114 protein-coding genes, 1 tRNA gene and 1 other RNA gene (2 of these 116 running past the window's edge) are annotated in these 115,343 nt (G+C 34.2%); 55 read left to right on the top strand and 61 right to left on the bottom strand.

All coding sequences use genetic code 11. The features are described from left to right. The 6 genes in view from CLAN_RS03530 to CLAN_RS03505 are tightly spaced (at most 29 nt apart) and all read left to right on the top strand, a layout consistent with a single transcriptional unit that may run on beyond the window. Positions 1-485 carry the 3' end of an L-seryl-tRNA selenium transferase gene (locus tag CLAN_RS03530; RefSeq protein ID WP_096016336.1) on the top strand. 517 nt of this gene lie to the left of the window's left edge, so only the last 485 of its 1,002 coding nucleotides appear in the window; the start codon falls outside the window, past its left edge; it ends in the stop codon at positions 483-485. Next, a complete protein-coding gene (locus CLAN_RS03525) occupies positions 485-811 on the top strand; it encodes a hypothetical protein (protein WP_096013317.1) in 327 nt (108 codons plus the stop codon). The genes CLAN_RS03530 and CLAN_RS03525 overlap by 1 nt, the downstream gene beginning before the upstream one ends. Continuing rightward, positions 798-1,424, top strand: a complete 627-nt coding sequence (locus CLAN_RS03520; RefSeq protein WP_096028955.1) for a type III pantothenate kinase — start codon at positions 798-800, stop codon at positions 1,422-1,424. Before CLAN_RS03525 ends, CLAN_RS03520 begins: the two co-directional genes overlap by 14 nt. Beyond that, entirely contained in the window at positions 1,418-2,026 is a 609-nt protein-coding gene (gene hisG / locus CLAN_RS03515; protein WP_096013319.1) for an ATP phosphoribosyltransferase, read from the top strand. Before CLAN_RS03520 ends, hisG begins: the two co-directional genes overlap by 7 nt. 29 nt (positions 2,027-2,055) lie before the next feature. Further along, positions 2,056-3,156, top strand: a complete 1,101-nt coding sequence (locus CLAN_RS03510) for a metallophosphoesterase (protein WP_100590602.1) — start codon at positions 2,056-2,058, stop codon at positions 3,154-3,156. Position 3,157: 1 nt separating this feature from the next. Then, the gene (locus CLAN_RS03505) at positions 3,158-3,952 is read left to right on the top strand and encodes a phosphatidylserine decarboxylase (RefSeq protein WP_096018027.1); all 795 of its coding nucleotides are present in this window, start codon (positions 3,158-3,160) and stop codon (positions 3,950-3,952) included. A 13-nt stretch (positions 3,953-3,965) separates the two neighbouring features. Here the strand turns inward: CLAN_RS03505 and CLAN_RS03500 are convergent, their stop codons facing one another. Then, complete coding sequence (locus CLAN_RS03500; protein WP_100590601.1) at positions 3,966-4,745, bottom strand: M48 family metallopeptidase; 780 nt, start codon at positions 4,743-4,745, stop codon at positions 3,966-3,968. A gap of 124 nt (positions 4,746-4,869) precedes the next feature. Between CLAN_RS03500 and CLAN_RS03495 the strand changes: the two genes are divergently transcribed. The 26 genes from CLAN_RS03495 to CLAN_RS03370 all read left to right on the top strand — a co-directional run bounded on the left by CLAN_RS03495 (position 4,870) and on the right by CLAN_RS03370 (position 28,696). Further along, positions 4,870-6,219, top strand: coding sequence for a class II 3-deoxy-7-phosphoheptulonate synthase (locus CLAN_RS03495; protein ID WP_100590600.1), 1,350 nt, complete (start codon positions 4,870-4,872; stop codon positions 6,217-6,219). 107 nt (positions 6,220-6,326) lie between these two features. Next, positions 6,327-7,586, top strand: coding sequence for a UDP-N-acetylglucosamine 1-carboxyvinyltransferase (gene murA, locus CLAN_RS03490; RefSeq protein WP_100590599.1), 1,260 nt, complete (start codon positions 6,327-6,329; stop codon positions 7,584-7,586). A 3-nt stretch (positions 7,587-7,589) separates the two neighbouring features. Next, positions 7,590-8,768 carry a molybdopterin molybdotransferase MoeA gene (locus CLAN_RS03485; RefSeq protein ID WP_100590598.1) on the top strand — a complete coding sequence of 393 codons (1,179 nt, stop codon included), beginning with the start codon at positions 7,590-7,592 and terminating at the stop codon, positions 8,766-8,768. 46 nt (positions 8,769-8,814) lie between these two features. Continuing rightward, a tRNA-Gly gene (locus tag CLAN_RS03480) sits at positions 8,815-8,889 on the top strand. A gap of 92 nt (positions 8,890-8,981) precedes the next feature. Continuing rightward, positions 8,982-9,533: a flagellar basal body P-ring formation chaperone FlgA gene (gene flgA, locus CLAN_RS03475; protein WP_096013325.1), complete on the top strand. Its 552-nt coding sequence runs from the start codon at positions 8,982-8,984 to the stop codon at positions 9,531-9,533. Between the two features lie 8 nt (positions 9,534-9,541). Beyond that, entirely contained in the window at positions 9,542-10,021 is a 480-nt protein-coding gene (gene coaD, locus CLAN_RS03470; RefSeq protein ID WP_096013326.1) for a pantetheine-phosphate adenylyltransferase, read from the top strand. After that, a complete protein-coding gene (tmk, locus tag CLAN_RS03465; RefSeq protein ID WP_096013327.1) occupies positions 10,011-10,589 on the top strand; it encodes a dTMP kinase in 579 nt (192 codons plus the stop codon). Before coaD ends, tmk begins: the two co-directional genes overlap by 11 nt. After that, a complete protein-coding gene (hisS, locus tag CLAN_RS03460) occupies positions 10,586-11,815 on the top strand; it encodes a histidine--tRNA ligase (protein ID WP_096013328.1) in 1,230 nt (409 codons plus the stop codon). The genes tmk and hisS overlap by 4 nt, the downstream gene beginning before the upstream one ends. Continuing rightward, on the top strand, positions 11,812-13,653 hold the full coding sequence (gene speA / locus CLAN_RS03455; RefSeq protein ID WP_096013329.1) for a biosynthetic arginine decarboxylase: 1,842 nt from the start codon (positions 11,812-11,814) through the stop codon (positions 13,651-13,653). Before hisS ends, speA begins: the two co-directional genes overlap by 4 nt. A 2-nt stretch (positions 13,654-13,655) precedes the next feature. After that, entirely contained in the window at positions 13,656-14,321 is a 666-nt protein-coding gene (gene cysE / locus CLAN_RS03450) for a serine O-acetyltransferase (protein ID WP_096013330.1), read from the top strand. 2 nt (positions 14,322-14,323) lie between these two features. Beyond that, positions 14,324-15,496: a pyridoxal phosphate-dependent aminotransferase gene (locus tag CLAN_RS03445; protein WP_100590597.1), complete on the top strand. Its 1,173-nt coding sequence runs from the start codon at positions 14,324-14,326 to the stop codon at positions 15,494-15,496. An 87-nt stretch (positions 15,497-15,583) separates the two neighbouring features. Next, positions 15,584-16,039, top strand: coding sequence for an SsrA-binding protein SmpB (gene smpB / locus CLAN_RS03440; RefSeq protein WP_096013332.1), 456 nt, complete (start codon positions 15,584-15,586; stop codon positions 16,037-16,039). 10 nt (positions 16,040-16,049) lie between these two features. Further along, positions 16,050-16,661, top strand: coding sequence for a thioredoxin domain-containing protein (locus tag CLAN_RS03435; protein ID WP_096013333.1), 612 nt, complete (start codon positions 16,050-16,052; stop codon positions 16,659-16,661). After that, on the top strand, positions 16,651-16,950 hold the full coding sequence (locus tag CLAN_RS03430; RefSeq protein WP_086229099.1) for an ATP-dependent Clp protease adaptor ClpS: 300 nt from the start codon (positions 16,651-16,653) through the stop codon (positions 16,948-16,950). Before CLAN_RS03435 ends, CLAN_RS03430 begins: the two co-directional genes overlap by 11 nt. Beyond that, positions 16,950-19,043: an AAA family ATPase gene (locus CLAN_RS03425; protein WP_100590596.1), complete on the top strand. Its 2,094-nt coding sequence runs from the start codon at positions 16,950-16,952 to the stop codon at positions 19,041-19,043. Before CLAN_RS03430 ends, CLAN_RS03425 begins: the two co-directional genes overlap by 1 nt. Continuing rightward, the gene (gene aat, locus CLAN_RS03420) at positions 19,040-19,702 is read left to right on the top strand and encodes a leucyl/phenylalanyl-tRNA--protein transferase (RefSeq protein WP_100590595.1); all 663 of its coding nucleotides are present in this window, start codon (positions 19,040-19,042) and stop codon (positions 19,700-19,702) included. The genes CLAN_RS03425 and aat overlap by 4 nt, the downstream gene beginning before the upstream one ends. A gap of 40 nt (positions 19,703-19,742) precedes the next feature. Further along, a complete protein-coding gene (gene flgB / locus CLAN_RS03415; RefSeq protein ID WP_096014684.1) occupies positions 19,743-20,183 on the top strand; it encodes a flagellar basal body rod protein FlgB in 441 nt (146 codons plus the stop codon). Between the two features lie 10 nt (positions 20,184-20,193). After that, on the top strand, positions 20,194-20,688 hold the full coding sequence (gene flgC / locus CLAN_RS03410) for a flagellar basal body rod protein FlgC (protein WP_096013337.1): 495 nt from the start codon (positions 20,194-20,196) through the stop codon (positions 20,686-20,688). A gap of 3 nt (positions 20,689-20,691) precedes the next feature. After that, complete coding sequence (gene fliE / locus CLAN_RS03405; RefSeq protein WP_096013338.1) at positions 20,692-20,982, top strand: flagellar hook-basal body complex protein FliE; 291 nt, start codon at positions 20,692-20,694, stop codon at positions 20,980-20,982. Further along, positions 20,982-22,799, top strand: a complete 1,818-nt coding sequence (locus tag CLAN_RS03400; RefSeq protein WP_100590594.1) for a peptidoglycan D,D-transpeptidase FtsI family protein — start codon at positions 20,982-20,984, stop codon at positions 22,797-22,799. The genes fliE and CLAN_RS03400 overlap by 1 nt, the downstream gene beginning before the upstream one ends. Before the next feature lie 72 nt (positions 22,800-22,871). Next, a complete protein-coding gene (gene mqnE / locus CLAN_RS03395) occupies positions 22,872-23,960 on the top strand; it encodes an aminofutalosine synthase MqnE (RefSeq protein WP_232045883.1) in 1,089 nt (362 codons plus the stop codon). Between the two features lie 9 nt (positions 23,961-23,969). Continuing rightward, positions 23,970-25,292 carry an NCS2 family permease gene (locus CLAN_RS03390; protein ID WP_100590593.1) on the top strand — a complete coding sequence of 441 codons (1,323 nt, stop codon included), beginning with the start codon at positions 23,970-23,972 and terminating at the stop codon, positions 25,290-25,292. 2 nt (positions 25,293-25,294) lie between these two features. Further along, the gene (locus CLAN_RS03385) at positions 25,295-25,738 is read left to right on the top strand and encodes a phosphoribosyltransferase (protein WP_096020714.1); all 444 of its coding nucleotides are present in this window, start codon (positions 25,295-25,297) and stop codon (positions 25,736-25,738) included. 3 nt (positions 25,739-25,741) lie between these two features. Further along, positions 25,742-26,884, top strand: coding sequence for an MFS transporter (locus CLAN_RS03380; protein ID WP_096018888.1), 1,143 nt, complete (start codon positions 25,742-25,744; stop codon positions 26,882-26,884). Further along, on the top strand, positions 26,868-28,052 hold the full coding sequence (locus tag CLAN_RS03375; protein ID WP_167368926.1) for a hypothetical protein: 1,185 nt from the start codon (positions 26,868-26,870) through the stop codon (positions 28,050-28,052). The genes CLAN_RS03380 and CLAN_RS03375 overlap by 17 nt, the downstream gene beginning before the upstream one ends. Then, the gene (locus CLAN_RS03370; protein WP_100590592.1) at positions 28,040-28,696 is read left to right on the top strand and encodes a prepilin-type N-terminal cleavage/methylation domain-containing protein; all 657 of its coding nucleotides are present in this window, start codon (positions 28,040-28,042) and stop codon (positions 28,694-28,696) included. Before CLAN_RS03375 ends, CLAN_RS03370 begins: the two co-directional genes overlap by 13 nt. A 1-nt stretch (position 28,697) precedes the next feature. Here the strand turns inward: CLAN_RS03370 and CLAN_RS03365 are convergent, their stop codons facing one another. From CLAN_RS03365 to CLAN_RS03340, 6 genes are all read right to left on the bottom strand, one after another. After that, positions 28,698-30,104: a Mur ligase family protein gene (locus CLAN_RS03365; RefSeq protein WP_096013345.1), complete on the bottom strand. Its 1,407-nt coding sequence runs from the start codon at positions 30,102-30,104 to the stop codon at positions 28,698-28,700. Beyond that, the gene (locus CLAN_RS03360) at positions 30,101-30,823 is read right to left on the bottom strand and encodes an alpha/beta fold hydrolase (protein WP_096017116.1); all 723 of its coding nucleotides are present in this window, start codon (positions 30,821-30,823) and stop codon (positions 30,101-30,103) included. Before CLAN_RS03360 ends, CLAN_RS03365 begins: the two co-directional genes overlap by 4 nt. After that, positions 30,824-31,042: a prevent-host-death protein gene (locus CLAN_RS03355; RefSeq protein WP_096013347.1), complete on the bottom strand. Its 219-nt coding sequence runs from the start codon at positions 31,040-31,042 to the stop codon at positions 30,824-30,826. Positions 31,043-31,140: 98 nt separating this feature from the next. After that, positions 31,141-32,178, bottom strand: coding sequence for a D-alanine--D-alanine ligase (locus CLAN_RS03350; RefSeq protein ID WP_100590591.1), 1,038 nt, complete (start codon positions 32,176-32,178; stop codon positions 31,141-31,143). Positions 32,179-32,187: 9 nt separating this feature from the next. Beyond that, on the bottom strand, positions 32,188-32,739 hold the full coding sequence (ruvA, locus tag CLAN_RS03345; RefSeq protein WP_096013349.1) for a Holliday junction branch migration protein RuvA: 552 nt from the start codon (positions 32,737-32,739) through the stop codon (positions 32,188-32,190). Continuing rightward, complete coding sequence (locus tag CLAN_RS03340) at positions 32,736-34,568, bottom strand: flagellar assembly protein A (protein ID WP_167368925.1); 1,833 nt, start codon at positions 34,566-34,568, stop codon at positions 32,736-32,738. Before CLAN_RS03340 ends, ruvA begins: the two co-directional genes overlap by 4 nt. Positions 34,569-34,689: 121 nt before the next feature. On the opposite strand from CLAN_RS03340, the gene CLAN_RS03335 reads away from it, so the two are divergent. Beyond that, positions 34,690-35,253: a chemotaxis protein CheB gene (locus CLAN_RS03335; RefSeq protein ID WP_100590590.1), complete on the top strand. Its 564-nt coding sequence runs from the start codon at positions 34,690-34,692 to the stop codon at positions 35,251-35,253. Next, positions 35,250-36,047: a CheR family methyltransferase gene (locus tag CLAN_RS03330; protein ID WP_100590589.1), complete on the top strand. Its 798-nt coding sequence runs from the start codon at positions 35,250-35,252 to the stop codon at positions 36,045-36,047. Before CLAN_RS03335 ends, CLAN_RS03330 begins: the two co-directional genes overlap by 4 nt. On the opposite strand, the gene CLAN_RS03325 is transcribed toward CLAN_RS03330, so the two are convergent. Then, a complete protein-coding gene (locus CLAN_RS03325; protein WP_100590588.1) occupies positions 36,032-37,228 on the bottom strand; it encodes an MFS transporter in 1,197 nt (398 codons plus the stop codon). The genes CLAN_RS03330 and CLAN_RS03325 overlap by 16 nt on opposite strands. 112 nt (positions 37,229-37,340) lie before the next feature. Here CLAN_RS03325 and CLAN_RS03320 point away from each other — a divergent pair, with 112 nt between their 5' ends. Beyond that, complete coding sequence (locus CLAN_RS03320) at positions 37,341-38,387, top strand: dehypoxanthine futalosine cyclase (RefSeq protein ID WP_096018044.1); 1,047 nt, start codon at positions 37,341-37,343, stop codon at positions 38,385-38,387. A 1,011-nt stretch (positions 38,388-39,398) separates the two neighbouring features. Here CLAN_RS03320 and CLAN_RS03315 read toward each other — a convergent pair. From CLAN_RS03315 to CLAN_RS03305, 3 genes are read right to left on the bottom strand one after another with little or no spacing between them, the layout of a single operon-like run. Further along, a complete protein-coding gene (locus CLAN_RS03315) occupies positions 39,399-40,028 on the bottom strand; it encodes an IMPACT family protein (RefSeq protein ID WP_100590587.1) in 630 nt (209 codons plus the stop codon). Further along, on the bottom strand, positions 40,019-40,594 hold the full coding sequence (gene rsmD / locus CLAN_RS03310; RefSeq protein WP_232045861.1) for a 16S rRNA (guanine(966)-N(2))-methyltransferase RsmD: 576 nt from the start codon (positions 40,592-40,594) through the stop codon (positions 40,019-40,021). Before rsmD ends, CLAN_RS03315 begins: the two co-directional genes overlap by 10 nt. Beyond that, a complete protein-coding gene (locus CLAN_RS03305) occupies positions 40,584-40,928 on the bottom strand; it encodes an ornithine carbamoyltransferase (protein ID WP_096013357.1) in 345 nt (114 codons plus the stop codon). The genes rsmD and CLAN_RS03305 overlap by 11 nt, the downstream gene beginning before the upstream one ends. Before the next feature lie 155 nt (positions 40,929-41,083). Here CLAN_RS03305 and CLAN_RS03300 point away from each other — a divergent pair, with 155 nt between their 5' ends. From CLAN_RS03300 to CLAN_RS03285, 4 genes are read left to right on the top strand one after another with little or no spacing between them, the layout of a single operon-like run. After that, a complete protein-coding gene (locus CLAN_RS03300) occupies positions 41,084-41,458 on the top strand; it encodes a flagellar protein FlaG (RefSeq protein WP_096013358.1) in 375 nt (124 codons plus the stop codon). 2 nt (positions 41,459-41,460) lie between these two features. Next, a complete protein-coding gene (fliD, locus tag CLAN_RS03295) occupies positions 41,461-43,317 on the top strand; it encodes a flagellar filament capping protein FliD (RefSeq protein ID WP_100590586.1) in 1,857 nt (618 codons plus the stop codon). 10 nt (positions 43,318-43,327) lie between these two features. Next, positions 43,328-43,705: a flagellar export chaperone FliS gene (gene fliS, locus CLAN_RS03290; RefSeq protein ID WP_096013360.1), complete on the top strand. Its 378-nt coding sequence runs from the start codon at positions 43,328-43,330 to the stop codon at positions 43,703-43,705. Beyond that, entirely contained in the window at positions 43,702-43,917 is a 216-nt protein-coding gene (locus tag CLAN_RS03285; RefSeq protein ID WP_096013361.1) for a hypothetical protein, read from the top strand. The genes fliS and CLAN_RS03285 overlap by 4 nt, the downstream gene beginning before the upstream one ends. Here the strand turns inward: CLAN_RS03285 and rnpB are convergent. Next, an RNA gene (rnpB, locus tag CLAN_RS03280) (RNase P RNA component class A) lies at positions 43,915-44,237 on the bottom strand. The genes CLAN_RS03285 and rnpB overlap by 3 nt on opposite strands. A gap of 224 nt (positions 44,238-44,461) precedes the next feature. Between rnpB and CLAN_RS03275 the strand changes: the two genes are divergently transcribed. Together CLAN_RS03275 and CLAN_RS03270 are read left to right on the top strand one after the other, a co-directional pair. After that, entirely contained in the window at positions 44,462-45,322 is an 861-nt protein-coding gene (locus CLAN_RS03275) for a cytochrome-c peroxidase (RefSeq protein WP_415270427.1), read from the top strand. Continuing rightward, positions 45,309-47,108 (top strand): methyl-accepting chemotaxis protein, encoded by a 1,800-nt coding sequence (locus tag CLAN_RS03270; RefSeq protein WP_100590584.1) that lies wholly within the window; start codon positions 45,309-45,311, stop codon positions 47,106-47,108. The genes CLAN_RS03275 and CLAN_RS03270 overlap by 14 nt, the downstream gene beginning before the upstream one ends. A gap of 386 nt (positions 47,109-47,494) precedes the next feature. Here the strand turns inward: CLAN_RS03270 and truD are convergent, their stop codons facing one another. From truD to CLAN_RS03255, 3 genes are read right to left on the bottom strand one after another with little or no spacing between them, the layout of a single operon-like run. Beyond that, positions 47,495-48,637 carry a tRNA pseudouridine(13) synthase TruD gene (gene truD, locus CLAN_RS03265; RefSeq protein ID WP_100590583.1) on the bottom strand — a complete coding sequence of 381 codons (1,143 nt, stop codon included), beginning with the start codon at positions 48,635-48,637 and terminating at the stop codon, positions 47,495-47,497. Continuing rightward, the gene (locus tag CLAN_RS03260) at positions 48,615-49,433 is read right to left on the bottom strand and encodes a thiamine-phosphate kinase (RefSeq protein WP_100590582.1); all 819 of its coding nucleotides are present in this window, start codon (positions 49,431-49,433) and stop codon (positions 48,615-48,617) included. Before CLAN_RS03260 ends, truD begins: the two co-directional genes overlap by 23 nt. After that, positions 49,412-49,792 carry a type 1 glutamine amidotransferase family protein gene (locus CLAN_RS03255; RefSeq protein ID WP_100590581.1) on the bottom strand — a complete coding sequence of 127 codons (381 nt, stop codon included), beginning with the start codon at positions 49,790-49,792 and terminating at the stop codon, positions 49,412-49,414. Before CLAN_RS03255 ends, CLAN_RS03260 begins: the two co-directional genes overlap by 22 nt. A gap of 93 nt (positions 49,793-49,885) precedes the next feature. Here CLAN_RS03255 and CLAN_RS03250 point away from each other — a divergent pair, with 93 nt between their 5' ends. Further along, complete coding sequence (locus CLAN_RS03250) at positions 49,886-50,263, top strand: HIT family protein (RefSeq protein WP_100590580.1); 378 nt, start codon at positions 49,886-49,888, stop codon at positions 50,261-50,263. A gap of 63 nt (positions 50,264-50,326) precedes the next feature. Beyond that, on the top strand, positions 50,327-50,893 hold the full coding sequence (locus CLAN_RS03245; protein WP_100590579.1) for a YceI family protein: 567 nt from the start codon (positions 50,327-50,329) through the stop codon (positions 50,891-50,893). A gap of 40 nt (positions 50,894-50,933) precedes the next feature. Here CLAN_RS03245 and CLAN_RS03240 read toward each other — a convergent pair whose 3' ends face one another. The 5 genes from CLAN_RS03240 to CLAN_RS03220 all read right to left on the bottom strand — a co-directional run bounded on the left by CLAN_RS03240 (position 50,934) and on the right by CLAN_RS03220 (position 55,337). Then, positions 50,934-51,371: a Dps family protein gene (locus CLAN_RS03240; RefSeq protein ID WP_096016484.1), complete on the bottom strand. Its 438-nt coding sequence runs from the start codon at positions 51,369-51,371 to the stop codon at positions 50,934-50,936. Positions 51,372-51,453: 82 nt separating this feature from the next. Next, the gene (locus CLAN_RS03235; protein WP_100590578.1) at positions 51,454-52,668 is read right to left on the bottom strand and encodes a glucose-6-phosphate isomerase; all 1,215 of its coding nucleotides are present in this window, start codon (positions 52,666-52,668) and stop codon (positions 51,454-51,456) included. Beyond that, a complete protein-coding gene (galU, locus tag CLAN_RS03230; RefSeq protein WP_096013371.1) occupies positions 52,655-53,485 on the bottom strand; it encodes a UTP--glucose-1-phosphate uridylyltransferase GalU in 831 nt (276 codons plus the stop codon). Before galU ends, CLAN_RS03235 begins: the two co-directional genes overlap by 14 nt. Before the next feature lie 63 nt (positions 53,486-53,548). Further along, positions 53,549-54,532 carry a sensor histidine kinase gene (locus CLAN_RS03225; RefSeq protein ID WP_100590577.1) on the bottom strand — a complete coding sequence of 328 codons (984 nt, stop codon included), beginning with the start codon at positions 54,530-54,532 and terminating at the stop codon, positions 53,549-53,551. Further along, positions 54,525-55,337, bottom strand: coding sequence for a DUF234 domain-containing protein (locus CLAN_RS03220; RefSeq protein ID WP_232045860.1), 813 nt, complete (start codon positions 55,335-55,337; stop codon positions 54,525-54,527). Before CLAN_RS03220 ends, CLAN_RS03225 begins: the two co-directional genes overlap by 8 nt. Positions 55,338-55,416: 79 nt before the next feature. On the opposite strand from CLAN_RS03220, the gene CLAN_RS03215 reads away from it, so the two are divergent. Genes CLAN_RS03215 through CLAN_RS03205 form a run of 3 tightly spaced genes read left to right on the top strand, consistent with a single transcriptional unit; the run spans position 55,417 to position 59,869 of the window. Then, entirely contained in the window at positions 55,417-56,001 is a 585-nt protein-coding gene (locus tag CLAN_RS03215; RefSeq protein ID WP_100590576.1) for a disulfide bond formation protein B, read from the top strand. Beyond that, complete coding sequence (locus CLAN_RS03210; protein WP_100590575.1) at positions 55,998-58,076, top strand: dynamin family protein; 2,079 nt, start codon at positions 55,998-56,000, stop codon at positions 58,074-58,076. Before CLAN_RS03215 ends, CLAN_RS03210 begins: the two co-directional genes overlap by 4 nt. After that, complete coding sequence (locus CLAN_RS03205; RefSeq protein WP_100590574.1) at positions 58,070-59,869, top strand: dynamin family protein; 1,800 nt, start codon at positions 58,070-58,072, stop codon at positions 59,867-59,869. Before CLAN_RS03210 ends, CLAN_RS03205 begins: the two co-directional genes overlap by 7 nt. 8 nt (positions 59,870-59,877) lie before the next feature. Here CLAN_RS03205 and CLAN_RS03200 read toward each other — a convergent pair whose 3' ends face one another. The 14 genes from CLAN_RS03200 to CLAN_RS03135 form a co-directional block, all read right to left on the bottom strand. Continuing rightward, complete coding sequence (locus CLAN_RS03200) at positions 59,878-60,393, bottom strand: hypothetical protein (RefSeq protein WP_086224736.1); 516 nt, start codon at positions 60,391-60,393, stop codon at positions 59,878-59,880. 39 nt (positions 60,394-60,432) lie between these two features. Continuing rightward, complete coding sequence (gene mnmC / locus CLAN_RS03195) at positions 60,433-62,298, bottom strand: bifunctional tRNA (5-methylaminomethyl-2-thiouridine)(34)-methyltransferase MnmC2/FAD-dependent 5-carboxymethylaminomethyl-2-thiouridine(34) oxidoreductase MnmC1 (protein ID WP_100590573.1); 1,866 nt, start codon at positions 62,296-62,298, stop codon at positions 60,433-60,435. Beyond that, on the bottom strand, positions 62,295-63,905 hold the full coding sequence (locus CLAN_RS03190) for an N-acetylmuramoyl-L-alanine amidase family protein (RefSeq protein ID WP_100590572.1): 1,611 nt from the start codon (positions 63,903-63,905) through the stop codon (positions 62,295-62,297). The genes mnmC and CLAN_RS03190 overlap by 4 nt, the downstream gene beginning before the upstream one ends. Continuing rightward, positions 63,889-65,001 (bottom strand): nitronate monooxygenase, encoded by a 1,113-nt coding sequence (locus CLAN_RS03185; RefSeq protein WP_100590571.1) that lies wholly within the window; start codon positions 64,999-65,001, stop codon positions 63,889-63,891. Before CLAN_RS03185 ends, CLAN_RS03190 begins: the two co-directional genes overlap by 17 nt. Beyond that, entirely contained in the window at positions 65,001-66,206 is a 1,206-nt protein-coding gene (gene tyrS / locus CLAN_RS03180) for a tyrosine--tRNA ligase (protein ID WP_232045882.1), read from the bottom strand. The genes CLAN_RS03185 and tyrS overlap by 1 nt, the downstream gene beginning before the upstream one ends. A 5-nt stretch (positions 66,207-66,211) precedes the next feature. Further along, the gene (locus CLAN_RS03175) at positions 66,212-68,287 is read right to left on the bottom strand and encodes a RelA/SpoT family protein (RefSeq protein ID WP_407712972.1); all 2,076 of its coding nucleotides are present in this window, start codon (positions 68,285-68,287) and stop codon (positions 66,212-66,214) included. 97 nt (positions 68,288-68,384) lie between these two features. Next, complete coding sequence (locus CLAN_RS03170; RefSeq protein WP_100590570.1) at positions 68,385-68,603, bottom strand: DNA-directed RNA polymerase subunit omega; 219 nt, start codon at positions 68,601-68,603, stop codon at positions 68,385-68,387. A gap of 12 nt (positions 68,604-68,615) precedes the next feature. Further along, positions 68,616-69,335 carry a UMP kinase gene (pyrH, locus tag CLAN_RS03165; protein ID WP_096013381.1) on the bottom strand — a complete coding sequence of 240 codons (720 nt, stop codon included), beginning with the start codon at positions 69,333-69,335 and terminating at the stop codon, positions 68,616-68,618. A gap of 77 nt (positions 69,336-69,412) precedes the next feature. Continuing rightward, positions 69,413-70,615, bottom strand: a complete 1,203-nt coding sequence (locus CLAN_RS03160; RefSeq protein ID WP_232045859.1) for a murein hydrolase activator EnvC family protein — start codon at positions 70,613-70,615, stop codon at positions 69,413-69,415. Then, complete coding sequence (locus CLAN_RS03155; protein WP_167368924.1) at positions 70,615-71,424, bottom strand: cell division protein FtsX; 810 nt, start codon at positions 71,422-71,424, stop codon at positions 70,615-70,617. Before CLAN_RS03155 ends, CLAN_RS03160 begins: the two co-directional genes overlap by 1 nt. After that, positions 71,411-72,082 carry a cell division ATP-binding protein FtsE gene (locus CLAN_RS03150; protein WP_096020390.1) on the bottom strand — a complete coding sequence of 224 codons (672 nt, stop codon included), beginning with the start codon at positions 72,080-72,082 and terminating at the stop codon, positions 71,411-71,413. The genes CLAN_RS03155 and CLAN_RS03150 overlap by 14 nt, the downstream gene beginning before the upstream one ends. After that, complete coding sequence (gene trmB, locus CLAN_RS03145) at positions 72,060-73,235, bottom strand: tRNA (guanosine(46)-N7)-methyltransferase TrmB (protein WP_100590568.1); 1,176 nt, start codon at positions 73,233-73,235, stop codon at positions 72,060-72,062. Before trmB ends, CLAN_RS03150 begins: the two co-directional genes overlap by 23 nt. Continuing rightward, positions 73,235-74,452 carry a fibronectin type III domain-containing protein gene (locus CLAN_RS03140; protein ID WP_096016891.1) on the bottom strand — a complete coding sequence of 406 codons (1,218 nt, stop codon included), beginning with the start codon at positions 74,450-74,452 and terminating at the stop codon, positions 73,235-73,237. The genes trmB and CLAN_RS03140 overlap by 1 nt, the downstream gene beginning before the upstream one ends. Further along, positions 74,382-75,362, bottom strand: coding sequence for an RluA family pseudouridine synthase (locus CLAN_RS03135; protein ID WP_100591044.1), 981 nt, complete (start codon positions 75,360-75,362; stop codon positions 74,382-74,384). Before CLAN_RS03135 ends, CLAN_RS03140 begins: the two co-directional genes overlap by 71 nt. 53 nt (positions 75,363-75,415) lie before the next feature. Here CLAN_RS03135 and CLAN_RS03130 point away from each other — a divergent pair, with 53 nt between their 5' ends. Beyond that, on the top strand, positions 75,416-76,522 hold the full coding sequence (locus tag CLAN_RS03130) for an FtsW/RodA/SpoVE family cell cycle protein (RefSeq protein ID WP_096013385.1): 1,107 nt from the start codon (positions 75,416-75,418) through the stop codon (positions 76,520-76,522). Here CLAN_RS03130 and CLAN_RS03125 read toward each other — a convergent pair. The 9 genes from CLAN_RS03125 to pheS form a co-directional block, all read right to left on the bottom strand. Next, positions 76,519-77,073 (bottom strand): SCO family protein, encoded by a 555-nt coding sequence (locus CLAN_RS03125; RefSeq protein ID WP_100590567.1) that lies wholly within the window; start codon positions 77,071-77,073, stop codon positions 76,519-76,521. The two genes, CLAN_RS03130 and CLAN_RS03125, sit on opposite strands and share 4 nt — an antisense overlap. 81 nt (positions 77,074-77,154) lie before the next feature. Beyond that, the gene (efp, locus tag CLAN_RS03120; RefSeq protein WP_086224751.1) at positions 77,155-77,724 is read right to left on the bottom strand and encodes an elongation factor P; all 570 of its coding nucleotides are present in this window, start codon (positions 77,722-77,724) and stop codon (positions 77,155-77,157) included. A gap of 11 nt (positions 77,725-77,735) precedes the next feature. Continuing rightward, positions 77,736-79,319: a phosphoglycerate dehydrogenase gene (gene serA, locus CLAN_RS03115; protein WP_096014790.1), complete on the bottom strand. Its 1,584-nt coding sequence runs from the start codon at positions 79,317-79,319 to the stop codon at positions 77,736-77,738. After that, positions 79,316-79,801, bottom strand: coding sequence for a hypothetical protein (locus CLAN_RS03110; protein ID WP_096016469.1), 486 nt, complete (start codon positions 79,799-79,801; stop codon positions 79,316-79,318). The genes serA and CLAN_RS03110 overlap by 4 nt, the downstream gene beginning before the upstream one ends. Positions 79,802-79,808: 7 nt before the next feature. Then, a complete protein-coding gene (locus CLAN_RS03105; protein WP_096013389.1) occupies positions 79,809-81,479 on the bottom strand; it encodes a 30S ribosomal protein S1 in 1,671 nt (556 codons plus the stop codon). A gap of 84 nt (positions 81,480-81,563) precedes the next feature. Further along, positions 81,564-82,421, bottom strand: a complete 858-nt coding sequence (locus CLAN_RS03100; RefSeq protein ID WP_100590566.1) for a 4-hydroxy-3-methylbut-2-enyl diphosphate reductase — start codon at positions 82,419-82,421, stop codon at positions 81,564-81,566. Further along, positions 82,411-83,688 (bottom strand): 3-phosphoshikimate 1-carboxyvinyltransferase, encoded by a 1,278-nt coding sequence (gene aroA, locus CLAN_RS03095; protein ID WP_096029637.1) that lies wholly within the window; start codon positions 83,686-83,688, stop codon positions 82,411-82,413. The genes CLAN_RS03100 and aroA overlap by 11 nt, the downstream gene beginning before the upstream one ends. Next, the gene (gene pheT, locus CLAN_RS03090; RefSeq protein ID WP_100590565.1) at positions 83,685-86,021 is read right to left on the bottom strand and encodes a phenylalanine--tRNA ligase subunit beta; all 2,337 of its coding nucleotides are present in this window, start codon (positions 86,019-86,021) and stop codon (positions 83,685-83,687) included. The genes aroA and pheT overlap by 4 nt, the downstream gene beginning before the upstream one ends. Beyond that, complete coding sequence (gene pheS / locus CLAN_RS03085) at positions 86,018-87,010, bottom strand: phenylalanine--tRNA ligase subunit alpha (RefSeq protein WP_086224758.1); 993 nt, start codon at positions 87,008-87,010, stop codon at positions 86,018-86,020. The genes pheT and pheS overlap by 4 nt, the downstream gene beginning before the upstream one ends. Positions 87,011-87,227: 217 nt before the next feature. On the opposite strand from pheS, the gene CLAN_RS03080 reads away from it, so the two are divergent. Then, on the top strand, positions 87,228-87,587 hold the full coding sequence (locus CLAN_RS03080) for a histidine triad nucleotide-binding protein (RefSeq protein WP_096013393.1): 360 nt from the start codon (positions 87,228-87,230) through the stop codon (positions 87,585-87,587). 1 nt (position 87,588) lies between these two features. Here the strand turns inward: CLAN_RS03080 and CLAN_RS03075 are convergent, their stop codons facing one another. The 6 genes from CLAN_RS03075 to purD are packed head-to-tail and all read right to left on the bottom strand — an operon-like array spanning position 87,589 to position 95,192. Continuing rightward, positions 87,589-88,431 carry a universal stress protein gene (locus tag CLAN_RS03075; RefSeq protein WP_096013394.1) on the bottom strand — a complete coding sequence of 281 codons (843 nt, stop codon included), beginning with the start codon at positions 88,429-88,431 and terminating at the stop codon, positions 87,589-87,591. A gap of 11 nt (positions 88,432-88,442) precedes the next feature. Further along, complete coding sequence (locus CLAN_RS03070) at positions 88,443-90,623, bottom strand: polyribonucleotide nucleotidyltransferase (RefSeq protein ID WP_096014799.1); 2,181 nt, start codon at positions 90,621-90,623, stop codon at positions 88,443-88,445. Further along, positions 90,613-91,320 carry a phosphoribosyltransferase family protein gene (locus CLAN_RS03065; RefSeq protein ID WP_096013396.1) on the bottom strand — a complete coding sequence of 236 codons (708 nt, stop codon included), beginning with the start codon at positions 91,318-91,320 and terminating at the stop codon, positions 90,613-90,615. Before CLAN_RS03065 ends, CLAN_RS03070 begins: the two co-directional genes overlap by 11 nt. Then, entirely contained in the window at positions 91,317-93,500 is a 2,184-nt protein-coding gene (locus tag CLAN_RS03060; protein ID WP_100590564.1) for an LPS-assembly protein LptD, read from the bottom strand. The genes CLAN_RS03065 and CLAN_RS03060 overlap by 4 nt, the downstream gene beginning before the upstream one ends. Continuing rightward, the gene (locus CLAN_RS03055; RefSeq protein WP_096013398.1) at positions 93,490-93,948 is read right to left on the bottom strand and encodes an RDD family protein; all 459 of its coding nucleotides are present in this window, start codon (positions 93,946-93,948) and stop codon (positions 93,490-93,492) included. Before CLAN_RS03055 ends, CLAN_RS03060 begins: the two co-directional genes overlap by 11 nt. After that, a complete protein-coding gene (gene purD, locus CLAN_RS03050; protein WP_100590563.1) occupies positions 93,948-95,192 on the bottom strand; it encodes a phosphoribosylamine--glycine ligase in 1,245 nt (414 codons plus the stop codon). The genes CLAN_RS03055 and purD overlap by 1 nt, the downstream gene beginning before the upstream one ends. Positions 95,193-95,527: 335 nt before the next feature. On the opposite strand from purD, the gene CLAN_RS03045 reads away from it, so the two are divergent. Genes CLAN_RS03045 through CLAN_RS03035 form a run of 3 tightly spaced genes read left to right on the top strand, consistent with a single transcriptional unit; the run spans position 95,528 to position 97,783 of the window. After that, the gene (locus CLAN_RS03045; protein ID WP_096013400.1) at positions 95,528-96,010 is read left to right on the top strand and encodes a GNAT family N-acetyltransferase; all 483 of its coding nucleotides are present in this window, start codon (positions 95,528-95,530) and stop codon (positions 96,008-96,010) included. 25 nt (positions 96,011-96,035) lie between these two features. Next, the gene (locus tag CLAN_RS03040; RefSeq protein WP_100590562.1) at positions 96,036-96,647 is read left to right on the top strand and encodes a uracil-DNA glycosylase family protein; all 612 of its coding nucleotides are present in this window, start codon (positions 96,036-96,038) and stop codon (positions 96,645-96,647) included. Beyond that, complete coding sequence (locus CLAN_RS03035) at positions 96,644-97,783, top strand: hypothetical protein (RefSeq protein WP_100590561.1); 1,140 nt, start codon at positions 96,644-96,646, stop codon at positions 97,781-97,783. Before CLAN_RS03040 ends, CLAN_RS03035 begins: the two co-directional genes overlap by 4 nt. Positions 97,784-97,790: 7 nt before the next feature. Here the strand turns inward: CLAN_RS03035 and CLAN_RS03030 are convergent, their stop codons facing one another. The 10 genes from CLAN_RS03030 to CLAN_RS02985 form a co-directional block, all read right to left on the bottom strand. Beyond that, positions 97,791-98,195 carry a YbgC/FadM family acyl-CoA thioesterase gene (locus tag CLAN_RS03030; RefSeq protein WP_096013403.1) on the bottom strand — a complete coding sequence of 135 codons (405 nt, stop codon included), beginning with the start codon at positions 98,193-98,195 and terminating at the stop codon, positions 97,791-97,793. Beyond that, complete coding sequence (locus CLAN_RS03025; protein WP_100590560.1) at positions 98,195-98,668, bottom strand: DUF4149 domain-containing protein; 474 nt, start codon at positions 98,666-98,668, stop codon at positions 98,195-98,197. The genes CLAN_RS03030 and CLAN_RS03025 overlap by 1 nt, the downstream gene beginning before the upstream one ends. Next, positions 98,669-99,460: a peptide chain release factor N(5)-glutamine methyltransferase gene (gene prmC, locus CLAN_RS03020; protein WP_100590559.1), complete on the bottom strand. Its 792-nt coding sequence runs from the start codon at positions 99,458-99,460 to the stop codon at positions 98,669-98,671. After that, on the bottom strand, positions 99,447-100,643 hold the full coding sequence (locus CLAN_RS03015; RefSeq protein WP_100590558.1) for a M48 family metallopeptidase: 1,197 nt from the start codon (positions 100,641-100,643) through the stop codon (positions 99,447-99,449). The genes prmC and CLAN_RS03015 overlap by 14 nt, the downstream gene beginning before the upstream one ends. A 7-nt stretch (positions 100,644-100,650) precedes the next feature. Further along, positions 100,651-102,030, bottom strand: coding sequence for a sodium-dependent transporter (locus tag CLAN_RS03010; RefSeq protein WP_100590557.1), 1,380 nt, complete (start codon positions 102,028-102,030; stop codon positions 100,651-100,653). A 9-nt stretch (positions 102,031-102,039) separates the two neighbouring features. Beyond that, positions 102,040-103,968 (bottom strand): ribosomal protection-like ABC-F family protein, encoded by a 1,929-nt coding sequence (gene abc-f / locus CLAN_RS03005; RefSeq protein ID WP_100590556.1) that lies wholly within the window; start codon positions 103,966-103,968, stop codon positions 102,040-102,042. Between the two features lie 8 nt (positions 103,969-103,976). Further along, entirely contained in the window at positions 103,977-105,272 is a 1,296-nt protein-coding gene (locus tag CLAN_RS03000; RefSeq protein WP_096013679.1) for an MFS transporter, read from the bottom strand. Positions 105,273-105,306: 34 nt separating this feature from the next. After that, complete coding sequence (locus CLAN_RS02995; protein ID WP_096027352.1) at positions 105,307-105,870, bottom strand: hypothetical protein; 564 nt, start codon at positions 105,868-105,870, stop codon at positions 105,307-105,309. 154 nt (positions 105,871-106,024) lie between these two features. After that, on the bottom strand, positions 106,025-107,941 hold the full coding sequence (locus CLAN_RS02990) for a putative barnase/colicin E5 family endoribonuclease (protein WP_100590555.1): 1,917 nt from the start codon (positions 107,939-107,941) through the stop codon (positions 106,025-106,027). A 59-nt stretch (positions 107,942-108,000) separates the two neighbouring features. Continuing rightward, positions 108,001-109,401, bottom strand: coding sequence for a hypothetical protein (locus CLAN_RS02985; protein WP_147525228.1), 1,401 nt, complete (start codon positions 109,399-109,401; stop codon positions 108,001-108,003). 51 nt (positions 109,402-109,452) lie between these two features. Here CLAN_RS02985 and CLAN_RS02980 point away from each other — a divergent pair, with 51 nt between their 5' ends. Next, positions 109,453-110,049: a M48 family metallopeptidase gene (locus CLAN_RS02980; protein ID WP_172618495.1), complete on the top strand. Its 597-nt coding sequence runs from the start codon at positions 109,453-109,455 to the stop codon at positions 110,047-110,049. Here the strand turns inward: CLAN_RS02980 and CLAN_RS02975 are convergent. Further along, the gene (locus tag CLAN_RS02975) at positions 110,039-110,905 is read right to left on the bottom strand and encodes a carbon-nitrogen hydrolase (RefSeq protein WP_100590552.1); all 867 of its coding nucleotides are present in this window, start codon (positions 110,903-110,905) and stop codon (positions 110,039-110,041) included. The genes CLAN_RS02980 and CLAN_RS02975 overlap by 11 nt on opposite strands. Then, positions 110,905-111,876: an agmatine deiminase family protein gene (locus CLAN_RS02970; protein WP_100591043.1), complete on the bottom strand. Its 972-nt coding sequence runs from the start codon at positions 111,874-111,876 to the stop codon at positions 110,905-110,907. Before CLAN_RS02970 ends, CLAN_RS02975 begins: the two co-directional genes overlap by 1 nt. Positions 111,877-112,015: 139 nt before the next feature. Here CLAN_RS02970 and CLAN_RS02965 point away from each other — a divergent pair, with 139 nt between their 5' ends. The 3 genes in view from CLAN_RS02965 to CLAN_RS02955 are tightly spaced (at most 16 nt apart) and all read left to right on the top strand, a layout consistent with a single transcriptional unit that may run on beyond the window. Further along, positions 112,016-113,515, top strand: a complete 1,500-nt coding sequence (locus tag CLAN_RS02965) for an MBOAT family O-acyltransferase (protein WP_100590551.1) — start codon at positions 112,016-112,018, stop codon at positions 113,513-113,515. A 9-nt stretch (positions 113,516-113,524) separates the two neighbouring features. After that, positions 113,525-114,613, top strand: a complete 1,089-nt coding sequence (locus CLAN_RS02960) for a hypothetical protein (protein ID WP_100590550.1) — start codon at positions 113,525-113,527, stop codon at positions 114,611-114,613. Positions 114,614-114,629: 16 nt separating this feature from the next. Beyond that, positions 114,630-115,343 carry the 5' portion of a hypothetical protein gene (locus CLAN_RS02955; RefSeq protein WP_100590549.1) on the top strand. The gene runs 459 nt beyond the window's last position, so only the first 714 of its 1,173 coding nucleotides appear in the window; it begins with the start codon at positions 114,630-114,632; its stop codon lies beyond the right edge, outside the window.

Below are 115,343 nucleotides of genomic sequence, written 5' to 3'. Positions count from 1 at the left end.
TAGATGGAAAGATTATGATAGTAGATAGAGCTAATGGGCGTATTTTAAGGGATGCTATAGTTAGCAGTGAGCCGTTTTTTAACAATATAATATTTCTTGATCTAATTGGTGATAAAATGTTTGCAGCGAGTGCTACAAAGCTAATGGCGATCTCACCACAAGGGGTAAAACACTACGATGGGCAGATTAAAGATGTGTTACTTTACTCTGGTAAAATTTATCTATTTTTAAAAGATGGTATGGTTGAAATTTTGGATTTAGAGTTAAACAAACTTGGCAATAGAAATTTCAAATTTGCTATATTTTCAGGAGTTATCCCAAAAAATGATAAACTATATATAATTGAAAAAACTGGATATATGTTTGTTACTGATCTGAATTTAGATAATCTTGAGATTATAGAGCTTGATTCTAAGATTGATAACAAAAGTTTTATGGGTTTAGAGGCCTTTTATTATGATAATGAGATATTAGAATTAAAATAATGGATAATAGAATTTGTAATATTTTTAACCAAAACAGAATTTTGCTTAAAAATCTAAAAACCCTTGATATCAAAGAATTTAGTAAAAAGCGTAATTATCAGCTATTTTTGGGTGTTGATGGAGATGGATTTTATAATTTAGTATTTTTTAGGGATGCTAAAAGTAGATTTGTAAATAGAGAACTTGAAGAGTTAAAAAAAATAATTGAACTTGTAAAGAGCAAATTTGATACCAATATAGTCAAATTCACCCTATTTTACAACTCACCAATATGCTCAAAGGTGTTAAAATCAAATTTAGATTGGAAATTTTATGACTTTATGTGATATCGGCAATACAAATGCCACTTTTTTTGACGGTAGGAAAATTTGGAATTTAACCATTGATGAGTTTAATCTATATAAACCACAAGAGAAGATATACTATATAAATGTCAATGACAAGGCAAATTCAAAGCTACAAGATCCTCTATTTATCAACATTGAACCATATATTAAACTAAATAGCACATATATTGGCTTAGGTGTAGATAGAGCCGCTGCGTGCTACGCTGTCAATAGTGGGCTTATAGTCGATGCTGGAAGTGCTATTACACTTGATCTGATGGCAAATGGCTGCCATATAGGTGGATTTATTATGCCTGGTATCACAACATCACTATCAACACTTAAAAATATCTCTTCTCGCCTAAATTTGCCTTTAAATTCGCAAATTGACTTAGAGTGCTTACCGCAACACACGCAAGATGCCATTAGCTATGGGATAATCAAGCCAATAGTTAGCCTAATTAACGAATTCTCTCGTGGAAAATCCATATATCTCACCGGCGGAGATGGGGAGTTTTTATCTAAGTTTTTCTCTCAAGCTATCTATGATAGAATGCTAATATTTCGTGGTATGCAAAGAGCGATAAATGAAAACAAGGAGATTTTATGCTAAGTGTAGCATTACCAAAGGGTAGAATTGCTGAGCAGACTTTAGAAATTTTTAGCAAAATTTTTGGAAGTGAGTTTAAATTTGAAGATAGAAAACTCATTATGACAAAGGGTGAATTTAAATTTCTAATGGTGCGAAATCAAGATATCCCAACTTATATCACCGAAGGAGCTGCTGATATCGGTGTAGTCGGACTTGATGTATTAGAAGAACATAGATGCGATGTGCTTAGGCTACTTGATCTTGGGCTTGGGAAGTGTAGAGTATGTATCGGAATTAGAGAAAATCAAGAGCTAGATTACACAAAACCAGAGCTAAAAATCGCAACCAAAATGCCAAATATAACCAAAAGCTATTTTGACCAAAAAGCAATTGCGGTTAAAATCATCAAGCTATATGGCTCTATTGAGTTAGCGCCAATTGTAGGGCTTAGCGATGCGATAGTAGATATAGTAGAGACAGGAACTACAATGAAACAAAATGGCCTAAAAGTCGCCCAAGAGATAATGCACAGTAGCGCTCATCTAATCGCTAACAAAAATAGCTTTATCACAAAAAGAGATGAAATTCTCTCACTATATCATCAGATAAATAGCGTTATCTAAAATAATTTTATTCTAAATCAAGGTAAAAAATGAGTCCATATATATTCATCCCTTTATCTACAATAATATTTTTTGGTATGAATTTATATAGTTATTGGTGGTTTAAAAATAGCTTAATATCTAAATTTAAATGGATTTTAAGGATATTTTTCATAACTATATTTATATTTGAAATAGCCTATTTTATCGCTATTAAAAGCGCCCCGCTCCCACAGCCTATATATCAGATATCGATCATATCTATTGGCATAAGCTTTATGCTATTTTGTACTATTTTGCCTTTTCATTTGGTCTTATATTTTATTAAAAAGCTTAAAAAAAATAGCCAAAAAATAGCTAAGTTTATACTTGATATCTGTGTGATTCTTGGCTTTGCTTTATATATAATAATTGGTGCTTATAATGCCAATTTCAACACCATTATCACTGAGTATAATGTAAAAATAAAAAATCTTAAAAACCCTATGAATTTAGTCGTAATCAGCGATGTTCATATCGGCGAGTTTTTTCAAAAAGATTATATGAGCTCACTAGTAGATAAGATAAATTTATTAAATCCAGACGCCCTTTTGATAGTGGGTGATTTGGTAGATTTAAATAGTGATGAATTGGGTGATTTCTTAGATCCTTTAAAGGATGTTAAGAGCAGATTTGGCACCTTTATGGTAGTTGGAAATCACGAGTATTATCATGGAATAGAGGGCTTGATTGATAAGTTTAAATCTATTGGAATTAAAGTTTTAGAAAATGAAAGCGTTGTAGTAGCAGATATAAATTTAGCCGGCGTCTATGATATGGCTGGCCTTAAAATGGATAAATTCAAGCCAGATTTTACCAAAGCTATGAGCGATATAGATCCAAATTTACCTACAATTTTACTAACTCATCAGCCTAGATCTTTAAGCTATCTACAAAATAGCGTAGATCTAGCCATTTCAGGTCACACTCACGGCGGACAGATATTTCCATTTTCAATTTTAGTTTGGCTAAACCAAAAATATATCTATGGACTATACAATATCACTGACGATATGAAGCTACTAGTTAGCAGTGGTGCTGGACTTTGGGGGCCACCTTTTAGAGTTGGATCAAATAGCGAAATAGTATATTTAAAGCTTTTAGGAGATTAATATGGATTATAATAAATTTTCAAACTACTTTGGCCTAATAGCACACTATAAATTCCCAAAATTACTTCAAAATGCTATAAATAACTGGTATGTTAAAAAATTTCAAATAGATATGAGTGAGTTTAATCCAATTGGTAGCTATGATAGCTTAAACGCCCTATTTACAAGAGGGTTAAACTCTCCAAGAGCACTTGGTGATGGATTTGTTTCACCAAGTGATGGATTGTGCTTTGAGTGTCAAAAAGGTGATAATCTAAAAGCTTATAGCATCAAATCCAAAAGCTATAGCGTAGATGAGCTACTAGGTAAATCTCTTGAAAAAGGCGAGTTAGATGGTGAGTTTGACTATCTAAATATCTATCTATCACCACGAGATTACCATCACTATCACGCACCTTGCGATATGGAAATTATAAGTCTAAACTACACCCCTGGAACGCTTTTTAGCGTAGCTAAAAGCGCCCTTTTAAAGCATGATAATCTATACGCTAGAAATGAAAGAGTGGTATTAAAAGCAAGATTAGCTAATGATAAATTAATCTGGATGGTATTTGTAGGCGCTTTAAATGTAGGAAAGATGAAATTTGATTTTGAACCAAGAGTTAGCACCAATTCAAATTTATCTCCCGCTTTTTATAATTACAATAATTTAAGCTTAAAAAAAGGCGAACACATAGGCAATTTTGAGCTAGGCTCAACCATTGTTATAATCAGTCAAAATGGTGCTATAAACTACCAAATAAAAAGAGATATGACTCTAAAACAAGCCCAAAGCATAGCCCAAATAATAGGCTAAATAATAGGCTAAATCAACTACTAGCTTTTAGCTTGGCTGCTAGGGCCTGTAAATTTTTTATCCTATTTTCATGACTTGGGTGAGTGCTTAAAAACTCCAATCCACCATCACCTGAATGCTCTTGCATCTTCGTCCATAATGACGCTGCACCATCTGGATTAAATCCCGCCATATACGCAAGCTCTAGCCCTATTTCATCGCTCTCATTCTCATGCGAACGGCTAAAAGGCAGAGATATCCCCACATTAGCAGCCAAATTTGCAACTCCTAAAATAGTATTATCCACCCCAAAAACCGAAGCTACATTGATTAATCCACTCTTTATCATCTCTTGGCTTTGTTGCTCTCTTACATGCTCTCTTAAGGCGTGAGCAATCTCGTGAGCTAGGATAAATGCTATCTCATCATCATTTAAATTCAACTTCTCTATAATCCCTGTATATACAGCTATCTTGCCACCAGCCATACACCAAGCATTGATAGTATCACTCGTAATTACATTTACCTCCCAATCCCACTTTGTGCTATCTTGTCTAAAATATGAAGTTTTAGCAATTAATCTATTTGAGATATTTTTAACCCTATTTGTAAGATTTGGGTCTTTATTTAGAGTATTTGACGCTTTTGCTTTTTGTATCACCTCGCCATAAGCTTTAGCAGATGCTTCATTTATCTCATCGCTAGATATCAGCATTAGCTGCGTTCTATCAACCTCTGAGCGGCCTACATTTGTGGTATTTTGCATACAACCAACAAAAAATATAAGAGCAAATATCAATATAAATTTTTTCATATTTTTCCTTAAAATTTATTTTGGTGATTCTATCCAATTTTATCTAGTAAAATCCTAAATTTGCTAGAATTTAAGATTTATTTGGCTATAATCACGCATTTTATAGAAATTCAAAAGGTTAAAAATGAGCAAATGGAATAAAGATAGTTGGAGAGATTATAATATTTTACAACAACCGGTGTATCCTGATACTAACAAGCTTAGAGAGTTCGAAGATAAGCTTAGCAAACTCCCACCACTTGTATTTGCAGGTGAGGTTAGAAATCTCAAAGATGAGCTAGCTAAGGTCACTCAAGGCCATGGCTTTTTACTTCAAGGTGGAGATTGCGCTGAGAGTTTTGCTAACTTTAATGCGGTAAATATCCGTGATATGTTTAAGATTATATTACAAATGGCGATTGTCCTTACCTTCGCTGGTGGCTGTCCTGTAGTCAAGGTCGGTCGTGTAGCGGGTCAATTTGCCAAACCTAGAAGTAGCGATTATGAAGAGATAAATGGGGTTAAGCTCCCTAGCTATAGAGGCGATATCATAAATGGATTTGAATTTAATGAATCAGCTAGAGTCCCAGATCCTAAAAGAATGATAGATGCCTACTATCAAAGCGCATCTACGCTAAATCTTCTAAGGGCATTTTCACGAGGTGGATTGGCTAATTTACACGAAGTTCATAGATGGAATTTAGGATTTGTAAAGCGAAGTGAATTAGATGAAAAATTCGAAAAACTCGCTTCTGAGCTTACAAATGCTCTTAAATTTATGGAGGCTTGTGGGGTTACAACTTCTAATACCCCAACACTAAGTGAAACCAAATTATACACTTCTCACGAAGCACTTTTACTTCCATACGAAGAGGCTCTTACAAGGGTTGATAGTTTAAGCGGAGATTGGTATGACTGCTCTGCTCACATGCTTTGGATAGGTGAGAGAACTAGAGGAGTTGATGATGCTCATGTCCATTTCTTAAGCGGAGTTAAAAATCCAATCGGATGCAAAATCGGCCCAAATGCCACAGCCGATGATGTGATAAAATTAGCCAACAAACTAAACCCAAATAACGAAAATGGCCGCCTAAATATCATCATCAGAATGGGAGCTGATAAGATAGAGAGTCGCTTGCCAAATATCTTAAAAGATATTAAATCCGAAGGCCTAAATATCTTATGGAGTATTGATCCTATGCATGGCAACACGGTAAAAGCGTCAAATGGATATAAGACTCGTGAATTTGATAATGTTTTAAGAGAGGTTAAGAGCTTCTTTGATATCCATCACGCTTGTGGCACCATACCTGGGGGCGTCCATTTAGAGATGACAGGTCAAGATGTTACAGAGTGTACTGGTGGAGCATTTAAGGTAACTCAAGAGGCTCTTGCTAGTCGTTATGAGACTCAATGCGACCCAAGGCTAAATGCCGATCAAGCCTTAGAGCTTGCCTTCTTAATCGCAGATGAAGTGAAAAAATCTCGCTCATAAGCTATGGCCTTTGCCATAGCTTTTATTGATATAATTTAAATTCCAAATAACTATATAAGCATATTTTTGGTATAATCCATCACTATTTTTTACACAAGGTGATATATATGGATTATCTACAAATCAAAAGATCAACAAATTTAAAAGGCAAAATCACAATTAGTGGCGCCAAAAATGCCGCTTTGCCGATAATCGCTATGACAATTTTAGCAAAAAATAGAGTAACAATCCAAAATACACCTCAAGTTGCTGATATAAAAACATTGATAAAACTACTACAAAATTTAGGCGCTAAGGCTGAATTTAAAAACTCAACCCTACAAATAGATACCACAGATATAAACTCCACAAAAGCGACATACGATATTGTCCGCACTATGCGTGCTTCAATTTTAGTCCTAGGGCCGCTACTTGCTAGATTTGGCCATTGTGAAGTCTCGCTTCCTGGAGGGTGTGCTATTGGGGCTAGGCCAATTGACTTACATCTAAGTGCTTTAGAGAAAATGGGTGCTAAAATTGAGATAAAAGATGGCTATGTGATAGCCGATGCCAAAGATGGATTAAATGGAGCTAATATCGTTTTTGATAAGATCACAGTTACAGGCACTGAAAACATCATAATGGCTGCGGCCTTAGCAAATGGAGTTACTAAGATATTTAACGCAGCCAAAGAGCCCGAAGTCGTCCAACTATGTGAAATTTTAAACCAAAATGGCGTCAAAATAGAAGGCATCGCAACAAGCGAGCTAACAATACACGGAACAAATAGAGATCTTATAAATTTAGATGAAATCACAGTAATACCTGATAGAATAGAAGCTGGAACTTATATGTGCGCTGTGGCGATTGCTGGTGGGGATGTTATAATAGAAAATATAAATCCCGATCACCTAGTAGCGATCACTTCAAAGCTTTGTGATATGGGAGTTGAGTGTAAGCTTAGCCAAAATTCAATAAGAGTAATTAGCGATGGCAATTTAAAACCATGTAATATCATCACAACCGAATTTCCCGGCTTCCCTACCGATATGCAAGCGCAGTTTATGGCTCTAGCATCTATCGCTGATGGCGTATCTAGCATTGATGAGAGACTTTTTGAAAATCGTTTTATGCATGCTAGTGAGTTATCTCGCATGGGCGCTGATATAAAACTAAATGGCCATATCGCTACCATAACTGGAGGCAGTTTAAATGGCGCTGATGTGATGGCGACTGATTTAAGAGCTAGCTCAGCACTCATCATAGCAGCCCTAAGAGCGAACGGAACCACAAGAATTCACCGAATTTACCACCTAGATAGAGGTTATGAGAATTTAGAATCCAAGCTTACGGCAATCGGAGCTGATATAAAAAGATTAAGAGAGTAAGATATGAGAGTTGATGAAATATTTGAATTTGCTAGAAATTTAAAGCCACTAAATGGTAGTGAAATTTTACCGCTTAATTTAGCCGTTGGGCGAGTGCTCTTTGAGGATATTATCGCTACTAAGTCCTTACCGGCTTTTGATAACTCTGCTCTAGATGGATATGCCTTTGCTTATGATGATATCGCAAATCCACTTAAGATAAAAGGCATTATCTTAGCTGGAGATAAAAATAGCTATGAAATTAATAAAAATGAGTGTTATAAGATTATGACCGGAGCAGCATTCCCTAAAGGCTCTGATAGTGTCGTAATGATAGAAAATGAGTCTTTTGATGAAAATGGAAATTTAATAGTCTCACAAGATACTCCTAAAAATAACGCTAGAAAAATAAAAGGCGAAGAGATAAAATCTGGCGAACTTTTATTAGTTAAGGGTGCCATGCTAACGCCGGCTAATATAATGCTATTAGCCGCTCAAGGAGTTAGCTATATTAAGGTGCTTAGAGAACCTAGAATCGCTATTTTTAGCAGTGGAGATGAGATAAATGAGCCGTGGGGAGAGTGTGATGAATTATCCATATATAACGCAAATGCCCTTGGGATTATATCAGCATTAAGTCAAAATGGATTTAAAAGTGAATATAAAGGGATTTTAAAAGATGAATTTTCATCCATAAAAGAAGCTATTAATAACTCTTTGGATTATGATATCATCATCACAAGCGGTGGCGCTAGCAAAGGAGAGGCTGACTATATGAGTGAAGTATTAAATTCGCTTGATTTCAAACCACTATTTAACTCAATTGATGCACGCCCAGCTAAACCAACAAAATGCTATAAAAAAGATAATAAACTTATCTTTGTATTACCTGGCAATCCAATGTCGTGTTTATTAGCAACATATATCGCCGTAATACCATATATCAAGAGAGTAGCTGGATGGAGTAACTATATGCTAGAGTCGCAAATTGCCAAATTCAAAGGCAACTTAAAACTCAAAGCTAGTAGGGCAAATATAGTAATAGGCCAAGCAAATAATGGCGAATTTAGGGCTACAAATAATAATATTTATAGCCCTTCCATGATAAAACCAATATCTTTATCAAATTTTATATATATCTCTGATATCGGTCAAAGTGAAATTTGCGATAATCAAGAGATAAAAATTTACAAAATCTCTTGACAAATAGGTAAAAATATGATAATATTCCGTCTCAATTTTACAAAATGCGGGAATAGCTCAGGGGTAGAGCACAACCTTGCCAAGGTTGGGGTCGCGAGTTCGAATCTCGTTTCCCGCTCCATTTTTTTACTTCTTATACTTTTTATCCCACTTTTTGGTAATACCTTAGTAGATAGACTTCATCAAACTATCAAAGCTGAGTATCCATCTGCGATGATAAATTCAATCAACATAGATAGGCCAGATGAACTTCCTAGCAACTTTAATGAGTTTAGATTAAAAGAGATTATCTTGCTTACTTTGCGAGATAATAGCGGGACATTTAGAGCGATATATATCACGCCAAATGAGAGTAGCAAGAGTATATTTTTTAAATTCAAAATTGATTTTAAGCTTCCAGCATTAATAGCTACAAGAGATATGAATAGAGATCATATCTTAAATTTAGGTGATTTTGAGCAGAAATTTGTAAATTTAAAAGATTATGACAAACAAGCCCTAAGCCAATTCCCAAAACACCAATTAATCACCAAAAGCAAGATTAAACGAGGCAAAATCCTAAATAATCGTCAATTTAAAACCCTAAGCGATATAAAAAAAGGTGATAAAATATCAGCTATTATAAATGATGGAGCCTTAAAAGTTGAAATTTTAGTTACAGCGCTAAGCGATGGAAATATAGGCGAAATTATAAGCGTAAGAAACCAAAATAATCAAACCCTAAAAGCTCAAGTAATAAGCAAAAATCAAGCTATAATAAAGTAGAGGTAAAGATGAAATCTTGTATATATCCTGGGACTTTCGATCCTATTACAAACGGCCATTTAGATGTTATTAAGCGTGCTAGCAATGTCTTTGATAGAGTGATTGTAGCGGTGGCTTTAAATGAGAGCAAAACTCCATATTTTAACTATAATCAAAGAATAGAATTAGCCAAAATCGCCACAAATGATCTAAATAGCGTTGAAGTTATCGGATTTGATAATCTCTTAGTAGATTTTGCTAAATCTTTAAATATAAACACGGTTGTAAGGGGTTTAAGAGCGGTAAGTGACTTTGAATATGAGCTACAAATTGGCTATGCTAATGTATCTTTGTGGAATGAATTTGAAACTGTATATTTCATGCCGAGCCTTAAAAATGCCTTCATATCTAGCTCTATTGTGAGATCAGTTTTGCGTCACAATGGCGATGCTAGCTCACTTCTCCCAATAAAAGTCTATCAAAAAATAAAGGAATACTATGCTAATTAATTTTGAAGGCGTAGATGGAGTTGGCAAAACAACTCAAATAAATATGCTAAAACAGATCTATCCAGATGCCATAATCACCAAAGAGCCAGGTGGTACAGAGCTTGGGATGATGATTAGACAATACCTTATAAATAACGCAAGCAAAATCTCTCAAAAAGCTGAAATTTTCCTATTTTTAGCAGATCGTGCCGAGCATTATGAGAAGATTATAAAACCAAATTATGATAAATTAATTCTAAGCGATAGAAGCTTTATATCAGGTCTAGCCTATGCTATGGCAAATGATGATAATTTGGATATTAAAACCCTAATTGAGCTAAATAAATTTGCTCTTTGTTCGGATTTTGGGGATAAGTTTGTATTTTTAAAAGCTAGTAAAGATCTAATCCGCCAAAGACTATTTAATAGAGCTACTAGCGATGATATTGAGAGCCGTGGAATTGAGTATTTAATGAGAGTTCAAGAATTTATGAGTATAATACTCACCGATTTAAAATTTGATCTATTAGAGATAGACGCATCACTAAAACCAGAGATAATACAAGATAAAATAAGGAAATTTATATGATAAATGCTCTTCGTGGGATGAAAGATTTACTTGAAAATGATGGTGAAATATATAACTTTATTATTGATACCTGCCAAAGTGTGGTGAAAAATTATGGTTATAAATTTTGCGAAACACCAAAGCTAGAAGAGACAATACTATTTAAAAGAAGCGTAGGACAAAGTAGCGATATAGTCGGTAAAGAGATGTATCAATTCACAGATAAAAGTGGCAATGATGTCTGCCTTCGCCCTGAAGGAACTGCTGGGGTTTTAAGAGCTTTTATAGAGGCTAAATTTGATAGAGCTGGCGGGGTGAGAAGATACTTTTACTATGGTAGTATGTTTAGGTATGAGCGGCCGCAGCGTGGGCGTTTGAGAGAGTTTCATCAATTTGGCGTAGAGTGCTTTGGCGAAGCTAGCGTTTATGAAGATGCCTCTGTAATCTTAATGTTAAATGAAATTTTACAAAATTTAGGTATCAAAACAAGGCTTAAGATCAACTCTTTAGGCGACACTGAGTGTATGCCGCTTTATAAAGAAAAATTAGTTAAATTCATCAGCTCAAACCAAGAAAATCTATGCCAAGACTGCTTAAGAAGGTTAAAAACCAATCCTATTAGAATACTTGATTGTAAGAATGAAAATTGCCAAAATATCTTAAAAACAGCACCATTAATCACAGATAACCTAAATCAAATTTGTCAAGATGAGTTTAATAAACTTCAAGAGATTTTAAGAGCAAATGGGGTTGAATTTGAGATAGACCCTAAATTGGTGCGAGGATTAGACTACTATTCTAAGAGTGCTTTTGAGTTTATCAGTGATGAGATCGGCTCTCAAAGTGCCGTAGCAGGTGGCGGTAGATATGATAAACTCTGTGAATATCTAGATGGCAAGCCTACTCCAGCAGTTGGCTGGGCTATGGGTATTGAGAGAGTTATGGAGATTTTAAAGCAAAAAGAGTCGCAAAATACCCGTCAAGGTATCTATATCTGTGCTTTAAATCCAAATTTAATTGATGAAATTTACAAAATCGCTCAAACTCTAAGAAAAAGATATATAACCGAAATTTCATATGAAGCCAAAAGCCCAAATAAGCATCTAAATATAGCCGATAAAAAGGGATTTGAGATATTTTTATGTCTTGGTGATGATGAGTTTAGTCAAAATCAAATTTGGTATAAAAATTTAAAAAACCAAGATGAAAAACGCATATCTATAGCGAATTTGGAGAGTGAAATATGACAAATGATTATGGACTTAGTCTGTGGGGGGATTCAAATTTTATAGTAGAGAGCGGAAAAGTCTGCTTAAATACCGATTTAAAACCAGCATTAATAGATATAGTCAAAGAGATTAGAGATGATGGATATAGAGGGCCTTTGCTTCTTAGATTTCCTCACTTGATTAAAAAGCAAATCGTCCAAGTATATTCTAGCTTTGAAAGAGCAAAAAAGGAATTTGGCTATAGCGGAAGCTTTAATGCTGTCTATCCACTTAAGGTAAATCAATATCCGGGCTTTGTAGAAAATCTAGTAAAAATTGGCGAAAGCTACGGCTATGGCTTAGAGGCTGGCTCAAAGGCTGAGTTGCTACTAGCGATGGCTTATAACAACTATGGAGCACCAATTACCGTAAATGGATTTAAAGATAATGAGCTGATCGATATTGGATTTATCGCTGCTGAAATGGGGCATAATATCACTCTTACTATCGAGGGTTTAAATGAGCTAAAATCGATAATCTCAACTGCCAAAGAGAGATTTAAACCAAAGCCAAATATCGGCCTTAGAATCAGACTTCATAGTAGTGGAACTGGCGTTTGGGCTAAAAGTGGCGGGATAAATTCCAAATTTGGCTTAACATCAACAGAGCTTATTGAAGCAGTAAATTTGCTAAAAGAAAATGATCTAATAGAGCAATTTACAATGATACATTTTCATATCGGAAGTCAAATAGATGAAATTCACCCACTCAAAAAAGCCCTTATAGAAGCTGGAAATATATACGCAGAACTTCGCAAAATGGGCGCAAAATCTCTAAAAGCTATAAATTTAGGCGGTGGCTTAGCTATTGAATACTCACAATTTAAAGATAATCCAAGTAGAAATTACACACTCAAAGAGTATGCAAACGATGTTGTATTCTTACTCAAAACCATAGCAAATCAAAAAAACGAAGTAGAACCTGATATCTTCATAGAAAGTGGTAGATATATCGCCGCTTTTCACTCTGTCTTAGTAGCTCCTGTGCTTGAGCTATTTAGCCAAGAATACACAGAAGAGAAGCTAATATTAAAAGAGAATAATCCACCATTAATTAGCGAATTATATGATCTATATAGAAGTATCAAACCAAGCAATGCTATAGAGTATCTCCATGATGCAATTGATCATATGGAGAGTGTTTTGACGCTATTTGATTTGGGGTATGTAGATCTCCAAGATAGATCAAATAGCGAAATTTTAGTCCATTTAATTATGAAAAAAGCGATCTCACTTTTAGGCAACAAGCAAAATTACGCCGAGCTTTTAAAAATTCAAGAAGAGGTTCAAGAGAGATATCTAGTGAATTTCTCTATGTTTCAAAGCCTGCCTGACTTTTGGGGTCTTGGGCAAAACTTCCCTATAATGCCTCTTGATAGACTTGATGAGCGCCCTACTCTGTCTGCTTCTATATGGGATATAACTTGCGATAGCGATGGTGAAATCAGCTTTGATGCGACGCAAAATCCGCTATTTTTACACGATGTGGATTTAGAAAAAGAGGAGTATTTTTTAGGTTTTTTCCTAGTTGGGGCTTATCAAGAGGTGCTTGGGATGAAGCATAATCTCTTTACCCATCCTACTGAAGCGACCATTGTATTTGATGAAAATGGAAATTATGAGATAAAAAATATCTTAGAATCACAATCTGTTATGGATATATTAGAAGATTTAGACTATGATATACACGCTATTAGAGATACATTAAATGAGAGAATAGAAAACTCAACCCTAGTAGATGAAAAACAAAAAAAACATATATTAGGCGAGCTATATCTATTCTTAAATGATAATGGTTATTTAAAAACTATAGGCTGATAATGGGAATTTTCAAAACCATAATAGAAGATCTATCACAACCAAAATCTCAAGACCCTGCATATCGAAGCTTCGTAGATCTGATATTTAACTATCCTGGCGTGTGGGCGATAGTTAATCACCGATTTATTCACGCTTTATGGATAAGAAAGTGGCATAAATTAGCTAGAATCTTAGCTGGTATTAGCAACTTTTTAACTAGAGTTGATCTACATCCCGCTGCCGTAGTTGGAAAGCGAGTTTTTATAGATCATGCTACGGGGATTGTTATAGGTGAGACTGCTATAATCGGCAATGATTGTTTGATATATCAAGGTGTAACCTTAGGTGGAGTAAGCCTAGATAAAGGCAAAAGGCACCCTACTTTAGAAGATGGAGTTGTAGTTGGCGCAGGGGCTAAAATTTTAGGCAATATAACAATAGGCAAAGGCTCTAAAATAGGCGCAAATTCAGTAGTAGTCAAGGATGTCCCACCTAACTCTACTGCCGTTGGAATCCCTGCTAAATGTATAAGTAGTGATAATCGCCCATTTGAGCATAATAAGCTACCCGATATTACAAAAGAGTTACTAATATATCTCATAGAAAGAGTAGAAAATTTAGAGTGTCAAAATAGCACTCAATTAGATAAAAAATATCAAGAATATATAAAATCAATAAAGGAGTAAAAATGTTATTATCTAAACGAATTTCAGTCCTAAGCGAGAGCCTTACAATCGCAATTAGCGCAAAAGCTAAAGAGATGAAAGCAGCCGGTCTAGATGTAATTAGCTTTAGTGCTGGTGAGCCAGATTTTGATACGCCAGAAGTTATTAAAAATGCAGTAAAATCAGCATTAGACAATGGTTGTGGTAAATACACGCCTGTGCCGGGAACGCCTGAGGTATTAGAAGCGATTGTTACAAAGTTAAAAAGGGATAACAATCTAAATTACAAACCAAATCAGATAATCACAAATGTAGGTGCTAAACACTCATTATTTAACCTATTTTCAGCTATTTTAAATCACTTTGATGAGGTTGTAATCCCATCTCCATATTGGGTAAGCTATCCTGAAATTGTCAAATATTGCGGCGGTGTGCCTGTTATAGTAGAGACCAAAGAAGAGAATAAATTTAAACTCACAGCCGATGAGATTAAATCTTCTATAACTTCAAAAACAAGAGCAATAGTATTAAATAGCCCAAACAACCCATGCGGTAGCCTATATAGCAGAGCTGAGCTTGAAGCCATAGGTGAAGTATTAAAAGGTAGCAATATATTAGTAATTAGCGATGAAATTTACGAAAAATTAACATACGATGGCGAATTTGTAGCATCAGCTTCAATTAGCGATGATATGTTTAATAGAACAATCACAATAAACGGCCTAAGCAAATGCGGAGCGATGCCAGGCTGGAGATTTGGCTATATGGCTAGCAATATTGATGAGTTAAATAAAGCTGTTAGAAAACTTCAAAGCCAAAGCACTAGCAATATCTCTAGCATCGTCCAAGCCGGCGCTATCCCAGCGCTTCTAGGTAAAGCTGATAACGATATAGCATATATGAAAAGCAAATTTATAGAGCGTAGAGATTACGCCGTAAAAGCTATAAATAGCATAGATAATCTAAGCGTTATCTGCCCTGAAGGTGCATTTTATCTATTTGTAAATTGTAAAAGCGTAGAGCCTGACTCAATGAAATTTTGCCAAGAGCTATTAGAAAAAGCCTTAGTAGCTACTGTGCCTGGCGTGGGATTTGGTATGGATGGATACTTTAGAGTTAGCTTTGCTTGTGATATAGAGAGCTTAAAGCGTGGTATTGATCGTATATCTGAATTTGTTAAAAATTACAAAAGATAAAATAAGGGTGCTTTATAGCACTCTTATTGATACTAAATTCACAATATTAGGTTATAATCCAAGTTTTATAAAGTAAAAAGCATAAAAATGGGAAAAGAACTAGCAAAAAACAAAAAAGCACTTCATGATTATACGATTATTGAAAGCTTTGAAGCCGGTATAGTCTTACAAGGTAGCGAAGTCAAGGCACTTCGTGCTGGTAGAGCAAATTTAAAAGATAGCTTTGTGAGAATCATCAAAGGTGAGCTCTTTTTGTTAAACGCACACATAAGCCATCTGCAAACTGCTCACTCACACTTTCGCCCTGATGAGAGATCGCCTAGAAAGCTCCTTATGCACCGCAAACAGATAGATAAACTCCTTGGCAAAGTTAGCACCGATGGGCTAACAATCGTAGTTTTGAATCTATATCTAAATCACAAAAATATAGTCAAAGTAAATATCGCCCTAGCCAAAGGTAAAAATTTACACGATAAAAGAGAAGCTCTCAAAGAAAAACAAGCAAATTTAGAAGCTAGAGCCGCTCTAAAAAGATATTTATAAAGGATAAAATATGAAAAATATTAAATTTATAGCCCTATTTTTAATAGCACTTTTCGCACTTAATGGGTGTAATCAAGATAAGACAACTCAAACTCAAATAGAACAATCAAACTATTATAAAACAGGCGATGAGATAGAATTAACCAGTATAATCGGCACTAAAGCTACGATAATTCGCACTGAAAATGGCTTTAAACTCAAAGATAGCGATAAAATTCTAATGCTTGATATATTTGGAACTTACTGCGCCCCATGCCAAAAAGAGGCTCCACATTTAATGGATTTTCAGCTTAAAAACGCAGATAAATTTATGATAATTGGGTTAATTCACTTTGAAGATGTAAGTGATGAGTATGTTTTAGAGAATTTTAGTAAAAAATATAACGCCTATTACTTCATAGCAAATTCAAAAGAAAATAGCAAAATCATAGATCAAATTCTAAATGATATAAGCTACAATAGAGCGCTCTCTATACCATTTAAAGTGGTTTTAAAAGATGGCATTTACCAAAGTTTAAGCGACAATATAGATGGCACAGCAGTTGGAAATAAATTCTATCTAGGTGAAGTTAGCACCAACACAATTAGCCAAGATATAGATAAGATCTTAAATGCAAACTAAAAGAAGCCTTAATACAAAAACCAAATTAAAAGAGTTTAAACCAACTCTTTTTAAGGTGATTTTATTAAATGATGATGTAACTACAATGGATTTTGTAGTGATGGTGCTTTGTGAAATTTTCAATAAAGAGCTAAAGCAAGCTATAGAATTGATGATGAAAATTCATAAAAATGGTAGCGCTGTTTGCGGAATTTACACAAAAGAGATCGCCCAAACCAAGCAAAACCAAACCTTAAGCCTAGCTAAGGCAAATGGATTTCCATTAAAATGCGTTATAAAAGAGGATTAATGATAGAACAAAATCTAGCAATATCAATAAAACAAGCAAACGATCTAGCGGTATCACAATCACACGAATATATCAGCTCAGAGCATATTTTATACACTTTGACATTTGATAAGGAATTTATAAAATTATTAGAAAATATCGGTATCAATGATGTTGTGGCTTTTAGAAATGATCTAATCAATATCTTAAAAGAGTCGCCAAAATCAAATGATAAAAAGCCGCCTATGCTTACACACAAGCTTAGCGAATTGCTCTCTAGCATAAGCGAAGAAGAGAGCTTTGGGATTGAAGATTTTTTGGATGAAATTTTGAGTGATAAAAACTCACAAGCCTATCAACTGCTTGAATTTCACGGATTAAATTTAGATGATAATGAGCTATTATCTGTAGCTACAAATTTAAATGAATTAGTCAAAAATCATCAAATAGACCCTGTGATAAATAGAGATAAAGAGATTGACAAAGCTCTTCAAATTCTATGCCGACATAAGAAAAATAATCCGATTTTTGTAGGCGAAGCTGGAGTTGGTAAAACCGCAATAGTCCAAGGAATAGCCCAAAGAATAGTAGATGGAAAGGTTCCTGATAGATTAAAAGATAGCGTGATTTTTAGCTTAGATATCTTTGCTATTTTAGCTGGAGCGAAGTATAGGGGCGAGTTTGAAGAGAGATTAAAAGAGATTATAAGTCGCTTAAAAGATAATAAAAATCATATAATTTTCATAGATGAAATTCACACTATCCTAAACACAGGGAGCAATGATAATGGCCAAGATGCGGCAAATATCTTAAAACCACACTTAGCAAATGGCGATATAAGATGTATTGGCGCAACTACTTATAATGAGTTTAGAAATTTCAATAAAGATAGAGCCTTGCTTCGTAGATTTAATAAAATAGATGTCGCCGAACCAAGCAAAGAAGAGACCTTAGAGATATTAAAAGGCTTAAGGCCAACTTATGAGAAATTTCATAATGTCAAATATAGCGATGAAATTTTAAGCCAAAGTATAGAGATGGCTAAGCGATATCTAACTGACAAATTCCTACCTGATAGCGCTATAGATATCATTGATGAGGCTGGCGCATCGGCAAATATCGAGAATAAAAAAAGCGTAACAAAAGCCAAAATCAATGAAATTGTCTCTAAAATAGCCAATATCTCAAATATCCAAACAAGCTCTGATAACACTCAAATTTTAAAAAATCTATCCACTATATTAAACCAAAAAATATTTGGTCAAGACCTAGCTATAAAGAGCTTAAATGACGCTTTAATCACATCATATGCAGGATTAAATGAGCCAAATAGGCCAATTGGTGTATTTTTATTTACTGGAAGTAGCGGTGTGGGTAAAACTGAGTTAGCAAAAGAGCTAGCAAATGCTTTAAATATCCATTTTGAGAGATTTGATATGAGCGAATATATGGAGAAACACGCCGTAGCTAAGCTCATTGGCGCACCTCCTGGATATATAGGATTTGAAAATGGCGGAATGCTTACAAATATGGTTAAAAAGCACCCTTATAGCGTGATTTTGTTTGATGAGATTGAGAAGGCTCATCCAGAGTTATTAAATATATTTTTACAGATTTTTGATAGCGCAACTCTAAGTGATGCAAGTGGAAATAAGAGTGATTTTAAAAACACAATTATCATAATGAGCTCAAATTTGGGCACCAAAGAAGCACCGATTATGGGATTTAATAAAGATGATAGCGATAAAACAGATAGAGCTGTGAAGGGATTTTTTGCTGCGGAGTTTAGAAATAGAATTGATAAGATTATAAATTTCAACACTCTAAGCCACGAAGTCTTAGAAAAAATAGTCCAAAAAGAGATAAAAGAGCTAGAGCTATCAGCCAAAAAAATCTCTATATCTATTAGCAAAAATGCGATTAATGAGATTATTAAACTTGGATATAGTAGTGAATTTGGCGCTAGAAATCTTAAACGAACTATTAAAGATAAAATTAATCTTAAGCTATCCAAAGAGCTGCTTTTTGGGGCTTTAAAAAATGGCGGCAAGGTTGATATAGACTTTGATGGTGGGGAATTTAAATTTAATTTTGATAGTGAAAAGATTAGATGAAATCCTTCTTCCCAGATCCATCCAAAGCCCCAAAAGATGAGCCGCTAGGTCTTGGCGGCAATCTTAGTAGCGAAATTTTAATCGATGCTTATACTCATGGCATTTTTCCTTGGCCGAGCGATGGAATGATACTTTGGCATAGCCCTGACCCTCGTGCGATATTTTATCCCAAAGATGTGAAAATTCAAAAGAGTTTAAAACCATTTTTAAGGGATTATAGAGTTAAATTTGATTATAATTTTAGAAATTTTATCAATTTTTGTAAAACCCAAAGAGAGCTTAAAGAGCCAACTTGGATAGATCAAAATGTCGTAGATAGCTATACTCAAATGCACGATCTTGGCTACGCTCACAGTGTGGAGGTCTATTATAATGATGAGCTTATTGGCGGACTTTATGGATTGATATTTGGTAAGGTTTTTTGCGGTGAAAGTATGATAAGCAAAGGCAAGAACGCCTCCAAAGTAGCTTTGGTAGCACTAGCTAAAACCTTAGCAAAATATGATTTTATCATAGATGCGCAAGTTATGAATCCGCATCTTGAGTTTATGGGAGCTAAAGATATATCTAGAGATGAGTTTTTAGCTATTTTAAAGATTAAGTCAAATCAACCTAGCGGATTTGCGAAATTTAGTGATTTAGAGCCAAATTTGGAATAAATTTTGCTTAATCCGCCTAATAAATTTAAAAGGATATCAGATGTATGCAGGTTTTACCACTAGTAAGTCAAAGCAATTAGTTGATTCTGCCCTTAGTAGTAGAGTTACTCGCAATCAATTAATCACTAGCAATATCGCAAATATCGATACTCCTTTTTATAAAGCCAAAGATATTGACTTTGAAACAGCTCTAATAGAAAAGAGAAAAGAGATCTATAATCAAGGCCAAAGTGAGCCAAAATTAGAACTCGCTAGGACAAATGATAAGCATTTTGCGGCTATAAATTTCCCATCTTCTAAAATTCCAACTATCTATCTAAGAGATGGTCATATGGCTAGAAATGATGCTAATACCGTGGATTTGGATATTGAAACAAGTGAAATGAGCAAAAATGTCTTGATGATCCAAGCCCTAGACTCAGCTAGTAAAAAGCATGGCGATATCTTTAAAAGCGTTATAGACGCAAGCTCAAAAATCTAAAGGATAAATGATGGCATATTTAAGTGATTTTGATATTAGTGGATATGGATTAAGCGCTCAACGCTTTAGAATGAATATTATTAGCTCTAATATCGCCAATGCTCACACCACAAGAACAGCCGAAGGTGGCCCATATCGCCGTAAAGAGGTTGTATTTAAAGAGATTGAATTTGATAAAGAGCTAAATAATCAAATAAATAGCAAAAATGAATTTTTAGAAAATGAAAATCCATTAGATGATATAGACGCACCAAGGTTTCCTAAACCTGCGGTATCTACGGTTATAGTAGATAAAATTGTCCGTGATGATAAGGATTTTAAACTAAAATTTGACCCTACTCACCCAGATGCAAATGACAAAGGCTATGTAATGCTACCAAATATTAACCCAGTTATAGAAATGGCCGATTTAATAGAAGCCACAAGAGCATATCAAGCTAATGTCTCAGCATTTCAAAGTGCCAAAGCGATAGCGACAAGTGCTATTGATATGATAAAAGGATAATAGATGAATATTAATAACATATCGAATTTAAATCAATTAGAGCAACAAAATAGCAAAAACAGAAATTTAACAGATCAAAGTTTCTCTGATATATTAAATAAAACCCTAGGTGAATTAAACGCCGTCCAACAAAAAGCCGACAAAGCTGTAGCTGACCTTGCTACAGGCGAGGTAAAAGACCTACACCAAGCAGCCATCGCAATCGGTAAAGCAGAAACTAGCATGAAACTAATGCTAGAAGTAAGAAATAAAGCTATAAGCGCTTATAAAGAGATAGCAAGAACGCAGCTATAATGAGTCAAAATAGCAGTCAAGGCAAGGTTTATGCAGTATTTGCATTAGTAATACTTGCTATTTTTGTATTTTTAGTAGTTATATTTTATCGCTCCAGTATCGAAAGAAGACTTCCCAAACTCCAAAGTAGCGACTATACAAGTGCATTGCGTGGCTCCATCTTAAGCAAAGATGGATTTAGCCTAGCAAGTAGCCAAAAACTCTTTAAAGCTATGGTAGATACTAGGAATATAGACCCAAATAAAAAAGAGCTATTTATCAAATTATACACACTATATAGCGGTGATGATCCTAAAAAAATTAGAAAAATTCTATCCAAAAAAGGCTTAGTTACACTCTCTTATGAGATTGATGCCAAAGGCGCTGCCTATCTAAAAGAGTTAGCTAGAAAACTATATAGAAACAAAGTATTTATAGCATATCAAGACCCAAAAACAGGTATAGTCTCAACTCAAGGAATGAGCATTGTAGAAAGCGGACAAAAGAGATTATACATGGCAAAAGACGCCCTGACACCGACTATTGGCTATATCAAAAAAATAGAGATTAATGGAATTACCAAAGTTGAAGGGGTAAAAGGTATTGAAAAGGTATATGATGACCTACTCTCTTCTACTCAAGATGAGCTAACCAAAGGACCAAGGGATTTAGCAAATACAATTATACTAAGCAAAGATGCCGATATATCACGCCGTATTGATGGGTATAATGTGGTTTTAAATATACCTTTAAAACTTCAAAAAATTTTAGAAAAAATGGCTGTAACTAAGATGAATGAGCTAATAGCAAAAGAGGTTATAATAGGCGTGATGGAGGCTAAAACCGGCTCTATAATCTCGCTCGTTTCAACCTCACGCTACAATCCATCAAATATAACCAAAAATGATTATCAAGCCTTAAATTCAACCGCAAGTGAATACGCCTATGAGATGGGCTCTGTTATGAAGCCTTTTATCTTTGCCCTACTCTTAAAAGCAGACAAAATCGATCCATTAGAGACTATAAATGTCTATGGTGGTAAATACAAACTAGGCAAAAGAGTAATCACAGATAGCCACAAAAATGATACCCTAAGCGCTCAAGATGTGATCGTAGAATCTTCAAATGTCGGTATGATCCAAATCGTAGATAGATTAAATGAATTTGAGTTATATAATGGTCTTTTGGATTTTGGTTTTTCTAGAAAGAGCGGAATCGATCTAAGCTATGAACAAGTCGGCACACTCCCATCTATATCAAAACTAAAAAACAAGGTATATAAATCAACTCTAAGCTACGGATATGGCGTCCAAGCTACATTTATACAACTTCTAAGCGCCTATAACGCAATCACAAATGATGGTGTAATGATAACTCCACGCATCGTAAGCCACCTAGAAAAAGATCAAAAAAACTACAAATACAAAGATCAAGAAAAGAGTCAAATACTACCAAAATCAAGCGCCCAAAAGATGAAAGAGATCCTAATAAAAGTCGTAGAAAGCCCAAATGGCACAGCTAGAAAAACTCAAATTCCAGGCCTTATAATAGGCGGCAAAACCGGCACCGCTCACATAGCAGCAAGTGGCGGATATAGTGATAAGCGTTATAATGCGAATTTCTTTGGTTTTGTCCGTGATGCAAATGGCAAAGAATACACAATTGGCGTTTTGGTGCGTGAGCCTATGCGACCATATCCATATTACTACGCTTCGTGGAGTGCGCTTCCGATATTTCGCTCTACTATTGAGTTGATGATAGAAAATGGCTATTTAACTCCAGCTAAGGTAGAGCCAAAAAAGAGAGCAGATAAAGAATCAAATGTGATATTGGATTAAATTTAGCTTAAATAAAAGCTTTTTAAGTCTCTTTAGCATATAATTTGGCTTTCATTTTTTTAAGTAGAGTTGATTATGAATTTAATAGAAAAATTAGAAAATAACCAAAGATTAGAGTTTGAAGACGCAACTAAGCTTTATAACTTAGATCTATTTACACTTGGCAAATATGCTAACAAAATTAGAGAGGCCAAAAATGGTAAAAAGATATATTTTAATATCAATCGCCATATAAATCCAACAAATTTATGCTCTGATGTATGTAAATTTTGCGCTTTTTCATCACATCGCCAAAACTCTTTAAAAACCTATACAATGAGCCATGAAGAGATAATGGAGATTGTAGATAAAAGCGTATTAAATGGCGTTAAAGAGATACACATTGTCTCAGCGCACAATCCAAATGTATCTTGGCAATGGTATTTAGAGATATTTAAAATGATTAAAGATAAATATCCAAATTTACATATAAAAGCGCTCACGGCTGCCGAAGTGGATTATCTACATAGAAAGCATAATTTAAGCTATGAAGAAGTGATAGAAAAGATGATTGAGTATGGTGTAGATAGTATGCCTGGCGGTGGGGCTGAAATATTTGATGAGGGCGTTAGAAATGAAATTTGTAAAGGTAAAGTAAGCAGTGATAATTGGCTTAAAATCCACTCCCTTTGGCACCAAAAAGGTCGCCAAAGCAACGCTACAATGCTATTTGGTCATATAGAGAGTAAAGAGCATAGAATCGATCATATCCTTAGAATTCGCTCACTACAAGATCGCTCCCTAGCTCTAAATAACGGCGGTGGATTTAATGCTTTTATCCCATTAGTCTATCAAAGAGATAATAACTATCTTAAAAATATCCCATTTTTAGGCTCAATTGAGATATTAAAAACTATGGCTATTAGTAGAATTTTGCTTGATAATATCAATCATATTAAAGCTTATTGGGCCACTTCTACTTTGAATTTAGCTCTCATAGCTCAAGAATTTGGCGCTGATGATTTAGATGGAACAATAGAAAAAGAGAGCATCCAAAGTAGCGCTGGAGCAAAAAGCCAAAATGGAAAAAGCCAAAAAGAGTTTATAGAGTTGATCCAAACAAGCGGTTTTGTGCCTGTAGAGCGTGATAGCTTGTATAATGAGATAAAAATTTATAATTAGAAAAATTTTATGGATATATTTAAACTAAAACAAAATAGCACAACCGCAAAAACCGAGTTAAATGCCGCTCTTACGACATTTTTAACTATGGTGTATATCATCCCTGTTAATGCTTTGATACTAAGTGATGCTGGCATGCCAAAAGACGCTTTATTGGTAGCGACGGCCATTATCACGATTCTAGCAACTATTTTTAATGGCTTATGGGCTAATACCCCTGTAGCACTAAGCACGGGAATGGGATTAAATACTTATTTTACTTATAGTATGGTAATTGGCATGGGAATTCCTTGGCAAACCGCACTTGGGGCTATATTTATCAGCTCGGCGATATTTACCATTTTGAGTTTTACAAATTTTCGCCTTTGGATTATCAAAAATATCCCACTAGATCTAAGATACGCTATAAGTGCTGGTATCGGTGCTTTTATAGCTTTTGTTGGCTTATCTCAAATGGGATTGATAGTCTCAAGTCCAGCAACCAAAGTAGCAATCGGCAATATAGCTGATCCTAAGGTCTTAATCGGCGTTATAGGACTTATACTTATGATTATATTTTGGGCTTTGAAAATTCGCATAGGATTTATCTTAGCTATAGCTATCACTTCAGCGATCGCTTGGATATTTGGAATTTATGAAATGCCACAAAGCGTAGTTTCAATGCCTGTTAGCATTGCTCCTATTTTTGGCGAGCTTGATATACTTTCAGCACTTCAAATTTCACTACTTCCGGCTGTTTTAACTCTATTTGTTACTCATCTATTTGATAGTATAGGCATGCTTACTGGAGTTGGAAATAGAGCCAATCTATTTAACACTCCTGAAGGCGAGAAAAAACTAGCTAAAAATTTAGAGAGCGATGCTATTGCTGGCATGGTTGGAGCTGTTATGGGGACTAGCACTATAACGGCATTTGCTGAAAACGCAAGTGGCGTAGAAGCTGGCGGTAGAACGGGGCTTACGGCTGTATTTATCGGAATTCTCTTTATCTTTACCCTATTTTTCTTACCTCTATTCAATGCTATACCATCTAATGCGATCTATCCAGTGCTTGTGATGGTGGGGATTTTGATGTTTAGTGAGCTTGGAAAGATAGATTATAAAGATCCTGCTATCTGTGTATCTACATTTTTAAGCGTGATATTAATGCCACTTACCTACTCTATCACAATTGGATTAAGCGTTGGATTTATCTCATATTTTATCATTAAATTGGCTTTAAGAAAATATCAAGATCTAAATTTAGGTGTGATAACCCTAGCCATAGTTAGCCTATTTGCCTTCATCGCTAGCTCATCACCCAATTTATTAAAATTTATATTAGGAGAGTAAGAGTGGTCTATTATGATTTTGATACATTTAATAGTGATATCAAGATATTGGCTAAAAGAGCAAAGAGCGAGTTTGATCCAGATGCTATATTAGGTATTGCTAGGGGCGGACTTACTATAGCTCACTTTTTGGCTAATATGCTTGATATTAGAGATTGTTTTAGCTTAAATTCCATACATTATAACAATACTCAAAAGCTAGATACCATTAAAATCTATAATATCCCAAATTTAGATAAATTTAAAAGAGTCTTAATCACAGATGATATCATAGATAGCGGCGAAACATTATTAGCTATAAAAGATAAGTTAAATACTCTATATCCAAATTTACAAATAGCCATCGCTACTATATTTTATAAGCCAAAAGCCTTAATCTCGGCAGATTTTACTATTAGAGAAGCTAATGATTGGATAGAGTTTTTTTGGGATTTGAGCTTGGATTAGATGATGAAACGGGCTGAGATTTTACTATACTATTTTTGTACCGGTCTAACTCTATGTATCTTATATGCTACTCAGCCTATTGGGCCTGTATTTGAAAATGAGCTTGTAATATCAAAAACTCAGGCTACTCTATTTACCACTGCGATTATGATGCCTTTGGCATTTGCGGGGATATTCTATGGGTATTTGCTTGAGAAAATTCAAATCAAAATTATCTTAGTTTTAGCCTTTTTGTTTCTTGGGATTAGTGAGATTGTATTTAGCTTAACTCACTCATATTTTTTGCTTTTAAATATTCGTGGCTTTCAAGGCTTATTGATTCCAGCAGTATTAACAGGAATTATGAGCTATATCAGCCAAATCTCATCCAAAGATAGCGTGGCAAATGCTATTGGCGTATATATTGGAGTTACGATAATTGGCGGATTTATGGGTAGAGCGCTAAGCGGGTTTTTTACTGATATTTTTGGGTGGAGAGTCTTTTTCTTTATTATTGGGTGTGTAGCGATTTTAGCTTCGATACTGCTACTTAAATTTAGCCAAAATATCAAAGCTAGTTATCTCAAACCTCATCTAATAGATATAATCCACACGCTTAAAACAAGGCACAATCTATATATATTCTTAATGATCTTTGGGATATTTTTCACATTTCAAGCGATGCTAAATTTCATCCCATTTGAGCTAGCCAAAATCAGCGATAATTACAGCTCATCAAAGGCTGGAATGCTATATATAGGCTATTTGGTCGGTGTATTAGTAGCATTTAATACAAAAAAGATAGTGGCGTTTTTAGGTAGTTCGATCAAAGCTATAATAGTTGGGATCATCATCTTAATCATCGCTATTCAAATTTTTAGGATAGAGAGCTTTTGGTTAATATTTGTTGCGATGGTGGTATTTTGCCTTGGGAACTTCATAGCTCACTCTATCGCTAGTGGCTTCATCAATAAAATGGCCACTTCACATAAGGGAATTTCAAATGGCCTTTATGTGAGCTTTTATTACTTTGGTGGGGCGCTTGGTAGCTTCGTGCCTGGCTTTATTTATATACCTTTTGGATGGGGCGCTATGCTATCATTTATTAGCGTTGTAAGTTTCATCTCATTAATCTTTATAATGGTGATTCGTGATATCAAAAATTAATATATTTTGGCTCTTTGGGGCGATTATTTTAAACTTATCGCTTTTAATTTTTAGCCTAAGTGGATTGAGTATTAGCTATCATGAGGCTCAAATTTACTATAGTAATTCAAATTTAGGTGCGATACTTCGTTATATTAGCTCGATTTTTAATAGCAATGAGATTGCGCTTAGAACGATATATTTGATGATACATATAGCCAATTCTTGCCTTATCTACACAATATCATTAAAAATTTTAAAACGGCAAAGCGATTGCGTTATAGCTGCTATTTTGTATATGTTTTTGCCTGGAGTTTTAGTAAGCGCACTTATAGTTAATCAAGCTAGTATCGCTATATTTTTAACACTCATTATAATACTCTTTCAGCAATATTCTAAGCCAATTTTAATGATTTTAACACTAATCATAACCCTATTATTTAGCGAACCATTTATAGCTTTATACCTTGCTATTATGCTATTTGGGATATTTAATAGAGATAAAAAAATGGCAGTTTTAGGTGCGGTATTTTGTATTATTTGGTACTATCTAAATGGCTTTGAAGCAAGTGGCAAGCCTAGGGGGTATTTCTTAGACTCTATGGCGGTATTTGCGGCTGTATTTTCGCCTTTGGTATTTATATACTTTATATATACTCTATATAGAATCGCTATTAAAGAGAGTAAAGGATTTTTATGGTTTATTAGCATAACTGCTATTGGCGTGTGTATGCTACTTTCAATGAGACAAAGGGTTGAATTAGAGATATTTTTGCCATTTTGTGTGATTTTTGTGCCTGTTATGGTGCGGACATTTTTTAGCTCATATCGCTCTAGGCTTCCTAAATTTAGAAATATACATAAATTTCTAGCTATCATTGTTTTAGCTACTTTGGTTATAAATAGTCTTGTTATTATTTTTAATCAATATCTATATCTATTTTTAGATAGACCAAGCCAACACTTTGCCTATAAATACGATATCGCAAAAGATATAGCAAATAAGCTAAAATCTATGGGTATCACTAGTATTAACACAAATCAAACTCTATCAATTAGACTCAAAATCTATGGAATCACAGATGGTGGCAACTACTATTTAAGCCAAAAATCACAAAAATCTTGCCAAAAGATCAAGATATCTAAATTTAATAAAACCATAGCTACATTTTATCTATGCGAAAAATAGACGCTTTTAGCCTTATTGAGCTTGTAATTGTCATCGTGATAATCGGGATTTTCCTATCGATCACGGCTATAAATTTTAAAAGCGACGATCTTTTAAAAGCTGCCAATCAAGTAGCATTTCACCTGCGATATACTCAGCACCTAGCCTTGATAGATGATAAATTTAACCCTGAAGATGATAATTGGTTTAAAGCTAGGTGGCAGATATATTTTATAAAAACAATTGATTCAAAAAGCGTCTTACACTACGCCATATTCAGCGATAGTGGCAAATATAGCGGAAGTCCCGATGGGTATGAAATAGCCAAAAATCCACTAAATCCATCTAAGGTTTTAGCCATTGCTCACGCTGGGATAAGTAGTATAAATCCCACCGATGAGCTAGATTTGATGAGTAAATTTAATATCAAAGATATAGAGCTAATGGATGGTTGTAGCTACTATAATTCAACTAGAATTAGCTTTGATCAGCTCGGTCGACCATACAAAGGCAACCCAAAAAGCTCCACCAACTCTACACAAAATTTAATCACCTCAACTTGTAAAATTCGCCTAACTCACCAAAACAACAGCTGTATTGATATAGATATCACCCCGATCACAGGCCTAATCACAATCAACTCACCAAAGCAAATTTGTAGCTAACTCATATAAAGCTTGGCGCATCATTACTAAAAAGTATTAGATCCCCACTCATAGTATGCGACGCCAAAAATTCATTCATCTTGGCTTTATCAGCTAGCACAAAAACTTCTGGCTTATTAAGATATCTTTTTAACTCACTCTCATTTAACGCACTTGTGATTACCACAATATCAAATATATCATTTATAACCTTAGAAAGCTCACTATTAACCCCATCGCCACCTTCTACGATACCTGGAGTTAATAGAATTTTTCGCCCATTAAATTCACTCACAAGCTTATAGCTAGATATCATACCATTTAAATTTCCATTAAAGCTATCATCGATTATAATCTTGCCTCCAGCTTCGATCTTTTGAAGTCTATGCTCTACACTTTTTACACTATCTAAATTTATATTTTTAACCCCAGCAGACATAGCAGCCAAAATCGCAGCAGCAAGATTATAGCTATTAAACTCACCCAATAAATTCGCTTTAAAATGCCTTTTTATCCCATCTAAACTCATATCAAACCAAAGTCCATCAAGAGTGCTTTTAACTCCACTTACTAGCTCATCATATATGATAGCTTGACTAGCTAAATTTGTAGAGCTATGCGCTATTATATTTTGAAGTTTATTTGAGTTTAATGCCTCTAATTTAGCTGCTCTAATCTCATCAATAGAGCCAAAATACTCTAAATGCGCCCCACCAATCTGCCCTATAACCACAATTTGCGGATTTATAAATTTAGCAATCTCATCTATATCGCCCCTAAGCCTAGCCCCAGCTTCGACAATATAAAGCTCACAATCACTACTTAAATTATCATTAATATCACGGATAATCCCAAGCAAGGTATTTACGCTTCTTGGAGTTTTGTGAGTTTTTAGCTCCCCACTAGCGATATCATAGATAAAATTTTTGATACTAGTCTTACCAAAGCTAGCTGTAACTAAGATGATTTTTAAATTTGGCATAGATTTTAGCTTAGTTAAAGCTTGATTTTTATACCAAATAGCTATAATTTTTTCACTAATAGCACTAAATACAAGGGCAAAAACCAAGCTAAAAAGCGTATGAAAAAGCCAAATACCACTATAAGGACAAAAGCTAAAAAGCCCAAATCCAACCACCAAAAAAGCAAAAAATCTCTTTACCCTAGCAGTTATCACCACCCTTTTATCTAGCTTATAAGCCCACAAAATAGTAGCTATCAAATATAAAATAGTAATTGAAATTTGGTATATTATACTATCAAAAACAGATATCAAAATTAATGGCAAAATGATAAAATATATATGCCACATCGGCTTAGTGTAGTGAAAAATTACCCGATTAATCTTATAGCTAAACCATTGTAAAGCGGTGATAACATAGTATCCAAATATCATAACAAAGCTAAATTTAGCCAATATCAAAATCATATTAGCTCCTTAGATATAGTTTGAGCGATAAACTCGCCATGATTTAAAAAGAAAAAATGATCCCCCTCAAGTGGGTAAAATTTGCTATTTTTAATCAAACTAGCAATCTTCTCTCCACTACTAAGCGGTGTCGCCTCATCACCAATCCCCCAAAATATAAGTGAATTTGATTTAAGATTAGCAAAAATAGAGCTAAAATCCTCATCTACGACATTTTTTAAGGTTTCATACATTATCTTACTCATCTCATTTACATCTTTACTAGCAAAAACTCGCCAAAACTTACCAAGCCCAAAACGCTTTAAAATCTTAAAAATCGCTATCTTAAATCGAACGCTAAAACGCTTATTTTTGACAATTCCAGCACTGCTAAGCAAAATCAAATTCCTAGGAGATAAGAGCGTAGCCACCTTCCCACCAAAGCTATGCCCCATAATGATATCAAACTCAATCCCCAAAAGCTCATTAAATTTACTCACTATCAACGCATAATCGCTACTTTTAAGTGGAGTCTTTAGCTCACTACTAAGCCCAAATCCAGGCAGATCCAAATATAGGCAATTATATTCGCTCAAATACTTATCAAAACAGCTTTTCATCAGATCTTTATTCGCACCCCAACCATGTAAAATCAAGATATTTTTGCCACTTTTTTGACCTGAAATTTCATAGCTTAATCTATATTTAAAGCCATCATACTCTATCTCTTTTATAGCCATTTAATTCTCTTTCTTCTTATTATAAATCGCCTCTAGCAAGGCTACGGCATCACTTAATCTCTCGTATTCATCCATATTTAAAAGCACAGCTTCAAAGCGATTATTTTTAACTATAAAGGCTCTTTTCATCTTGGCTTGTGATATATCGCTTAAAATGGAGCTAAAATTTCTTACAACCTGTGTAGCAGTATAGATCTCATCTTTGCTAAATTTTGCCATCTATGCTCCTTGCGTAAAATTTTATGTAAAATTATAGACAAAATTAACTTTATCAGTGATGAAATTTAAAAGAAATTTAAAAGGCCAAAGGGCTTTTATTAAGCCATTTTGCCTTTACTTTTTGTAATTGAGTTGATATATTTATAATCTACTGGTATTTTTTTATCTACTTTAATGCTATTTACTAAGCGATTTATAGAGCTTGTAAAATCGCTAAATAGATAGTTTGCCAAACTTCCTGGATTTGGATTTATCTCATTTAGATAAATTTCATCATCAATAACGAAAAAATCACACCTAATAAGCGCCCCATCAAAGCCACCACCAATATAAATTCGCTTAAAAGCCTCTTTCATTTTATTTTTAATATCATCACTAATATCAGCTTCTTGCGCACTAGAAGATGCAAAGCTCAAATATTTTTGCTCAAAATCTAGCATTTTACTCTTTTTTGGCTCTTCGATTATAGAAAACTCAAACTCACCATCAGCTCTAAATCCAGCTAGATTAAACTCTCTAACGCCATTTATAAACGGCTCAACTAAAATTTCATTATCAAACTCAAACCCCACATCCAAAGCATATTCTAACTCATCTTCACTGCTTACCACGCTCACACCGATACTGCTACCAAGGTGAGATGGTTTTAGGATATATGGCAAGCTTAAATTTGGTTTATTATCCCTAGTTATCACCTCATAATCAAGCGTTTTAACACCGCATTTTAGAGCTAAAAATTTGGTTAAAACCTTTGAATAACTCATCACACTAGCCTCAAGCCGTGGCCCTATAAATTTAAGAGAGTAAAACTCAAATAACCCAGCCATCTTGCCATCTTCGCCATCGCAACCATGTATTAGATTGATATAGCAATCCACCCCGATACTCTTAACCCCAAAGATAGAGTGAGTGACAAATCCACCATCTTTTAAATATAGTTTTTTACATTTTTTATACTTTTTAGAGCTAAAAAAATTCGCTCTCATATCATTAGGCTCAATTAGATAAAACTCCCTTAAAGAATCTACAAATATAAATTTCAAATTCGCTTTTAACGCCTTTTTAATAGCGATAGCCGAAACAATACTAATCTCATGCTCCCAGCTCGCCCCACCAAAAACTACACCATAATCCATCTCTATCCTTTAAGATAATATTTTAAGCGCTTCTTTAATCAAAGACGCCGTATCATTGCTAGAGCATTTAGCCAAGGCTGCTGTAATCTTGTCTCGCTTAAATCCTAAGCTCTCAAGCGCCATAAACGCCTCTTTGCTAGCACTATTTACGCTACTTATCTCGCCCAATTTCGCATCGCTAAGCTGAGCTATGAGAGTTCTAGCTGTCTTTGGGCCTATGCCTGGAACCCGCTTTAATACGCTATCATCACCATTAGTAATAGCTAGTATAAACTCATCTGAACTTAGAGATGAACAAACAGCCATCGCAGTAGAAGCTCCTATCCCACTAACTTTTAAAAGCAATTCAAAAATTCTCTGCTCACTCTCATTTAAAAATCCATAGAGCAAATTCGCATCTTCTCTAATAATTTGAGTGATAAATAGCTCCACGCTATCACCACGATTTAGTGATGCACTAGTAAATAGAGATATATTAACTCCATATGTTATGCCATAGCATTTGATCCAGATCGCCGTTGGCTCTTTCTTGACGATTATACCTTCAATAGCCTTTATCATAGCTCATTTGACCTTACTATCTCATATCCATCGACTCCAGCTTTGAGCGTTATTAGTTTTGCTAGCTCATTTTCTTTGGTGCTATATGAGACATCTATTGGTGGTTCAAGAAGTTTAAATTTGATCTCATTTAGCTCCGTCCAGCGATCTCTATTTATGATTTTAGCATCCAAAATTATGCTCTCCATACTGATTAATTCATCTTTTAAGGTAGCTAGCTCCATCTCTTTAGAATTTATCTGTTTTAAAATTTTGTTATAATCAGCCACCAATCCTTGGAAATCTTTTAATTTATTTAAAAAGGCAGCCGGTGGCGTGATGCCTTCTGTTCTCATCTCTAATAATCTATTTTTTATCATATTGATTGAATTTTTATTGCTATCTATTATATTCTTTTTAAATTCAAGCTCTTTTGGAAGAGCTTTTAACTCATCTTCTAAGGCTTTAATCTTCTTATGATGGATGGTTACATCTCCATTTTTATCTAATACGCTATTTACATCCACTATTAATCTATTATTACTGCCTTTAAGTGAGTCTATGCTTATTATTGATGATGCTCTTATAAGCGAATTTGAGTGAAGTGTCTCTATATATACCTCTTCAGCTTCTATATCACCACCCAAAACAGAGCCTATATAGACCTTTTTAGCCCTTACTTTTCCACCCTCTAATCTATCTATCTTAGCCTCATCACACTCCAAATACCCCATGTGCAATGATATTGTTGCGGTTTGTGTGTAGATTTTAGATTGGGCGTGAGTATTGCCATCTATAGATACACTTTTTGCTTTAATAACTGCATCTTTAGCTACACTACCAACGGCTCTAACTTCGCTAGTTTCTACTTGCATACCGCTACCAATAGCATCACTTAGATAGTCTGTCTCTTTGATATTTATCTTGACATCTGATTCTAATCCAGTGGTGATAGATCCGGTGGATTTTAAATTCACAGACTCTATATCTATCTCTTCTTTTATATCATATTTATTATTCTCTTCAACGATATAACCACTTTTTAAAGCTATATATTTGATATGATCTTCATTCTCTTCTACTAAGATATTTTGGCTTACTGTGATTTGTGCGTCTTGATTATCTTGTGGTGGTGATACTTCTATTATATCGCCTTTTAAATTCCGCCCATTAGCCCCAACTACAGGCTTGATATACTCCATTATCAAATCACCTTCTAACACACCGCTCAAAAATCCCCTATCAATATCCTTTCTTACCTTTCCTTTTTCATTGTTATTATCTTCGCCATTTTTATAATGAACCAAGAGCTTGCCACTAGTTGCTAGTATAGGCTCGATTCCTATAGATACGGTTATGGATTCTTTTTTCTCTATTTTTTCATTAATTCTTAGGCTTGAGGTTAATCTTGAAATTCTCTTTTTAAAATCCCTCTCCCTTAATCCTAGCAAAAATCCAGCTTTTAGCATCTTTTTATATATTGCATTTATTAGATCTTTTTCAAAAGATGTAGTGTATTTCACCACAGCATCCTCTTCTATCACCGCTACTACTTTGGTGGAGTATTTATTTGTCCCTAGAGTAACCTTTGGAAGGCGTGCTTTCACCTCTTTTCTAGTATCATAAAATTTAACCTTATAACTCTGTGTAATAGCTAAATTCGCATCCAAAAAAAACTCATCATTATCAAATATACTCATATCAGTAGCCAGAGCAAACTCATCTTGCGGATTAGTTTTGTAACTAGTAAAGATCTCTAAAATATCAAAATCCAAATACTCTAAAGGCACATCCATACTCTTAGAAACTGCCTCAATATCTTGATATGGATTTTTACTATCTTCTATCATAATTATAAGCCTTAACAATATGTAAAAATTTTTAAGTCAAAATTATATCAAAAAAATATAAAACGGCTTTTAAGTCAAATTATATTATACTTTTTAAATCTAAAAGTTTTGGAGCATAATTTTGAAACAAAAGCTAATTTTAATCGGCGCATCCACCGGTGGCCCTGGCCATTTAAAAAAGCTATTAGATGGAATAACCTTACCATCAAATACCTCTATAGTCATAGCACAGCATATGGGTAAAAATTTTGTTAGCTCATTTGCCGATAGATTGAGCCAAGAGCTTCACTCTGGCGTGGAGTTATTAAACACCAAAGTAACACTAAAAAACAAAATTTATATCTGCGAACAAAATAGCGTTATATTAAATAACCAAATTTTAACAGCCAATATCGACCAAAGTGGCATCACAACCACATATAACCCAAATGTCAATATGCTATTTAAATCCGCCGTACCAATATGTAAAATAGTAGATGTAATGGGTATTTTACTCACCGGAATAGGCGATGATGGAGCTAGTGGATTAAATGATCTATATAGAGCTGGAGCCAAATGCATAGCAGAAAATGAACAAACAGCAATAGTATATGGAATGCCAAAACGAGCCAAAGATATAAATCCAAATTTAGAAATTGGAAATTTAGATACGATTAAAACAAATTTACAAAGGTTTCTTATATGAATCAATTTGAGTGTAGCAATAATGATATTTTAGATTTTATAGAATTAGCGAAGAAATTTAGCGGAAATGATCTAATCGGTAAAAAAGAGATCGTAAAAAACAAAATTTCAAATTTCGCCAAACATAAAAATATAGAGAACATGCAAACCCTATGTAGCAAATTTCAATTTGATAGAGCTTTAAGGCAAGAGCTTTTAAATTTAATCACCATAAATGAGACATATTTTATGCGTGAGCTAAATCAGCTAAACTCAGCGATACAATACGCTAATAACATAGCTCATAGCGGTGCTAATGTCAAAATTTTATGTGCGCCATGTAGTAGCGGAGAAGAGGTATATTCTCTTGGGATACTATCTAAAAATATAGGAATAGATAGATATCATCTTAAAATCACCGGCATAGATATCAACTCTGAAATGATCCAAAAATCCAAAGAAGGCATATATAACGAACGATCTGTCAAGCATCTCAAAGAAGCGCAAAAAGAGTTATATTTCACCAAAGAACAATCCGATTATCGCATCAGATTAGATCTTATGCCGATGGTTGAGTTTAAAACTATAAATATATTTGATGATTCTCTATTTTCTCTTGGACAGTTTGATATAATCTTATCTAGAAATATGATGATATATTTTGATGAAAATTATAGGCTTTTAACTATTGAGAGATTTGCTAAAATTTTAAAGCCGCATGGGAGAATCTACTTTGGTAATGCCGATTTGGTGCCATATTGCGATCTATACAATAAAATAGCAGATAGATCATCTACCTACTATGAAAAGGCATAATGCCTATAAACATAAGCGTAATAAAACGCCCCAAACAAAAATATCAACGCCATCAAAAGCGTAATCATAGCTAGGCTTATCCCACTCTCATACAAAATTCCAATCATAAAAGATATGGTAGCAGATACCAGATAATAGACCATATCTTTATATGCTATCACCCTACCATAAAATCTCTTATCGCAGTTATTTTGTAACATTGTAAATGTATAAGACCACAAAGTAGATGTACAAAATCCAGCCGCCACAAGCCCTATAAGCCCCAAATAGTAATTAAATTGTAAAACAGCCCAAAGCCCAATCCCTAAAAATTCCCCCACAAATAACCACATAAGAGTTTTATTATTTATAAATTTACTTAAAATCATTGGCCCCACCACTAGCGAAACCGCCCTTGTCATATTCATAAATCCAATTATTAAAGATATACTCATAATCTCTTTATACTCATATTTTGCCATAAGAGCTATTAAGTTATCATAAGCCGTCACGCCCACAAATGCGTGTAAAAATATTATATGCTTTAATATAGCATTACGCCTTATATACCCTAACCCCTCTTTCATCATATTAAAGATATTTTGCGTTGTTGATTTTATAATTTGTGGTGCTTTTAGCTGCGTAAGTAAAATCATACCAAATACATACAATCCAAAATCAAACAAAAATGACGCTTTAATCCCAAAATAATGGATAAAAATCCCCGCCAAACCCATCCCAGCAGTATATGATACAGCCCAGATTATGGAGTGAATTTCATTTGCTAATTTAAGATTTTTTTTATTCATTAAATTTGGTAGCAGACTCATCTCAGTTTGAAAATAGACAACCCCCACGCCCATACGAACAAAAATTATCACAAAAAGCAACCAAAGCAAAGAAATATCATCGATAAAAACAAGCATAAAAACCGTAATCGTCTCTATAAATAGCATTAACAACATTAATTTTTTAGGGGTAAATTTATCCACTATAACCCCATTTATAGGAGCCAAAAGCACATTTGGGATAAATGCCATCGCAGCAGCCAAAGTGATCGCCCACACAGGAGCTGACATCTGTATCAAAAGCGTGAAAATCCCAGTATGAGAAAACCACATCCCAAAATAACATATAAATTGTATAGAGCTTAAAACTCTTAAATTTGGCTTATATCTTAATAGTACATAATACTTTTTCACAGCTAACTCAATGATAAATTTAAAACCAAAATTATAGCTAAATTTATATAAATAAGCTTGAATTTTGCCACTTTTTGATACAATACCGCCTAAAAATTTTTAAGGAATTTCAGTGAGTAGATTAAGTGTTGATGATGCTATAAAACTTATTAAAACCGCAGATTTAAGAGAGCTTGGCGAGTTAGCATTTGCTAAAAAACTAGAGCTTCACCCTGATAAAATCACAACTTTTATAGTAGATAGAAATATCAATTACACTAACACATGTTGGGTAGATTGTAAATTTTGTGCATTTTACAAACATGTCAATGAAGATGAGGCCTATTTGCTAAGCTTTGATGAGATTGATAAAAAAATTGATGAATTAATAGAGATTGGCGGAACGCAAATTCTCTTTCAAGGCGGAGTCCATCCAAAACTCAAAATCGATTGGTATGAAAAGCTAGTCTCTCATATCGCCACAAAATACCCAAATATCGATATACACGGCTTTTCAGCCGTAGAGATAGACTATATAGCTAGAGTTTCTAAAATTTCAATTAGCGAAGTCTTATCTAGGCTTAAAACTGCCGGATTATACAGCATTCCTGGTGCTGGTGCTGAAATTCTAAGCGATAGAGTCAGAGATATAATCTCACCTAAAAAATGCTCTAGCGATACTTGGCTAGAAGTCCATAGACAAGCCCATAAAATCGGAGTTAAAAGCACCGCTACAATGATGTTTGGCACCGTTGAGAGCGATGAAGAGATAGTCGAGCATTTAGACAAAATTCGCAATCTTCAAGATGAAACCGGCGGATTTAGAGCCTTTATATTGTGGAGCTTTCAATCAGCCAACACAAAATTAATCCAAGAGATACCAGATATCAAAAAGCAATCCCCAAATCGCTATTTAAGGCTTTTAGCACTATCAAGGCTATTTTTAGATAATTTTGCTAATATCCAAAGTAGCTGGGTCACGCAAGGCTCATATATAGGGCAGTTAGCACTGAAATTTGGGGCTAATGACCTAGGTAGCACAATGATGGAAGAAAATGTAGTCAAAGCAGCCGGTGCAAGCTACAGAATGACACAAAATGAGATGATAGAACTCATCAAAGACATAGGCGAATTCCCAGCCAAACGAAATACAAATTATGATATTTTAGAGAGATTCTAACCGCTATCATTAACTTAAATTTAAAAACTTTTATCTATGAGTAGCACAAAATTTTCACAATAAGCGCTATCTTGCAGAGAAAACGAAGGCAAAAATTTGGAATAATTAACCAATTTAGAGTAATAGCAAAATAACCTTAAATGGTTGTTTTGTGGCGAAAATTTGGGATATTAAAAATAGGAGTACCTCACGCAAGTGGGGCTTTAGTGCGGGGTCAAGCCGATGAGACTTGTCGCAAAGACTAGCTTTGCTAGTCTACGAAGTAAAAGTAAAGAAATAAAAATATTTTAAATCTGTGCTCTGCACAGCACCTTAAAAGGCTTTTCCATGGGGTTAGGGGTTTTAAGGGGGAAGCCAAGGTGTTGCTATCCTTCGTAGCGTCGCAAACGATGATTTGCATCGTTTTTGCTGTTACGCCACTCATCTGCCAAAAAGCGCTCCCCTTCACCCTTAAAAAAGAAAAAATTTATCTAAAATTTAAAACTCACTAGAAAATATATTTCTTTAATATTAAATTCATAAAAAGAATTATAAATTTTATTATTTCAAGTTTATATAAAAATAAATTTAATTATAAATTTGCTGTTTCATTTCAATTAATTCATCTTGGTAATTATTGCTTTGAAATTCTTTTATGTTTCGACTTTTCCTAAATTTTATCAGATATTTTAAATAATTTATTGTTTTGAATTTTAAGGAATTTAGGGTATTAAAGAAATTTATTTTTTATTATTAGATATTTATTATTCTGAATTTGCTTCTTTCTTTAAGTGGGAAGGGGAGCGCTTTTTGGCATATGAGTAGAGTGAGAAATAAACGATAGAAATTATCGTTTGGCTATACTACGAATGATAGTAACATAATGTCCTTTTTTAAAGAAATTCAGAATAATAAATATCTAATAATAAAAAATTAACTTATAGATATTTCAAATTCCCTAAAATTCAAAATAATAAATAAAATCAAAATAAATAAATTTGTTAATTTTTACAATTTTCACCACAAAATTATTTAAGATATTTGATTATCGTAGAAATTTTTTGCTATAAGGGGTAATGCGTAATAGACAACGCCAGATATCTCATATTCAAAGGCAAATTCATATAAATTAGCAAATTCATCGCTACTTAGGCTAAATTCATACACACATCCAGAATCGTTATAATCTCTATTTGGATTTAACTGAAATTTATCTATATAGTGATCAAATCTAGCTAGTAGCGCAAACGGCACAAAAAGTATAACTATACTGCGTATCTCATATTTGATCAATTTTGCTTCATTGATAACCAAATTCGCACTACTCCCATACGCCCTAACAAGCCCACCGACACCAAGCTTTATCCCGCCAAAATACCGCACCACCAGCACAGCTGTATCGATCAAATTTGCCCCACGCAAAGCATCTAAACACGCAGGCCCAGAGCTACCTTTTGGCTCACCATCATCGCTAGAGTTTTCTACGATTTGAAAATATTTATTATAGTAGCGATATGCCCATACGATATGTGCGGCTTTTGGGTTTTGTTCTTTTAATCTCGCTCTTAAGCTCTCAAATTCGCTAAATGGGCAGATATAACTAGCAAAATTTGATTTTTTGATATCTTGCTCGTGGCAATAGCACTCTTTGACTATATACATTTTGAGTAGTAACTTAGGGTTGTATTACCAAATTTACGGCTTTTATATAAATTTAATTTGCCTATTGTTTGTGGAGTAGTATGAGCTGATATATGCTCGATTATAGCGATATTTATATCCATTTTAGATAGCATTTTATAAATTTTAGTATAAATTCCATCAAATCCATCTCTAATATCAAATGGCGGATCGATATAAAGTATAGTATTTTGCTCTATATTTTCGCTAACTATCTTTGGAGTTAGCTCAAATGTATCGCCATTGATAGCGATCAAAGCTTCATCATTTAAAGTGGTGAAATTTGATTTTAGAATATTAAATGCCGCCCTATCAAGCTCAATGGCATAGGCTTTTTGGGCGTGATTACTCACTGCGGTTGCTGCCATCAATCCGCTACCACCAAATAACTCGATAAATACAGAGTTATAAATATCATTTTGTAAGCTATTAAATACTGACTCTTTTACTATAGATTTAGTGCTTCTAGTGGTGGATAGGCTTGGTAAATTTAACTTTTTGCCCTTATATTTACCGCTTGAGATAGTAGTAAATAGACTATTTTTCATATTCATCTTTTATTATTTTTATTAGATCAGATTTAAATTTATCCACCAAATCGCCAATTCTACGCTCTAAGCTAGTAAGCTCACTTGGCTGGATTTTGCCACTTATTTGCATCGCTGAATAGAACTCACCTAAGGTGTTTAATAGCGTTTCTTTATTGAAAGGCACACGAAGATATGGGGAGTTATCTTCTATTACAAAAACTGGTTTATTGCCCTTAGATGGTCTATCACTAACGATAAAATCACAATCTTTTCTAGTTGTTACACTTGAACCTAAAAATAGCCTTAAACTCTCAGCCAACAAAAGACATTCACAATCAATACAAACTCTCATCACCCTACTCCTTAATAAGGCTAAAATATTATCAAAATATCTCTAAATTTGGTATAAAATTTGCTTTTAAAACATATAAATCTATAAATATACTATAAATTTTGGTAAATTTCAGCCGATTTATAATCTGATTAAATTTACCAAAAGGATGTAAAATGGAAATTTTAAAAGTAGCAGCCCAACAGCAAATGGATACTTACAGCACTCAAAATACGCAATCACAGTTTAATACCCAAACAAGAGAGGTGGAAAATTTAAATTTACAGCAAGACTCTGCTACACAAAATCGAGCTAATGAGAGTCTAACAAATGAGCAAATTCAAGATATTTTAGCCAAGGCTAATGAGAATCTTAGCTTGCTAAATACAAATATTAGATTTGGTTATAATGACAAGATTGATAGTATGTTTATAAATGTTACTGAAAAAGATACCGGAAATATCATCCGCAAAATCCCAACAGAACAAGCAATGAAGCTCACAGAGCATTTTAGAGATATAATCGGTATGATATTTGATAAAAAGGAATAAAAATGGCAATCAATACTGAAAAATCACAATTAGGCGTCGGTAGTGGCAATATCCTAAGCTGGGATACTATAGATAAACTCAAAGAAGCAGATACAAAGGCTCTAATCAAGCCATTAGAAACAGAGATACAAAGCAATCTAACCAAACAAAAGGATCTAACCGCTATCACCACGCTACTAAGCACATTTAAATCAAATGTATCTAATCTAACTGGTGATAGCACATATCTAAAGCGTGAAGCTAGCACAAGTGGTAGCGGTAGCGTCTCAGTATCAGTAAGCTCTGGTGTAGCGGAGCAAGAGTTAAATCTAAGTGTAGAGCAGTTAGCTAGTCAAGACTCATTTCAATCTAAAAAATTTAGCTCAAGAACTGATAGTGTATTTACTCAAGATGTTAGCTTTGGGATTAGTATCGGTGGTAAGGATTATGTGATTGACGCAGATTCTACTACTACACTAGAGCAATTGGCTGAAAAGATCAATGAAGCCACAGATGGCAAAGTCCAAGCTAAAATTTTAAATGTCGGTGGGGATGAGCCATTTAGATTGATTATCCAATCAGCCGAAACTGGAGAGGCAAATAAAATTAGCTTTTATAGTATTACAAATTCAAGTAGTAGCAATACAAGCTCTGATAGCACTCTAGAAGCTTTAGGATTTTATTTTGATAAATCTAGTGGAAGCGGAGAAAAAGATAGCTACGGCAATGAGATTAATAGATTAACTCTAAAAGATCCTAGCACTCTACAACCTGATCAACAACAAAAAGCCGGCTCTCAAATCTCCAAAGCACAAGATGCGAAATTCAAATATAACGGCATAGATATCACTAGAAGCTCAAATAAAGTTGAAGATCTAATCTTAGGTGTTAGCTTAACTTTAAATAAAGTAGATAAAGACGGCGAAAGCACAAATTCATCTATCAAGCAAAGCACCAAAGGGATACTAGAAGATATCAAAGCGATGGTGGATTCTTTCAACTCATTAATGAATAATATAAATGAAGCTACCAAATATGATAGCGAAACTGGCCTAGCTGGGACATTTCAAGGTGTAAGAGAGATAACTTCTATATCAAGCGAGCTAAATAAGATTATAAATGGCGTAAGCAAAGATGGTAAATCCTTAGCTAGTTTTGGTATCACAGTTACCAAAGATGGGCTTTTGACTATGGATTCAACCAAAGTAAATGATATGATAACTACAAATTTTGATGAGTTTAAAAATTTCTTTAGCTCTGAAACTAAATTTACCAATGTCACCGCAAAAGGCGATAAAGCAATTGATTGGAATAATGATATAAAAGGCACACTGACCATTAATGGTGTAGATATAAGTATCGATATCCCAAAAGATTATACCGCCGGCGGCGCTACTAACACTGGTGGCACAGGAGATGAAAAAGATAAGAAAAACGCCCTATTAAAAGCCATCACCAACGCATCTGGCCTAAGCAATATATCAGCCTCATTTGACAAAGATGGAAAACTAGTCTTAAAAGGCTCAGGTGGCACAAATATCGAGATTAAAGGTGATTCAACATTTTTAGAGAGTTTAGGCTTAAAAGAACAGAAATTAGAGGGCAAAACAGAAGTTGTGGGTGGATTTTTCAAAGGTTTAAATGATACGCTAAATGGCTTAATCGGCACAAATGGCACCCTAACAAAATATGAAAATAGTCTAACAAGCTCACACAAATCTCTAACCGAAACTAAAGAGAAAAGACAAAAAGAGCTAGATACAAAATACACCACAATGGCTGAAAAATGGTCACAATATGATACTATCATTGCTAAGCTAGAATCTCAAATGAATACTGTAAATGGTATGATCGAGGCTGCAAGAAATGCTAACAAATAAAGGAATACCAATGCCATCATCTAACGCCGCTTATGCGGCTTATAGCCAAAATAACATGGGGATTGACTCCCCACAAAAGTTAGTAACTATGCTATATGAGGGAATTTTACGCTTTATATATAGAGCCAAAAAAGCGATGGATTCTGGCGATATAGAGAGTAAGGTGCTATTTTTAAACAAAACAAATGCGATATTTTTTGAGCTAATGAATTCGCTAGATATGAGTCAAGGCCAAATCAGTGAGTATCTCCAAGGGTTATACGGCAGACAAATTCAGCTAATCTCTGAAGCCAATATCACAAATGACCAAAGCAAATTAGACGAAGTCGTCCATGTAACAAGAGAGCTTTTAGAAGCGTGGAGAGATGCAACAAAGGATGATAAATGAATTGGCTCGATGATTTTAAATCCGCTTTGGTAAGTGAGAATTTAGATAGAATAGAATACCTTATAAACAACTACCCACCAAAGCTAAGCCAAGAAGAATTAGAATGTACCGCATCGCTTTTAAAGGGTGCGATCGAGTTATTTAAAAAAAAGCAAAAAGAGCTTGAAGTAGAGCTAAATAAGGTTAAAAAAGCTAAAAAATACGATCTTTAATGCGGTGCGATTATAAGCCGAGTTCTGTTATGACGGTCATTTATCTAGATTTGATTTTGGATCAAATTCAAGCGAAGGGTTGAATATAAGACTCCAAACCACCCCTTCTTGCTGCGAGTTGGGTTTACATAGCTACTAATATCTCTATTAGCACTGGTGGGCTCTTACTCCGCCGTTTCACCATCACCACTTGCGTGGTAGTTTGCTTTCTGTTGCACTATCCCTTGAGTTGCCTCAGCCACCCGTTAGGTGGAACTCTGTCTTATTGCAGCTCGGACTTTCCTCAAGACTATAAGCCTTGCGACCATCCATCGCACCGATTTGTAATTTTACCTAAAAATAACTTAAATTTACTATTAGTTTTTTATTTGTTTTAATAAATTTTATAAGATTTTAATTCAATTTAAGGCATAATTTTAACTTTTAAATTTAAATTTTTAAATTTAGTTTCACTGTATAAGGAGATAAGATGAAAAGAGCGATAATCATAGCTTTATCAGCCTTGACAATATGTAGTGCTCAAACTGAGATAAATCAAAATCAGATGATTACGCCTATTCCTGATAGTATCCCATATAACAAAGAAAAAGCAATGCTAGGAAAGCAGCTATATATGGATACTACACTATCAGCAGACGGGAAAGTTTCGTGTAATACCTGCCACGATACAAAGACCTTTGGTGTGGATAATCAAGTATTTTCAACTGGTATAAATGGAGTTATGGATACCCCTTTTAACTCGCCAACTACATTCAATGCGGCATTTAATTTCGTTCAATTTTGGAATGGCCGAGCTAAAGATTTAGCTGATCAAGCTAGAGCGCCTTTTACTAATCCGCAAGAGATGGGACTAAATGATGAAGCTGAAGTTATAAAGATAATAGAGCAAAATCCTGATTATGAAGCTAAATTTAAGAAAATTTATGGTGAAATAAATATGGATAATATCACTGATGCTATAGCTGAGTTTGAAAAGACATTAATCACCCCAAATGCTCCATTTGATAGATACCAAAAAGGTGATGAAAATGCCATTAGTGAAGCAGCAAAAAGAGGCTGGAATGCCTTTAAAACTAATGGTTGCGTAGCTTGTCATCAAGGTCAAAATATCGGTGGGACAATGTATCAAAAGATCGGAATTTTCGAGCCATATCCAAATCAAGAGAATTTGGGTCGCTATGAGATTACAAAGGTAGAATCTGATAAAATGGTCTTTAAGGTCCCAAGCCTAAGAAACATAGCCAAAACAGCCCCATACTATCACGATGGTAGTATTCCTACACTTGATGCGTGCGTGCAATTTATGGCTTATTATCAATTAGGCAAATTCCTAGATCAGCAAACAGTAGAAGATATAGTCGCATTTTTAGAGAGTTTAACAGGGGAATATAATGAACAATTCTAGAAAAATCACTTTTTTAAAGCAGTTTATCGCACTTACTGTGCTTGTGTTGATATTTATTTTTATTCTTTTGATATTTATTTTTAATAATTATAGATCCGCTCTAAAAAATAAAGAGATAACAATGGCTACGCAACATCTACAAATTTATGATCTACAAATCGATCATGTATTCAAAACTAGATTTAATTTCATAAACTACGACCAAAGCGTAATCAATAGCAATAAATTTAGAGAAACTTTAAAATATTTAGCCACTTTGGATGTAGATGCTAATATGCTAAGCTCAATATCTAAATCATTTGAGGATAAGCAGATACAATTAGAGAGATTTAAATCAGCAAATTCAATCGCTATAAACTCAAAAGCATATCTATTCACTCTAAGCCACGATATAGATAAATTAGTAGTGGCAAACCCAACTCCAGAAAACCTAGCTCTATTAGAGGCGATGGATCAAATCTTAGCCATTGTATCAACTCAAAATATATTGGCTAAAGATGTTTTAGATACGCTTAATGAGCTTGTTAAAAAGGTAGATCAAGCTAGATTAGATGATAGTGAGCTATTAAATTTATTTAAAAAGCACTACTCTATGATGTTAAGCCAAATCAGCGTAATGCAAGATAACTCTACCCTATACCTAAATCAAGAGCTAAACAAAAAATTAACCAAATTTGAAACCATAATCGCAAATCAAATAGAAGAAAACAACAAAAACCAACTATATATCTCAATTATAGTATTTGGTGTAACCTTGCTTATATTTGCGTTATTTATATATTTGACACTTGTCAAAGTAGTTATCCCAACTAAAAATCTAGAATCGCTTAGCTCAAATTTAGCAAGCAACAGAGCAAATCTTAACTCTCGCTTAAAAATAGACCCAAAAAGCGAATTAGCCACTAGTGCTGGATATATAAACAAATTTATCCAAATAGTCCAAAACTCCGTCCTAGAAGCGATCGATAGTGCAAATAGCAGTCATAAAAACTCAATCTCTTTACAACAAAACGCACATAAATTAAAAGAGAACTCACTTCACCAACACGAACAAGTAGCAAGCGTACAAAAATTGACAATCTTACTAAACGACACTATAAATTTAAATAAACAGCTTGCCAATGACGCTACGGCCAATATGCAAGATCTAAAAAATCTTATGAATACCGTAGAAAACACGCTTTTAGAGCTTATAAAATTAATAGAAGTAAGTAGCCAACAAGAGAACGAAGTGGTAACAAATATGGATCAACTCGTTCAAAGCGCAGATACAATCTATAGCGTGACTAACTCTATTAAAGATATCGCAGACCAAACCAACCTTCTAGCACTAAATGCCGCTATAGAAGCTGCTCGTGCTGGTGAGCATGGTAGAGGCTTTGCCGTTGTGGCTGATGAAGTCCGTGCCTTAGCTGAAAAAACTAGCAAATCACTAGGTGATATCAATATCATAGTCCAAACCATAGTCCAACAAGTAAATAACAATAAATCGCTAATGGATGATATCCATCTATCAATGGGCAATACATCATCCAAGGCCGCAGATCTCAAAAATGAGATAGTCCATTCAATAAACAAACTAGACTCTGGTATCAAATCTACCAAAACAGTAGAAGAAAAATCCAACGACGCTAAAGATAGAATGGCGATGCTAAATAACAATATAGATAAAGTCAGCACCGCAGCTACTCAACTCACAGAATTAGCCACTCAAATAGAGTCTTCATCAGATGAAATCTTAGATAGTGCTACCAAACTTAACAACAAACTATCAAGCTTTAAATAGAATTTAGCAGAGAAATCTGCTAAATTTACCTTTGTGATTTAATCTAATTTTATTTTGAATTTATACTTTATGTTTTTAATTTGCGAATTTTGGATTTAAAATTATACTTTGAAATTTGAGATTTATACGTTTAACTTATTTTAAAATTTAGTATTTCGGAATTTATGGTTTTGGAATTTTTAATTTTAATGATTTGGATTTGAAATTTTAAATTTGTGGATTTTGGGATTAAATTTTTGGTTTTAAAATTTAAATTTCTGGTTTTGAATTTTCACTTTGGATTTGTGAATTTGGAATTTAAGATTTTGTAATTCAAGATTTACAAATTTAAGTTATTTTAAAATTCCAAATTTCATAAATCAAAAATTCCAAATTTGCAATTTAAATCACAAATCCCCACCATCAAATATCTCTCTACCCAAAATCTCACGCAACAAAATTGTAGCATAACAGCCCTTTTGTAGTGTAAAACTAAGGCTAAATTGAGCCTCTTCTTCATTATAACTATACTTCATATCATCAGCCCAAACCCAGTTAAATCGCCTTGAACCACTCATAAGATTAGCAAATTCCATATTTTGAGCTATAATCTCTCTTTCTATCTCTTGTGCTATCCCACTTGACTCATAAGTCTTAAATCCCATAAGCAACCCACAACTAGTGCGATCTCTTTGGATAAATTTTTCAACTTCTAAATCCAAATTTTCACACAAAAAAAGCTTACCAAATGGATAATGCCCCATCACTTCACCGCAAATTAGCTTAAAAAACTGCTTTTGGCGTTTTAAATTTTTGATAGTATCAAGGTCAAATTTATAAATCTCACTCAACTCCCTAACGCTAAAACTATCGCAAAATCGGCTAATCTCCACACGCTTGCTTAAAATGCGGTTAAAAATCTCACTTTGATACGCACTAATCAAAAAATCTCTAAGCTTTGGATTATATCTTTTTAAGGCTTTTTTATCACCTTTTGAAATTGCGATTAATAGCTCTTTGGCTTTTAGATAGTTATCAGCGAATTTACCAAATCTTTGATAGCCAAAGTAGTTAGCAAAGCCACGACTATCAATCAAATTTATCGCATTTTCTAGCTTTTTTGCCTCGCTTGGCAAGACCTTTTTAAGGCGGATAAAGAAGTGATTGCCCTTTAGATGGCCGATTCTTAGCTTATTATTGTGATAAATTGTCTTTATTATTTTGATATTTGGGTGAGTAAAATTATTGATTTGGCTTTCAAATTTTGATGGTATCGATATAAATTGCGTAGTCATCCCATCTTTATCCTTTAATCCAGCATAGCCAAAATCTCTGATTTTTGCCCCGGTAGCAGATGAGAATATGCTTAATGCTTCAAAGGTGCTTAAGCCCTTTTTTTGAATCTCTATCATTAGATGTTCGCCACTTCCGCTAAATTCATATAATGGAATTTCGCGCACGACAAAATCGCTTGAATTTTTACTAAAATAGGCATTAATCGGTGCGTGAGTAGTGGTAAGCAATGGCTTAAAAATGGCTGAATTTTCCATGGAATTTTGCCCTTTCGTTTATAATTTTACCTAAGATATTTAGCTTGATTCTAGATATTTTGGCTTGGTTTAATACCCTTTTGAGATTTCTAGGCGGCACGACAATTAGCATCTCATACTCTTCGCCACTGATAAACTCAATTTTAGATAGTTTTTTAGTGAATTTCACCGCTTTATTTCCTGTGATTTTGGCTAGATCGCTTGCTAATCCATCGCTGATATCCATACCAGATCTAAGCCATTTAGCACTATTTTTAATAAACTCAAATCTCAAATTTGGCTTTACAAAGCGTGAATTTGAGCCTATTTTACCACCATTTAAAAGCGTTTTAAGCCCCTTTAATGACTCACCCAATCTACCAGTATAACAGACTATATCCCCTACTTTGGCTCCATATCTGCTTAATGGTTTTTTAGAGTTTAAATGAGATATTATCGTTAGGCTAATTATCAATTTATCGCTTGAAATCGTATCGCCACCGATTATTTGAGTGTTGAATTTCGCCGCAGTTTCTTTAAGGCCGTTGCTTAACTCTTTGATATATTTGCTACTTAAATTTCTAGGCAATCCAAGCCCCAATAGAGCATACTTTGGTGTGGCATTCATCGCTATTGCGTCGCTTAAATTTACTATCATTGCTTTTGAGCTAATCTGCTTGGGGCTAAGCCAATGTGATTTAAAATGGATATCCTCAACAAACATATCCTTGCTATAAACCATATTGCCGATTACAGCACCATCATCGCCATTTAGATTGTTAGCAAAATTTGATATTACGATCTGCTCTTTATCCACTCTAAAATCGCCTTTGATGAGCTAAATTTAACTCCATTAAGCCTAGCTCCATCTAAAATTTTGCTACCATTATTTAATGATATTATATCTTTTGACTCTTCACTGCTTCTCATCCAGCTTAAAAATATACCATCATCAGCCCAAATCTCAGCGCCGCTCCCACCAGGAATAGCCACAATATCATAACCATATAAGCTCTCAGAGCTTATATGCATAGGAAGTCTAAGCCCTATCTCATCAGTAGCATCATCTCTAAAACCAATCACAACAAACTCAATCCCACACTTAACAAAAATATCATAAATTCTAGCAAAATCAAGGATATTTACACCATCATAGACTATTATACAACTTTTCATCTCATACCTTAATATTTTGCGTCATCTTATCAAAACTCCTATAAAATAGTGATAAATTTGGTATAATTTAGTAAATTTTATAAAGGTTAAATCATGATTTATAGCGATGAGTTTATCTATATTGAAGTTGAGCCAAATACCCTCCCATGGGTCAAAATCTTCACAAAGGGCGAATTTAAAGAGATTAGCCACTGCGATGATGATACTAGAAAAAGACTATTTGAAGCAGCCTTAGAGTGTGAAAAAGCGATGATAGAGTTCTATAATCCTGATAAGATTAATTGGGCGAGTTTTGCTAATTATCTGCCTAGAGTTCATATACATATACAAGCTAGATTTAGAGATGATGAGTTCTTCCCTGAGTCATTATGGGGCAAAAAACAGCGAGATAGCGTGATAAGAGATATCAAAATTGATGAATTTAGCAAATTTTTAAATAGTAGATTACAAAGAGTTTTTGATAAAATTTAAACTATTTAATATATATTATTTTTAGCTAAATATAATCATTTTACAAACTCAAAAGGAGAAAATATGAAAAAACAAATTTTAACTTCAGTTGCGGCTTTAGGCTTGCTTTTTGGTGCGGCAAATGCGACAATTTATAGCGTTGATGCGGTTCATTCTAGTACAGCTTTTAAGATCAAACACCTTCAAGTTAGCAATGTTACAGGGACATTTAGCAAATTTAGTGGAGAGCTAGATATCACAGACAAAATCCCATCTAATCTAACAGCTACAATAGAAGTAGATTCTATAGATACAAATAATCAAGGTCGTGATGCGCACCTTAAAAAGGCTGATTTTTTCGATACTGCGAAATTCCCACAAATCAAATTCGCAATGAAAAGCTATGAAAAAAGCGGAGATGGTGAAGGCAAAATCAAAGGCGATTTAACAATTAGAGATGTTACTAAACCAGTAGTGCTAAACTATGAATTTGGCGGCGTAAGCAAAAACAGACAAGGCACCGAAATAGTAGGATTTAGCCTAGAAGGCAAAATCAAAAGAAGTGATTTTAACTTTGCGCCAGATTCTAGCACAGTGGCACTTGGTGATGAGATTAAACTAAATATCGAGATTGAAGCAGTTAAAAAATAATTAATTAGTAAAGCGGTTTTAAGCCGCTTTACACCTAAGATTACGCCAAGGTTGCTTTAAGCATCCAAATTTTCTTTTCTAATTTAGCGTAGTTTTCTTGAGCTATTGCTACTGTTGTGTTATCATCAGCTTTTTGGGCTACCTCTTCTAGCTTTTTAAACTCAGCTACTAAGTATTCAAACGCAACTTTCAAAGCCTCTATAACTTCTATAGCTGTGTAGTTATCTTTGCTAATTTTTGGTGCTTTAGCAATTTTTAGAAGTTCATCAGCTTTGGTGATAGCTTTACCGCCTATTTGGATAGCACGCTCTGCCATCTCATCATAGAGCTCTGCTAACTCATCATACTCTTTTTCTGTGTATTCGTGAATTGAGAAAAATTGTAGCCCTTTGACATTCCAGTGATAATCATGAAATGCTACAAATAGGCTATGAGCATCAGCTTGAAGTTGGTTTAGTTGTGTTACTACATTTTTCATTGTTAATCCTTTATTTTTAAGTCGCATAATTATACAAATAAATAACTTAAAATCTGATAAATTAAATAATAAAATTTATTAATTAGAATTTATTATTATTTTCTAACAGCTTTTTAAGTATTCTCTTGCCTGTCTCAACACCTGGTTGGTCATAGGTATTAATACCAAGCATAACTCCCACCGCACTAGTAAGCAACTCATAATAATATATAAGCCACCCACAATGCCACTCATCTATCTTATCTAAGGCGATTTCATCAATGCTTATTAACTCACTAGCTAGGGCTTGTATGGTAGAGTGAGCTTGAGCGTTGAATATATCACTAATTGATTTAGAATTAGCAAAATCACAGCTATTTAAATACTCTAAACTCAAATTTGGCACCATGATATCGCTTTTATGATCTTTTATAGTTATAAATGTAACGGTTTTGTCTTTTATACCCTCCATTATAAGTTGTAAAAATGAGTGCTGATCCTTACTACCTACTAATCCAACAGGTGTTAGGCCAACTCTTTTATAGCCACGCTTTTTGCCAAGGCTCTCAGCCCATAGCTGAATATACCACTCATTAAAACTAGTCAATCTATCGCTATAACTAAACAAAACATTAATTTTAGCATTTTTGTGTGTTGCGTAGTGATAGGCCTTTTGTATGATTGTATCATCTCTGTTATGTAAATACTGCTCTTTTACGCTACTAGCACCATCTAGCAAGGCTTTAATATCAGCTCCACAAAGCCCAAGCGGAACCAAGCCAATAGCAGAAAGCACACTAAATCTACCGCCTACATTTTTAGGTATATTAAACACCATAGCATTTATGCTCTTAGCGTAGTTTTCCAAAGGGCTATCTGGGTCGGTTATAAATATAAAATTATTATGCTCTTTAATCTTAAATTTATCCAATAAATATTTATATATAGATATAGTTTCTATAGTTGTGCCTGATTTGCTAGATACTATAAAAATCGATTTTTGTGGGTTGATTTTGGCTGATTTTTGCTCTATGCTAAATGGGTCGAGATTATCTAAAAATATAAGCTCTTTTTTTAAATTTAACATATCATAAAGAGCCTTCACACCAAGAGAACTACCGCCCACGCCGATCAAAACCACACTATCAAAATCGGTATTTTTGATATTAGAAATAGAGCTTACTAGCTCATTTATCTCAAGCTTTGGTAGATGATAATAACCGATTTCTCCATCATTCATCTCATCATTAATGCGTCTTGTGTAGCTATTAATGCTACTTATATTTTGCTTATGAAATTGAAGTCTATTTTCTACCATTTTCGCTCTCAAAAAAGAAATTTGTAGCCTCTACAAATCCACTCACACTACCACAATCAAATCTTCGTCCCTTAAATTTATAGGCCAAAACCATATTATTTTGAGCCTGTTTTAAGAGTGCGTCTGTGATCTGTATTTCGCCATTTTTACCTGGATTTGTATTTTCTATAATGTCAAAAATATCAGGAGTTAATATATATCTACCGATGATAGCTAAATTTGTAGGGGCATCCTTTGGGTCTGGCTTTTCTATCATATCATTTACCATTATCAAATCATCTTCTATAAATCTACCATCTACAACGCCATAGCTACTTACATTTTCTTTAGGTACTTCCATTACCGCAACTATGCTACAACGATACTTTTCATAGATTTTTACCATTTGAGAAAGCACATTTTCACCATCTTCATTTACACATAAATCATCAGCCAAAATCACCCCAAAAGCCTCATCTCCCACAAGCCCCTTACCGCTATAAATAGCGTCCCCAAGGCCTCTCATATGCATTTGACGAGTGAAGGTAAAGGTACATTGATCCATAAGCTCTCTAATATCATTTAGTAGATACTCTTTGCTACTCCCTGATATCTGATGCTCAAGCTCATAACTTATATCAAAATAATCCTCCAAAGCTCTCTTTCCACGCCCTGTAACAAATGCCATATTGCTCATACCGGCCTCTCTAGCCTCATCTACGCCATAGTGGATTAAGGGCTTTGTAAGGATCGGTAACATCTCTTTTGGCAGACTTTTAGTCGCTGGTAAAAATCTAGTTCCATATCCAGCAGCCGGGAAAAGGCAGGTTTGTATCATTAAATAATCCTTATAATAAATTAAATTTGACAAATTTACACTAAATTTACTTAAAATATAATTTTAAGGGATAGTTATTGTAAAAATTTTAGGCTCACTTTGGACTGATACAGAGCCTTTGTGTGCATTGATAATCTCCAAACTTAGAGCTAGGCCAAGGCCATTGCCTTTTAATTTTGTTGTCTTAAAAGGCTCAAATATCGCATCACTAGGCAATTTCACCCCACTATCACTGATATAAAAATGGTGCGATCCATTCTCAAATTTATGCTCCAAACTCACGCTCCCAATCTCATCATCGCTCTCTTCAATCGCATCAATAGCATTAAATATAAAGTTACTAAACACCAAATCAAGCAGATCTATATCACCGCATATAGCCCCATCAAATCCACTAAATTTAAACTCAATCTCCTTGCTAAAAGCATATTGATTAATAGCTTCACGGCATAGAATTTCTAAATTTTCTAGCTTAAACTCAACTGCTTTTATATGGACGCCTTTGGTAAATAAAAGAGTAGCTTTGATGATTCTTTCAACTCTATAAATGGCCTTTTGAATTTCTAATATCAATGGGCGATTTTTCTCATCAATACGCTTTAAAAGCGTGCTAGTCAGCAAAGAAATCGAGCCTATGGGATTTCTGATTTCATGTGATAAATGCGCCGCTACTGCCCCCATAGAAACGAGCCTAGCGGCTCTTTTTTCATCTGTTATATCGGTGGCTAGGATTATTTGATTTTTCATACTATGAGTTATTTTGATGGCATAGACTCTATTATCAAATTCAATCTCTTGTGTGCTTTTTTGCATATTAATTTTATCTAAAATTCCCATAATCTGCTTGGCTTTATCATTGCTTAACACCACTTCGCCATCTGTGCTAATAGCCCACAATGAAGCACCTAAGCTCTCTACGATCCCTTGGGTGAATTTCTGCAAATTAGCATATGATTCGCCTAGAATTTTATACTCTTTTTCTATTAGATATGTCTGTTCTATTAGGCTTTTTAGCCCATCTTCTATGCTTTTAGTTTTATCACTCATATAGATCCTTAAAATCATCAATATCAAACAAAATCACCCTATCATCCCTAAGCCCTAAAAGCTCATTGCTAAAGCCTGATTTTGAAAATAACGCTATTTTATCCCAATTTATTTTGGATTTTTCGCACTTTTGGATTAGTAAATTTAAGATATTTTTACATATTTTTCTCTCTTTATATTTTGCCTCTGCTACTATGGTAAAACCATCATAATTGGCATAGATATCGATCTCATTTTCTCTATCCCAATAGCTTGAGATTTGCCCTTTTGGGATATTTAAACTCTTAGATAAAAGCTCGATACAAGCTAGCTCAAACTCCAGTGAGCAATAGTGATCAAACTCATTTTTTATCTCATTTATCACTATATCTTTTTGGTTGTTTTTTAAGAGATCTAAATTTGGCTCTATAAATCTAAACCAAAATCTATAAAATCGCTTTGTAAAGTGAATTTTATCTTGAATTTGGTATCTTCTAAGCTCTTTTTTTAACTTTTGGTGGCGATTTTTAATAGGTTTTATCTCCTTAGATTGCTCAATTTTAATAAATTTTTTATCCAATAGCTCGCTTATTATAGCGCTACTTAATGGTCTTGGTAGATATTTACTAGTGGCAAATCTCTTTCTATCGCCCTTTGCTAGACGCATTAAAAATCTTTTTGTCTCATCATAATCAAAGCTAAACTCATCCGTAAAATTATCAAATCTATCCAAAATTTCAGACTCAATCGCCACAAAAATATCATCATAACCACTCATAACCCTATCAAAAACAAAATAAAATTGTAGATATTTTATGGTTTCCAACTCATCCTAGCCTTTTAAATTTACAAAATTATAGCAAGATTTGGTTATAATAATCAAAATTCAAACAAATGGTATCTTAATGAGTAGAAATTTATGGCTATTTAGCGGCATTTTTATGCTTTTTTGCGTGGCTGTGGCGCACTTTGTTTTACAAAATTACTTTTATATGCGCCCTTGCGTTCAATGCGTTTATATACGCTATTATATGGCGATTGCGAGCTTTGGTGCGATTTTGATAGCGCTGTTTTACAAGTCAATTTGGATATATATGGCTGGATTTTTGATCTTTATATATGGCGTAATTTGTGGGATTTTAGAAGGTTTGAGATTAAATGCGATCCATCAAGCTATATTAGATTCTAATCCATTTGGCGTAAAGGGCTGTTTGGATAGGCCAAAATTTGAATTAAATATCGCTTGGGACGAGATTTTGCCATCGCTATTTAAAGCAACTGGGCAATGTGGATTAGATATGCCAATGGTGCCAACTGATATTAAGCTTGATGCCATTCAAGGCTATTTTGTGAGCCTATACCAAGATGGTTGGTATCTAATCCCAAGTTTAAAACTAATAAATATGGCGCAAATTTCAATTATTATTTTTAGTGTAGCTTTGATTTTGGGCTTGATTTTATTGATATTAAGATTAAAAGGTAAAAAATGATTAAGATATTAGAGCAAATTTGGGGAGTTAAAACCCTATATGTAGATGGGAATCACCTAAGTGAATTTAATAGCGATGAAGCGGCGATAATACTTTGTATAAATCCACGAAATTATGATAGATTGATTAAATTAGATAGCTTAAAATCCATCTTTGATAGAGCAAATTTAAATCTAAATGAGTATAGCGTAGAGCTTAGCCAAGTAGGTATATTAAATGCTATAAAAGCCCTAAAAATAGATATTAACAAAGTTTTAGCTGGGCTTAATGAATTAGCTAAAAATGATATTATAGATTTTAGTGGCTACACTTTAATAAGTGAGTTTATAAACTCTCTTGAGCTTGATTTTAAAGATATCAGTGAGGCTACTGCTCAACCCTTTCACAAAAATCTTCACACGCTAAATGAGATCCATAAAATTCTAAGCGAATTTAATCTTAAAGATCTTAGCCAAAGGCTAAAAAACGCCTATGATAGCGCCAATAACTCTAAATTTAAAATAGCAGTTACTGGAGTTATCAACGCTGGTAAAAGTAGCACTTTAAACGCTTTGATGAATAAGAAAATTCTAGGCGCATCTAATATCCCTGAAACGGCGAATTTAAGTGTCTTAACATATAGCGAAGATGAATTTGCCAAAGTATGTTTCTGGTCGCCTGAGGAGCTAAAATCGATGGATTTAGAACCAAAAATCCTAAAAGACAAAATCATCCCAATAGATGAGCTAAAGTCCTACACGACAGCTTCTAATGAGATTAGCAAGATGGTTAAAGAGGTGATTTTGGGGATTAAATTAGATATTTTAAAAGATGGAATTGATATAGTTGATACTCCTGGCCTTGATGATGCGGTGGTATTGCGTGAGATTTTAACAGCTAATTATATGAGTCAAAGCGATTTTACACTTCATTTAATGAACGCTAGTCAAAGCGCAACAAAAAAAGATATGGCATTTATAGTAAATACTCTAAAAAATGGTAAAAGCGCAGGCCTAATCATCGCTCTTACGCACATTGATAAGCTTAGCCCAAATGATATAAAAGAGGTTTTAAACTACACCAAAAATAGCATAAAAACCGAGCTTAGTGAGTGTGGGTTTGATGAAAGCTTGGCTGATGAGACGAAGTTTTTTACCATTTCAGCGATTAAAAATATCGGAATAGATGAGCTAAAAAGCTATCTTTATGAGAGCTTTTTTGGCTCAAATTCTAAAAAGGCAACCCTAATTATCGATAACTACAAAAAAGAGCTTTTAAATATCGCAAATTTAATAGAAGATGATCTAAAAGCACAAAAAACAGCCCTAACTTCAGATACCTCCACAGCCAAAGAGCTTGTCAAATCACTCCAAAATGAGATAGATGAGATAAGCAGTGCCACAAATAGTATAAATAGCGAACTTGAAAATCTACTTAAAAGATTAAATTATGATAACGAAAATAGCAACGCAACCCTAAAATCCATAAGCGCTAAAATCAAAGATAGAGTAATCAGCGATGTCAAATACGCCACAAATAAAAAAATCAAGCTAGATACCGCTAGACTTGGAGTGATTATAGAGAGTGGTTTTAATGACTCTTTTATAGATTTTTTCAGAGATTTTAAGCAACAAATCAGCAAGGATATTGACTCTGCTAATAAAATTTTAGAGCTAAAACTTGGGGCGAAAAATGCGAATTTGAATCTGCCAGATATTAGGGGCTATATAGACCAAAATCTACCTAAAATCAACTACGAAATTTTAAATAGCGATGTAAATAAAGCTATAAAAAATGATAAAAATATTGAGATTATAGGGGCTAATTTAATCAAAATTTTTGATGATTTTATAGTGAGTTTAAATCTACCAAACCAACTTAGCAAACTAGCTAGTGCTTGTACAAACGAGTATATAAATGGTATTAAATTTGAGTTAAACGCTATGAGAGAGCATCTACAAACCAAAGAAGAACAGATAAACAAACTAGCCAAATCAGCCTTTGAAAATATCAAAGACAAAGAGCAATTAATAACCGATATAGATACCAAAATATCGCAATGCCAAGAGATCAAAAATAGGATAGAGCTATGCTAAAAGAGTTTATAAAAGAGTATAAAAGAGTATATCAAATCAGCTTTGATGATGGATTTTTAGGTGAATTTGAGAGATTTTGTGCTTTTATTTGTGAGCCGAAATTTCACCCTAGTAAGGAGCTAATCGAGAGATTAAACTTCCTTAGCCTACTAAGCCACGAACCACCGCTTGTAGCGATTGTCGGGCAGTTTAGTAGCGGGAAATCAAGCTTTTTAAACGCACTTTTAGGTGCTGATATATTACCAACTGGGGTTGTGCCAGTAACCGCTAAGCCTACATTTATCAAGTACGCACCAAATTATATGCTTAAAATTCTACACAATGATGGTAGAGATGAGTATAAAAATATAGATGAGCTAAGTGCCTTTGTAGATCAACGCCACGCCCTAAAAGATGTCAAAAATCTCACAATTTACGCACCAAATGAACTACTTAAAAAGATAAGTTTCATCGATACCCCTGGGCTAAATTCAAGAAGCGACGCTGATACCAATGAGACTAAAATGATATTAAAAGAAGCCGTAGCTTTAATTTGGATTAGCTTAATCGATAATGCCGCTAGAAAAAGTGAGCTAGATGAGCTAACTCTCATCCCAAATAGCCTAAAACAAAACGCAATTGCCCTATTAAACCAAAAAGATAAATTAAGTAGCGATGAGATAACTAGAGTTTTAGCCCACGCCAATCTCACATATAGCAATTATTTTAGCTCTGTTGAGGCCATCTCAGCTAAACTCCAAAGAGAAAATAGCGGCGATAGTGGATTTGAAGCGGTCTTTAAATTCCTAAATAAAATAGCAAACACAAAAGAGGATTTTATCAAAGCAACTTCGCAAGAGATACTCCTCTCATCACAAAATCAAAATTTAAATTTCATCAATATCTTAGATGAAATTTCAGATATTTTCACTAAATTTCAAAACAAAACCAATCTCAAATTTAGCGAGCTAAAAGAGAGCTATAACTCTAAATTTGAGATATTTTTTGAAGCTATCAAACAAAATGCCGCCCTAATCGCAAATAAGATTAACTCCGCTTTAAAAAACCAAAAATCCGCCTATTATAAAGAAAAAACCGGCTTTTTAAATAAAAATAGCTTTGAGAAAATTGAGTATGAAAGAGTTAGTTTAGATATAGATGAAATTTTGGCTAAACTAATCTATAACGATGAGAAATTTACCAAGATATTTAAGAAATTTAAGCGAGATTTAAGCGAATTTCAAAGCGAAATCCTAGCTGATTTACAAGCTATTTTTGATGAGTTAAAAGAGCTAACACTTCGCTATAAAGCCAAATATGAAAGCCTTAGAAAATCTGACCCACTCCACTCAGATCTACTATTTGCTGATATTCGCAAATTTTCAAGTGAGGTTTATTCTCTATTTTTAAGCGATATTGAAACTCTATTTTTGGCTAAATTTTCAAATTTAGAGCTATTTTTTGAAAGAGTATTTATCAAAGTTAGTGCTAACTATCAAAACGCAATTAGATTAAGTGTAAATTTCATCGCCCAAAAATGTGAAAAAAGTAGCAAAGATTATGAGTCTGACCCACTTGCTTTTAGCCTCTATTATCCTAGACTTAGTGAGATAAATGAGAGAATCTTAAATGAGTTAAGTTACTATGAATTTGAGAGTGAATTTACTGGTAACTCCACATTTATCACCAAATTCATAAACTCACTCCAAGCCCAAACAGAGCAATTAATGGATAAAAACCAAACCTACATAAACTCATTAAAAGCTAAATATAAAGGCGATCTTGATGAGCTTAGCAGTTTTAGCTGGTCTTGATGGCAGAGTCAATCTGCCAAATCTTCAAAATCAACAAAATTATCTATAAATTCATTTGCCAAAAACTTAGCATAGATATGGCTCTCGACCATACTTTTAAACTCACTAAATTTACTCATATCGCCATCTTTTAAAGAGCCTAAAAGAGTTAAAATCTCACTATTATCTATATGTGAATTTATAAATTTTATAGCTCCACTTCTATATGACTCGCCATTTTCTATAGCTAAAACAGCTCGTAAAATCTCGCCATTTACGCTATTTGCCGCCCCAGAATACGGCACCAAAACCTTATACATATACTCTATACTATCCTTAGCGCCAAAGCAGTTTGGCTCCAACCTAACGCCATTTTCATCACACCAAATTCTATATGTCTCATCGCCTACAATGCTATCAAATCTCTTGCCATCCTTGCTAGAACACTCCCAGCATCTATCAAAGCACTCATCATTCCAGCCATTTAAAGCAAAAAACCTACCATCGCACTCCACAACTGCTATTTGCGTATCTTGCCAATACATTTTAATCCTTTTATAAGCTTTTGGTAATTTTAACTAAATTTATAATTGACTTAGCTTATTATTTTCGCTACTTGATTTTACTAAGCCTTTTTTTAGTTTTCTAATTAGAAATCTTGATGGATTTAGAGCATTGATTATGCTCTTTTTAACGCAAATTTGACGCCCCAAAACCATATCTAATAGCATATTAGCCCCCAAAATTCCAGTGCTAAGCCCCCTTGATCCGTGAGCTGCTGATATCAAAATATTTGGATGGTATATCGGATTTTGGTGAGTTGATTTAGCCTTTGTCCATAAGAGCGAGCTATAAATTCGCATATACTCACTAGCATTATGTATCCCGCCAATTATAGGAAATCTATCCCCGCTATAACCCCTAAATCCAACATTTGAGCCAATTATATCTATATTTTTACCATCTATAAACTCACTTACCAAAGCCAAATTTGACTCATCATCACTATCCCTAGGCAAGGCATACTCATCACCCCTAGCGTAACTAGCACCTATTAGCTGAATTTTATTAATCGCCTTTGTGATATATCCCCTAGCGCTAAGTGGTCTATTGAGATTTATAAACTCACTTACCATCGTAGTCTGCCCACGAACGCTGCTAAGTTGCATATATGGATCATTAAACTCACTTATAAAAAGCTCCATAGCCCCATTTCCATTAGCAAAAATCACCAAATCCGCCCTAACCCCATTTAGTCCATCAAAGCCAATCTCATAGCCACTACCAAGGCGTTTAAGCGATTTTACTTCGTGATTATAGAGTATATCAAGCTCCTTAGCTAGGTTTTGGCAGAGATTTTTAGGCATAATTTGCATAGCTAGGCTTATATTTGCCTTAGGATATTTATCGCTACTAATTGTAAAAAATTCGCTTTTGTGGTTGAATTTACTAAGCATTTTACCATTTATCAAATACTCATCACATCCACAAAAATCCACAAACTCACCACCAAAACGGCTATAAAATTGCCTAGCTAATAAAAATGAGCTAATATGCATATCACCCAAAACCACCCCAGGCTGTGTAATGAGTGGCGCACAAACACCAGCCAAATTTGAGCTAGCACCGGCGGCGGCTTGGTCTTTGCTCTCAGCTACGACTACTTCAAATCCAGCATTTTGAAGCATAGTCGCTATGGATAATCCAGCTATACCAGCACCAACTACCAAAACTCTATTAGGCTTTGTGATAGTTGGTGGATCAAACCAAATTTGCTTTTTTATCTTAGATTTTGGAGTTATACAGATCGCTTTTAACATCTCTCGCTTTTTATGATAGCCCTTTAATTTATATATCTCAAATCCATTTTGACTAAGCCTATCACGCACAAATCTAGCAGTGCTAAAACTCCTGATAATCGCATTTTTGTTAGAATAAGCGGCTAAATTTGATATGAACTCTTCGCTCCACATTTGCGGATTTTTGCTAGGGGCAAAACCATCTAAATACCATATATCAGCCCTAAAATCACACTCATCTAAAAACTCCAAAATATCACCAAAATATATATCAATAGTGATATTTGAGTCTAAATTAATCCTTAAAAGAGAATTTGGGATAATATAATAACTATCCAAAAACTCCCCATATATAGCACCATCAAGCCCAAGATCACTATAGATAGTATTTAACTCATCTTTAGTAAATGGATACTTTTCAACTGCGATATAGTGTAGGCTCTTTTTATTTAGAGTTTTAAACTTTTTAAGAGTACAAAAGAGATTTAGCCCCGCACCAAATCCAGCCTCAGCCACCACAATTTCATCTTTATCTACCTCATCTAAGGCACTACTATAGGTATATTCGCACTCTTTTAAAGGCTCATAAGTATTAAAATATATATCATCAAATTTAGAGTTATAAAGTGTGTTATTTTGGTAATTTATCATTGATTTTTCGCAAAATAATCATCAATTCCATCTGCTATACCAAGAGCGATTTTATCTGTGTAGCTTTTGTTTGATAGTAGTTTATGATCATTTGTATGAGTTATATATCCAGCCTCTATCAAAACAGCAGGCATCAAAGCCCCCACCAAAACCCAAAATGGAGCCTCTCTAACGCCACCATCTACGACTTTAAATTTAGATTTAACCGCACTTAAAAGATTTGATTGGACATCAATAGCAAGTTTATTAGATGCGATGATCTTTTCTCTATTTAAGAAATTTAGATAGCTAATTTTAGTGAAATAATTCATCTCATCAGTATCAGCTTTATTTTCCAAATTCGCAGCTTGCATACTTCGCTCACTTCTAGTCGGGCTTAGAAAATATGTCTCGATACCTTGCATCTCTTTGGCTTTTTTCTCATTTGGAGCGGCGTTTGCGTGAATAGAGATGAAGATATCGGCCTTTTTTTCATTAGCAAAGCTTGTGCGATCTCTAAGATTTATAAATTTATCATTGCTCCTTGTATAATAGACTTTATATCCACGATTTTTTAGTATTTTACCAGCTTCTAGCGCTATATTTAAGACAATATTTTTTTCATATAATTTATTTTTGCCCACAGCCCCAGCGTCCTTACCACCATGTCCAGCGTCTAATACTACAATCTTTCCTTTAGCTTGATTTGCTACCTTAGTTGGTGTTTTTTGGCTATTTTTTTGTGTTGTTGGTTTTTTATCTGTTTTTGACACTGCTTTTGTGGTGGCTTTTTGGGTTGTGTTTTTGCTATTTTTGAGTGTGAAAATTATGCTATTACCATCAAATTTATACTCTATATCCTGCTCTTTATCATCGGTAAAAACAATTCTAACTCGCTCTTTATTAAATTGCGCTACCCTTATTTGATCTGAAATTTGAGATTTTTTATTCTCATATTTGGTAGTTAATACCCCATCAAATTCAAATATCTTGCGATATGATTTACTCTGATTTAGCTCAGAACTCTTGATATCAATCTTATTGCTATTGGTATTTAAATTCACGACAAAAGCATTTTTGGAGCTTGATAGCGATAGAATTTTGGCTATTTGATTGCTTTTGTTTTCGCTTTTCGCCATGGTTTTTACTGCCGTTTTTGTTGCGGCTTTTGCTTCAGCTTTTGCCGGTGTTTTATTATCTGTTTTATTTTGACTTTTCTCGTTCGCTTTGGCTTGAGCTTTTTCTTGCTTTGTGGCTTGAGCTTTATTTTGGGTTTTTGCTTGATTTTTTGTTTCAGTTTTATTTTGGGTTTGGATTTTATTTTCTGCGGTGGCTTTAGGCTTTTCATCTTTTTTATTTTCTATACTTTTTAGCTCTTTGGCATATACGCTATCATCAACCCCAAGTATCTTAGCACCGCTAACTAATCTTTTTAAGCTCTCTAATTTTAACTTCTCATTATCATTTAATATCGAGTTTAGATACACTCCTTTTAACTCATGATAGATTTGAATTCTATCTTGCTTATTTGCCTTGGTAAATTTATTATCAAAATCATCAAAAACACCACCACCAAAAGCAAAAATAGCAAGAAAAAACGGCAATAAAAACTTAACTATTTTCCCCATAAACCAACTTTTTAATAAGCTCTTTAACGCTAATTATCTCATTTAGCCTATATCCATTAGCACCACTGAAAAATAGCCCCGTTTCTTTATTGCCACTTACAGCATCATAGAGCCTATCAGCGATACAATACCCAACTTGCTTAGCCTCTTTGCCCCTTTGGCATGGAGAGACGCAGTTGCTAATACACTGAATTTTAGGCCCAGCCTTTTTATCTACTAGATCAAGTAAATTTGTCTGAATCCCACGAGCCGGATATCCAACAGGGCTTTTAATAAGCCTAATATCCTCTTTTTTAGCCGCTAGCAAGACCTCTTTAAACCCATCAGCAGCATCGCACTCATAAGTCCCGATAAATCTAGTCCCCATCTGTACGCCACTCGCTCCAAGATTTATAACCTTAGCTATATCATCATGATCCCATATCCCACCAGCTGCCACCACAGGAATAGGATTTCCGCCTATATCAGCCCATTTAGATGCTTCATCTACAACAGGCTGAATCAAATTCTCAAGCTGATAGTTTGGATCCAAGCACTGCTCATATGTAAATCCCTGATGTCCGCCACTAAGTGGCCCTTCTAGCACCACAGCATCTGGTAGTCTATTATATCTATCATACCATCTTTTACAAATTATCTTTAAAGCCTTAGCCGAGCTAATGATCGGCACCAAAGCCACATCGGCAAACCCCTTAGTAAGCTCAGGCAAATTCGTAGGAAGTCCAGCACCTGAAATTATGATATTAATGCCGTGTTCGCAAGCATCTTTGACTATTCTAGCATAATCATTACTAGCACACATTATATTAGCAGCTAACGGTCTATCTCCACAAATTTTACGCGCATTATCGATTATAGCCTTAAATCCCTCTCTAGAGTAGAAATTCACACTATCATATGGTTTTGAGTTTAGCTCTTTAGTGATGTGAGCTCTATGCTCATAATATCCAGTACCAACAGAGCTGATAACACCTAAACCGCCATTTAAACTGACATTACCAGCTAATTTATTCCAGCTTATGCCAAGTCCCATACCGCCTTGGATAATAGGGTATTTGATCACATATTTTCCGATTTTTAAACTTTTTAATTCCATTATTTTACCTCTAATCTAGCATAAGCTTTTTTACCAACTTGTAATACATACTCACCCTTAGAAAGTCTAAGCTGCTCATCGCTAATTTTGGCCTGATTTACACTAACAGCATTTGCCTTAATATGGCGACGAGCATCTGAATTTGACCCAACTAACTTACACAAACTAAGCGCTTCAACTATCCAAATATCATCAGCATTAATCTCAAATTTAGCCATATCGCTTGGCAATTCACCCTTAGCATGGACTCTATTAAACTCATCTCCAGCAGCCTTAGCAGCCTCTTTATCACTAAATCTAGCTGCTAACTCTAAAGCCAAATTCTCCTTAGCAACCTTAGGATGCAAAGCTCCGCTTTTAACATCATTTTTAAGCTTCTCAATCTCATCACTACTTAAACTACTTAATAGCTCATACCAAACCCACATAAGCTCATCACTAATACTCAAAGTTTTAGCGAAGATATCCTTAGCAGATTCAGTAACACCGATATAGTTACCAAGGCTTTTACTCATTTTATTGACACCATCAAGACCAACTAGAAGTGGCATCATGATGATAGCTTGTTCTTTTCCTATATTATATGTGCGACCAAGAGTTCTACCCATTAAAAGATTAAATTTCTGATCCGTTCCACCCATCTCTATATCGCACTTCATCGCAACGCTATCATAACCTTGTAAAAGTGGATACAAAAACTCACTTATAGCTATAGGAGTTTCAGCCTTATATCGCTTAGTAAAGTCATCACGCTCAAGCATTCTAGCTACATTAAATGTGCTAGCAAGTGCGATCAATCCATCAGCACCAAGGCTATTTAGCCAAGCAGAATTAAACATTACTTCAGTTTTACTTTCGTCTAATATTTTAAAAACTTGCTCTTTATAGGTTTTGGCATTTTGCGCTATAACATCATCACTCAAAATCTTTCTAGTAACGCTTTTACCAGTTGGATCACCGATTTTAGCAGTGAAATCACCTATCAAAAATTGAACGATACCGCCGTGATCTTGAAGTAATCTCATCTTATTCAACACCACTGTATGACCTAGATGAAGATCAGGGGCAGTCGGATCAAATCCCGCCTTGATATAGAAATTTTTACCATTTTCATAGTAATCTTTAATCAATTTTTCAATTCTCTCATAATCAATTATTTCAGCGGTTCCACGCTTGATCTCACTCATAATTTTAGCTATCATAATCTTCCTTAATTTTTATATGCGTCACTTAGAGAGCTAAATTCAGCTATCTTATAGCGATCCTTTAATCTATCTCTAATCACAGAGCTATCTAGATTATCGCTAAGTTCTATCACAACATCGAAATAATCAGCCGCTATCAAATCATCGCTCTGACTAAGCGTGATAGTGACTAAATCAACATTGAGTTTAGCTAAATATGTTAAAAATTCAGCTAAACTTCCCCTTTTGTTTTCGATACTTAAAATAACCTTATATCTATGCGGAGCATTTCTAGTCCATTTGACAAAGATCATCTCCTCTTTATCGCTCATTAATTTTGCGGCTCTCTCACATAGTTTGTGATGGACTGTAACATTGCTATTATTTCTAAATCCTATGATATCATCGCCCCGTTTTGGGTTACAACAATAGTCAAAATCCACACTCTTAATAGTGAAATTTGAATATACAACTATATTGTCAAATTTCTGCTTTTTAACCTCGTGTTTATCACTAAATTTAAGCGAAAATAGCTTATCTTTTTTAGAGTGAGTATCTAAAATTTGGACTACCTCTTTTAGATATACAGAGTCTGTGGCTATTTTTGAGATCTTTTTGCTTAATCCCTCTTCTTCTAACCACTCCAAAATTTTAGCTTCATTGACATTAAATATAGCCGACAAAATATCAATCGATACTTGATAGTTTATATCACGCAACTTTTGCCGACAAAAACTTCTAATAGTCGCCCTAGCCTTCCCAGTCTTAACACTATCAAGCCAACTACAACGATATTTGGCTTCATCTCCTGTGACAATGCGGACTATATCTCCATTTTTTAACTCAGTTAATAAAGGAACCTTAATCCTATTTATATAAGCTTCTTTAGCGTGTAGGCCAACTTCAGAGTGAATTTCATACGCATAATCCAAAGCCGTAGCACCCCTAGGAAGTGTGAAAATCCCACCTTTTGGAGAATATACAGCGATATCTTCTACATATAAGCTATCCTTAGCATACTCATATAGATCCTCAATGCTCTTATCATCGCTCTCTTGAGCTTTAATGTCACTTAGCCAATCAAGCTTAGGCGATACCAAGCCACCGCTTTTATATTTCCAATGAGCCGCCACCCCATACTCTGCGGTTTTATGCATGTCAAATGAGCGAATTTGAGCTTCTATAATAGATTTATCATCAAAGATCGTTGTGTGGATAGTTTGATATCCATTTTGCTTTGGCAAGGCGATATAATCTTTAAATCTTGATATTAATGGATTAAAATTCATATGTATAATCCCAAGTGCTAAATAGCAATCTTTTGGATTATGGACTAAAATTCTAACAGCCAAAAGATCCAAAACCTCTTCTAAGCTTATCCCTTTTCGTTGCATTTTAAGATATATTGAGTAGTAGTGTTTGATTCTCTTTTGCATAACAAAGCTATCTTCAGAAAAGCCATTTGCCAAAAGCTTTTCGCTAACCTTTTGGCTAAATGAATTTATCTTTAATTGAAGTTGTTGCTTATGCTCATTTATATATGACTCTATCCCAGCATACTCTTTAGGCATAACATATTTAAAGCTTAAATCCTCTAATATATTCTTAATAGATGATATACCGAGTCTATGAGCGATTGGCGCATACACCACCAAGGTCTCTTCTGAAATTCGCTTTTGTTTCTCTGGTCTTAATACATCCAAAGTTAGCATATTGTGTAATCTATCACAAAGCTTGATAATCAAAACCCTAACATCTTCTATAGATACCAAAAGCATCTTTCTAAATGTCAAGGCCGAAGCTGCCAATTTCTCATTAGAACTAGAGCTTATAAGCTCATTTTCTCTAATAGCTACAATCTTTGTAAGCCCACGCACTAATACCGCTACCTCTTCGCCAAATTCAAATTGTAACTCCTCTTCACTGCATTCTGTATCTTCTACTACATCATGGAGCAAAGCAGCAATAAGCATACTCTCATCGCCACCCATATGCGCTACAAATGAACAAACCAAAATCGGATGAATAGAGTATGGCTCACCACTCTTTCTAAACTGCCCATCATGTAATCTAATACAATAATCAACAGCCTTTAAAAGCATCCCCGTTGGCTTAGCTACAGAGTATAAAACATCCTTTGCCGACTCTATGCTTTTAGCACAGACAACTTCATCTATAAGCTGCTCTAAGAGCTGCTCGCTATCTATTTGATTCAACTATTCCCTCTAAAACAATTTTACCATAAGCTATCTCTAAAAGCGCAATATCAGTATATTTCATCTTTTGAGCATTTGCATCTACTAAAATTTGTGCGCCATTTGCTATAGCTTCAGCCCTTTTAGCCACCAAAAGCGCTAATTTATATCTATCATCACCCACAGCTTCTAAAGCCTTAGCGGCTATCTCTTCTATTCTCATTATATTCCCTTCTTATAAATTTTTAACTATTGAGCAGTTAGTATAATCACCATTTGCGATTTTTAATAAATTCCCATCTTCAAACATATTACAAACTACAATCGGAAGAGCATTATCCTTAGCCAAAGCTATAGCAGTATCATCCATAACTTTTATATTATCTTCCATAGCTCTTTCATAGCTTAGCTCATTTAATAGCTTTGCGTCGTTAAATTTCATAGGATCTTTATCATAGACGCCATTTACCTTTGTAGCTTTGATAATCATATCAGCATTTATCTCAACAGCCCTTAAAGTAGCAGCCGTATCGGTAGTAAAGAATGGATTTCCAGTCCCAGCAGCAAATATCACAACTCTTTTTTTCTCTAAATGTCTTTGGGCTCTACCTGTAATAAATGTCTCACATATAGCCTCCATCTTAATAGCACTTTGGACTCTTACACCTAATCCAGCATACTCCAACGCCTCACGCATAGCAATAGCATTGATAACAGTAGCTAGCATCCCCATATGATCGCCACTTGTCCTTTTAATAATGCCACCTTGGGCTGCGCTTACACCACGGATTATATTACCACCGCCAATTACAATGCCTACTTCAATATCGCTATTTACCAAAGACTTAATCTCACCAGCAATATACTTTAAAATATGAGAATCAATCCCAAATCCATTACCGCCAGCAAGTGCTTCACCAGAAAATTTAACTAAAATTCGCTTTTTTTTACTCATAACCATCTCCATAAAATTTGGCAATTATATCTAAAACAAATTAAAAAACGCATTAATTAATATTAAATTCAAGCCAATCAATTCATAGCAATCAATTCAAGCGGATTTATATGATAGTTTTTTTGCGTAACCTCAAAGGTCAAATCTTGTTTCACTCGCCCTATAACATAGCCTTTTTTCACCTTTTGGCCTACTTTGATAGTAGGAGCAATCTTATCTAAATGAGCATAAATTGTGTGAATTCCATTACCATTTTCTACTATTACCACCTTATCTAATACAGGAGTCTCTTTGGCAAATACAATTGTCCCAGCTAAAACATTTTTCACCCTAGCATCTGTAGTGGCAGAGCGAAGTACGACAGATTCATTAAAAATTTTGATATTATAAACAGGATCTACATAATCACCAAATTTTTGCTTTACGCTAAATTTATCCAAAGGCGCAATAGTTTTAGCACCACTATATCGCTTTACATTACCTGCTTGATAGCTTGATCCAATCATTCTTACATCATCAGTTTTAGCTCTATTTTGCTCTTTTGTCGGGGTCTGTTTTTTGGCTGGAACTTGCGGCTTAGCAGCTAGAATTTGTAAATTTTCAAGAGTTTTTCTCATCTCATCTTGCTGTTTTTTGATATCGGCTAATTTCTTAGAATAGATATTTTTATCTTGATTTAAGATCTCTAAATTTCGCTTTTGTTTGCTTTGTAAGGATTTAAGGGCGGTCTGCTTTTGGCGAAATTCTTTAAGATTAAATTTAATAGATTCAATCTTTTCTGATTGCGATTTTATCAAATTTGTAGTCTCTTCATAATCTTTGGCTAATTTTTTAAACTCACTACTCATCACTCTATTTAAATTTGATAAAATTTCAGTTGCGATTATGCTATCTTGACTCTCGCTATAATCATTTGGAGCGACCAAATCATAAGCAAAATCCTCGCTTATAATCTTAATCATCCTAAGCTCCATATCTTTTTGATTCTTAATCAATTCACCATTTTGGCTAGTTAATTTATCAAGCTCTATATTTGCGTTGCGAGCGCTATCTTCTAGAGCTTTTACCTGCTCTGATAGCTCTTCAATTTGCTTAGCGGTACTCTCTACAGCTTTATTACCAGCGATTATATCTTTAGCTAACTCTTCAAGCTTTTTATTGATCTGATTTTCAAGCTTTTTAGCTGAGCTTATGCTATCTTTTTGATCTTTTATCTTCTCTGATACATCTGCTGAAAAGAGCATATAAATAGATATGGTAAAAAGGAGTAAAATTCTCATCATCTACGCCTTGAAAGTAGCATAACCAAACTAACAGCTATAACAGAAACCCCGATTGAGACACCAAATAATATAGTAGCATCGCTTAATAAATTTAAATTTGGCTGATCAAATCCAACGGCAAAAATCGCACTTTTAAAGCTTGGCAAAGCTGGGAAAATCGCATAAAATATCACCACAAGAGTCGTTGCGATAATACTATCTATAATTGATAATTTATAAAGCATAGCTGATTTTAGCCAATACGGCGCACCAAAAAGCGTCATAATCTCAACTCTTCTTTTATGCTCATAAAGCCAAATTCTCATCTGTTTAAATACCAAAACAAGCCCCAAAAGCCCAACTAAAATCGCAAAATAATCGGCTATATTTTTAGATAATATCAGCATATTATAGACTTGATCATGCGTTTTAGAGAAGGTTTCAACTCGCTTTACGCCTTGGATTTTAGATAAATTTGCTTTAATATTTACCATAGCATCTTTAGATGGGAAATTAGTCAATTTAAGAGAGTAAAATTTAGGCAAAATACTCTTTAATACAGAGATATTTTTAGCCGAGATATCATTTTTAAGACGATTTAAAATCAAATTCGCATCCAAAGTCGCAAGCGAAGCAAAGGTCGGTATAATCGGAATTAGCATATTATCATTTAGCTCGATTTCTGATACAATTATAATATTATAATCGCTAGCCATCTTAAACTCATAATCACTCACAAACTTACCAAGCATCAAGCTAAACTCAATAGCAAAAAGCAAGATCACAAGCGGAAAAATAACACTAATATGGCTCTTAAATGATCTCATTTATCTCTCCATTTGATAACTCAAAGTGGCGATAATCCATCCTTAGACCTGAAGGAATTTTATGTGTAACAACCACCACGCAAGTGCCTAAACCCTCCTTTGCCGAGCGAAGAAGTGACCAGATAACATCACTAGAATAGTCATCCAAGCTACCAGTTGGCTCATCACATAATAACAATTGCGGATTGTGTGCTAATGCCCTTGCCATCGCTACTCTTTGCTGTTCGCCACCGCTTAATTCTAATGGGAATTTATCAGATTTATGAAGTAAATTTACATGATTTAATAGCTTTGCAGCCTGTTTTTTACATACGCTTTGATTATAACCTTTAATGATAAGTGGTAACATCACATTTCGCTCTACATTCCACTCATTTATAAGCCTAAAATCTTGAAAAATTATCCCAACTCTTTGCCTTAAAAGTGCTAAAGAAGTTCTATTAATACCCTTTAATTCACTCAAACAGACATTTAAACTACCACTGCTAATATCCATATCTCCATACATTGAGCGGATTAAAGTGGATTTGCCACTACCACTTTTTCCGGTTATAAAGACAAAATCATTTACATTTATATTAAAACTAGCCCCATTTATAACTTTAAAACTCCTATCATACTCTAAGACTAAATCCCTAGCTTCTACAATGTGACGCATTTAACATACCTTCTAAATTCTTATGAGCTTTGACATTTTCTATAGTTAATAGCGGTTTTTTAAATAGATATGAGATACTATCATTAGTAATTAACAGATATCTATGCTCAGGTCTATAAAATGACCCAAATGCCACCCGCAATAAAATTCCACCATCTAAAAGATGATAAATTCGCTCCAAATGTATAAAATGATCGCTATTTTTGATTGTTTGATTGGTGAAATTTGATTTTATATGTTCCAAATTTGGCTTAGCAAACTCAAATTCACACTCCAAGCTTAGCTCATCGCTATTACCATAAAATGAGCAAATTACATCATAAATATCTTTATTTTGCCTTATCCATCTATCTTCATATTTGCTTGAAACTTCTAAAAATCTATTTTTATATATCTCAATACTAGCCTTTTTAAGATCCATAAAGCAGCCAATAGTATAATCAGCATACTCTCTATCATCACTTCTTAGCTCAAATTTGCCACCATCTTTTAAAATTCTCTTACACTCCATAGCAAACTGATCGCTCACTACTCTTCTCATCTTGCTCTTTTGCCACGGCACTGGAAAGTGTAAAAATAGCCTATCAATGCTATTTGATCTTAGAAGACTCATCACAAGTCTAGCATCTAAATTTAATAATAAAATATTTTTTAACCCATTAAGCCTAGCTAGATTATCCACTTGCATACACGCTGGCTTATAGACTTCTATACCGATAATTAGCGTCTTTGGATTGGATTTAGCTTGATAGAGTAGATGTCTGCCACTACCAAATCCAATCTCTACAAATACATTATCATAACCATCTATTTTATCTATTAACTCATCGCTACTTATAATATATTCGCTAGAATTAATATTTTTAGGCTTTTTGACTGCTGTGGCTTGACTGATAATATCAGTGGCAAATACCTGCTTATAAGCCTCTAAGGCTATTTGTATAGCATCTAACCTAGCTGGTCTTGAGAGCTTATCACATTTGATTACGAATTTGTCACCACTACGCTTAGCAACAAGGCAAAACTCGCAATTTAAAGCCTTAGTGTAGATCAGCTTCTCATCACCATTTTTAGCCTCCCAAAGAAACTCCACTCCATCAAATAATACAGGAAGCTTAATATCTTTTAAATTTTTAGCTAAGAAATTTGGCATTATTTCGTTATCACTACGGCTTTTTGGCTATATTTGGACTCTAGGCCAAACTCATCTATTGCTTGAATTTTGTATGTATATTCTAAGCCTTTTCTAACATCAAAATCGCTGTAATTTTGAGAATTTATATCATATATTATAAACTCACCTTCACTACTTGATTTTGTGATTTTATACTTTATAGCTCTTAAATCACTACCTTGATCCCAGTTTAGCTCTACTGATGAGCCATTGAATTTAGCAGAGCTAAATATCGGCTCTTTAGGCGTTGCTAAGGTAGAGCCTACTACTGCGTTGTTTTGGCGTGGGCTTTCTAGGCCATCTTTATCTACTGCTGTAACTTTATAGTAATAATTTACCCCATTATCATTGATTAAATCTTCATAAGCTGTATCTAGCGTAGTGGCGATCTTTGTCATAGGAAATATATCATTTGTAGCTCGGTAAATAGCGTAATGATCAAAATCGTCATTTGAATTTGGCTCCCAAGTTAGGATAATTTTTTTAGGCAAATTCACACTAGCGCTTAAATTTATAACCATATTTGGCAATGCTTTTGTCTGTGCATCTACTACCTTGCTTGGTGCTGATATTATGCCGTTATAGGTTTTAACTGAAATTCGATATCTATAATTCTGCCCTGGCTCAACATCATTATCTATATATTCGACATTTAATCTACCATTTATGCGAGCTACTTCATGCCAACTATCATTTGATAGTGAGCTTTTTTCTAAGATATATGAAGCCACTCTAAGATCTGGATGTGGGCGCCATAAAACTTTTATCTTATTTGGCAAGCCATAAAGAGCTTGGATAAATGTAACTGACTCAATGAGAGGTTGGGTCATAGCGCTAACTTTTTGGCCTTCAGCTGAGATATTACCTAGTTCATTATAAGTTCTAAGTTCATATAGATACTCTGTCGCTGGGGCTAGATTGGTATCGACATAGTGAGTAGCGAATTTATCGTTTAATTTAGCGATTAAATTCAATTGATTATTATCATTAGGATTAGAGCGGTATAGCTGATATCCACTAATATTATAATCCGACATTAACGGCCACTCAAAAGCGATCTCTGTCATATCGCTAATAGTCTTTAATTCACTAATAGTAGGCAGACTCGGGTCAATCTGCGTTGTCTTAGTTGTAATACATCCAGTTAGAAATATCATTAAAGATATCACACAAAATATCAGCCTTAATGCTCTCATCTACTATCTCCTTATCAAATTCCTTGCCAATTAGTTCATAAAACTCACTAGGTAAAGTGGCTTTAAATTCCATAATTTGGCTACTTCTAGGGTGAATCAATCTCAAAATATAAGCATGTAAAAAAATTCTGCCTATTTTAGCACTATTGCTCTTAAAACCATATAAATCATCCCCCAAAATATGGCGGTTTATACTCGCCAAATGGACTCTAATCTGATGAGTTCGACCACTAAATAGCTTAGCAGCGACTAAATTAATCAGCTTATTTTGGCTTGTTAAGATATTGGCAAATGCTGATTTAGAAGGCTTTGCGTTGCTTATTATAGCGTTTTTTAATCTATTTTGTGGATGTCTGCCAATGGCTCTATCTATCACGCAATTTTCTTTAAGCGCTAAATCGCAAAGTAGTAAATAGATCCGCCCCATATCTCGTGTGCTTAATTGCTTGCTTAAATTTGCGTGAGATTCGTTATTTTTAGCCACTACCATCACTCCGCTAGTTCCTTTATCCAAGCGATGGACAATGCCAGCACGCTCCTGGCCTGCTAAATTTGATAAGGTGTAGCCATTTTGTTTTAGCCACTCTACAAGCGTGGCTTCTTTGACGCTTGGGGCTGGGTGGATTGTGAGATTAATCGGCTTATTAATCACCAAAATATCATCATCTTCATATATAATCTCAATATCAAAATCAGCTTTAAATTCACTTTGAATTTCAGAAATTTGTGGCGTTGAAATGGTGATTTTATCTCCTAAATTTAGATTAAATCCGGCTTTATTTATTATTTTATTATTTACACTTACATTGCCATTTTTGATTAAATTTATTACTTGATTTCTTGCGATATTAAGCTTAGACGCCAACTCTTGGTCCAATCTAACGCTCTTAGAAGAGATAAATTCAGTCAATCTTAACCCTTTTTTAGCTAGAATTTTACCCAATTTTTGCTTAGGTTTGAATTTTGATACTACTAGATAAGAGAATTTTAACACATTTTGATTATGTTCAGCCAGCACTTATACTTCCGATTATATTTCTCTCATATAGCCTAATAAACGAAGCTAGCGATATGCTCTCAGCTAAGATGATAGCCTATTTTATAATTGGCTTTGGGGCGTTTATGCTATTTTTTTTGTTACCGATTCGTAAGCTTGAATGGTTGATTCCTAGTATATATTGGATTAATATAATTTTGCTTTTGAGTGTCGAATTTGTCGGTGTTAGCAAGCTTGGGGCGCAAAGGTGGATCGAAATACCATTTATAAATTTCACCATCCAACCTAGCGAGATTATGAAGCCTGCTTTTGTCTTGATGCTAGCTTATATCATCAAAAAAACTCCCCCCGATGAAAATGGATATAACTTTAAACAATTTTTAAAAATTAGCTTTTATATCCTTTTACCATTTTTTTTAATCTTAAAAGAGCCAGATCTAGGCACGGCACTTATGCTATTAATTACTGGCTATGGAGTGCTATTTATAATCGGAGTAAATCGCAAAATTTGGATTAGTATTGCTTTATTAATTGGAATTTGCTCACCTATTTTATACGAAAATTTACACGATTATCAAAAGAAAAGAATAGCCGATTTCATAAGCGAAAAGCCTAGCTATCAAGTCAAACAAAGCATTATCGCAATCGGAAATGGCGGTATCACTGGCAAAAGCATCGATGAGGCCACGCAAACTAAATTTAAATTCCTACCAATCGCCACTAGTGATTTTATCTTTGCTTATACGGTTGAGAGATATGGATTTATCGGTGGTGCTGGGCTTATAATGTTATATGGATTTTTGATAATTCACCTTTTAAGCTTAAATTATAAGCTTAAAGATGAATATTTTATCAAAGTAGCCGTTAGCGCTGTGGCGTTTTTGGTCTTTATATATGTGAGTATCAATATCTTTATGACTATAGGTTTTGCGCCTGTTGTTGGGATTCCGCTACCATTTTATAGCTATGGCGGAAGTAGTTTTATCACCTTTATGTGTCTATTTGGAATTTTACAAAATCTATTAACTTTTAGATTTGATAAAACAAATAGATTTGTTAAAATTAACTTTTAACTACCTATTAATTGCGATATCTCTTTTTTGATCTCATCTTTGGTTAAATTTGAAATCTCTTTATAAAATTTCCCACTTTTATCAAATAGATAGATTGAAGAGCTATGAGCTACGCTATAATCCATCGCTGAATTTTGTAAATTTACAATTGCGTATTTGGCGTTGTAGTTTTTTACAACTTTTTTTAACTCATCTTCTTTCATCTTTAAGCATACTGAATTTGAGTAAAAATACTTAGCAAACTCATCGCACTCTTTCTCGCTATCTCTTTGTAAATCAAGCGTAACAAATAGTATTTTAATATCATTATTAAGCTTCATTTCATCGATCACAGATGATAAAATAGTAAGAGTCGATGGGCAGATATCAGGACAAAATGTATATCCAAAATATAATATTTTATACTCATCTTTAAAGCTTGTTATATTGACATTTCCAAGCGTACTATTAGCATCAAAATCATATTTGGCTATCTTAAGCCTATTATCAACCAAATTATAAACACCAAAAGCTAAAATAATCAATAAAATAGCATAAATTAATCTTTTCATAAATCACCCCGAAATCAAGCAGAGATTATGTAATAATTATAATAAACTCCTTGTAAGATAAATTTACAAGGAGAAGAGTGGCTATTTATTTGCTCTTTCGATATACTCGCCACGGACAGTATCGACACGGATAACTTCGCCCTCAAGCACATGAAATGGTATCTGTACCACAGCACCACTCTCTAAGGTTGCTGGTTTTTTATTGCTACCTTGAGTATCACCTTTGAAATTTGGTTGAGTTTCAACTATTTTTAACTCCACTACTTGTGGTACTTCTACGCCAATTGCTTTGCCATTATGGAATAGAATTTGAACCATCATACCATCTATCATCCACTTTTTAGCTTCACCAACATCATCATCAGCGATAGCCACTTGCTCATATGATTCAACATCCATAAATTGAGAATATTCACCATCATCATAGAGATATTGCATCTCTTTTTCTACTAGATTTGGAGCTTCACATTTATCACCAGCGTGGAAAGTCTTTTCTAATACTTTACCATCAAGAAATGATTTGATCTTTACACGAACAAATGCCGCACCCTTACCTGGTTTGACATGTTGATACTCAACAATCTTATAAGGCTTACCATCAATTTCAATTTTTAAGCCCTTTTTTAAATCGCCCATAGAGTATGTAGCCATATTTTCTCCTTTTAAATTAATACTGCGTATCTAGCCCAAACACACGCATCAAGTGCATTTAACTGATCTAAAATATCTTTTTTGATATCTTCATCAACTAATATAACAGCCAAAGCAAAACCATCATTATCCCTGCCTAATCTAAAATCAGCAATATTAATCTTAGATTTAGCTAAAATTCCGCTAATATCACTTATAACGCCTGGTATATCACGATTTTTAAATACTATCATTCTGCCTTTTGGTTTAAAATCTGTTTTAAATCCATTTACGCTTACAATTCTCTGCTCTGTCTCACTAAAGACCGTTCCGCCAACGCTTACAGAGTCCTCATCTGTGATTAGTTTGATTGTTAATTTGCTTTTATACCCGCTTGCTGGGACTATAGTTGTAGATACTTCAATCCCTTTTTCAGCTGCCTTTAATGTAGCATTTTCGTAATTTATAGTATCACCTAAAACATCTTTTAAAGCACCCACAATGCCAAAAGATAGCATAGCTTCAGCGTAATCTGATACTTCGCCTTCAAGCTCTAATCTAATAGCTTTAATCTGCTTTTTACCGCTAAGTTGAGAAGCAAAATACGCCATCTTAGGTAAAAGCTCTGTATAAGGCGCTACAAATGGCGGTAAATCCTCTACTTTCACAGGTAAATTCAGAGCATTTGGATAACAAATTCCCCTTGCAGCGCTAATAGCTTGTTCAGCAGCATCTATGGCGATATTTTTTTGTGATTCATAAGTATTGGCACCTAGATGCGGAGTAGCACTTACATTATTGAGATCTAATAATTTATGATCGTTGCCTGGTTCTTTGACAAAGACATCAATCCCAGCATAAGCAATCTTGCCATTTTGTAAATTCTTATAAAGCGCATCTTCATTATATAATCCACCACGAGCACAATTGATAAGCCTAACGCCATCTTTCATTTTAGCAATCTGTTCTTCATCGATCATATTGGTTGTCTCTTTATTTTTAGGTGTGTGAATCGTGATAAAATCACAGCCTAAAATATCATCAAAATTTGTAGTATATGTAGCGCCCATATCTGTAGCTTTACTTGGGTCTATATATGGATCATATGCTATAACTTTCATACCAAAAGCTAAACTTCTATATGCTACTCTTGAGCCGATATTTCCGAAGCCTATAACACCTAAAGTCTTGCCATAAAGCTCATTTCCATACCATTTTTCACGCTTCCAAACACGATTTTGTTGTAAGTCATTTACAGAATTAATATAATTTCTAGCACTATTTAATAGATGGCACATAGTCATCTCAACAGCTGCGATTGTATTGGCTGTTGGCACATTCATAACTATAATTCCCTTTTTAGAAAAGCCATCTATATCCACATTATCCACACCTACACCAGCACGAACTAAGGCTTTTAATTTTGTAGCTGCATTTATAAATTTCTCACCACAATCAGTAGAGCTACGAGTAATCGCCACATCAGCTTCGCCTAAAATATCTAAAAGCTTATCTTTTGGTGTATCTACAGCATCTATAACTTTGATATCTTTTTGAGCATTTAAAATTTCAAAACCAACTGGATGAATAGCATCGCATACTATAACTGTTTTCATAGGTTAATTTCCTTTAAAGTTGTATGAATATTGTATTTTTTGAGTCCATTAACTGCATTTAAAACCATATCTTTATCATCTGTTTGTATATAAATATTAGCCATATCACCATCTTTTACAATTGTGAAATTTAGATTAAAATCTTTAAAAACTCTATTTATACAAAACATAGAATAAAAATCACATCTATTGATAACCAAGATATATTGCTTAGTGGCTTTGGCTTCTTTAGCCATCTTATCATCTATCTTAATTATCATTAAATTTGTAGGTAAAACAGAATCGTTATTTTTAAACTCCGCAATCTTTTCAAGCCAATTACCTGATTTTTGATAGTTATATTCTAAATTTATATTACTACTTGTAGTAGATACAAAAGGTGAAGATAGCCCGGAATTTGCATAAGCAAAAATAGCTATCAATCCACCAAAAACAACTACAAATATAACAGCTAAAATCAGATAAAGGCTGTTAATCTTCATAGCTTAATTATGCTAATTGCTCTTTAATGATATCGCCAAGCGTCATTTTATCATCATCATTGATCTCACTCAAAACTTCACGCTCTTTTTGTTTGGCTAATCTTTTTACACTTAGGCGAATTCTATTTTTTTTCTCATCTATAAAAGCTATAGCAGCCTCGATTTTATCCCCGATTTTTAAAGAATCTATATCCACAGAGCCGATATCTTCTTTACGGATTAGGGCATCTACATTGCCATCTAAGCTTACAAATATGCCAAAATCCTTAATATCTCTTATAGTTCCGCTAACGATATCGCCAACAGAGTGAGACTTTGCATACTCCATAGCTGGGCTAGCTTTAAGATCTTTTTGGCTTAGAGATATTTTCTGCTCTTTTGGATCTATTTTGATAATTTTAACTTCTACTTCATCACCAGCTTTAAATATATCTTTACACTTATCATTTCTATCCCAAGATGAGTCTTCATTGTGTAACAAACCTTCTAATCCACCAACTCTTACAAAAGCACCGAAGTTAGTAAGTGTAGTTATCACGCCTTTTACTATATCGCCCTCTTTAAATTTAGAGCTAAATTCATCAAAAGGTTTAGGTAAAAGGTTTTTCAGACTCACTCTTAAACGACGATTAGCAGGATTTATCTCTATAACTTCTACATCTAGCTCTTCATTTTCTTTGATAAAATCTTTTGGGTTTTTAATGTTTTTATCCCAAGATATCTCGCTAATATGCAAAAATCCCTCAATATCATTACCCAAATCAACAAAAGCACCATAAGGCTCGATATTGCTTACAGTTACTTTGATAGTATCACCTACTTCTAATCCATCTTTAATCTCATCCCATGGATCTGGGGTAGCAGCTTTTATCGATAGAGATAGATGTTTTTTATCATTATCATACTTTATGATTTTGACATCTACTTTATCACCCTCTTTATATAGAGTATTTGGATTTACTGGACCTTTATAGCTGATTTCACTATAATGGACTAAGCCATCTATGCCACCTACATCTACAAACATACCATATGTAGTGATTTTTTTGATAGTGCCTTCAATTACATCTTTATTTTCTAAGATTGTTGATACTATCTCTTTGCGTTTTTTTCTATCTTCATCGACTAGTTTTTTGCGTGATACAATGATACTTTGATTATCTTTGTCAATTTTGATTACTTTTACTTTGAAATTTTTGTTTATAGCTTGATTTGGATCTTTAAAGCCACTTTGAGATCTAGGCATAAAAAACTCTATACCCTCATCATTAACAGCGACAAAACCACCTTTATTTTTTGATATAATCTTTACATCAAATATATTTTCAGCTTCTTCATTGAAGTTATCTATGAACGCTTTTACCTTCTCTTTTCTAAGAGCTTTTTTATGCGATACACTAGGCCTACCATTTCTAGAGCCAGTTACTGCTACTTTAATAGTATCACCAATATTAAATAGTAGCTTACCACTTTCATCGGTAATTTCAGATATGTTCATAACGCCTTCGGATTTTTTGCGTATATCTACATATACTTCATCATCTTTGATATTTACGATTACACCATCGCATACTGTAGCTTCTTCACTCTTTAAAGACTCTTCAAACATAGTAGCAAAATCTTCATCTAGGTCGATTTTGTCAATTTCATTATTAACGAATTTATTCGCCTCAGCCATCTTGATCCTTTTTATCTATAGATTTTCTTTCTGCTTTACAGCATTTAAGTGCTCAATTTTACCTTTTTTTAGCTTTATATTATATTAACTATTAGAAATTTTATCTATCTTTTCAAGCTCTTTTATAACATTTTGGATAACCCACTCAGGTGTGCTAGCCCCAGCACTTACCCCACAATGCTTTTTATCCTTAAACCAAGCTGAATTTAACTCACTTTCACTCTCAATCAAATAGCTATCACTACATAAATTTTTAGCTATTAGATATAGTTGCTTGGTATTTGATGAGTTTTTGCCGCCTACGATTACCATTACATCGGCTTTAGAGGCTAGCTCTCTTACGGCTTCTTGATTTTCTAATGTTGCGTTACATATAGTGTTAAAGACTCTAACTTCTTTTACCCTTTGCATTAGATAGGTGACAATTGAGATAAATTCTTCAATTTTTTTGGTTGTTTGAGAGATGACGGCTACTTTTTGTGGTAGTTTTGTATTTTTTAGCTCATCAATTGATAAGACTACATGAACAGGTTTGCTTGAGTAGCTCATAACGCCTCTAACCTCAGGATGGTTAATATCCCCAAAAATCACTATTTCATAGCCTTCATTACTCATCTTTTCAACGATATTTTGAGGTTTAGTGACAAAAGGACAGGTCGCATCTACTATCTCAATCCCTGTAGTTTTGAGCTTTTCTAAATCCCCTTTTGTGATACCGTGAGTGCGGATAATTGCTCTTTTTTCATCTGTTAATTCGCTTATATTTTTTAAGGTTTTAACCCTGAAATTATCCTTTAATCTATTAATCTCTAAGCTATTATGGATAAGCTCACCTATTGTAGCAGATGTGGATTCTTGTGATCCAGCTGAATTTTCAGCAATCTTAATCGCCCTTTTAACACCAAAGCAAAATCCATAATTTTTAGCAAGTTCAATCTTCAACTCTAGCCCCCAACATTCGTAAGAAATAGCTAAATTTAGGAAAAGATGTAGCGATAAATTCGCTCTTTGATATATCCATACCACATTTTAGCCCAAGCACCGCAAAACTCATAGCGATCCTATGATCTCCGTGGCTATCGACTAATGCCCTATTTGGCTTAGTACCGACAATCCAAAATCCATCTTCATACTCTCCGGCCTCTATCCCGCAAGCTTTTAGGGCGTTGATAGTTACGCTAATTCTATCGCACTCTTTTACTCTAAGCTCAGCTGCGTTTCTAAGCTCACTTTTTCCCTTAGCACAAGCAAAAGCGATAGCAAGAGCTGGGGCTTCATCAATGAGCCATGAGATATTTTTATCCACGATAATAGCATTTAATTCATCACCGATAATCTCAATATCACCGATATCTTCATACTGGGAGCTAGTAAGAGTATAGTTGATTTTCGCTCCCATTTTTTCTAACAGTTTATAGGCTTCAATTCTAGTTTTATTAAGTAAGATATTTTTAAATTTCACCCTAGCACCAGGCGTTATAGCTGCTGCTACAGCATAAAAAAAGCACGAGCTAGGGTCATTTGGCACACTCATTATAAGTGGTTTTAGCTTTTTTGAATTTAGCGGTTGGACTATGATTTTACCATTTTTATAGCTGATATCAGCGCCCATTCCTTTTAGCATTCTTTCACTATGATCTCGGCTCAATTCTGGTTCGCTAAATTCGCAACCCTTCGCACAAAGTCCAGCTAAGATTAAGGCGCTTTTGACCTGTGCTGAAGATATCTTAGAATCGTAGCTAAAATAGTCTAAGCTTCTACCTCTAATAGCGATCGGTGCTTTATTAGCACTATCTCTACCATCGATAGTAGCACCAACTTTCATAAGTGGTTCAGCGATTCGCCTCATTGGGCGTTCATTTAGATACTCATCGCCACTTAATACATAAAATCCATCACAACCAGCTAAAAGCCCCATATATATTCTCATCGCAGTTCCAGAGTTGCCGCACTCTAAAACTGATTTAGCCGAGCTAATTTTGGTTGGTGGAGTGATATAGTATTTATTATCAATTTTTTCGATTTTGGCGCCAAGTTTTTTAGCAATTTCTAATGAATTTAAAGTATCTTCAGCCTCAAGATAATCGCTAATTACACTCACTCCATCACTCAAAAGCGAAAATATCGCACACCTATGACTAATGGATTTATCTGTTGATACTAGGTCAAACTCTACATCAAATTTTGATTTTAAAGGCTCTACTCTCATCTTAATCCAATACCCAAATTCTCTTTTAATGCTCTTAAAATACTATCCATAATAGCTACAATCTCTTCATCTTCAAGTGTTTTGCTATCATCTTGAAATGTAAATTTAATACTCAAACTCACGCTATTGCCTAAGCTCTCATCACTATAGATATCAACTGGTAAAAACTCTTTTAAGCTCTTAATATCTAACTTCTCAATTGTCTCTTTAATGCGGATATAAGGCATATCTTTTGGCATTATGATGCTTAAATCTCTACTTAAGTTTTGGAATTTGGAGTATGGATTTGCTAGTTTTTTTATAGGTTTTAAATTGTCAAAATCTATCTCGAAAACATAGGTTTTAAATAGATCTCTGCTTTGTTCTATTGTAGCATTTACTCTACCAATATAGCCGATATAATCACCATTTTGATAGACTTTTGCTTGTTCAAATTCGCTTAGGAATTCAATATCGTTTGATTTTCTTAGCTCAATTTTACCTAAAATATTTTGGATTAAATTAGCAAAATATATAAAATCAATCGTCGCTGGTTTAGCCCCATTTAGAAGTGTTGGCTCGCCTATAAGTCCGCTAAAAACAAAACCAAATTTAGCTCTTTGAATCCCATCTTTGCTAATAACATCGCCAAATTCAAATAACTTAATTGATCTTTTTGAGTTTTTGATATTAAAGCTTGTTGCGTTTAATAGATGATTTATAAGAGTTGGCTTTAAGATACTAAGTTCGCTATTTATCGGATTTAGCAACGCTTCAGATGAGCAAGCCACGCCTAATTCTTTTAGCTCGGCTGGATTATCAAATAGATAATGCACACTTTCAAAAAATCCTAAATTCGCAGCTTTTTGTCTAATATCACGAGATAATTTATATCTATTATATGCTTGATTTGTGCGGTTTTTTTCACTATATTCTAAGGCTTTTGACGGGATATTATCAATCCCGATTATTCTTACAATCTCTTCGCAAATATCATGCGAATTTAAGATATCATGGCGATATAATGGGACTTTGGCATATATCTGCTCTTGTTCGACATTGGCATTAATATCAAATCCAAGCTTTTTAAGAATTTTAGCAATATCGCTGCTACTTATTTGCATTCCGATCATTGAGCTAATCTCAGATGCGCTAAAGCTGATCGTTAGCTGCTCTTTATCTAATTGGACTTGTTGGGTGCCAGAATATGGCGATATATTGCTATCTTTGGCAAAAAGATTAAATAAGATATTCATAGCATAATTTAAATTTGGCTCTGATCCACGAGCTGTTCTGTGGGTAAATTCATCTTTTGATATATTTTTGTTATCGCCTAGCAACTCTGATACTAAATTTGGGTCTATATAACTAGCTTCTATTATCGCAATTTTGGTATTTTCATCTACTCTAGCTTCACTGCTTTGAGAGATTCCTGCTATACTAAGTATCTTATCAGAAGAGCTAATTTCATATAATTTATTGCCTGATTTTTTGATATTTATAGCGATTTTTTCATCGCTACTGCTTGCTAATTTGCCATGGTCATAAGCTCTAAATATAACCCCTGTATAGTGAGTGATATACTCCAATACTCGCTCTAAATTTGTAGTTTTGTTTGAGCCTATCATCGCAACTCTAAGAGCAAGTTTAAGCCTTTGATTAAAGCCTTGTGAGATACCAATGGCTCTATAAGCAAAGGCTCCATCTATCTTATCTTCGCAATGTATGCTAAGCAAACGACCGATTCCAAGCTGTCTATCATCTTCGCTAAGAGGTTTTTCATCTCTCATTGTGATATCAAAGGCCGCAGATAGATCCCTAGCAACACCATAAATGCTTAGACAATCTCCACGATTTGGTGTTAGCTCAAGCTCTATAATATCATCATTTAAAATATCATATTCATTAAGAGCTTTGCCAAGTTCTAGCTCTCCAATGCTATCATCTAAGATCATAATCCCATCATTGATCTTAGGTAGGCCTAATTCAGTTGATGAGCATAGCATTCCGCTACTTTGGACGCCTCGTAATTTTGCCTCTTTTATCTCTAAGCCATTTGGCATCACAGCGCCTACTAAAGCCACAGCAACATATATATCAGCTCTTGCATTTTTCGCACCACAAACTATCTGTAAAACTCTATCTCCTACATCAACTTCACAGACATGTAGATGGTCGCTATTTTCATGCTTTAGACAGCTTTTTACATAGCCAACAACTATATTATCTGGAATTTTGATATTAGCAACACTATCTACTTCTAATCCGATTGAATTTAGCTTAGCACAGATCTGCTCGGTGCTAAAATTTGAAAGATCTATAATCTCATTTAACCACTTTTTGCTTATTATCATTTAAACTGCTCCAATAGTCTAATATCCCCTTCAAATAAGCTTCTAAGATCAGGAATTCTATGAAGCAACATCGCAAAACGCTCCACTCCAAGCCCAAAAGCATATCCGCTCACATTTTTATACCCTACAGCCTCAAATACATTTGGATCTACAACGCCACTACCAAGGACTTCTAGCCAACCTGTTTGCTTACAGACTCTACATCCGCACCCGCTACAAAAAATACAGCTAATATCTACTTCGGTACTAGGCTCTGTAAATGGGAAAAAGCTAGGGCGAAATCTAACCTTAACATCACCAAACATATATCTCAAAAAATCTTCTAAAATATATTTTAAATTCGCAAAGCTAACCTTAGTGCCATCTTCAACGACTAAGCCCTCTACTTGATGAAACATCGGAGTGTGAGTAAGGTCTAAATCCCTACGAAATACTGACCCCGGCGCAATCATACGGATCGGTGGCTTTTGATTTAGCATGGTGCGGACTTGGACTGGGCTAGTGTGAGTTCTAAGTAGTCTAAAATCTTTTAAATAAAATGTATCTTGCATATCCCTTGCTGGGTGGTATTTGGGCAAATTTAAAGCTTCGAAATTATGAAAATCATCTTCAATAAGCGGCCCAGTTTCAATACTGAAATTTTGTGCTACAAAATACTCAATGATCCTATCCATAGTCTCCATAACAGGGTGTAAAGCGCCAGTAGATAAAGGCTCATTAAATAGTGATATATCGATAGCTTCACTCTTCATCTTAGATTTAATATATTCACTTTCTAAACTAAGTTTTTTCTCATTTAGCTTAGCTGTCAGAGTGTCTCTTTTGATATTTAAACTTTGGGCATAAGCCTTTTTATTTTCAGGCTCAACATCTTTTAATCTATTAAATTCAGCCGTAATGCTACCCTTTTTACCAAATAGCTCAAGCCGAATTTGCTCCAATTCATCTAAATTTAGAGCAGAGTCGATCTTGTTAATAATATCTTGCAAACTATGTCCTTAACTAAATTTGGCTTTATTGTATCTAAAATTTAATTAAAAATAATTGATATCTATAAGTTAAATTTATGATTATTTATATACCAAAAGCGGGTGATTTAAGATATTTTAATAACTTTAATAAAATATAAAAAATTATTTAAATTTATAAAAAATTATATAAAATATCTGATATAATAACACGAATTTTAATATTAGGAGTTTAGTAATGTCTTGTATTTTTGATAAGATTGTAGCTGGTCAAATCCCTTCAAATAAGGTTTTAGAAGATGATAAATTTTTAGCGTTTCATGATATAAATCCTAAAGCGCCTGTTCATATCTTAATAATCCCTAAAAAACATTATGAAAATTTCCAAGAGATGGACTCAACCTTAATGGGTGAAATGACAAAATTCATCCAAGAAGTCGCAATCGCTATAGGTGTGGATAAAACCGGATATCGCTTAGTTACTAATTGTGGTGAAAATAGCGGTCAAGAGGTGATGCATCTACATTTTCATATGCTAGGTGGCACTATGCTTAAATGGACTGACAATCACCAACACGACCCAAAAAGTAGCTTCTAAACTACATAAATACCGGCACTGGAGTATTTTCTAAGAAATACTTCGTGCTACCACCTAAAAATATCTCTTTTACCCCATGTTCTCCATAGCTACTAGCTATAACCATATCAAAATTGCCTTTTAAGGTATTTTCTAATAAAGCCTCGCCCGGGATATTTGTAGTAGTTACAATCTCAAATGTAGCCTTTATATCGTGATATTTTAAGTAATTAAAAAGTCTGGATTTGATATCTAAGGCTGTATCGTCATATTTTTTGGTAACTATTATGTGGATATTTTTGGCTTGTTTTAAAATATTAATTGAGTTTGTAAGGCTTCTTGAGATACTTGTTGTTCCATTCCAACCAATTAATATATTATCCATATTAAATTTTTTCATTGAATTTGGAATTATGATCGCATTTTTACCACTATTTATCACAGTTGCATCAAATGTAGATGTCGCCTCACCCTTTAATGGAGTCGCTGCCACAACTAAATCGCAAAATTTCGCCTCATACTCATAAAGGCGGCTTCTAATGCCATTTTGTGTCTCAAATTTCGCACTTGCTGTGCCTGCGATATCGCCGATGCTGATGCCTAATTCAGCGCAAATTTTTTCAAAAATTTGGTAATTTTTGTTTTTTTGATCATTTAATTCAGTAGCAAAAGCACCTTTTAAGGATTCAAACATATTACTTCTACTGATTGTCATATCCAAATTTGAGAGCAACTCAAGATCTATTTGAGACGATAAAAAATCTATGTGAGCCCCAAATTTCTTAGCTATTAACAAACCACCATATATGTGATTTTCTACCTCATCATTGCGAACTAATGGGAAAAATATCTTTTTAACATCCATAGAAACTCCTTTTAAACTAAATCTAGTGAAATTTTACCAGCTTTTATCTCGCTTATTTTTACATTCAAAAACTCCCCTTCTTTGATAGGAGATTTGATCTTTGAGATATGTAAAAGTCCATCTACGCCATCTCTTAGCGATACAAAAGCACCAAATGTAGCTATCTTTTTAACCTCTCCATTGAATTCCTCTCCTAGCTTGAAGTTATCTATACTTTTGCTATCTTTTTTGCCGCTTTTGATTTTTTGGTCTTTTTGGGTGATTTGGATTATATACTCTTTAGCAGCTTCTACTCTGCCTTTTTGTGCTCCTGCGACTTTGACTTCACCTTTTTCTCTATCTAAGTCGATGCTTACATCAAATTTCTCAATTATCTCTTTAATAGTCTTACCAGCTTGACCTATTATATCAACTATTTTTGATGGATCTACGCTAAATAGTTCTAATTTTGGCAATATTTCTTCATTTATAACTATATCATCACTGGCTTTTTCCATAATGGCTAAGATATGCTCTCTAGCCTCTTTGGCTTGTAAGAGTGCTTCTTGTAACACCTCATAGCTAATCCCACCAAGCTTGATATCCATTTGAAGTGCAGTTATACCATCTTTGCTACCTGCAACTTTAAAATCCATATCGCCATCATGATCTTCTAAGCCCATAATATCAGTTAATACTGCGTGTTTATCGCCTTCAAATACTAGCCCCATAGCCACACCGGCTACTAATTTAGAACTTTGAATTCCCGCAGCCCTAAGCGCCAAAGAGCCACCACACACACTAGCCATAGAGCTTGAGCCATTACTTTCTAAAATTTCACTAACTAATCTAATAGAGTATGGGCTATCTAGATCTATGCTTGGATATAAGGCTCTTTTGGCTAAATTTCCATGCCCTAACTCTCTTCTACCTGGTGCTTTAATAGGGCTAGCCTCCCCTACACTAAATCCTGGAAAATTATAATTAAACATAAATTTCTCTGCTACAACGCCCTTTTCTGTTAATATCTCACTCATTTGTGCGTCACTATCAGTCCCTAAGGTAGCTACGACTAAGGCTTGAGTCTGCCCTCTTGTAAATAGACAGCTACCATGAGCATTTGGTAATATATTTGTCTCAATGCTAATAGGCCTTACATCTTTTAAGCCTCTGCCATCAGCTCTAAGGCTTTCATTGATTATCTGCTCTCTTACAATCTTTTTCTTATATTTTCCTAAGATATTTAAGATAATCTCCCTATCCCAAGACTCGCTTATCGCGGTATCACTAGATGCGATTTTGTCAGCGATTTTACTTAACTCACTGGCTCTTTCGCTTTTTGCCATCTGATTTATAGCACTTTTAACCTCAGCTTTATAAAACTCATCTATATAAATTGCGATATCGTTATTTTCTATCTCGCTTTTATACTCTAAATTTGCTGCTGGTTTTTTATAATCTTTAAAGGCCTCTTCATAGGCATTAGAGCCATTTATGATAGCTTCATTAGCAAATTTAATCGCTTCAAGCATCTTATCTTCGCCAAATTCATTCATAGATTGCTTTTGAATAAAATCACTACAAAGCCCCATATCCACCACTGGATCTACTATCATCATAGGTGCTAGATCGCTCATCATAGTTGGCAAACTTCTCATCTCTATCATTAAAAGCTCATCTTTAACACCAGCTACATATAGATCAAGGGTTGATTTTTTCAATTCAGAATTGCTAGGATTTAAGACAAACTCACCATCAATATGCCCAACTCTCACCCCACAAACTGGACGCTCAACTGGTATATCACTCAAATACAGAGCCACACTAGCTGCATTTAACCCAACAACTTGTAAATCCACCTCTGGATCTGCACTTAATACCATAACTACTATTTGCGTAGGATATGCGTAGCCTTTTGGAAATAATGGGCGAAGGCTTCTATCTATTATACGACTTGTAAGAGTCTCAAATTCTCCTGGCTTGGTCTCACGCTTGACATATCCGCCTGGGATTTTGCCGGCTGCGTATTGCTTCTCAAGATATTGAACAGTCAAAGGCAAAAAATCTTCTTCAACTTGCTTATCTTCTTTGGCTATTGTAGCTAATACTACGGTATTTTTCACTCTTAAAAGCACTGCTCCGCTAGCTTGTTTAGCGACCTTGTTTAGATCGAAAATTTGAATTTGATTATTTACCTCTATGCTACACTGCATTTATATCTCCTTTTGATTTTTGTATTTTTTGTAATGGCAAATAGTGCGGACTATCTTCTAAAATAGACATCACAGACTCTACATTAACTCTAGAACTATAATAAAAATCCACATCTACAAAATTGCTTATTTTTTTAGCGTAATATAAGCTATCAACTAGGGTATTAAAATATGATAATATATCAGATGCGATAAGTGGCGTAGCATATACTACAGATTTAACGCCTAAATTTATCAGCGATTTTATACACACAAGTGCTGTAATGCCTGTTTGACAACCCAAATCAACTAATAAAATATTTCTATTTTGAAGATTTTCCAAAAGCTTACCCTTGCGATATTTATAGACATTTTTTAAAATTTTCTCTTCATATTTGCGGTGCGCTTCACCATAGATAAAATCCAAACTAATATCAAAAGCCTTTACTAGCTCACTATTATAGACTATCTCTTCAGTCTCGCTCACTATGGCGATCTCGCATTCTGGATTATTTGGTGCGTATAATCTCTCGCTAAAAAGTAGCTCATAGCTAAGCTCAAGTCTATTAGCCACCATATCAGCTAACACAACGCTATCTAATGATGAGCAAACCACCACAAAATCGCCATCTATTAGCTCTTTTTGTGGTAATACCTCTAATAGTTTATTCGCAGCATCTAGCTCATCTTTGAATTTCAACTCATTTGGATTTATCAATTTAACGCCTTATTATCTTGTTCAATAGCAAAATCATATGAAACCTCACCTAATGGATAGAAGCTAAAGTATAGATATACTCCTTGGCTCTTTTTAGACTCTATACCAGCGCTTGTATTTTTAGGTTCGATATCTTCTTTGTATATCAAGCTATAGTCCCAACACTTTCTTTTATAGTGAATTCCACTTTGCCACATCTTTGTATAATCTCTTTGTAAGTCATAATCCACTCCCGCAAAAAACTCATAATTATACGGTAATTTCAAGCTCATATTGCTACTTAGATAGCTCTCTTTGTCATACGCATTGCCATTATAATAGTTTTTGTCATATGTATGCCACACCTTTGCGCTAAACTTACTCCATTTATATAAAAGGCCTGTTTGGATCTTTGATAAGTCATTATCTATATAAGAATACTCTATCTTATTAGCAAAATCTAAATTTCCATAGTATAAATTCACCCTATTTTCCAAACTCTCCATCTCATCGCTATCAAAGTTATAGCTCTGTCTTAGGCTATGCCTTAATATCTTTTCGCCATTTTGGTTATAAAAAAACTGCGAACCTTCAAATCTTATACGCTCTGTTGTGTAGGTATTTGAAATTCTATCTATGAAATTATCTTCAAAAAGTGCTAAATTATCAGCATTATATGCTACTCCATCTTCAATTAGATAATATTTCAAAAGCTTTTCATTGATATCGCCATTATTATAACCTGGCTTTATATAATCAAATTTGAAATTTAAAGTATGATAAAACTCACTAAAAGCCCTAGATAGATCACTCTCTAGCAAAATTCTGTGATAGTGGTTGATGATATCATCATAATTATTGGTATAAAAATCCTTGCCATTATAATATTTAGCTCTATTATAATCTACATGAGAAGCATATAAATTCTCACTCAAATATAAATTTAAATAATCATCAAATAACCCAAATTGAAACCCAATAGGCACTTCCATCTCATATTGATTAGCACTAGCACCAATCTCTCTTGTGTAATTATGATATTTAAAATCAAATGCATAGGTTAAATTCGGCAATATAAATGTATTAAAAAAGCTATGATATTGGATTCTTGGCAACTCTTGAAGCGTATCATCATTGCCGTATTTAGTTCCTATCTTTGCCGTATCGATATAATATTTACTATAAGCTCCTAAATAGTGATTATCAGTGGTGATAAAATAGTTTAGCCTAGATTGAACTAGTGAGTCGTGATTGCCCTCATTTCTCCCTCGTAAATTCAGATAATCAATATCATTTAAATTTATAAACTCAATCCACAATCCCTCTTGAAAATCACCATCAATTAGATAAGCAACTAGTCTATCTCGATCATATCCTAGCTCTATACCGGCGTGCTGCCTATTTTTTAAATTCTCTTTTTGTTTATAATCACTTCTTTCATTAAATATCCCACCACGGATATATCCACTTGAGTATGGGGAATCAGCAAATCTAAGCGTAGAGTATATCCCAGCGCCTCTACTAGTTCGAATTTGCGGGTCAAATTCCAAATCCCACTCATTATACTCAGCTATATAAATAGGCTGTAAATACACAAGCCCCTCATCCCCGCTATATGATAATTGCGGAGTTAAAAGCCCTGTTCTTCTAGTCTTATCTGTGCTAAAACCAAAATATGGTAGATACATAACTGGGGTATTTTTGACATAAAATACTGGATTGTATAGATGTAAGAATTTACTCTGTTTATTTAGCTCGCCACTACTAAATCCTATATGCCAATCTGGATCGCTCACATTACAACTTGAGACTATAGAGTTCGTTATGCTAACTCTCTCATCGCTATTACAACTCTCATCGCTTTGTAGCCAAATTTCTTTTTTCTTATCCATTACAAAGCTATTTTCAAAGATCATCTCATTACTATTTAAATCTATCCTAGCATACTCAGATCTACTAGTTTCATACTCTCCACGCATCAAGCTGACATTACCAAAAAGCTCTATAATATTGTTTTTTTGATCATATTTAGCACTATCAGCACTAGCTAAGTAGTTTTGCGAATACAATAAAACATTACCACTAGCAGTGATTATATCGCCATCTTTTTGGACATCACTAGCCAAAAATTCTACATTTTCTACATTACCAAAAAGCTCACCACACAAAAGCAAGGCAAAAGCTAGCGATCTAATACGCATTACAAACCACAGTCTTAGCTAATTTATCTTGCCAAGTTTGGCGCTGAGAATTTCCAAATGCCCATAAAAATCCGATATAAAACAGACTCTCACTCAAAAGTCTCACACAAGCCCTAAGAAAACTACTACTAAGGCTTGGCCTAGATAGCATAACTGTATCTATACAGACTATTTTACAGATCATCTTACCTGGCGTGGCTGCGTAATACCATATAAAAAATGTATGATATATAACCTTCATAAGCGCAATTTGCCAAAATAGTCCCGATATCGCATTTAATGTCGCTTCAACCCCAATAGCGCTAGTCTTAGCTATAAAATCCCAATATATAAGCATAAATAATACAGATATGATAATATCATCTATAGCATATGCCAAAATTCGCCTATTGATACTAGCTATAGTGATATTTTCTCTATATAATCTCTCTTCTAAACTCTCTTTCATCAAAGTGCCTGATATCCGATATCTTTGCGGTATTGCATACCATCAAATTTAATATTTTTAGCTAAGTCATAGGCTCTATCTCTAGCCTCTTTTACACTTCCACCCTTGCCAACGGCTACTAAGACTCTACCGCCACTAGCATATAATTCACCATCTTTTAATGATACTCCAGCATACGCTATGTGTGAGTTTTGCGGGATATTATCTACTGCTATTTTGGCTAGTGGGCTGCTTTTATATGGATAGTCCTTACTAGCTAATACCACGCCTACAGCATATCCATCATCAAGATCAAATTTATTTAATCTCCCAAGTGCTGCACCACGCAATATCTCACCTAATTCGCCTTTGATAAGTGGCATTAAAACCTCACACTCAGGATCACCAAATCTTACATTAAATTCAAGCACATAAGGCACACCATTTACCACCATCAATCCTACAAATAAAACCCCACAAAATGGGGCATTCTCATCTTGCATTCCTTTAAGAGTTGGCTCTATAATCTCTTTTTGAACTCGTTTTATCAAATTTTCATCAGCTAAAGGACTTGGAGCATAAGCACCCATTCCACCGGTATTTGGCCCCTCATCGCCATCTAATAATCTTTTGTGATCTTGTGCTACTGGCAAGGATACGAAGTTGCTTCCATCGCAAATAGCAAAAAAGCTTAGCTCAAATCCATCCAAAAACTCTTCAATCACAACCCTACTTCCAGCCTCACCAAAGCTCTTGCCACTCAACATATCTTTTGTAGCCTTTTTGGCTTCATCTTTGCTTTTGGCTATTATAACGCCCTTACCAGCACATAAGCCATCGGCCTTTACCACCACTATATCACCTAAACTATCTATAAATTTAGCCGCTTCTTCATAGTTATTAGTATTAATAAATTTAGCCGTTCTTATGCCATTTTTAGCCAAAAATTCCTTCATATAAGCCTTTGAGCTCTCTAATCTAGCAGCCGATTTCGTAGGGCCAAAAATATTTAAATTATTAGCTTTAAAAATATCCACAACGCCATCGCTTAGGGCATTTTCTGGGCCTACTATAGTAAGCTCTATTTTGCTATTTAAAGCGAATTTAGCTAGCTCATTAAAATCTTTGATATCTACATTTTGTCCTAAATTTGAAGTCGCCCCATTACCCGGAGCAAAAAAAAGATTATGTTTTTGAGAATCTTGGGTTAATCTAAGTCCTATAGCGTATTCTCTACCGCCACTTCCGATAATTAAGATATTCATATATTTCCTATTTAAATTTAAAATACCCAGATGGTCGGTGCATAGTAGAATCGGCCCTAATATAAAGCCAATCTTGCAAATAGGCAGCCGCTTTAGGTCGCAGCTTCTAAACCTACTAGGCTTCAAACAAAGTCGCGTCACACCACTTCTGCACATCTTCGCTAATACTAATTTGTTGGACCTTCGTAAAAATGCTGTCGAGCCATCCAGGCAATAAAATTATATACAAATTTGACTTAAAAATTGGCATTATAACTAGCTTTTAAACTATTTTTTTTCAAATTCAGCTCTAAATTGTTATAATCTAGCTTTTAAATCCAAATTCAAGGTAAAAAATGTATCAAATAAGAGCCGCTAAAAAAGATGATCTAAATGAGATAATCGCCCTTGTAAAAGAGCTAGCCGAGTATGAAAAAATGAGTGATAAAATCAAATTTAACTATGATGAGTTTGCCTCATCAATATTTGAGAAAAATTATGCCAAAATTTTGGTTTGTCAACGGGGCGAAAATATCATAGGTTATGCTATATATTTCTATACTTTTTCTAGTTTTTTAGGTCGTGGCGGGATCTATCTTGAAGATCTTTATGTAAAGGCCAAATATCGCAATCAAGGAATCGGTAAGAGATTTTTGGCTAAGTTAGCTCAAATTTGCTTAGATGAGAATTTAGGTCGCCTTGAGTGGGAGTGCTTAACTTGGAATGAGCCAAGCCTAGCATTTTATCATAAAATTGGCGCTAAAAATAGAGATGAGTTTTTTCATTTAAGAGTTGATGGTAAAGAGCTTGAGAATTTAGCAAATTTTATTAAAGATTAAATCGCTTTTTGGTAGTATAACGGCTATGAGCTACACTATTTATGAGCTTGAGATGCTTCGTGCAATGGGGTTTAAATTCATTAGCAATAACAAATCAATTAAAAAAGATCACGCTGAGTTTAACTCGCTTAAAATGCTAAATTTACAGATAAAAAGCTGTAATTTATGCCAACTATGTAAAAGCAGAAACAAAGCCGTAATCGGTAGTGGCGATAGCTATAAGGTAGTTTTTGTCTTTGAAAGCCCAGATATAAAAAGCGATAAAAGCGGGATTTGCTCTCCTAGTGCTTCGCTAATTAGATATCTACAAATGGCTGATATCGGCATCAGTGGCTTGTATTTTACATATATTTTAAAGTGTATCAATAAAAATTCTGAGCCAAAATATATAGATATTTGCTCGCAGTTTTTTGAGTTAGAGATTGATATTATATCGCCTAAATTTATAGTAAGCTTTGGGGAAAATTGCTTTAAATATATAGCCAAAAATAGCTCATTTGATAGTCATAGAGGTGGTGTATATAGGTTTAAAAATTCACTATATATGCCTACTTTTGATAGTAGTTGGGTGGATAAAAATCCTAGCAAAACTACTGAATTTATATCAGATTTAAAGAAAATTAAAGGATATATATGAAAAATTTAATTATAGCTTTTTTTGTTATTTGTATGATTTTTACACACTCAAATGCGCAAAATAGATGCGATAAAGAGTGCTTAGACAAACTCGCTAATGGTATGGATTTTATCCAATTTATATATAGTCCGCTCACCATAAAAGAGCCAATTAAAAGCTATTATAGTGATATTAAAAAGCTATTAAATACTCCTCAAATAGATATTGGACGAAAAGATATAAAAGTTGCTCTAATCATCCCGCAACATATAATCAAAAGCTACTCAATAGTGGTGAGCGACTCTGTCTTTGCCTATATATTTAAGCGTGATGTTGGCTCACATATTGAGATATTTTATAGTGGCGATGAGAGCAAAGATAGCTTAAATTCCGCTATACAAAGAGCTAAAAATGCTGGATTTAAGTACTTTATCGCTCCACTTACTATAAATGGCTTAGAGCATATAAATAGCGATAAATACGATGATTTAATATTTTATATTCCAACTATAAATATCAAATCAGCCAAAAACCCAAACTCAAATATATTTTTTGGTGGCATTGACTATGAAGCACAAATTCAAAAGCTACTAACAAAAGCAAATGGCAAAATAGCCGCATTTGGCGATGGAAGTGGCGTCTCAAATATGTTAAATTCCATAGTTGCAGCTAATACAAATGAGCCATATATAAACAATATTGAAGGTAACGATATAAAATTAAATTTTCTAAAAAACAATTATAAACTCAAAAATAGCTCCATTTTTCTCAACACACCACTGATTAAAACTGCCTTATTAAGTTCGCAATTTAGAGTCTTTGAGCTAAATCCTCATATCCTTCTATCCACACAACTTAATTATAATAGCGCTCTAATTAGCCTTACTCAAAATGGTGATCGCAAAAATTTATATATCGCTAACTCTATAATGACTCCTGATAGTCAGCTAGAGACTTTAAGCGAAATTTTAGGTGAGAAGCTTATATATGATTGGGTGGCTTATTCTACGATGATTGGGATGGATTTTATATATTTAAATTATATCGATAAGAGCCAAAAAGCCATCTTCAAAGAGAGCATTCAAAACAATCAAGTCCAATACAAAATAGATATTATGCGTGCTGGAAACTATGGATTTTACATTAGTGAAGATTGATTTTAGATCAATCTTGATTTAATTTAGTGAAAATTTCAGCAAATTTAGGATCTAGCCTTGATAATCTCCCATCACATATAAATCCCACGATAACCTTAGCACGAAATAGCAACTCCATCTGTGAGCACCCTTTGATATCAGCTACTTTATAGATATCTTGGGCTAAGGTTAGGCTCGCACCGCCTACTTTGATAAGCTTGGTTTTGACCTCTAGTATATCGCCTAAAACTGCTGGTTTGATATAACTCGCTTCTAACTTAGTTACTACGAAGTGGCGACTTTGGGTAAATTCGATCCCTGAGTTAAAGACTATTTCGCTCCTAGCTCGTTCGCAAAATTTAATATAATTGCTATGATATACAATCCCACCGCTATCAGTATCTTCATAATAAATTCTAACCCTAAATCCCATTAGCTCTCCTTGCGTGCTCTAATGAAAAATAGTGCCACTTGAGCCAAAAGCATAGCTTTCATCACAAATTCACTCGCCTTATGCATACTGATAAATTCAGCCGTAGCAGTTGCTTCGGCGCCGATTTTTTGAGCTTGAAGAATATATGGCGTGAAATAAAATACAAACGACATAGCCAAAAGCACTATAATAAGTGAGAGAAAAAACGCACTAATTTTGTAATTAAAGCTCTCACTAGTTTTTAAATTCACAATCTCAAAAAGCAAAATTAGTGATGAGATAAAAATAAGCAAAATATTGTATTTTAAAAATACTTGAGTCATTAATTGACCGCTTTGATAGTGGCTTAAAACGCCCTCACCGATATATTGCGATGGATAGAATATCACAGGCGCCATAAATATCCCAATAGCAAGCTCCGCACCGATACAAATACCAAGTAAAAACAGATAAAAACTTCTAAATTTAACCATTTATTTTCCTTTATTATAAGCTACAAATCCACGATCCAAACCAGCCAAATCTCTATAAAATTCACTCTCAAAACCTAACATATCAAGATAATTTTTCATAGATTCTCTTTGGTCATAGCCCATCTCGCAAATAAGATATTTGGCTTTTGATTTAGCTATTTTGGCGATATCTTTTAAAATTTCATCGCCAACTTTGCCACCTATAAGCGCTGTTTTAGGCTCATTTAATACCCATTTATCAAGTGGATAATCTTTGGCTATATATGGTGGATTAGAGATGATTATATCAAACTCACCATCAATCCCATCAAGATAATTTGTATTTACAAGCTCCACATTAGCCCCAAATTTATCTCTATTAATCCTAGCAAACTCCAAAGCCTTAGGGCTGATATCGCTAGCAACTATCTTGGCGTTTTTTAACTCCAAAGCCAAAGATATAGAGATGATTCCGCTACCAACGCCGATTTCGGCAATGCTTATAGAGTTAAATTTCTTAGCTATATCCAATGCTTTTTGAACTAAAATTTCACTCTCAACTCGTGGAATTAAAACACCGCTTCCCACCTCAAACTCTCGCTCCATAAACTCGCATCGCCTAGTGATATACTCCAAAGGCTCACCATCTCTATATCTATCAAGCAAAGTTATAAACTCGCTTTGACGCTCCAACTCATCGTTAGAGTGTAGAAATATCCACTCTCTATTTTTACCTAGATGAAAACTCATCAAACAATAGGCAAAATAGCTACCAAATTCCTTAGCCAAGCCCAGCCCATCACAGACTCTCAAGACGCTTTAACCTCTCATATAAAGTCGGATGCGAGTGATAAACCAAGCTATAAAATGGATGAGAAAGTGGGAAAGATTTATTCTCTTTAGCAAGTTTTTTCAGTGCTAAAATCATACTATCTTTACTAGTCTTACTAGCTCCAAATTCATCAGCACCAAACTCATGCAGCCTAGAAAATGTAGATATCACAGGCTCAACTATCACCATAAATAAAGGCGAATATAATAAGAAAAACAGAAATAATCCCCCGCCGCTTGGCTCAACCCCTAAAGCAGTATAAAAACTATCTGGGATATTACCAAAAATCGCAAATAATATAAATAGCACAACACTCATTAAAATAATATTTTTGATTATATCTTTATGTTTAAAATGCCCCAACTCATGCCCTAAAACAGCGATAATCTCATCTTTATCAAGCTTATTTATCAAAGTATCAAATAGCACAACTCTCTTTGTCGCACCCAAACCACCAAAATAAGCATTTAAGCGATTATCTCTCTTGCTAGCATCCATACTATAGACGCCACTGCTCTTAAATCCACAAGAGCTTAAAAGCTCATTAATAGCCAAATTTAACTCGCTATTTTCTAATGGGGTTATCTTATTAAATATCGGTGCTATCAAAGTTGGGTATATCAAATTCACTATCAAAATCAGTCCAAAACTAATCCCAAAAGCCCATATCCACCAACTAGCCCCTAAAAGCTCATAGCACAACAAAAGCACCCACGAAACCCCAAATCCAAATATCAAAATCATAATTAAACTCTTGATAAGATCCATGATAAAAAGCTTAGCCGTGCTATTTGAAAAGCCAAATTTTTTATCTATTACAAAGGTATTATATATATCAAATGGCAAATTCAAAACCACCATAATAGCCAAAAATAGAGTTACTAATAAGCTATCTTTGATTAAAGCTGACTCCACTCCACCAAGGGAATTTTGCATAGCACTAACTCCCCAAATACTCCATAAAGCCACTATAAAAAATGAATAAATATTTTGAGCTATCTCAAATTTTTGCTTTGTTATAGCTATTTTCGCAGCACTCTCAAACTCACTAGCTGACAATACCACAGGCTCTTTAGCATTAATTATAAATTTAATTTGTAAAATACTCAAAACAACCCTATAGATAGTCAACAAACCATATAAACCAATCAAAATCCAAAGCATCTCAATCTCACTTCAAAAAATTATTATAAAAACTACTGATAAATATAACTAAAATTATAAAAGGAATTATAAATTTAATATAATAAAACCATATATCTACCACCTTTTTCGAACTTTTGGTGCCATGCATTATCTCTGATTTAGCCTCATCTTTTAGCACCCAACCGACAAATAACGCACAAAATAGCGATGTTAAAACAAAAAATATAGTAGCACTAATGGCATCATAAGCATCAAATATATTTTTGCCAAAAATTGTAATATCTGATAAAATATTTGTCGCCATCAAAGATGGTAAATTGCCAATTACAAATATCACAATAAGCACAATTGCTATAGCATTATTTCTCTTGATTTTAAATTTCTCTTCTAAGAGTGTTATTATCACCTCATATATCGGCAAAGATGTTGTAAGTGCCGCTATCATAAGCAAGCTAAAAAACAAAATAGCGATAATCTGCCCAGCAAACATATTAGAAAATACAATTGGCAAACTTTTAAAAACCAAGCTAGGCCCACTATCAGGTGAAATTCCAAATGTAAATAGCGATGGAAAGATCATAAATCCAGCTACCACGGCAATTATCGTATTGATAACACCTGTGATAATAGATGTTTTTATCAGATCTTCATCTTTTCTTAAAAAACTAGAAAGTGTAATCATCACCCCAAATCCCAAAGATAGAGCGAAAAAGACCTGCCCCAAAACATCGATAAATAGCTTCATACTTATCTTGCTAAAATCTGGCGTAAGATAGAATTTAATCCCATCCATCGCCCCATCAAGTGTGATATTTCTAACCACCATCGCAAGCATCAATATAAATAGTAAAGGCATTAGGTATTTAGCGGCTTTTTCTATCCCTTCTACTGCGCCTTTGATTAATATAATATAGTTTATTATAACAAAAACTGCTGTTGTAATACCAATAGCAAGTGGTGAGTTTATAATATTTTTATCATAAAATTTAGCCGTAATAGCAGCATCAATAGGCTCTGAAATATCGAATTTACCAACAATAATATTATAGATATAATCTAACACCCAACCGCCAATAACCATATAATAGGCCATAATCCCAAAGGCACCGCAAATCCCCATCCAACCTACAATTTTCCATAGTGGATTTATCTTTTTGCCATTTGCGTAGCCACCAAAGGCATCTACAGAGTTAATACGCAGCCGTCTTCCAATGGCATTTTCAGCCAAAATCATAGGAATCCCGATCATAATCATAGCTATACAAAAGATCAAAACATAAGCCCCGCCGCCATTTTCGCCTACCAAATATGGAAAACGCCATGTAGCGCCAAAGCCGATAGTAGCACCCGCAACAGCTAAGATATAAGTAAGCCTAGAACTCCAAGTTTGTCTATTTTCTACCATTAATATCCCCTAATTTTGAGAAAGCTCAAGCACCTCAAAATACTCATTTTCTAGTAAATTCAACTCACCCTTTTTCTCTTCAAGCTCTTCAAATAGAGTTTGAAGACCGATTTTTTGGTAAATTTCTGGAGTCGAAAGAGCGTGATTAAGCTCGCTAATTCTGCTCTCTAGAGCTTCTATTAAAGCTGGGTGATTTTGTAAAATTTGATTTTGTTTATAAGTTAGTTTGGTTTTTGATGCTTTTGGTTTCTCTTTTGCTTCTATATTTTGACCTAGCTCTTTTTCTATATCACTAAGCTGATTTAATTCATCTTCTATATCCAAATACTCACTATATTCCATATAAATTTGCTCAATTTTGCCATTTTCATACGCCCAAAGCTTATTTGTGATCTTATCTATAAAATACCTATCATGGCTCACTATCAATATCGCACCCTCAAAGCTAAGCAGATACTCCTCTAAAATATTGATAGTAGCGATATCAAGGTCATTTGTAGGCTCATCTAAAATCAAGCAATCATACTCTTTAGTAAATAACAAAGCTAAAGCCAAACGATTCTTCTCTCCACCGCTTAATACCCCAACTGGCTTGTCTAAAAACTCTTTTGGAAATAAAAAATTCTTTAAATATCCATAGACATGATAGTTGCGACCCCTTACCATTATATGATCGCCGCCATTAGGGCAAAATAGCTCAATCAAGGATTTATCATCACTAATATTTTTTCTATTTTGATCGAAATAGCCAATTTTGATATCGCCACGATTGATTACACCACTATCTGGGCTTAGCTCTCCTAGCAATATCTTTAGCATTGTGGATTTACCGCTGCCATTTCTGCCTACAATCCCTATACGCTCACCTTGTAAAACTCTAGCATTAAAATCGCTAAAAAGTACCTTATTATCTATAGTTTTAGATAAATTTTTACACTCAAATAGCATCTTTTTGCGATTTTGGTTTAGTCCGCTACCATTAAAGCTCTTACTAGCTCTTTCTAATTCTAGCTTGACTTTGCGTATTAAGCCTGGGTTTTTTTTCGCCTCTTCGCGCATAGCTAGGATTCTTTGTTTTCGCCCTTCATTTCGCTTTAATCTAGCTTTTACACCACGCCTTAGCCACTCCTCTTCGCTTTTTAAATTTTTTATTAGCGTCTCATGTGATTTGGCTAAACTTTTTAAAATTTCCTCTTTTTTAGTTAGATAATTAGCATATCCACCCTCAAAACTTCTTAATAACCCATCTTCTATCTCAACTGAACGAGTGGCTAATCTATCGATAAAATACCTATCGTGGCTAATAAATACAATAGTTTGATTAGAAGCTAAAAGCAACTCTTCAAGAAATCTAACCATATAAACATCAAGATGGTTTGTAGGCTCATCAAGCAATAAAACATCTGGCTTTTTAAGGATCAAAGCACCCAAGGCAACCCTGCGAATTTCCCCGCCACTTAAGCTATTAACAAGCCTATTCTCATACTCTCTAAGCCCAAAACTATCTAAAATTCTCTCAATCTTATTCTCTATATTCCAACCATCTTTGGACTCAATAAATTTAACAAGCTCATCTTGGCGATGGAGTAATTCAGGATTTTCATGCTCATTGCTCATTTGAGCTAGGACTTTCTCATACTCATCTCTAGCATCAAATATATCTTTTAATTCCAAATTCAAAGCATCTTTTACACTTAGATTATCATCAAATTTAGGTGCTTGAACTAGCATCTCTATACTTATGGAATTTTGTCTAATCACCCTACCACTATCGATCTCACACTCGCCACGCAAAATCTTCATCAAAGTACTTTTGCCGCCACCATTTTTACCTATTATGGCGATTCTCTCTTTTTCATTTACACTGAAATTCGCCTCTTTTAAGATTATTTTATCGCCAAATTTTTTACTAACTTCTATGAGATCAATGAGCGCCATATCAACTCCTATAAGTTAATATCTTTGCGTCTAAACATAAACCAAAGGCTACAAATTGCAGCTACAAAACCAAGCAAAATCATATAATAAGCCAGATACATAGGATCAAATTTAAACACCATCGCAGTAGCAAATGGCGTAGTCACACCACCAGCTATGGCATAAGCGATATTATAAGCAAATGATATCCCGCTAAATCTAATTTTATTAGGAAACAAAGCAATCATCAAAAATGGCGCCCCACACGGCCCAACACAGGCTAGCAACCCACTTAGCAAGTATAAAATCAATACTATCTCAAAGCTCGCCCCACTATAAAGCGCATCAAAATAGGCATAGACGCAAATTGAAAATAACAAAGCTAATACTAAAGTGCTTTTAGCAATTCCAAATTTATCACTAAATTTACCATAGATAAAACAGCCAAAACATAAAAGCACTATAGCGGCCATCTGCATATATATCGTAGTTAATCTCCCTAGCTCTAATCCATTAGCACTAAATGCCTGAGGCATAAAATTTGGCATCAAAAGTATAAGCACAACGATACATCCAGTCAAAACCCAAGTTATAAACATAGAGACGATACTATCTATTTTATGAAATTTAAATATAGATTTAATAGGCAGATGATCTATCTCGCTCCTAGCTTGTATCTCTTTAAATACTGGCGTTTCGCTCAAATATCGCCTAAGATATATAGATATAAGCCCGAAAAACCCACCCAAAATAAACGGCAATCTCCACATACCGTCTTGAATTTCAGTATCACTCCACATATCTTTTACTATCATTGTAACAAAGCTACCTAACAAAATTCCACCTACAACTGCTGCTGTTAGAATGCTTATGCTAGTATATAGCTTACTTTTGGGTGCGTGTTCGCTTACAAATACCCAAGCCCCCGGTAGCTCACCGCCAATTGCGATGCCTTGTAGAATTCTAATAATAATCAAAATTATAGGTGCTAAATACCCAATGCTCTCAAATGTAGGCATTATACCAAGCAAAAATGTAGGAATTACCATAAGCAAAATCGATAGCATAAACATATTTTTTCGCCCATTTTTATCCCCAAAATGTGCCATAATCACACCACCAATCGGCCTAGCCAAATACCCAGCAGCAAAGGTGCCATAAGTGTTAAAAATAGCCCAAAAAGGATCTAAATCAGCAGGAAAAAATAGTGTAGATATATAAGAAGCAAAAAATACAAAAATTATAAAATCATAAAACTCCAGCATTCCACCAAGCGATGAAAGCCCTAAAATCCTAATATCAGACCTGCTAAATGATCTAGCCATCTTCTTCCTTAAAAGCAAAAAATTAAATCTAGCATTATACAAAAGCATTGCTAAAATTGAGTTTAATATTAAATCCAAATACCGCATTTGTGATAATCTCTGCTTCTTTAATCCTTTGTTGGTCGTCATAACTTGCTATCTCTCTTATAACGGCATTTTTCTTTTGTGTTTCGGTGGCTGTTTGAGCTGTTACAAGAGCCGTTCTTGCTTTGTTAAACTCAATTTCAGCCTTAGCTAATTCTATTTGGCTATTTGTCTGTTGCTGTTTTAAAGCTAATTCTTGTTTGGATAGCTCTATTTGGTTTTTAGTTTGTTCTTTCTTTAATTCTAGCTCCCCATTAGCTAACTCAAGTTGATTTTTAGTCTGCTGTAAGCTCAGAGCTATTTCAAGTGCTTTAGCGGTTAAATTCACCGCCATTGAACTCATTAAGTTGGATTGGATAGTTATCTTATCTTTTGGGGCTAAGCTCTTATCATTAAAGCTACTCTCTAGATACTTAATCGTCTTATCAAATATGGAATTCTCACTAATAATAGTCGCTTCTATCTGCTTATAATCACCCACTAACTTACTTGTATCTAAATCTAAATTTGCCATTTTTGCTCCTTATTTTTATTTTTACCTACTTTTAACGGCGTAGCGGAGCCACGCCTAAAGTAGCAAACAAAATTTTCGCAATAGCAAAACAACCTTAAATGGTTATTTTGCGGCGAAAATTTGGAATGTGACCCCGCACTAAAGCGGATTAAATTTATGTTCTTTTAGCCTTATCATAAGCCTTATATAGCTCATCTGGTGCTTGTGGTGGCATCTTATCAGCTTGTGATAGCCATTTGGCATATTGCCCTGCTTTTTGCCTTGGATTAGCACTAGCACTCATACCGCTATCATATTTTACTACTCTATCATTTGGATTGATATCTAAAGTCTTAAATGGATGCGGACTATAACTACTAAATTCTTTTACATTTTTAACCGCCTGGCTTTTTAAAAATTCTTGCCTTTGGTCTAGCTGTTTTTTGATTTTATCCGCTTCATCTTGTTTTCCAGCTAAGATAAGCTCCCTTCTTTTTTGTTTGAGTTCTTGCCATTTAGGATTATCTATATCATTTATAAGAAGTCTATTAAACTCTCCATCTATAGCGTCATCTTTGTTATATGTTCTATTTAGCCTTTTCTCAACATTTCTAGCTTCACTCTCACCAGCTAGATTTTTATACTCTTCATAGCTTAGCTTTTGTGTGTTTCCACCAGAGGCAAAGCTTTCTATACTTTGGATTGCGTGTTGGATTTCGTGGTATAGTGTGCTTTTTAACTCATCATTGGTAGCATTTTGTAAATAGTCATAATCAAAAAATATAGCTTTTTGCCTTGACCCAAATGCTTCGTGATATATGGCGTTTGCTCCATCTTTTGTTTGAGTTGGTAAAATTGATAAATCTTTAACTTGTGGATAAGTCTTAAACAGCTCATCATCTTTTAATATATCACCTAGTTTATTTGGTGTAGCCTTTTTTAGAGCTGATATATCTAGCTCTCCACCTTTTGGATTTATCTCAAATTTCCATTTTTTATCTATATCTTTATACCAGCCAGTTTTAGCCCAGATTTCGCTCTCATCTGCTCCATTTTTTGCCATTTCCCTAGCGGTTTTTAGCTTGGCTTTATTGGCTCCTATTGCGTTCTCTCCGCCAAAAATATAGTTATAATTCTCCTTTGGTGTTCTGCCTATGGCTTTGCCTATGATATCAGGCCTATCATTTAAAATCATAGGCAAATCCTTAGCTAATCTTTGGCTAGTTCGCGCTAATTGTGGGGCTAATTTAGCTGAATTTTCTAGCATTTTCATAGCCCCTACTGAGCCACCAGCTCCTAATAAAAATCCCTTGACAAACGCTTCGGCCTTTTTATTTGGGTCTTGCTCGGCATTAGCGTTCATCGCTCCGCCTATACCGCCACTACCTAGGTGTAATATGGCTTTTTCCATCGCCATAGTGCTAAAGCCATTCATCATTGGTTGTATGATTGGCTCTTGACTTTTTATCTCTTTTGGGGTAGAATTTGGCTTAGAGTTTAAAGGCAGAGTCTCGCCTTTTGTAAAGCCTTTAGAGTTGATAATCTTATTGGCTTCTCTAATATCATCATAAGCAGTAACTATCCATTTATTTTCTGTCGGATTACCTTGCCAATTTTGCTTTAATCCTATTTTATAAACTTTATCATTTTTATTATAAACGATTGTTGTTCTACTATTGTTGTCTATTTTTATCTCGCCTTTTTCTATTATCTCGGCTATACCATTTGCCATTTTTTGTTGTGCTGTGTCGCCATCAAATGAGCTAAAATCTTTTAAGTGCTTCTCTACTATCTTGCTAAGCCCATAGCCTTTTATCTCGCCTTTTACGACCTTAAACTCACCCCACACTAAATCAATATCACCTAGCTCCTCTCTCTCAAACGCCCCAGCCACTTGCCCTTCTCTTTCGGTTAAGAGCTTTTTGATAGCTAAATCTTTTGCGTGATAAAACTCTGCGTAATTAGTGCCAAATTCTTTAATAGGCTTTATATTTAGCTCTTGTTCGATATTTTCTCTTATATAGCTTGGCAAGTATAATACACTATTTCTCTCTTTAGCGATATTTTCTAAATCACTATCTTTTAGCCCCATTAATCCACGATTTTTAAGCTGTTTTTCTAAGTCATAAGAGTAGTCTTTTTTATCACTATTTATAAATGGATATAGCTTTTTCTCTCTTTTTTTATCTCATTTTCTAAATATTTATAGAGATTTTCATTGACCCTAGCCTTGCTATCTTTTAACTTTTGAAATTGCGTTACTAGCTCTTTATCGCTCATTGATTTTATCTCAATTTCTGCTATTTTATCCTTTATACCTTTTGCTGTTGGCTTTCTTAAATCGCCTATGCCCACACTTCTTAACTCATCGAAATTCTCTTTTAGATTTTCAAAGGCATTTAATACTATTTGTCTATTTTCTCCACTTGTCTTTTGGGTAATTATCTCTTTTATCTCTTTATCGTGTTTTACTAAAAACTCTTTTGTGATATAGTTTGCCATTTCACTAGCATATTTAGGCAAATTTAATTCATCAGGATGAGCCTTAGCAAAATCATCTAAAACATATCTATAGAGCTCATTATAAGTTTTTATCTCACTATCTAAGGCTTTATTTGTCTTGCCTTCTACAAATTTCTTGATTTTTTCTAATCTACTATTTGTATTTGGCTCTGTTTGTGTTGCTTCTTTAGCTGTTGTTTCAGCTTCTTTTATGCTTTGGTTTGGTATAGTTTTATCATTGAAATGCTGTAATAAATCGCCTCCCATAGAGTTATTTGCTCGAGTGGTTGCTGGAAGTGGCGTCCCAGTCAGCATTTCTTTATTTCTGCGTTGTAGCCTATCTAAATCTTTAATTTTGTTTTTGTTTGCGTGTATGATTTCGCCATCGTTCTTAACTATACCTATATTTGCGAATTTATTATCATTTATTTGTTTGCCTATTAAAGCTACATCATCATCATAATTCTTAAAAAAATGTGTTGGATTATCCTTTATCTCTTTTATAACCCTAAATACATCCGCTTCACTTCTAAACATTTCTGGGTGTTTTTTGGCTAGTTTGGTTAAATTAGCTCTCCACTCATCACTTATAACGCCACTCATATTCTTAACCCACTCTTGAATATTTAAATTTTGATTTATTGCGGTTTCTTGTCTAGCACTATTAGGATAAGTTACAAATCCATTGCCTTTTATGCTATTTTGGGTTAAATTTTGTGTAGCTTCGCTTAGGCTATCTGCTTCTTGTTTAATTGGTGATGGTGTTGGGGCGTCCTTTGTGCTATTTTTTATAGCGTTTTGTAAATAAGAGATTTGTTTGGTTAGGCTATCTATATTACCGCTATTTGCTTGATTTGCTAAATTTGGTTGATTGTCTGCTTTAACTACTTGTTTTTCTATCTCTTTAACTGCGTTTTTAAACTCATTTAATAGATTTCTTGTTGGTGTTGGTAAATTTCCACCTGGGATATTATCTATATTTTTAATAGCTAGTTTAAAGTCGCCATTAGCATTTAGTATGGCTCTGTTTAGCAATATAAATTCAGCCAAAAATAGCATAAATTTAGGTAATATTTCACTATTTATTTGAAGGAAAATGTATTGTTAGAGTATGGTAAATTTAAGATAGAGTGTGTAAAAAAGCGTGTTAAATACCTACGATTAAAGATTACTTTAACTGGCGATATCAAGCTAATAACCCCACTAAACGCTACTAAATTTCAAATAGATAGTTTCATCAAATCGCATATTGAGTGGATAGAAAAAACCCTGCTTAAAATCCCAAAAAGCGATCCAAATTTGGTAAAATTTCTAGGCAAAAGCTATAAAATCAAAATATCTAATGAGTTTAAATTTAGCGGTGAATATATATTTACTCCAAATTTACAAACCTTAAATAATTACGCAAATGAGACATTAAAAGAGCTAATCAACCAATATATCGCTATTTATAGCCCTAAAATTGGCAAATCTATAAATGCTATTAGAATCAAAAATATGACCACTAGATGGGGAAGTTGTAATAGTAAAAAAGGGTATTTAAATTTCAGCACCCAGCTAATCCAAAGAGATAAGAGATTTATAGAATATGTGGTGCTTCATGAGTTAGCTCACCTCATCTATCCGCACCACCAAAAGCAATTTTATGATTTTATTCTAAGTTTAATGCCTGATTTTAAAGATAGGCTCAATCTATAAATCTTTTTGTGATATCGCCGTAAGACTCAACTCTTCTATCTCTTAAAAACGGCCACCATCGCCTAACTTCTTCGCATTTTTTCATATCTATATCTACTATTTGGACGATTTCATCTGTGGAATTTGACCTAAATAGCTCCACGCCTTGAGCATCAAAAACAAAGCTATTCCCCCAAAATCTAATCCCACCACCGCACTCATCGCTCTCAAATCCTACACGATTAACAGCGATAACAGGTAGATTATTGGCTACAGCATGCCCTCTTTGGACTGCTACCCAAGCTTCTAATTGAGCTGATTTAGTCGCTTCATCGTCTCCATCAAACCATCCAATTGCCGTTGGATATATCAAAATTTTAGCCCCGCTTAAAGCCATTAATCTAGCCGCTTCTGGATACCACTGATCCCAGCAAACTAAAACCCCAAGCCTACCTAAACTCGTATCAATAGGCCTAAAACCTAAATCACCTGGTGTAAAATAGAATTTCTCATAAAAATTTGGATCATCAGGGATATGCATCTTTCTATATTTGCCTGCTTCTTTTCCATCGCTATCAAAGACAACTGAAGTATTATGATATAAGCCCTCAGCTCTCTTCTCAAATAGCGAAGTTACTAGCACTATTTTATTATCCTTAGCTACATTAGACCAGTAAATTTTATCTTTTTCATAATCATTTGCTAGATCAAATTTACCCACGCTCTCATCTTGACAAAAATACGCCCCTTGATGAAGCTCTTGAAGCACGACTAGCTGCGCTCCATCTTTAGCAGCTTTTTGAATCATCTGTGTAGTATGGCTAATTGTGCTATCTTTGTCCCCATAATATCTATGTGCGATTAATGCTACTTTCACTATTTTATCCTTTTAAATCTATTTTGGCTTGAGCAGTGTAGGCTACCATTTTGTCTGATAAAGACTCTACTATCTACGCCTATTATATCTCTATTTGGTAGGGCCTTTTTAAGAGAGTTTATAGCCCTTTCATCGGCGATTTTATCTCCATATGTAGGAACTATCAAAGCACCATTTATAAAGATAAAGTTACAATATGTAGCTCCAAGGCGTCTATCATTATAATAAACTGGCTTAGGTAAATTGAGTGCTATAAGCTCAAATCCACTAGATTCTAGCTCTTTTTTCATCAAATTTAACTCCACAAAATGCTCATCACTCTCATCATCACAAGCTGCGTAAGCTATGGTATTTGGGGATATAAATCTAGCTAGAGTATCTATATGACTATCGGTATCATCACCTTTTATAAATCCGTGTTCTAGCCAAATTATCTTTTTTAACCCAAAGAGATTTTTTAATCTATTTTCTAGCTCAAATTTGCTTAGATTATTTCTATTATCATTTAACAAACACTCACTAGTAGTCAGCATCACTCCATCGCCATTAAACTCGACGCTACCACCTTCTAAGATCAAATCCACATCTTCTAAGATACCACCAAAATACTCAAATAACTTCTTATTTAGCGCATTATCTTTGCTACTTTTAAACTTCCCGCCCCAAGCGTTGAATTTAAAATCATAGCTGATAATCTCATCACCTAAATTCACATCTATCGCACCATAATCTCTAATCCAAGTATCATCGGTATCGATTTGTAAAAATTCGCAATTTTTATACTTCTTAAACCTATCAAAATCACTTGAATTTGGGGCGATCAATAGCACTTTTTGGTAATTACTAACCACCCTTACTAACTCTTCATAGCTATCTAAAATTTCATCTAAATACTCAGCCCAATCGCTATTAATATGCGGAATGCTAAGCATTAAAAGCTCTTGGTCTTCCCACTCTCCAAAGGCTCTAATCTTACCTAAATTTGACATCAAAATACCTTTAATTAAATCCCAAAAGAATAACAAAAAAAATTTTAAAATCCAATAAACTATAAATTAAATTTAGCAATTTTTTGCTATTATTTTGGGCTATTTTTACAAAAGGAGATTTATGGTTTTTAGCTCTTATGCTTTTATATTTGGCTTTTTGCCTGTTATGATAGTTGGATTTTATCTATTAAAATACCTTAATTATCATAGGGCTTCTAATATATTTTTAGTCCTTGGAAGTCTATTTTTCTATGCTTTTTGGAATGTTTTGTATCTGCCTATTTTGGTTGGGTCGATTTTGATAAATTACCTTATCGCTAGTAGAATTTTATCTATTAAATTAGCCAAATTGGGGGGGGGTAAGAGCCTTTTAATCATTGGAATTATCCTTAATCTTAGCTTACTTGGGTTTTTTAAATATACAGATTTTTTCTTAGAAAATTTCAATCTCTTTAATCAAATTTTAAATTTAAATTTCAATATCCCCTTGCCACATATAGTTTTGCCTTTGGCTATATCATTTTTCACTTTTCAGCAGATCGCATTTTTAACTGATTGCTATAAAAATGTAGATATCAATGACCTAAGGGAGCATGGTAAAAAGATAGATTTTATAGATTATTGCTTGTTTATCAGCTTCTTTCCGCAATTAATCGCCGGACCAATAGTCCATCACAAAGAGATGATGCCACAATTTAAAACTAATGAGACTATCCCTACTCAATATCAATCCATAGCCAAAGGGTTATTTATCTTTAGTATTGGACTATTTAAAAAGGTATTTATCGCAGATAGCTTTGCGAAGTGGGCTAATGCTGGATTTAGCTATGTAGAAAATGGCGGGGTAATGAATATCATAGAGTCATGGGTAACATCGCTTTCATATACTTTTCAACTCTATTTTGATTTTAGTGGGTATTGTGATATGGCTATCGGGCTTGGGCTGATGTTTGGTATCATCTTGCCTATAAATTTCAACTCACCATATAAATCATTAAGCATAACCGAATTTTGGCGTAGATGGCACATAACCTTAGGTAGATTCTTAAAAGATTATCTATATATTCCACTTGGTGGCAATAGATTTGGCAAGATTTTAACCCTAAGAAACCTATTTATCGTAGCATTTTTAAGCGGTGTTTGGCATGGTGCCGGATGGGGATTTGTGATTTGGGGTGCGCTTCATGGCGTTGCTATGGTGATTCATAGAATTTATCTATATTTTGATATCTCATTAAGATACGCAAATTCAAAAATCTATAAAATTTTTTGCTGGTTTATAACATTTAATTTTTTAAATATCACCTGGATATTTTTCAGAAGTCAAAACTTAGATGGGGCTTTGAATTTACTTAAAGGAATGTTTGGGGTTGTCTGGATAGAACTACCACAAAAGCTTAGATTTCCTTTTATTTTAGAGCAAATTGGCGGTAGAAACGATACTATAATATATCTTATCATCGCACTAATCATAACTCTAATGCGCAAAAATAGCATTGAGATGCTAAATTCATTTAAGCCAAATTTAAAAAACGCAATTTTCGCTGGATTGTTACTATATATAGCACTCATCACACTTAGCATAACTCCATATGTAGAGTTTATATATTTTAATTTTTAAGGTTTTAACATGTCAGATAAGAATGCGAAAAAATTTATAATAGCCACTATCATTACCCCTATAGCTCTTGGTACTATTTTATTGAGCTTAATATATATCTATGATCCACTTCAAATATTTCATAAGAGCTTTTTTGATAAGCCACGATTTTTTGGAGAGATGCGTATCGGAGCTAAGGGAATTATAGAGCATTATGATTATGATTCATATATTCTTGGTACCTCTATGCTACAAAATACCTCCGCAAAAGAAGCAAATCAAAAAATTGGTGGAAATTTTGTCAATATATCTCCAGCAGCAAGCAGCATAGCAGAAAGAGCGATTATATTAAATTTTTTATTTAAGCATAAAAAACCTAAAAATATAATCTACTCTTTAGACGCATTTAGCGATGAGATGCGAGGGAAGATAGATTTCAAACTCCTTTATGATGACTCCAAATTAAATGATTTAGAAGCATACTTAAATGATAGATTTCTAATCTGTATTTTAACACTTAGTAAAGATGAAAATAAATGCATTGGTAAGCCTGATATTGAAACTCTTTTACAATGGTATAGAGAAGAAAAACAACAACAAAGATTGGGCGGATTTGCTAATTGGATAAAATACAATCCAGATGAGCTAAAAAAATTTGATCTTTTCAATCTAAAGCCAATAATATTTGATGAAAAATTATTTGATACAACAAAGCAAGAGCAGTTTATCACCAAATACACAATACCTTTTATCAAAGATAATCCACAAACTAATTTTTATCTAATACTCCCACCATATTCTAGATTTCATTTTAAAGTTAATCCAGAAGCTTTTATCGAGCGTAAAAAGGTGGTATTGTATCTACTTGAACAGATTAAGGATTTAGATAATGCTACAATTTACGCTTTTGATGATTTGGATTATCCTGATGAGATCGCTAATTACGCTGGAGATACAATTCATTACGCCCAAGATATGAATAGCATAGAGCTTAATGCTATTAAAGACAAAAAGCATATTTTAACCCTTGATAACGCACAATCATACTTTGATAAAGTAGAGCAAAAGATTAAATCCTATGGTATAGAGCCATTTGTTGATATGATAAAAAATTTATAATAAACGAGGTTTTAACATGTCAGATAAGAATGCGAAAAAATTTATATTTATTTCTTTATTATATCCACTGCCTTTTGTAGTTATAATTCTTGGGTTAATATATATTTATGACCCATTTCAGATATTTCATAAGCCATATTTTAGAGAGGCTACATTCTTTACAGATATGAGAAAACAAGCTTTGGGGATTATAAAACATTATAAATTTGACTCATATATAATAGGCACCTCAATGCTAGAAAACACAGACGCCAAAGAGGCCACCAACAAACTTAATAGCGATGGCAAATGGATAAATATATCGCTTAGCGGTAGCACTTTTAACCAAAGAGCTATGGTTTTAGATTATATCTTTCAAAATCAAAATCCAAAACATATTATATACTCTCTTGATGGATATTATATGGTAAATATGGTAAATAGACTAAGCAATAGCACTTTGGATTGGGATTTTTTATACGATAATAATCCATATAATGATATAAAATTATATAGAAATTCTAAATTTATGATTTGTGCTCTTAAATTTTCAGATGATAAAGGATGTGTAGGCACAATAGATGATATCTATCAAATCACTAACTGGTATAAAGAATATAAAGAACTATTTGGTGGATTTGATAACTGGATAAAAAATAAAGATAATGGTACGATCAAGCAAACACTAATAGATATCAAAAATGGCAATATAAAAAATATAGATAATCAAGATATAATAGGAAATATAGAT

This window comes from Campylobacter lanienae NCTC 13004, assembly GCF_002139935.1.
Classification (GTDB): Bacteria; Campylobacterota; Campylobacteria; order Campylobacterales; family Campylobacteraceae; genus Campylobacter; species Campylobacter lanienae.
Note: the sequence above shows the minus strand (reverse complement) of the source record. Positions and strands in the feature narration are given on the sequence as shown.

Coding starts and splice junctions, on each gene's coding strand:
- CLAN_RS03400 (WP_100590594.1), top strand. CDS start 20,982: ATGAGTCAAAATAGCAGTCAAGGCAAGGTTTATGCAGTATTTGCATTA.
- CLAN_RS03270 (WP_100590584.1), top strand. CDS start 45,309: ATGAACAATTCTAGAAAAATCACTTTTTTAAAGCAGTTTATCGCACTT.
- CLAN_RS03035 (WP_100590561.1), top strand. CDS start 96,644: ATGAAAAATTTAATTATAGCTTTTTTTGTTATTTGTATGATTTTTACA.
- CLAN_RS03255 (WP_100590581.1), bottom strand. CDS start 49,792: ATGAAAAGTTGTATAATAGTCTATGATGGTGTAAATATCCTTGATTTT.
- pyrH (WP_096013381.1), bottom strand. CDS start 69,335: ATGAGTAAAAAAAAGCGAATTTTAGTTAAATTTTCTGGTGAAGCACTT.
- CLAN_RS02965 (WP_100590551.1), top strand. CDS start 112,016: ATGGTTTTTAGCTCTTATGCTTTTATATTTGGCTTTTTGCCTGTTATG.
- aroA (WP_096029637.1), bottom strand. CDS start 83,688: ATGAGAGTAGAGCCTTTAAAATCAAAATTTGATGTAGAGTTTGACCTA.
- pheT (WP_100590565.1), bottom strand. CDS start 86,021: ATGATAATAAGCAAAAAGTGGTTAAATGAGATTATAGATCTTTCAAAT.
- CLAN_RS03045 (WP_096013400.1), top strand. CDS start 95,528: ATGTATCAAATAAGAGCCGCTAAAAAAGATGATCTAAATGAGATAATC.
- CLAN_RS03070 (WP_096014799.1), bottom strand. CDS start 90,623: ATGCAGTGTAGCATAGAGGTAAATAATCAAATTCAAATTTTCGATCTA.
- fliD (WP_100590586.1), top strand. CDS start 41,461: ATGGCAATCAATACTGAAAAATCACAATTAGGCGTCGGTAGTGGCAAT.
- CLAN_RS03510 (WP_100590602.1), top strand. CDS start 2,056: ATGAGTCCATATATATTCATCCCTTTATCTACAATAATATTTTTTGGT.
- CLAN_RS03425 (WP_100590596.1), top strand. CDS start 16,950: ATGATAGAACAAAATCTAGCAATATCAATAAAACAAGCAAACGATCTA.
- CLAN_RS03040 (WP_100590562.1), top strand. CDS start 96,036: ATGAGCTACACTATTTATGAGCTTGAGATGCTTCGTGCAATGGGGTTT.
- CLAN_RS03200 (WP_086224736.1), bottom strand. CDS start 60,393: ATGTATTGGCAAGATACGCAAATAGCAGTTGTGGAGTGCGATGGTAGG.
- CLAN_RS02990 (WP_100590555.1), bottom strand. CDS start 107,941: ATGGGGCTAAAAGATAGTGATTTAGAAAATATCGCTAAAGAGAGAAAT.
- CLAN_RS03190 (WP_100590572.1), bottom strand. CDS start 63,905: ATGGGGAAAATAGTTAAGTTTTTATTGCCGTTTTTTCTTGCTATTTTT.
- CLAN_RS03185 (WP_100590571.1), bottom strand. CDS start 65,001: ATGGAATTAAAAAGTTTAAAAATCGGAAAATATGTGATCAAATACCCT.
- CLAN_RS03175 (WP_407712972.1), bottom strand. CDS start 68,287: ATGCTTTTAAAGGCTGTTGATTATTGTATTAGATTACATGATGGGCAG.
- CLAN_RS03205 (WP_100590574.1), top strand. CDS start 58,070: ATGCTAAAAGAGTTTATAAAAGAGTATAAAAGAGTATATCAAATCAGC.
- CLAN_RS03025 (WP_100590560.1), bottom strand. CDS start 98,668: ATGGTTAAATTTAGAAGTTTTTATCTGTTTTTACTTGGTATTTGTATC.
- serA (WP_096014790.1), bottom strand. CDS start 79,319: ATGAAAACAGTTATAGTATGCGATGCTATTCATCCAGTTGGTTTTGAA.
- CLAN_RS03240 (WP_096016484.1), bottom strand. CDS start 51,371: ATGAAAAATGTAGTAACACAACTAAACCAACTTCAAGCTGATGCTCAT.
- CLAN_RS03305 (WP_096013357.1), bottom strand. CDS start 40,928: ATGAGAGTTTGTATTGATTGTGAATGTCTTTTGTTGGCTGAGAGTTTA.
- CLAN_RS03015 (WP_100590558.1), bottom strand. CDS start 100,643: ATGCTTTGGATTTTGATTGGTTTATATGGTTTGTTGACTATCTATAGG.
- purD (WP_100590563.1), bottom strand. CDS start 95,192: ATGAATATCTTAATTATCGGAAGTGGCGGTAGAGAATACGCTATAGGA.
- CLAN_RS03485 (WP_100590598.1), top strand. CDS start 7,590: ATGAGAGTTGATGAAATATTTGAATTTGCTAGAAATTTAAAGCCACTA.
- CLAN_RS03170 (WP_100590570.1), bottom strand. CDS start 68,603: ATGAGAATAGAAGAGATAGCCGCTAAGGCTTTAGAAGCTGTGGGTGAT.
- CLAN_RS03350 (WP_100590591.1), bottom strand. CDS start 32,178: ATGGATTATGGTGTAGTTTTTGGTGGGGCGAGCTGGGAGCATGAGATT.
- CLAN_RS03235 (WP_100590578.1), bottom strand. CDS start 52,668: ATGGTAGAAAATAGACTTCAATTTCATAAGCAAAATATAAGTAGCATT.
- CLAN_RS03285 (WP_096013361.1), top strand. CDS start 43,702: ATGAATTGGCTCGATGATTTTAAATCCGCTTTGGTAAGTGAGAATTTA.
- aat (WP_100590595.1), top strand. CDS start 19,040: ATGAAATCCTTCTTCCCAGATCCATCCAAAGCCCCAAAAGATGAGCCG.
- CLAN_RS03360 (WP_096017116.1), bottom strand. CDS start 30,823: ATGGCTATAAAAGAGATAGAGTATGATGGCTTTAAATATAGATTAAGC.
- efp (WP_086224751.1), bottom strand. CDS start 77,724: ATGGCTACATACTCTATGGGCGATTTAAAAAAGGGCTTAAAAATTGAA.
- CLAN_RS03300 (WP_096013358.1), top strand. CDS start 41,084: ATGGAAATTTTAAAAGTAGCAGCCCAACAGCAAATGGATACTTACAGC.
- CLAN_RS03340 (WP_167368925.1), bottom strand. CDS start 34,568: ATGATAGAAGATAGTAAAAATCCATATCAAGATATTGAGGCAGTTTCT.
- CLAN_RS03210 (WP_100590575.1), top strand. CDS start 55,998: ATGATTAAGATATTAGAGCAAATTTGGGGAGTTAAAACCCTATATGTA.
- CLAN_RS03075 (WP_096013394.1), bottom strand. CDS start 88,431: ATGGATGTTAAAAAGATATTTTTCCCATTAGTTCGCAATGATGAGGTA.
- CLAN_RS03105 (WP_096013389.1), bottom strand. CDS start 81,479: ATGGCTGAGGCGAATAAATTCGTTAATAATGAAATTGACAAAATCGAC.
- CLAN_RS03010 (WP_100590557.1), bottom strand. CDS start 102,030: ATGGTAGAAAATAGACAAACTTGGAGTTCTAGGCTTACTTATATCTTA.
- truD (WP_100590583.1), bottom strand. CDS start 48,637: ATGGAAAATTCAGCCATTTTTAAGCCATTGCTTACCACTACTCACGCA.
- CLAN_RS03390 (WP_100590593.1), top strand. CDS start 23,970: ATGGATATATTTAAACTAAAACAAAATAGCACAACCGCAAAAACCGAG.
- CLAN_RS02995 (WP_096027352.1), bottom strand. CDS start 105,870: ATGGCAAATTTAGATTTAGATACAAGTAAGTTAGTGGGTGATTATAAG.
- abc-f (WP_100590556.1), bottom strand. CDS start 103,968: ATGGCGCTCATTGATCTCATAGAAGTTAGTAAAAAATTTGGCGATAAA.
- fliS (WP_096013360.1), top strand. CDS start 43,328: ATGCCATCATCTAACGCCGCTTATGCGGCTTATAGCCAAAATAACATG.
- CLAN_RS03445 (WP_100590597.1), top strand. CDS start 14,324: ATGTTATTATCTAAACGAATTTCAGTCCTAAGCGAGAGCCTTACAATC.
- CLAN_RS03500 (WP_100590601.1), bottom strand. CDS start 4,745: ATGAAAAAATTTATATTGATATTTGCTCTTATATTTTTTGTTGGTTGT.
- cysE (WP_096013330.1), top strand. CDS start 13,656: ATGGGAATTTTCAAAACCATAATAGAAGATCTATCACAACCAAAATCT.
- mnmC (WP_100590573.1), bottom strand. CDS start 62,298: ATGATAAATTACCAAAATAACACACTTTATAACTCTAAATTTGATGAT.
- CLAN_RS03275 (WP_415270427.1), top strand. CDS start 44,462: ATGATTACGCCTATTCCTGATAGTATCCCATATAACAAAGAAAAAGCA.
- CLAN_RS03080 (WP_096013393.1), top strand. CDS start 87,228: ATGTCTTGTATTTTTGATAAGATTGTAGCTGGTCAAATCCCTTCAAAT.
- trmB (WP_100590568.1), bottom strand. CDS start 73,235: ATGCCAAATTTCTTAGCTAAAAATTTAAAAGATATTAAGCTTCCTGTA.
- CLAN_RS03250 (WP_100590580.1), top strand. CDS start 49,886: ATGATTTATAGCGATGAGTTTATCTATATTGAAGTTGAGCCAAATACC.
- tmk (WP_096013327.1), top strand. CDS start 10,011: ATGCTAATTAATTTTGAAGGCGTAGATGGAGTTGGCAAAACAACTCAA.
- CLAN_RS03000 (WP_096013679.1), bottom strand. CDS start 105,272: ATGGCTAGATCATTTAGCAGGTCTGATATTAGGATTTTAGGGCTTTCA.
- CLAN_RS03315 (WP_100590587.1), bottom strand. CDS start 40,028: ATGTATATAGTCAAAGAGTGCTATTGCCACGAGCAAGATATCAAAAAA.
- CLAN_RS03160 (WP_232045859.1), bottom strand. CDS start 70,615: ATGAGAATTTTACTCCTTTTTACCATATCTATTTATATGCTCTTTTCA.
- CLAN_RS03365 (WP_096013345.1), bottom strand. CDS start 30,104: ATGATTTTGATATTGGCTAAATTTAGCTTTGTTATGATATTTGGATAC.
- CLAN_RS03150 (WP_096020390.1), bottom strand. CDS start 72,082: ATGCGTCACATTGTAGAAGCTAGGGATTTAGTCTTAGAGTATGATAGG.
- CLAN_RS03110 (WP_096016469.1), bottom strand. CDS start 79,801: ATGAAGATTAACAGCCTTTATCTGATTTTAGCTGTTATATTTGTAGTT.
- CLAN_RS03525 (WP_096013317.1), top strand. CDS start 485: ATGGATAATAGAATTTGTAATATTTTTAACCAAAACAGAATTTTGCTT.
- CLAN_RS03370 (WP_100590592.1), top strand. CDS start 28,040: ATGCGAAAAATAGACGCTTTTAGCCTTATTGAGCTTGTAATTGTCATC.
- rsmD (WP_232045861.1), bottom strand. CDS start 40,594: ATGAAAAATAGTCTATTTACTACTATCTCAAGCGGTAAATATAAGGGC.
- CLAN_RS03520 (WP_096028955.1), top strand. CDS start 798: ATGACTTTATGTGATATCGGCAATACAAATGCCACTTTTTTTGACGGT.
- CLAN_RS03330 (WP_100590589.1), top strand. CDS start 35,250: ATGAATCAATTTGAGTGTAGCAATAATGATATTTTAGATTTTATAGAA.
- smpB (WP_096013332.1), top strand. CDS start 15,584: ATGGGAAAAGAACTAGCAAAAAACAAAAAAGCACTTCATGATTATACG.
- CLAN_RS03215 (WP_100590576.1), top strand. CDS start 55,417: ATGAGTAGAAATTTATGGCTATTTAGCGGCATTTTTATGCTTTTTTGC.
- CLAN_RS03225 (WP_100590577.1), bottom strand. CDS start 54,532: ATGAGTGATAAAACTAAAAGCATAGAAGATGGGCTAAAAAGCCTAATA.
- CLAN_RS03495 (WP_100590600.1), top strand. CDS start 4,870: ATGAGCAAATGGAATAAAGATAGTTGGAGAGATTATAATATTTTACAA.
- coaD (WP_096013326.1), top strand. CDS start 9,542: ATGAAATCTTGTATATATCCTGGGACTTTCGATCCTATTACAAACGGC.
- CLAN_RS02960 (WP_100590550.1), top strand. CDS start 113,525: ATGTCAGATAAGAATGCGAAAAAATTTATAATAGCCACTATCATTACC.
- ruvA (WP_096013349.1), bottom strand. CDS start 32,739: ATGATAAAGGCTATTGAAGGTATAATCGTCAAGAAAGAGCCAACGGCG.
- CLAN_RS03060 (WP_100590564.1), bottom strand. CDS start 93,500: ATGCGTATTAGATCGCTAGCTTTTGCCTTGCTTTTGTGTGGTGAGCTT.
- galU (WP_096013371.1), bottom strand. CDS start 53,485: ATGATACAAACCTGCCTTTTCCCGGCTGCTGGATATGGAACTAGATTT.
- CLAN_RS03140 (WP_096016891.1), bottom strand. CDS start 74,452: ATGAGAGCATTAAGGCTGATATTTTGTGTGATATCTTTAATGATATTT.
- flgB (WP_096014684.1), top strand. CDS start 19,743: ATGTATGCAGGTTTTACCACTAGTAAGTCAAAGCAATTAGTTGATTCT.
- CLAN_RS03155 (WP_167368924.1), bottom strand. CDS start 71,424: ATGAGATCATTTAAGAGCCATATTAGTGTTATTTTTCCGCTTGTGATC.
- speA (WP_096013329.1), top strand. CDS start 11,812: ATGACAAATGATTATGGACTTAGTCTGTGGGGGGATTCAAATTTTATA.
- CLAN_RS03380 (WP_096018888.1), top strand. CDS start 25,742: ATGAAACGGGCTGAGATTTTACTATACTATTTTTGTACCGGTCTAACT.
- fliE (WP_096013338.1), top strand. CDS start 20,692: ATGAATATTAATAACATATCGAATTTAAATCAATTAGAGCAACAAAAT.
- CLAN_RS03125 (WP_100590567.1), bottom strand. CDS start 77,073: ATGAAAAGATTAATTTATGCTATTTTATTGATTATTTTAGCTTTTGGT.
- hisG (WP_096013319.1), top strand. CDS start 1,418: ATGCTAAGTGTAGCATTACCAAAGGGTAGAATTGCTGAGCAGACTTTA.
- flgC (WP_096013337.1), top strand. CDS start 20,194: ATGGCATATTTAAGTGATTTTGATATTAGTGGATATGGATTAAGCGCT.
- CLAN_RS03245 (WP_100590579.1), top strand. CDS start 50,327: ATGAAAAAACAAATTTTAACTTCAGTTGCGGCTTTAGGCTTGCTTTTT.
- flgA (WP_096013325.1), top strand. CDS start 8,982: ATGATAAATTCAATCAACATAGATAGGCCAGATGAACTTCCTAGCAAC.
- CLAN_RS03030 (WP_096013403.1), bottom strand. CDS start 98,195: ATGGGATTTAGGGTTAGAATTTATTATGAAGATACTGATAGCGGTGGG.
- CLAN_RS03435 (WP_096013333.1), top strand. CDS start 16,050: ATGAAAAATATTAAATTTATAGCCCTATTTTTAATAGCACTTTTCGCA.
- CLAN_RS03505 (WP_096018027.1), top strand. CDS start 3,158: ATGGATTATAATAAATTTTCAAACTACTTTGGCCTAATAGCACACTAT.
- CLAN_RS03355 (WP_096013347.1), bottom strand. CDS start 31,042: ATGGCAAAATTTAGCAAAGATGAGATCTATACTGCTACACAGGTTGTA.
- CLAN_RS03430 (WP_086229099.1), top strand. CDS start 16,651: ATGCAAACTAAAAGAAGCCTTAATACAAAAACCAAATTAAAAGAGTTT.
- CLAN_RS03055 (WP_096013398.1), bottom strand. CDS start 93,948: ATGAAAGAGAGTTTAGAAGAGAGATTATATAGAGAAAATATCACTATA.
- murA (WP_100590599.1), top strand. CDS start 6,327: ATGGATTATCTACAAATCAAAAGATCAACAAATTTAAAAGGCAAAATC.
- hisS (WP_096013328.1), top strand. CDS start 10,586: ATGATAAATGCTCTTCGTGGGATGAAAGATTTACTTGAAAATGATGGT.